The sequence below is a fragment of the Candidatus Zixiibacteriota bacterium genome (genome assembly GCA_029860345.1).
Taxonomy (GTDB): Bacteria; Zixibacteria; MSB-5A5; order GN15; family FEB-12; genus JAJRTA01.
Genome location: JAOUBJ010000001.1, coordinates 57,672 through 173,014 on the forward strand (window position 1 = coordinate 57,672; position 115,343 = coordinate 173,014).

Below are 115,343 nucleotides of genomic sequence, written 5' to 3' on the forward strand. Positions count from 1 at the left end.
GGGCCAGCCCGACCACGTCGTCAGCCTGTCCGGGAACGATCCAGATTGGCATGCTCATACTCCGGCCGGCATGGGTCAGGTCGACCATATCTTCATTCTTGACGCCGAGGCGTCGTGCCGTGGCCGGACTGACTGTGGCCACATTGTCCCAGGATAACTTGGTGATCGGATCGGGCAGTTCTTGTAGCCAGCCGTTGTTGGCGCCGGTACCGTCGTTGAGAGTGTTGTCGGCATGGAAGACGAACTGGAGTTCGTCTGAACCGCTGCCCTTCCCGGATGCAGCCAGAGCTTCGGCAATCAGACCGGGAGCCACCTGGGGGTCTGCAATTGCGTAGCCTGTGTCAGCTACGATGCCGTCATGCAACGCCTGCGACCACTGATCGTCAAAACCGCCGCCCCACTCCTGTTGCCAGGTTTGACGAACGAGATCATAACCCTTGTTATTTTTTTCACTATTTAGGGCAGAAACAAATTCAATGTCCGGCTTGCCACCAAACAGCGGCTCAATCAGAGGCTGTACCATCCCCACCGTACCATCAGCCGCTCTTGTGTCGCCAAAACTTTCGAGAAAGTGGGCGCGCGGAATATGCCAGGTAGTTTCACGCGAGGTTTCGTCTCGGTGCGAGCTGAGGTGGATCGAAGTCGCAACTTTTTTGAGCGCCTCACCGAATGCAAGATCGACCGGGGCGTTATACACCGGATTGCCACCGAGCATCACCAGTGTTGATACGCTCCCACCCTTCATGCGATCAATGAGAGTCTTCAGACCATCACTGGAGGATTGAACGGCATCGTTTGGCTCAAGATATGAGACAGTGTTTCCGACGCTGCCCAGGAGATCATTGAGATACATGGCCAACGCGTGCACTGCCTGCGGCTGACGACGCCCTGCAACGACCAGTGACCGTGGTCCGGCCTGGGCCAGATCGGCGGCCAATGGCGCCACCCAGGCACGACAGGCAGCCGGTAATTCGGTCGAGTCCATCGTGATCTGACCGTCAACCGGTACACCGTTGTCCCGTAAAGCCGCAGCTACGGCCGTGGCGAAGACCGGAATCAGGTCAGGTTTCAGAGCCAATCGGTGATCAGCCGACGCGCCGGTCACGCTGAAAAGGCTCTCCACTACGTACAGGCGATTCATCGAATCCTGTTCAGTATCCAGGTGACGTCCGGCAGCAAATCCAGCGGCGGCAGTGACAGAATCGCTCTCAGTCAACAGGAAATCGGCATCCAGAGACAGGATGACTTGAGCCTGATCATAATTATAAACCGGCTGGTACCTGCTGCCGCCGGCCAGTTCAAAGCCTGCATAAATATTCTCATCACTAACCGGCTCCCAGCCTACCCAGGTAGCTTGGGGAAACCTGGCCTGGAATTGCTTCTTGAGTCGGGCCATGGTCGGTGAAGAATACGGCTCCGACAGAACAGCCAGTCGCGCACCGCCATCGCCGATCAGATCAGTCGACAGCTCCGACCATGCTGCGATGAAATCATCCCATGTCGCGGGCTGGTTGTCATGCAGCGGATGTTGTGAGCGGTCGGGGTCATACAGATCAAGTATGGCCGCCTGCATCTCAAGACTTGATTTTCCACGGGTGGATGGATGCAGTTCGTTGCCCTCGATTTTGGTGGGCCGCCCCTCATGGCTTTGCACTATCGCTCCGTAGGCTGAGTTGCCGCGCGGCATGGTGGTAGCAAAAAAATTAGGCAACCCCGGCGTCACAGATTCGGTATCCTTTGAGTAGGGGACGATTTTTTCCACCGGACGGCGGCAACCGGCCAACCCGGCCATAGCCATCGAAGCCGCCATCAGAGTCAGGAAACTGCGTCGCGACCAGGCGTTATCCATCTCATTGGCGCTCTGGGGAAACTCTTGCTCGACCCATTTCCTAAATTGAGGTGTATTGGCCCGTTCGTCCAGACTGCGCCAGTAATGTTTGCCGTTGGCGGATGGTTTTTGTTTCATCGATGACACCCTGTGCAATCTGAAGGCGGTGACAACGCTTTGTCCGTTATCATCTCGTGTGCAAAGGTCATCTGATCCGGCCCCGGCTGCCAGGCCATGTTTGTGATTTCCGATGCTGGACGAAGGTGTGGCCCTGGATCGCGATGGCAGTCCAGACACCAGCCCATACTCAACGACTGGCGCTGCGTGATGAGTTCCATCTGGTCTACCCGACCGTGACAACTTGAACAGCCGACACCCGCTCGCAAGTGCAGACTGTGATCAAAGTAAGCATAGTCGGGTAACTTGTGTACGCGCACCCACTCGATGGCGGTACCATCTGTCCAGCTTGAGCGCACGGCCTTGAGCTTGTCACTCTTGACCCCCACCAGGGCGTGGCAGTTCATGCATATCTGCGTCGAAGGAATCGAGGCCACCGGCGAGGACTCAACCGATACGTGGCAATAGCGGCAGTCTATTCCCAAATCACCGGCGTGCAGCTTGTGGCTGTAGGCAACCGGTTGATTGGGACGATATCCTACATCGGTATGGCTCGGTGATCCAAAGTACCAGATTCCGGCCACGACCGCGCCACCACTCAATACGGCCAGGCCGAGAACGACAAGAGGCAGTTTATTTATCCACTCAGGAAATATTTGTGGCAAAACTGTTCTTCAAGTTTTTTGGAGCGGGACCTGTCTTCGTTCCCAGTCCATCATTTGCTTCGTAGCGACCGCCTGACACCCCGGTTTCAACCGGCGTCCCCGAGTTATATGTCAGGTCCACAAAGTCGATGATCTATCCTACTGTTACTCGCTCTAAATGTCAATGAGATAATTGACGGCATGGAGCCAATTTATCCTTTGACTAAAGTCAAGCCAGACACAAATACCATTGGTTGGACGGCACAGATGTCCCTGACGATAGCCTGTCCGGCTGAAGCCTGCAACAAAAAAAACAGGCGCGGGATACTGCATAAGGCCATGACATTCAGGACCTTATTATGTCAGCGGGGACCAAAGGCGGCAGCGCAGTGACAGATATGCGCAATGCCAATCAGCCCCCGGAGGCGAACCTCCGGAGGCTTTGCAGAGAAAGAACCACGGACGACGTAGGTGTTTAAGGAATCAGAGAGAGAATGTCCATGGTTGTATCGAGAACCGGCGGAACCAGAACTTTGAGCGAGCTACTCGACTGTCTGAGTATCCCCTCATAATCGGTCGCGACGATAAGTCGACGCCCTCGACGGCTGAGCGAATTGACTTTCTTGTCGGCCAGTTTTTTGACTGGCCGAAGGTCACCGCCAAAGTAGGACACCACACCCTCCTCGGTGCCCGCGTAGACAACCCATGCCGAGGCATCGATTGTTCTTACGTTATTTGACGGAAGACCTTCGGCCGTCGTTATTGTTTCCCACCGCCCGCCGTCGTAGACATGCATTCCGCGAGTGGTACCGACATACAGATGTTCATGATTGTAGTCGAGCGTATTGACAGAGTCGAACATGGTCTGGTCGCGCAACAGGTATCTTTTGTTGAAGTCGTCGCCGTCCCAGCGGTACAACCCCTGTCCGTCCGATCCGACCCACAGACCACTCTCGTCGGCGACCATAGCCGACACGAAGACATCGTCCATCAGCAGATCGCTGGTTGTGCCGTCGTGTGAATAAAGTCCCTGTGCGGTGCCGACCATCAAGCGATCACCATAACTGTAGAGGCAGGTAATGTCGGCGCCCATCTCGACATCCAACTTCTTCAGCATAGCGCCATCGAACTGATAGAGATGCCGCCCACCGACATAGACGACACTGTCGTGAATCGTGACGGCCCTGAAATCGTCGTTCGCGGCGACCACTGTGTGCGACTTGTCGGAGAAGTCGTAGGTGATCACGCCTCCCTCGCAGACGGCAAAAAGTTTCGGACCCTCAACCACCATGTCGGCGATCTTCGTGACCAGTTGTACCGGCTCAGGTGCGATATCAACTATCGGGACTACCTGCTCGACCACGGTCTCGACGAATGCTTCGGCCGTGGTTTCAGCCGGACTCTTCTGGACTGCTTTCACGGTCGCAGCGCTCTCGGTCTCGCCGTCAGCGGCGCAACTGGCGAAGGTGAGAGCGGAAATCAGCAGTGCTGTGGCCATCGCTGTTAGTTTGGTTTTTGTGAACATCACGTCCTCCTTACGGTTTGGGTTTCCATTCTATCAACCGTATATCAAACGCGGTGCCAAGCCGTCAATTGCTTACATGTCAATAACTTAGCTGTGCGGAGAGGAGGCCCGGACGACGACAAACGTGTCAATTCGGACACACCTAACCGGGCCGTCCGGCCAAAGTTGTTCAATTCAGGGACTTACCAGTGTCGAAATTGACACAAATGTGTTCATCAAAAAACTTGTGTTCGTCCGGGCTGTTCTGTTGGTTGTATAAGTTATTGGAGGATATGATGGTTCACCTGACAGCCCGACATGTAATAGTGTCCTGTTGCCTCGTTTTGGCGGCAGCGTCTGTTGTGGCCGGCGGCACGCTCCAGACCCGCATCCTACAGTACAGTCAGGATCGGCTCTACTTCGCCTCCGGAACTGAGGCACATATCTACCCGCACAGCAGGTTCATTATAATGTGCGGCAACGATTCGATATATGAGGGCTGTATAAACAAATCGTTTCTGGGCGTGTCGTACAGCTATCCTGCCCTCGGGTTTTTTGACAGCCTGCCGCTTGATTCGTGCTGCGCAAAGATCGAGTCGGCTGAAGTTGACCGATCATCGATAATCAGAATCGGGCTTTCGGGAATCGAGCCACATCTCTGGCAACGTATGATGATCGATACGTCGAACCCTGGGAGTTCCTTTCCGAATCCGTTCAGTCCGGGTGATTCGATCAGGTCCGGCGGCAGCAGTGCGTCGATAAGCTCTTATCCCGATTACATCGATTTGGTGTTCAAAATGCAACTGGGAGAATTGGATGGGTTTGTTTCCTTTGTCAATCATGGTCAAGAGATGCCGGGCGACATTGTTATCGATGCCCAGGCTCCCTTTATCGTTGTCATGATTCCGAACCTATCACGAGACGTTAATCGCGGCGGGCAGCTTGCCGTTTCGCTGTACTACCGGTTCAACGAGGATAGGCTGCCATTGCTCTTTAGGGGAGACAACGCTACACCCATTCACAGTTTTTGTCCATCGGCTTCAGCAGGTGTCCGTCCATATCCATTCTCGACTCGGCAGGGACGTGAGCTTTTGGAACAACACCAAAACCGACCAAGGCAGGTGCATCTGGGTGTTTGGCGGGAATCGCTTGAGAAACCTGCCTTGTTTTTCGCCGATGTTCTCTCGCGAGACAGAGTCGAGGTGAAACTGGTCGACCGCTTTGAGGACGCTGACGTATGCTTCGCTTTAATTGAGTTCGATGAGCAAAACGATCTGCTCACTTTGAGACGGATCAACGATCTGCTCCGATCCGTCCCGACTGAGTTTATATTCCAACAGGAAGTGCTGGACAGCGTCGGTGTTTGCATCGCCACCGCCGCCGGGGAAACGGATAGCACTCAGCGTACCAAGTTCCTGCTTCGCGCCGACCAATACCTAATGCATGATCTGGGCGTCCTTCCCCTGTTTCGTCCCCGGGTCTATTTTCATGGCTCGAAACTCTTGACCGATTTTCGCTTCAGCGCCGGAGGACGCTTTGTGCTGAACGACCTGACGAAACTCAAGCTGCCGTCTCCGGGCGCCGGGTGCAGCCAATGACCTACACTGGGCGAATACGAGTCTACCTGATAGTTGTAGCCATGTTGCCACCGCTTCTGGTAATGTCGGTAATCTACTTTCACTCGGTCAGGCAGGTTGAAGCCTCGGATCGTCAGCATGCCGTCCAGAACCTTCAAAAGTATCAGATCTTTCTGCGCACCTTCGAGAGCGAACTGAACGACAACCTGGAAGCGCTTTTTGACTCTGAATCGCTGGGCCGGGCGCGATTACTGTTGCAATCCGGGCGTGAGGACAAAGTAGTGCTGACCCCTAAGCAGTTTGGGTTCGACTTCATGGAGATCATTGATACTGCTTACAGGGTAGTGGCAACGCATCATCGACCCGGCCTGTTGGGGGAGTCGATTCGACCGGCGCAGTTGTCGGAGGGTTTTGGCAACACCGGAAGTACTCACACCGTCGAATACGATGTCGGTGGACCACATGCGGCCGTTACATTGGTGAGACCGATCGACCCGGGCCTGTTGTTGTATACCGGTCGATACCTCGACACGCAATACCAACTTCGTCTTGCGGGATTACTGGATGCTGAGATTAACATCGTCATAGAGCCAAAGGTAACCGATATTCATCAGCAGATGGAACCGGGAACTCTGTACGATGTGGAAGGCGAGTACCACGCGGTGTTGACCAAGCCCTCGCCACCTGGTTTTATCACGGTGGCCACCTTTGCAACCGGGGTCGAGAAGCCCATCTTCATTTCGCTTTTGTCTGTTACCGGCTTAGTCGCCGCTCTGTCGGTCAGTTTTGCAATCGGACTGGGCATGTTCATCACCAACCGCGTCAAACGTGAAATCGATAATCTGGTGATGGCCTCGGTCGGAATAGCGGCCGGAGATTTTACCACCCCGGTGATGGCCTACGAGGAAGGGGAGTTTTCTTTGTTGGCCGAATCGTTCAACGACATGAAAACCAAACTGAAATCAACCCAGAAGAAACTGGCCACCAGTGAGAAAATCGCCGCCTGGCAGATGGTCGGGCGAAAACTGGCCCATGAGATAAAAAACCCTCTGACCCCGATCGTCATCGGAGTGGATGATCTCCGCCGCTCCTACCTGGAACAGCTACCCCAATTCGATCAGACGCTGGATCAAACAACCACTACGATAAAGAGCGAAGTCAGCCGAATGACCAAACTGCTGGAGCACTTCGCCGAATTCGCCCGCATGAGCGAACCGGTTATCCGTGTAGTGCCGGCCGATGACTTCGTCAATGAAGTAACCCTCTTGTACCGTCGAGAGGTTGAGTCAAACCGCTTAGCCGTTTTCAACAGCATCCAGCCAAAAGATGTCCGGCTTGATCCCGATGCGTTCAAACAGGTGCTGGTCAATCTAATCAAGAACGGGCTCGAAACCGCTGACGGGACTAAAGTGACAGTGACGCTGAACGATGACAAAAGTGATCTGGTGATCACGGTCGAAGATACGGGTCCTGGTTTTACTCATGAGAAACTACAAAACAGTTTCGAGCCGTATATATCGCACAAGACTGGTGGGGCCGGCCTGGGTTTGGTGATATGTCATCGCATCGTTCATGATCACGGCGGAACGATGGAGCTTTACAATCGACCTGAAGGAGGAGGCGGGGTACGCATCACGTTGCCCCAATAGGCTATGGCACGCATACTGATCATCGATGACGAAGAAAACATCCGCAGTTCGCTCAAATCGGCCTTGGAACGTAGGGGTCATGAGATCGTCACCGCCGAGAGCTTCACGCAAGGAGCTCAATTCGCATCGTCCGGATTCGATCTGATATTCCTCGATGTTCTCCTCCCCGACGGCAACGGACTGGACCTGCTCAAGTCTATCCTGGCTCAGAACCGTCGCCAGATTGTGGTAGTGATTTCCGGTCATGCCGATATCGATATGGCCGTTGAGGCTATCCGTGTCGGAGCCTACGATTTTATCGAAAAACCGGTTGCTCTGGACCGGGTCCTGATCACTATCGACAACGCCACCAAAACCAGCGACCTGGTTACTGAGAACACAAGACTCTCGTCTTTGCTCTACGGCGAGTTTATCGGTGAGTCGGCTGAGATTCGCGGCCTCAAGAACGATGTCGTGAAGTCGGCGCCCAAGGCGACCAACTTCATGATCTACGGAGAGAACGGCACCGGCAAGGAACTGATCGCACACATGATCCACCGGGCCAGTCGCTTTTCCGATGGACCCTTCGTGGCCGTAAACTGTGCCGCCCTGCCCTCTGAGCTTGTCGAGTCGACCTTGTTCGGTCATACCGCAGGCGCTTTCACCGGGGCTCGCAGCGCGCGCAAGGGGTGCTTTCGTGAAGCCGGAAGCGGTTCTATCTTTCTGGACGAGATCAGCGAAATGCCGCCGGCCGCACAGGCGAAAATTCTGCGCGTCGTCGAAACCCGGACGGTTGTGCCGGTCGGATCGGATAAACCCAGTTCCATAGAGTGCAACATCATAGCGGCGTCAAACCGTGATCTTGGCCGGATGGTTTCGGAAGGGAAGTTTAGGCAAGACCTCTTGTACCGTCTTAACGTGGTGCAGTTTCAGATACCTCCCTTGAGAGAGCGAACAGAGGATATCCCGCTCTTGGTGCAACACTTTCTTAGCCGCTTTGCCGCCGAGATCAAGACCGTTCCAAAAACACTATCCGATGATGCGATTGCCTTACTGACCGGCTTTGACTTCCCAGGTAACACCCGTGAACTGAAGAACCTCATGGAGCGTGTAAACATTTACTGCGAAGATCAGGTTGTCCAGCTGCCCGATCTGAAGCCGCTGATGCCGCGGACAATCGCTCCAGCCACAGCCCCCCTGAAGATGGCAATGGCAGATTTTGAGCGTGAGTATATTCAGGCCGCTGTCTCACGCAACAGGGGGAACATTGCCAAAGCAGCCAGGGAGCTTGGTGTCGAGAGATCCCATCTCTACAAGAAAATGAAAAAGCACACCCGGTAGTCATACCTGGAGTTACTCGGGGAAATCGACCAGGGCAGTCGAATGCTGTCTATCGGATCAGGATCACTTTCTTGGTGAACATCCCGTCCCGGGAGATTCAACGGAGGTGGCCCCACGGCTTACGGGAAAGGTCACAGACATAGATGAAGGTATCAACTGAATCGTTGACTTATTATAGACGTTACCATGAGAAGACTCGACGGGGGGTGGAGATATCTATAGAGCCGCACACCATCAGGTCGGACCCGCTCGAAAACAAGTTGTCACCATCGTAACCGACCGTGAACGGATTCACCGAGTCACGTGGCTGATGAGATCACCCGTCAGAGAATCGACACTTTCTGGATGTCAGCAAGTGATGCTTCCTCGTCACCGGCATCACCAACATCACCGACATCACGTGCATTCACCAGTTTCCAGACCTTATTGAACGTCAACGAAGGGTTGTTAAGGTCCAGTGCCTTTTGACCCGATTGCGGTACATTGACCAGTATACGTATCTTGCGCTTGTCGATGATGGCTGCGTTTACCAAAATCGACGAGACCAATTGAGAACAATCTCTGAGTTGGTCGGCATCGTCCAACTGAATGCTGAAGGACTGTAAGACACTTTCGAGTGGGACGGCATTTTCTGCGATGATGCATCTGAGGAGTTCTCGAATGTCATCCCGGTAGTGATCATTGAGTTTTTGGGTCAGTATTTTCAGACCGACGACTATTAGCAGTATCTCTGCGACGGTAAGTCTGCTATGGATTCTCGAATTCTGTTTTGACAGTTTATAGGCGCCCAAATCCTTATCGAAATGGACCGGGAAGTCCGCCTCCGAGATGAAGTTCAAGTAGCGGTATGCGGATCGCTCTGATATTCCGCAGACCGACTTGATAGTATCCATCGTGACATGTTGGCGGTTGCTGAGCAGGCTGATTAGAGCCACGATCTTGTTTATGCGTCTCATAGTATTAGTCTGGGGGAGCGATTACGCTCCCCCGCTCCATCATAGTATGGCAGTGATCAGACTGTAAGCCAGATCCATGAATGTTGTCTCGTATGTGCTTGCCTCGTTTGGATCCTCGGTCGCCGTTGTATCCGGCGGAGCCGGTGGACCCGGCGGTGGTTCCGGTGGTTCGATCGGCGGGTCGCCGGTGGTTCCGTCGGCGAAAGCTATAGATGGAGTTCCAAAGAACGGAGCCCCACATGCCAGGAATACCGCCAAAAGGCAAAACCAAATAACTGTACTGTGGCTTTTGCGTCTCATCTTCTACCTCGTGCTGGGTCTAGGTATAACATGAGGGAGCGATAACGCTCCCCCGCTTCATCATAGTATGACAGTGAACAAACTGAATGCGAGATCCAGAAATCCGCTTTCGAGTGTTCCGGCCTCATTTGGATCCTCGGTCGCCGTTGTATCCGGCGGAGCTGGTGGACCCGGCGGTGGTTCCGGCGGCTCAACGGGTGGGTCACCGGTGGTTCCGTCAGCTAAGGCTATCGACGGAGTTCCAAAGAACGGAGCTCCGCATGCCAGGAAGGCTGCCAAAAGGCAAATCCAGATAACTGTACTGTGGCTTTTGCGTCTCATCATTTTTCCTCCTGCGAGATGTGGTTACATGTTGCCGGAGGTATATCAAAGGCGGTGCCACGCCCACCGAGTTTGGAGTCACACAGTTACTATCTTGTACTACAACGACTTATGCTGTTCAGGCAGGCTGTGTCGGAGACCGATTATTCGCCTGGACTAAATACAAAGTGATCTTGGTTGGTAAATCCTTTGGATTAAAAGGAGTTACGTCAGACGGTCAAGGATTCAAATGTGGTAAGGTGGTAAATGAGAGGGGTGTCAATCTCGGGAGATACCGTATTTTTTTATTTTTCGCCTCAAAGTAGCCAGCGACATCCCCAGCAGCTTGGCGACACGCGACTGAACCCAGTCACATTTGATCAGTGCCGCAATGATTTCTGCTTTCTCTCTGGCCTCTGCAATCTTCTTGGAGGATTCTTTTTTGGAGTCAGAAGTATATATCTCCAGCGGCAGCATCGAAGGGGCGACACGCTGACCGGGGTACAGAATACACAGGCGCTCGATTGTGTTCTTGAGTTCTCGCACATTGCCGGACCAAGCATAAGCTATCAAGAAATCCATGACATCAGACTGAATGCGTGGCGGAACCTTGCCTGCCGAGAAGATTCGGATAAAATGGTCGACCAGAACAGGAATGTCGTTCTGACGTTCTCTCAGCGGTGGGATTTCAATGGTGAAAGTGTTAAGCCGGTGTAGCAGGTCTTCCCTGAATTCTTTGTCCTTTACAGCTTGGCGCAAGTTTTTGTTGGTTGAGTACAGAAATCTTATGTCTACTGAAATCGTTCTGTTACTACCTACTTTTTCGAACTGTTGATACTCAAGAACGCGCAAGAGCTTGGCTTGCACCCCAATCGCCATGTCACCGATCTCATCAAGCAAGAGAGTACCGTTATCGGCGGCTGAGAACTTTCCGTCGCGAACGCCGACCCCGGTGGCCACATTCTTGGCCACTCCGAACAGTTCACTCTCAATGAGGTCATGGGCTATGGCCGAACAGTTCATTTTGATCATCGGCTGGTCAGCACGGACGCTGAGATTGTGAATCAGACTAGCCAGGATTTCTTTGCCCGTGCCGCTTTCGCCGGTTATCAAAACAGGAGCTTCCGAACGAGCGATTTCGGGCAGCCGACTCAATAACTGCTGAATAACAGGGTCGACCGTAACGAACGACTGCTCGTTCCCAAGCCGATTGAGGTCACCCAATAGCTCCTCGTGGGCCAGATTCGAAGCTTTGTATCTCTGAGCCGTGGTCAACATAACCGACATGAAGTTCGCAATTGACTCCATGTACATGATATCCGCCGCATCGAAAAGAGCGGGAATAGTATGGTGGTCCAGATAAAGGGCACCTATTTGTTCGTTGTCTCTCACAATCGGTAAGCAGGCCACAGAAAGAATGTTGTGATAGATTATACTCTGGTATTCTTTGGTGCGAGGATCGGCCAGTGCATTCTCGATAATGATCGACTTCGTCTCATTCATCGCATCCTGTGGAATCCTGGAGCTGATGGCCTGAATGTCCGCCAGACTTTCTTCATCACAATGAAGAAAGGCGCCAACTTGAAGAGCTTGTTTGTTACTCTTCTTCAGGAGCAAAGCTCCCCTTTCAGCGCCTGTTTGCTCAACAGCAAAGCCTACCATCTTCCTCAGTGACCCTTCGTAGTCATCAATACTGCTTAATGCCTCCGAAATCCCGTGCAAGGAACTGATCAGCCGGTCACGATTGTCAGTCTCAGGGGTGATCTTGTCGAGGCGCTCTTGTATTGAGTTCGAAAACAGAGAATTGCCCAGAGCCTCGGCGATCTTCAGCGCATGCGCGTAGAACTTCTGAGCCAGTTTGGGGTTGGAGCCATCTTCGTATATGAGTGCCAACTGTTGGCATATCAACAGCGTCAGGAATTTCTGACCCGCCTTGTCAAGAATCCGGTAGACTGATTTTAGGACACCTAAGCGTTCAGCTGTTTCATGCGAGTCATACTTGGCAAATCGGACCATCATTGAGACTGCTTTCAGTACCGGACTCTTTGACTTCTCCAATCGATCTACTAACGGAGTGGCTATTTCGAGCGCATCGCGGACTATCGCCGTATCCGACCTGATGAGCAGATGAAACAAACAGATCCCCGCACAGAATAGGCAGTTGTTCTCAACCAGTGTTCTCGCACAGGTAAGCAGCGCTTCCCCGGCCGGATCAGGTTCGTAATAAACCTGGCCAAGGCAGTTAATCAGTTCTACTTCGGCCAGAGCGGCGGTGTCGTGGAGGGGTGCGAAACAACTAATGGCTGACTTAATGTGTTCCCGGCAACTTTCAATATCGCCTTGAAAAAGAGCAACCTCAGCCAGGTTCTGATGCACTTTGCCGACCGGCTTCTGCATGGCATTTGAAGTGGGTATCTCAAGCGCCTGTTGCCAGGATTGCTTGGCCGCCGTAAGATCACCCATGTTTCCCTGCAGAAATCCTCGATTGAGATAAAAAAACATCAGATGACTGCTTTGGTCGGAAGCGAACTTGAAATTCAAATACTTTTGGAGCCAGTATTCAGCTTTTCTGAACTCACCGAGTCGGACAAAGCCGAACATGAGCGGTGTATATACAGCCTGCAGTTTCGCCGTTTCCCGTGGAGTCGATGCGTTCCGGATGGCCAGTTTGCCGTACTTGACAGCTTTGTCATACTCTGCCAGTTCACTGTATAGTAGCGTCAACATGGCCGTTACAGGATTCTGTTCTATTGTAATGTTTTTGGACTTCGCGAGGCTGAACGCCTCCAAGAGGTGCATTTCAGACCGGATGAAATCTCCTCGTCGCCACTCGACCACCCCCTGTGCATAGCCTATTAACACCGCCTGATCACACCAACCGGACTTCCTTGCCGATTGAAGTAAAGAACTGAGGATTTGCTCGGCGCTTTTGTGATCGCCATTCAGACTATACTGCCATGCTCTCAAGCGGTCAAACTTTGATTTGTACTCAGAGTTGGACCGGTCCGAGGCCAACTCGAAACCAAATTGGATCATTCCCTGTAGCTTCTCTGTATCCTTGGTATTTATAGCTGCCACAGTTTGCTCATGCAGAAGACTCAAATACTCCTCAGACTCCTTCGGTAGCAATTCAAGCAGTTGATCACTATAATGAGAAGCATCTTTGGGCCGGTTCAGTCCATACGAGACTTCTACCAATTCCCGGAGAACCTCCGTTCGGCCGTTTTCGTTATTTGCCTCAGGCTCGTTCTCTGTAATCTCCTCACACTCTTTGAGGATGAATAGAGCTTTGTATAGTTCGCCCGTTTGTTTCAGATCGGCCGCTTGTTGGATAAGAGTGTTTAATTGTGGGCGAGCGTCCTTACTATCGTCGACTAACTCACCCGAATCTCGCTTGCAAATGTTGTTGGCCGATCTAAACACGGCTTTGAGTTCGCTGTCGGATGGTGCGATGTGCCAGTAGTCGCCGAATCTCTCAATGCGAGCATCCTCAAGCAACTTACGGGCAACACGGAAGGTGGCCTGTCTGTCGACTTCGTAGGCTTTCCCGAGATCAGTTAGCAGTTCATCACTCAATCCCATTACCATGTTCTTAGCCGACAGGAGGGTTTTGGCCAGACCGCGCCTGGCCGATTGACGATGGCTTGAGAGCCTGAAGTCAGACAGTGACTTCATCCCGAAAAGCGATTTCTGAGACGATTCGAAAGTCCGGCGATCAATCAGGCCTTCTTCAAACAAGGCGCTAGTTAGATAGGCCGGGCGTTGCGACCATTCCTCAGCCACCAGCCTGACGGCCAACCTCTCCGCCCCGGCCGTAGTGTCCTCGGTATCGGTATCCCCGCTGGCCGGCTCCGCCCGCAGTTCCTCCAGCACTTTCTGAAGCGACACGCCCAGGGAGTAATTGTCCGACTGAGGAACGACCATACGGTTCGCAATGACTTCAGGTGCTATGTGTTCAGGGGTCCCAAATACTTGCGCTTGAAGTCCTTCGTTGGCCTCGCACAGAAAGTCCAGGTCAATGAGAATGATCGATAATCTGGTCGGCCTGGCGTCTATGAGGAAATTTCCGAATTTCAGATCGCCATGTACCAGCCCCGAGAGATGTAGATAATCGACTATGGTGCTGATCTGAGTGAGAATCTCTATGGGATTCTTGACAAATCTGTCCGCTGTGAGCGGCTTCCAGATACGATTATCAAGGTACGGGTACTCCACATAAAACGTATTGGCTTCAAAGTGCTTTGCCCTGGCCGTGAGGATTTTGGGCGTTCTCAAAGACCTCTGGTTGGCAAACGACCTCGCTATTATACGATTGGATGCCTGCAACTCCAGGGGGCCAGATTGGCTCGGCGTCTTTACGTATACTATCTCGCCGGTTTGCCTGTCTCTGGCCTGCCAGGACTGACAAAGTGCGTTTTCTGAAATCGGAGTAATGAACTCGTATTTCTTGGATGTCGGCGTTGTGTTCATTCGCTTGCTACTTTTGGGTTTCAGTCTAGTGGCGAATAGGCCTACGGCTCCTCTTTCCAATGTGGACCAGACTGCCGTCATCTTCAGACACAAGATAACACGAAATTATACCATTGCAAACTGATGCAAAAAAAAATGCGCAGTCACTGTCACCCTTTGGCAGTGACCACCCCGATATATTCGGATGATCGAAAGATATAGAGTAGTTCGAGTTATTTGGTTCTTGAGTGTGGGGTAGAACGACTGCAGCGGGGGCCTGAGAAAGTTGTTCTACCCCATCTCTACTGTCCTTAACCAGAAGTTGAAGCCGTTTTTGAAGCGATATCCAGTTCCCTGAACACAACTATAACCAGGTTAGCAGTCTCTCAGGAAGCTTCTTCTTAGACCCAGCTATGAGACATTCAAGTAAGACTGAGAAAACCGACATCGTATACGTTAAGGATCTGCAGCCATCCCGAGGTTTCTACGGCAGCTTACCAGAGACCGAGATCCTTCACTCGGAGCCCGGGGTGTTCATCCAGTTGGAAATCAGTGGCCATGTTCTCCGAATCGTTGAGGCACGCGACTCGTGGGGCAGACGACCGGGTCCGGCTATAGTCTTCATCACTGTCGCCAGTATTGCCCATTGGACGAGTTTGCTTCGGAAGGTGAACATCAAGTACACAGTGCACTCGCAGTCGTCCAGGGATCACCTTGTAGAGATTATGGACCCTGATAGAAATACGATCATTTTTGCCGAGGCACCAAACGCAGTGCACCACAAGAACTCATGATTTCGTGAGCGCATCATTCAGGGATAGAAGTTGCTACCCTGACCCAACCGGCTGCCTTAGAAACTCTACGTAACGGTCCTCTTAAAGTGTATTATGAGTTTGCATCGTCGGGCAGTCAAGTTTATGGAATTCGAACGGGTGCTTTCTCTACTTGAAACTCAAGTACTGTAGCAGATCGCCCAACTTAGCTTCCACACACGAGAAAAGCGCCAGCCGTAAGCAATCCCGGCGATCGCCTTGCATCATAACCGGTTATATAACAAACATTAGTTGGCTCACATGGGCAGGCGTTAGCTTCCCGTATCCTCCAAGCAGCTGCACTGCGCCGGTTCCACATTAATAGCACCGAGTTATTGGGGCTTTTGCTCGTCCTTCTCATAAGTGACTTGTGCCACCGAGCCTACCGCGACCCCGTGGCTGTGCCGGCGGTTACTCATCACCGCAACGCTGAGGTTATCCGGAAATGAATTCCGTTGACATTCGGGAGGTTACACACTATTATAACTGACGCTGTCTCGTTAACGACTCGGCGCAAGGAGTTTTCGGAATGTTGATAGGCTGGGTGCCATTTTAGGGGCGCACGAGCCGGGTTTTCGGAGAATCCGGGTCTAATCAGCCAGTCCCATCCTAGTTTGCCCCAACTGCTTGCAGAGTAATCAGCCTTCATCATTCCGAGGGCATCGTTGGCGCCGGTTGTTTGAGAGGTTAGATAGACGTACTGGGCCAAGCCTGACCTTAAGCACAATGGCTTCATGCATGGAGTGTGGTCCGAATGTCGGTTTTTGGCCGGTGAACAGACGGTAGAAGCGCAGTGGGATGGTTGCCGAGAGTGACCTATCTGAGTTGTGATGTATGTTGAGCGTCCGATGGGCAGGGAGCCGTAGCACACCGACTTAGTGGTCGCGCCGGACATGGGCAAAGGCAGAACTCAGTGGTCTTCTTTGAGAAACCCAAATTGGGTATGGGAACACAGTGATGGTTAAGACAGTGAGGTGTCTTGTAAGTCGAGCCGTCAAGGTATTATCCTACAGGGCGATTTCACGGTTTAGTGAGATCGACACAGGTCTCGTTTTGCCACAATCTCCAGCCAAATGGGCAACTCTCGGAGGAAGGGCACACTGGTTGTGCCTAATCCTATCGGTCGTCATCCAGCTGGGTATTGGTCCGGCTGGATTTGCACAGGACAGTGAAGCAGCGTCTGTAGATTCAATCCCACAGATTGCCAACCAAAACCACTTCGTTATCCTTCTGGATCGATCGGGAGTGTTCAAGGACACAATCGGTCAGAATACTTTCATACACTTGCTCAAGGTGACTCTGCCGAAAGTACTGTCGGACTCGCTGGGTTACCGGTTCAAGAAGGACTACGTGTCGATGATGTGGTTTGGGCCCACCAAGGAAACACCGAACATCGATACGGACTTTCTAAAAGAGGTTTTTCTTCTCAAAGACGACAAACGATTCAAGGATCTCACACTCAGTAGTACTCAATGGTGGCAGAACCGGAGCAACTGGACAGCCAGTTCGGCCGCCTTTGGTCTGGCCCTGCACAAGCTTGGCGAAGCCTACCGTAACCAGTCTGTCATCAATACCGTTTTTAACAAAACCTACCTGGTCCGGATCAGCGACGAGGTTCTAAACACAACCGGCAGCTTCTTTGCTGAATTGACGAACCTGGAGCGAAGCTGGGACGAGCTGAAGGGTTTTGATTCGGCATATACTTGGTTGGATGAAGTACATAATAGCACGACCATTCTGAACCCACGTTCCACCGTACAATTCTGCCTCAGCAGCTCGGGGCGGGTTAGTTGGGACGCCGGCGATTATCGAAGTGCGAGCAGCGGCTTCCCTGTAAAGTGTGTAATCACAGAAGTGGTTTGCAGGCCAAGCGAAGATGAGCACTTTGACGCCGCCTTTGACTCCAGAACACCCCAAAGCCTTAGACATCACACACACCGCCCCATGTCTGGGTCTGCCTGGTTTAAGCTTCGGAGTGAGTTCCTCCAGGCTCATCCCGGACTCAAACCGCTGGGCTGGCGATGCGACGTTAAATATGATGGTGGGGCTGAAGAAGTCGGGGCCATCAATGTGCTTAGCGAGGGTCTCGATATAGATATCACGGTGGCTGAGAAGAATGAAAGTCTGCCGGAGTTGATGACGTTTACAGCATTTTTCAGCCGAGTGGATCCATATCTGGGAGCTCGACTCTTCAGACTCACCAAGACAGAGATATATACCCCCGATCCTATCCATTGGTCTGAAAGCATCCTGATGGCTGTGTGGCCCATCCCGGAGATGTCCCAAAACGCTGTTGTTGCCTGGTTTATGGCCCTGCTGTTATTGGTGGTTTTCGGTGTGGTATCCGGCCCACGCAAGGCCATACTGTCTATCGAACCGGAGGAGGACGCTAACCAAGAACCCGCCCGGGTGGTGATCGACCTGAATGAGAACTCGAAACTCCCGCTTGTGCTCGGTTATGTCAGGCGCAGTGACAGCAACTACCATCGACCGCGCATCAGACTTACGACCAGGATCAAGGACTTCTACTACATTCCCGAGCGGCAGGACAGCAAGTGTTTGCAGTTCGCGGATAATGTCACAGCGCCGGAAGGTGAGGAACTTCCTCACGAAACGATTCAACTTGCCCTGCCTAAAGAGCTTAAGAGTTACCGTTTCCGCTCTCCCGAGACCATGGCTCTGCGATTTCACCCTACCACGATCGCCGACTTAACGGCTGCCGGACACTCCATAATGGGCGGCGGCGCGACTATCAGCAGAGAGAGTGAACAGAAGATTGATCTAAGCGGGCGTTTCGGATGGACACAGGGACGGCTGTTGGGGAAAGACCGAACAGGTATGTCCGATGGTGTTTTCAATATGTCGGTGGTACTGCGGCCTCGTCTCAATCGCACCAGCCTGGAGGCGGAGGAGCTTGAGCCTATCGAATTCGAATGGAACCAACCGTTAACGATATCCAACCTAATTCTGAAGGGTCTGGAGCAGGAAACCAACTTTGTCACCGACCTGGACCTTACCTTAAGGGCGGAACTGCGGCCGCGCTCGGATGCTGTGGCGCCTGACCTAAGTTTCGAAATCAAGTCCAACGGCACGCCCAACACACAGAACGAAACCGAACCGGCGATGACCGACGACAGCGGTGAGGAAGATGCCCGACCGGCGGTCACCGCGACGCCTCTGTTTACAACCTCTCCCCTCGACGCCGACAGCTCACACCCCGGTTTGCGTGTTCAAGGACGCCTTCCGGACGAAGGTCTTTGCCTGATGGTGAAGGCCAGATTCGGAACCTTGCAAAACATCAAAACCAGCATTCACTACGATTTATACGTCAGCGTGGTAAAAGGGCGGGACCAGGTAGACCTCCTCGCCGACGGCAAAGAAGTCGCTACCCTTCCTGAAATCCACGCTCAGTTCATACCCAGCCACAGGTTAGCAACGGCCAAACTGCAATATGTCCTTCGCGCCGGTGACACGGAGAGAACATACAGCCTTACCGATTATCGGCACGACGGGAGGATCGAGATCGACCGTATTGGCATCAAGCAGGTTGCGGAATTGCCGCATGATGCCGATTGGCTGGTCCCGCGGTACCCCACGCTGGTACTGGGTAACAATGCGTCGAGTGGTAACGGTAAGGTCACTTTCGCTCTTGACTTTGAAAATGCGAGAGTGACCTATAATTCTGAGCATATCACCACACTGGGCGTGCACGAACCCCGTCGTTTGATGTCGGTGGCGATACAGAAAGTAGCAGCCGACACGGAGGCAACTTCACTTCCCGAGAAGAAGTTGCTGGCCCTGTGGCCTAACCTCGAAGAGACCATACACTCCTACGAGGGTAAGAAACAGGTGCGGATCGACATTTCTATAATCCCAGATGGCATAGAGTTGAATCCGGATGTCCTGAACACCACGATTGAACTGGCTGTGCCGGTGACAGTGACGCTTGACAACCCGGACTCGACCGATGCAGGTATGACCACCACCGAACGTTTTCCGATCGTCTGGCCGTTCCATCTCCACCGAGAACCGGCTCGCGGGCTGGTCGCGGTAGATTTCGGGACTAGCGCAATCGCCGCCGCCTACGCCGATGAGGGCCTTAGTGAACCTGAAGGTGTGGTCCTGGACTTGCAAGCCTCTTTGAAGGGGCTCGATCCAAAGCGTATCGCCTTTATCAACTACGAGGTTGGCAAGAGCCGTTTCCTCTCGGGCCTCCTGGGTTATGGTGATGACGAGACAGTCAGGGCGCAACTCCCGGACCCGGAATTGCCGTTCTTACAACCGACCGGTGTTGTCTTTCCCGCCACCAGAACCTTCTTGAAGGAGTCGGAGTACCTGGTCCCGCACCTGAAAATGCTGGTCGCGAGTGGAACCGAGGACACAATCATCGGGGGTAAGTCGGTCAAAGTCCATGACCTTCTGAAAGGTGCTCTCGAAAGTCTATTCAGCCGGTTTGTTCGTCCTCAACTCGTCAACGAGTCACCGCAAGATTCCGATCAGGTACTTCAGGGTATAAGACGTGTCGTAATGACCCTACCTAACTCCTCGTTGCAGCATCATTGTGAGATGCTCAGAAAGGCACTGCCAATGGGAGACGGTTTCCGTTTCGAGGAGGATTACATCAGTTTCATGAGTGAGTCTGACGCGGCCGCCTACAGTTACCTTTATCATCATGCGACCGTTGAAGACCTGAAGCGCTTCGGATCATCATTCAAACTACTGGTTTACGACTGTGGAGCGGGCACGCTCGATCTATCACTTCGCACTGTGAAGACAGATAGTAGCCAACCATCAAGTGAACTGGTTCGTCTGTTGTCGATTGAGGGCGCCGGCAATGCCCTGGACGATTGCATCATGCGCGCGACTCAGACACATATTGAGAACCTAAGAAACGAAGAGGAACTCAAGGACAGGTTCGATTTCCATGTCAATTACCTTCCGTGGGACCGTTTCGAGTCGCTGTCGGGCAACATCACCCAGTCGGGTTGGCGGAATTATTTAACCGAGCTCAAGAAGGACCTGTACTACACCAAAAACCGGTTGTCAGAACAGGTCTTGGAAGGGGAGGATTTCTCAAGCCTGGAGGCGCGTGTTAGTTTTGCGGCACAAATGAATAAGATGTTCGACATCATGGACGGTAGCGCCCTCTCCGATGAGGAGTTAAACCTCCTTGACCAGGAGTACGGTATAACCTACATGCCTGACAACAGAAATGAAGGCGTCCGTGACACGGGAAAGAAAACGCGTTACGTGCGCCTGGATATTCCATACGAGGATCTCGAAAAAGTCCTTGGGGATCAGAACTTCTACCATGATCACATCGAATTGCCGCTGGAGTCCATCATGCAGGAGCCTGACGGCAACATGGTCTGGCCGGATGTAGTCCTGATGACTGGTCGCACCGCCCTCTTCCCCGGCCTTCGACAAGAATTGAAAGAGTGGTTTGAAGAACGCGGGAAGTCACCGGAATTGGTTTCTTTCGCCGAAGACCCGGCCCGAATGAAGGCAATCGTGGTGCAGGGCGCTTTGGCCTGGGCTGATCGCGGTCGTAAAGCGCGCCGATTCCAAACTTCCGGCCTTTACGGTCATTACGGATTGTTGACTTGTGAGAATAACCAGTGGCACTGGTATCCGGTTTGCAGTCACCTTACAGTCGAGGACTTGGTGGATGGAACCGGCGCCAACGTACCCTGTGGTGACTGTGAGGTCGGTTCTCTCCAGCAGCTGTTTTTCGTCTACAGCAGTATCGATCCGACACCGTTACTTAAGAAATTCAATGAGGATCAGTCGCGACCCCTTATTGCCGCAGGTCCGTTGGACGTCTACCGTCATTTCTTGAAACTCCAATCCAAGGCGTCAGCAGAGACACTCAGGAGGGTGGCCAACGATAATGGAGTGGAGAGAGTCCGTTTCGAAGGCTCGTATACAAAGCAAGGCGAACTTCTCAATGTAGAGGTAGAATTGCGAATAGGGGATCAAGCCATCGTGCTCACACCCGGCGACGACTCCAAACCTAGAAGCAGTTATTCCGCGTGGCCATACAGTCTATGGACAGAAAAATGAGTCTGTTCCATCACACAGCCCTTATCAGCAGGCAGATGTTGAAAGTGTCAGCGCTAACTGGTCTTGCTCTCGTCGCTCTGTTACTGCCTTCAGCCATGGCCGAGGACTTTGACGAACCACGCGTCGCTTACATTGACTCAATCTTGTTGGCTGATAGTTCGTATCTTCAGGTGCTGACAGTCGTAGATACTCATAAGGTGAAGAGGTTTGTCAGGTTTCCAGACGGAAGTTCGGATGGTTTTGACGATGCGCTGGAGGAGGAAGCATACACGGTAGGCATTCGCACAACCAAACTCAGCAGCGATATGGCGGCAAGTTACGTAAAGCTGGCAGATGATATCTACGACAAGCAGAAGCAACTGAGAAACCGAGCGCGTGAGGTTCAAAAGAGAATTGATAAAGAAAAAAGAGAGCACGAACTGCCGAAAGATAATACGATCATATTCATTGTCGGTTTGGCCCTGGCCTTTGGAGGCGTCGGTGCCAAAGTGGCCACAGCACTAGTGCGAAAGGGACGATCTGAGTCGGTAGAGTAATTGAAGACCTGGGTAGTAACGTAATTGGATAACATGTTCACGCTTGACAAGACAACTGAGTTGGTAAAACGAAGCATCGGAGCGCTTCTGGTCTTCATGGTTTGCACACTGCTCCTGAGTAGCATGGCTCAGGCGCAGGACAAACACACTATTCGTTTCAGCTTTCACCGGCTGGTTTTCGACCGGAATGCCGATGATTCACTCGGGTACTTGTTAATCATCGACAACTTGACGACCGAAACAAGCTACTGTGTGGCCTACGACGGCGAAGAGGTGCATGGCCTGCCAGAGCGTGAGTTGCTCAATGTTCTAAGCGTATGGACAGCGCCATCAGATGATCCCGCCGGTTATTGGAGCTTCGCCGCGAAGCAGATCATTCCGGACTCGCGAATCGAAGTCGAGGAGTCCGACATCAATCTGTTAAACGCCATGGAGAGTCTGTCGGGTGACGAAGAGGATCAGGCAATCATGTGGTTCGAATCTCTGCTGAACAGGCTGGAAACGCAGGGGACAGGACCCATCATTGGCCAAACAGGACAGTTCAGATTCGCTGACAAGCCGGCTTTCCCTTATCTGAGTAGAAAGTCATTCCTAGATGGCTTCAGACCGGGAATGAAGCGCATGGACGTTCGATTAGATGAGAGGCCCCAACCGATCAGTCTGATGGACAGAGTTTTCGCGATGTGGCAGACGGTGGCCGGCCTGGTGCTTGGCCTGTTCGGCATCATACTCTTTCTTTTCACCTTTCTGTGGGGACCTTCGGAAGAAGAAGGCGTAGCGGCAGACTCGTCTCCAACAGACAAGACATCGGGAGCGCCGGATAGCACATCGCACAGGGAGCACCCAGCGCCGGTGGTCTCATCCCACCCAGGGGAGGCCAAGCGCCCAATTCTGGAGCGATTGCAACTAAAGATTGACCAAAGGAAAGAGGGCAAAAAACAGGAACAGAGAGCGCGGACAGAGCGCGTTGATATGTTGGAGAACTTGCTCAGCAAATCAATCGATGCTCTCAACGAACAACACCTCCTGGCCGTTCACTATTACCAGGTCGTCAAGTCGGCAGCCGAACGAATGAATGTAAGAATCCCGTCGGAGCGGGAGGTAGATCCAAGTGCTATGATCAGGCTGTTGAACATCGAGGACCGTAGTATCGTGGCGTTCAAAAAAGGAGACATCCTTGAACCGGTCATAAGACAAACACCGCGCCTGGTTGAAAAGGCTCCGTCTCAAGACACCGCCGAGACGAAACCGGAAGAAACTGACACTGGAGAGAGGGGTTCTGACTCCGCCGGTGGCGAGCCAGAAACCTCCAAAGAAAAGCCCGACCCCGGCGTGAGTAAAGCTCATGATGACCAGAGTGTAGCTACTGAACAAGACGACCGACATCCTGCAATTGACGAGACGGGCGCTGCGAAGGCTCCATCGGCCAACCAGATACCACCGGACGATCAGCAGACAGGTGTATCTTCGCTTGAGGCCTATGAAGAGTACCTACTCAGGGATCGCAAAGTACCGATGAGAAAGGACTTTCTGCGCAGTTTGTTCAGGTCGCTTCACCGCAACTTGTGGATGGGTCGATACCTGGAAGCCGGCATGGAAGACTATCGTCAGATCATACGCGGAGAAGAGTACAAGGAGGCCGTCGAATTGGCTGAGTCGAGGCTTCGCCAGTGTGATCATAGCGAAAGCAAGTCTTTGGTCCCGCGGATGACCAGAGTCTGGACCGATCAACCCACTGTTCCACCAGTCGGCATCCCGAGTCCGGAGAGGTTGGCCTTGATGTACCCGCTGTTCGGCGGCGTGGTCTCCGAGCGGGACTGGCTCGAAAAATCTGACCACGATTACCAGCTTAAGGAAATCGGGTATCGCCGATTCGTAGAAGCTCAATGGCCGCTCAGCGTATTTCGGAGTATCGATTTTGCCGAGTTCGGCAAGGTCCGCCAGCCTACCTGGGAAACTCTGAGCAAAATGCTGGAAGACGAGGGTTTCATTACCAGCGCCTCGCTGCTAGCCCGAGACTTGCGCCACGCCGACATCGATTTGTATTTGGACGGGCTCGACCTTCCTGAAGACGTTAAGGACACTATTCGCGTGGCATGTATAGGTGCCTTGAGCGGTCCTCGCCTGTCCGAACTGCTGGAGACCATCCTGAAAGAGTTTGCTCGGATTTGCCTGACGCTGTGCGCCGATGTCGATAAGGGACAGTTGGAGCTTCATCTGTTACCGGAGGTAGTTAGGAACCGTCTATCTCACCAGATGGCCAGCGCCAGTAGATTGCTTTTGGCCCCACTGTTAAAGAGCCATGCGCTTTTGAGCCTGGTGTGGGGTCTGGCGGAGAGTAGTATTCCGAAACATGCAAGCCAGATACGGTGCGCCTTGCACCCCATGATGCGGCTGTCCCGAAGGGCTCAGACGCACATACGTCGCCTCATACGCTCAGTCGGGCTGGAAGTGGACAACGTGCGGCTGCTGGCCCCGGCCAAGGACGGCTACATAATTGAGAAGTATGAAAACCACGGACGCAGTGTTCTCATAGAGGACCTCAGGCGTCGGTTTGGGGATGATGCTTTCAGAAAGTTCTTCAGTCTCGCCGGTATCAAGGACGGCGACGACGAAGCTGTAGTAGATATCGCCGAATGGGAGATTCGTCGAGACGGTAAAGTGATCACCGACTGCCGAGCCAAAGTGTTTACTTTCGGATATCTTTCTCTCAAGATTGGGTCGAAGGCGGTTTCCCCCGGGACCGTATCATCCTTCGATGCGAGCGCTTTCGTTCTCGAACCGGATATCGATCTACCTGCCGGCGCTGTTGGGAAGCGCGCAGTGGCAGATTCAATCACTATTCCCCAGCCGAAGCCGCGACCTGCTCCCAAAGCGACGCCGGAACCTATCGCCGACGAAAAAATACAAATGACGATAACGGAACACGAACCGATCAGCATAGAACGTGAAAACAGGCAATTTCCAGTGGTGCCGGAGAGTGAACAGAAAAAACCGTTGGTCCACGACGTTAAGCCTGAACGGATATCGACACCTCATTCACCTCAACCGGACCAGCCCAGCGAGGATACTTCGCGGCGTTCACGGGATGAACAGCGTCCACCGGCGAATGAGTCGCCGGAAGATGAACCCGATTTGACCGATCAGGACGATCACGGTGAAGACCCAACGAAATGAGCGGGAGGTTCCGTGCAACTATCATTAATCGATGCTCCGGCATATACCAATCCTGTGCGGGTGCTCGGTTTTGCAGTAAAGATGGGTAACTGATAATGTCCGACTTGGGTTTCGATTTGGCGAAGGCTTTGGCCGAAGCCTTGATGGATCAGCAATACCGGCTGTTCTTGTCGATCCTGCGCAAGCATGAAACCGATCCGGCTCTGACCGAAGAAAGAGTGTCTAAAGCACTGGAACCGGTTCTGGCCCGCGTGAAGCAAAAGAAAGGTGATTGGCAAAGCCAGGTTTATCTTTGTGCAGTGGCCGACAAGATTGCCGCAATACTCGAACCACAGTTACCCAACAAGGCCATACTTTTCGCTGCCGGAGCGGAAACCGTGCGTAAAGAGGTTCTGAGCGGATGCGATCCGGGAGAGATGCCGGTTCTTCAGGACCTGGTGTTTAGGCTGCGCAGCGCCCGCAGTCAGAAAAACCTGCTGTACTTCACGGAGTTTCTCCACGACCTGCTGCGCGAGAGGCCGGTCACTGAAACCCGATCTCACGTTTTCAAGAATCGCTTCAAGGAAATTGACGCCGAGAGTAGCTTGGTCTTCGAGGATCTCCTCAACGGACTGCAATGGGAGCACTCGCGTCAATTGAAATACGAATTCCCGGAGTTCGTTCAGGCGCTGACCAAGGAGCAGTCGATGCGCTTGCAGGAACGCTTGACAGATTTGGAGAATGAACGGATCCTCAAGGAGTTCGCTTTGGACGAATTCGCAGAGTATTCCGGCCCCAATGATGGGATCACGGCGATTCTCCACGTAAAAGAGTCGGCAGCGCGGCTTTTCAGCGACCCCGAGTACACCACGAAAGAAACCAACAGCGAGGCCATCGGGGCTGTACAGAACCTCGATCAGTTTCTGGGGAAGAAGTTGCCCCCTTATACCTGGGATCAGCTTACGGCAAAACTGGGTCTGGATGGGTTCCTCGGTTCTATGGGCAGATGGCTGGCCTTGAAAGCGGGCTTGGCTGATTACAATGCCTTCTTGCAGGCGCGCGATCTGGTTTCAGCATGGCAGAACTGTAAGTTGGCGGAGCATTCGATGCTTCCGGAGGGAACCTTCTCACAGTTCTTGGCGAGAGCGCTGAAACGCTTCGCAGACGTATTGCTGGCAAAGGCCCGGGATCTGCTTGATAATCCCGAAAAGTGGGATATCGAGGGAGACGCAAACGAGTGGAAAGCGGTGCAGGTCGGCCTTGATCTTGTCGAAGCCGGCCAGGAGGAAATCTGGCCTGCGTGGTGCCTGGCAAACGAGGTTCTCGAATTAGCACGCCACCAAAAGTATCCGCAGTTGAGGGCGCTGTTGATCAATAGTGATTATCAATCGTCTTTCGGTGCACATCGGACTGCGGACTTGATCGAGACATTGAAAAAGGAGGCCCACCACGAACACACAAGGATGATGTCTGAGATTCGAGGCATCCTACACACTTTGAGTATGGGCCCCCGGGGACCACTGGAGCAATCTGCATCCATTGATTCTCTTCGGCGGTTGATAGACTCAAAGAACGTGGTGTTCACCGGTTTTCTTGCCGGCTATGCGGACGAATTTGAAGAAGTCAACCTGTGGCAGCGGCTGGCCGCGGGGGATGACCTGGAGCACATCGAGACCGATATTGGCAGGCTGTCACCGACCAGGAGAGACCTTCTGCAGACTACGCTCGTAGCCGCCCGCGCGGTCTTGTTTCCGGAAGCCGGTGGTAGAACAAGTGCCAGAGATTACACCTCTAATTACATCAATCTAACGGCGGTTCTTGCAAATAAACAGATCGATCCATCCAGCGCCTACAGCAACGCCCTCAGGGAATACGTCAATCAATACTGTGATCGAGTCGAACAGACGTGGAAGCAATCCGCTGCCAAAGGAGACCGTCAGGCTATTATTGAATCCTATCGGGGATTGAGCGTGACGGTTCGCTGGAGTGAGCTTAGTCAGAACCGGGATATCGTTGACCGTCGGGAAGTCAACGCTGTACGATATCGCGAGTTCGAGAAGATTGCCATGGTTAGAGGGTTCGTAGCCCAGGGGAAGCATATCGACGCTGTGAGGTCGGCCCTTGGCGCCAGTAGCATCATCCCTGAGGAAGAGAGGCACGCCGTGTTTAACCTGGCCTTGTCGTCGGTTGATCCGGGGTTGTTATCCCAGGACGAGGTACAAGACCTTCTGGATCTTGGGATCCGATGGGATACTGAACCGGTCCATAAGCTTGCCGACGCTTGCTTTCGATTTCCCCACAGGCCGGAGTTGTTCAAGAAGCTCGACACGTACCGTGGGTCGTTGTCGCCTGAGTATGGGCAGCTTCTGAGGTGGCATGCGTGTCTGGCCAACAAAGATGTGACGGGCCTGAGATCGCTTGCCCATGCCGGGAGTTTGTCGGAGATGTTGACTGGAGCGATTGGCCGCTACCTGGAAGTCAATTCGGGATCGGATGAAACAACGGTTCTGGTCTGGGCGCTCTTCGGTGCCAAACTGGGGCTCGTCTCAGAACCTTATTCTGTCCAGACCAGCCTGGCTGTGCGCGATAGCGACCTATCACATGCAAGGAACGATCTGGATAAACTGCCCGATTTGTTTAAGTCGTTGGCCGACAAATTTACCGCCCAAGATATTGAAACAGTGGTCGCCGATGTCAATATGGTATGCGACAGGATATTCAAGCAGGTCGACCCTTGGCGGTCCTCCATGGAATTGTCCGATACAGACTTCCCGCTGGGTGACATTGATCAGCTCAAACGAGACCTAAAGTGGCTGCAACCACGGTGGGAGGATATGGCCGGTATGCTGCGAGCCCAGGATTTACATGGCTGGTCGAGCGTGTTCACTGACGTGAAGTACTACACCGAAGATACTGCACGAAAAGCCACTACGGTGATTGCGATTGAGACACGGTACTTGCTTCAGCGCATCAATAGCTACACCCGACCTCCCTCCGACCGAATTGAGTGGCTTCATAATTGGCTGGACGGTGCCTATGACACTCGTATCCCCAGCGAACAAATAGACACGCTGCGTGACGATTCTCGCCAGCACCCGGACCTCTTGCAGGGACACAGCCGGGCCGATGGAGATTTGTCGGAGTTCTTGCAGCGGCTCGAATCAGCCGCAAACCGGATAGCACGGTGGAACGAATCCAATGACCATTTCGATAAGCGCCGCACAGCTTTCAGCGACTTCCTCAACAATGGCGGCGACACGCCCGCCGGACTTCGGGAATTCGTCGGTTGGTATGATGAACTGGAGAGCTTTGATAACGATCAATCCCCCGGGGTCCTTCAAAAGTGGTTCGAGATTTGGCGAAAAGACTCCGGCAAAGGATGGAGCCCAATGCCCGATCCACTGCGGAAGGCAATTGAAGGGTCAGTGTAGAAGATAGAGCAATCAAAGAGTCATGAATTCTGAATCACGTGGAGATTAGAGCTTGAACCATCGAATCAGACGACTATTCGTGTTGATTTCGCTCATTACCTTCATCGGATGGGCCTTGTTCATATTTATGGGCTGGCACTCATATCTCGTGTCGGCCCCTGAGGCGCCGTCGCGGGTGAGTGAGAGCTACAGCGGACCGGTTCTGCACTGGGAGGCGACCGCCGGCGATCCGGACAATTGTCCCCCGGTCTTTCCAGAACTGGAAGAGGCCATACTTGAGAAAGTAAACGAGAGGCGTGACCGAAACCGACTGGGACGACTTGAGTTCGATTCTCTGTTGTCGGCCGCGGCCAGATGTGAAGCCACCATCATGTTGTCTGAGGGAATAAGAGGCTTCACTTCCCCCGACGGCAGCCACCTGGACGAACGGATATCCACCTGGGCGACCGATCGAATCGGGATCAGTCGTGGCTTGCAGATGCCGATTCCACATCTCAGCGCAAGTATCCTCTCCGACGCCGAAGATATCGTGCGCGGCTGGCACAATCCGGGAAAGCAACAGGCCCTTCTGGCTGACCCGGGATATGACCTGGCCGGAGTGGGCGTCGCCCGCGGTGGCGACTCGGCTGTCGTCGTGCTCATACTATATGCAGACTTGATCAGGTTGGACGAACACCTGCCGTTGCGCCTGGCTGGAGATTCGACTCTTTCCGTGAACGGCGAATACACCAATAACACTACGGAAGGCGAGATCAAGGTTACTCTGGAGAAACAGGGACGCGGTTTCTTCACCAGATATGACCATGAACCGATGCCATTAGAAGTCAATCGAGTCGGTAACAGATTACAGATGGAACTGTCATTCGACGGCAAAGGACTCTACCTGCTTCGCGGTGAGGCCGGCGACCGCCTGCTTGACACTCATCCCATAGAGGTATACTAGTCATAGAATTTATGCGAACCCTTGCCATCCGACCCACAATAGTCTCCTGCGCCCTTGTCGGTCTGCTGACGTTGATGCGCGCGGACCTGGCCGCCCAGACGCCGCCAATCACGACCCAGACGGGGGCTGACATTATTTTTGTCATCGACCAATCCGGCAGTATGAGTGGCTGCACGGTACATCCGAAGTCCAACGACCCGCATGGACTTCGTGTCGATGCGTTCAATGAGCTACTGGGGCGGCTTCACGGTGGCGCCTACCGGAGCCTTATCACGGGAAATCCGGAATCGTTTCGCGTGTCGGTGATCGAATTCGGAGACTCGGCTCGCATAGGCCTCGACTGGTTCTTGATAGAAGCGGACTCTCTTATGTCGGAAGCCGACCACTCGGATGATCTGGAGAAAAGGATTAAAGGCATCCTTTCGAGCGAAACAAACCTGGGCAACACTCATCACATCGATGCTCTTGAGACTTGCAGAAGTCAGTTTGACAAAATACTATGGGGACGTGACGGGACGCAAAACCGAACGCTGGCCCTGTTGTTCCTGACTGATGGTCAGTCCTACTCTTCCTTGCCGCAGTACTTCACCAACGGCACCTTCAGTACCGCCCGCTACCTGCGCGATCTTCGTTCCGAACTGTCGGACATAACGGATACGCTCACGGCCGGACGCAGCATCCCTCTTGATTTCGTGGTGGTGGGCTTGGCCGACTCAGCACAGGGCAGCAACAAGTGGGAACAGAGCGCCGATACCTGGCGCCGGTACTCCGACGAGGTCCACACTGTATTCGATCCCAGTGAGTTTCCGGCGACATTGGATAGCCTGGCCGCCCGACTGATTTCATCACCCGCGAGTAACGTCAGGGATAGCATGGAGGTCCCTTGCTATACAGCCAAGGTCCGTCTCAGAGTTCGTTATAGCACTACCATGCCACAGTTTGTGTTGAAGGACCCTGACGGCAACCGCGTGTCACTGGATGCAATCCGTGTGGAAGAGAGTTCGCACCGAGAAGTATTCGATATTGTCAGACCGATGGCCGGTGTCTGGAAACTGGAAGGCAACAAGAACTCCTACCAGGTCTTGTCGGAACTCTACTATCAAAAGGTCACGCCGTTGGTGCCGTCGCTACAAAACCCCGAGGTGCCGAACCGACCGGTAACTTTCCGCTGGCAGGTGCGATCACTTGATGATTCACTCTTCCAGCCGCATCCCGGATGCAATATACACGCTTTCACACAAGTCGAAGACACCGCCGGTAATGTGGATAAGGTCGACATGAGGTACGTAGCGGCCGATCCGGGCGTCTTCGAAGGTGTGGCCGACTGGCAGCCACCGGGTTCCGGTGAATACCAGGTTCAACTGTTCGGACTTACGCCCATGAGTACCGGGCCTGACACCGTGATTTTCAAGTCAGCGGTGGTACCCATGATTATCTCCGACAAACAGCCGCTGGCCGGCGAAGTGGTATCTCCCTCCAACGTCAAGCGGTCGATGGGTCGAGCCAAGGCTCCACTCACGATCAGGCTGAAGTCACTTGACTCCGGGCGACCGGCTCCTCCTCTGGACTCGGTTACCACCGACGCCGATAATCTGATATTCTACGAAGTCCTTTCCTCCGACGGACTTACTCGTCAGCCGCGAACCGCCCTGAGAGGCGTGAGTGCCTCCCAACCGGGAGAGTTCACCGGTGATATCGATTTCGATTATGAAGAAACACCCAGTGATTGGTTCGGCATCACGATGCTTGAGCGCGACAGCGTGATCGTTCGCTTTGACGTCGACCGTGGCCGCTTGAATCCTCAGTTCGGCATTTACGGTTTCGGTGACGATCCGTTTGACGGCTACGAACATTCGGTAGTCTGCCGGCGGAGTTTACTTAGCGGCGGCACCATCGCCCTCGTTCTCTTGTACTTGCTGGCAAACGTAATGATGTTGGTGTTCGATTTCGCATGGTGGGGTCTGATGCTGGCCTGGGATTTCGTGTGCGGCCTCAAAAGACTCCGCCTCTACTACCAGAAAGACTACACCGACAGTAAGTTGTTTCGGACCATTGGTGGAATGCATCGGTATAACTTCGGAGAGGTCCGTTGGTCTGTCGTCGATAAAGTATTTGCCCTCCGGAGCCTCATTCTGCGATTCATAATACGCACCAAGAATCTCCCGTTCCCTCAACTCCAGGCCACGACCACAGGACCTGAGTTGGAGGGGCTGACTTTGTGGCGGAGGCCTTTCAGCCAGACGGCTAACGTGCGACTTTTCCCAAAACCGGCAGTAATAGCACCGGCCGACGAAACACGCAGCGCCGACACGGTCAAACGAGAGAAAAAACGAGCCTCCGAAAAGGAGAAGCGCAGCCGAGCCAATGTCTATCAACTCGATGATCAGCGAGCGACCAAACTGCCCGGAGACTTGGGCCGATTGGGCTTGGACAAGAGATAGCAGGTTATAAAATCGAAGCTAAGAATACACAGGCCAAGACAATAATAGATACTAATAGAGGAGATATGCCATGCAAAACCTGATCGTGGCCATCGGAGGGACCGGCGGTACTACCATTCGCAGTCTTAAGTACCGGCTGGGACTATTCAACACCAATGAGCAGGTCGACGAGATATACATCGACGCCTTGCAGAAAAAGTGGATCGAGGCGGGCAAAGAGGGCGAAAACGACAACCAATCGGAGAACTATCGCACCCTGGGTAACTGGGATGTTTTTTCTTATGCCGAATACCAGGGCGGCGATCTCGTCGATATCGGAAGGCTGCTCGAAACCGAGGCGGCTGGGAAAAAGTTCACGGACCGCGAGATTTATCAACGTTACGCTTACCGCTGGTTCCAGTCACATTATTATACCAAGGTCGGTGGTAGAGCTATTCTCGAAAGCGTAACCGAAGGCGCTGGTCGCTGGCGTCAGTTCGGTCGCATGCTGGTAGATCGAAACCACGACGTCGTGGCCAAAATGCTCCAGGAGAAAATCCGCGCCATGGAATCTACTTTCAAGGTCTTCATGGTGTTTTCCCTGGCCGGTGGAACCGGAGCCGGAGCAGCCTTCGACACCGCCATGATGCTTAGAAAAATAGCCCAGAAGGAGAACAAACATCCCGTTATATATGCCTTCATAGTGATGGGACAGGCGTTCCGTTTGGAGGATCCATCGCCTACCTACGCCGCCCTTCGGGAACTCAGCAGGCTGAGCGATGTCGACGCCAATAACCATTATGCCACCACCTACAAGGCATCGATGGAGAATGCCACGGTGTTGACTCGACCCCTCTTCGATTCCAAGTTCATAATCGACTTCACCCAGCGCTTCAAAGGACTCACCGACGACGAACTTCGTTATCTGGGCCTCTACCCTGCGCTGGCCGATATGATCGAGTTGCTGATCCAACCGGAAGCCAGTAATTACCTGTATCAGGCGGCGGCCAACTGGCCCAAGGACGTCGACACCGCCAAGCAGGTGAAGGACAAGGACCAGTTTACGGGTGGCGCGCCCGCCGGTATTGCATACCAAATGCTGAAAAAGAAACTGCATTCGGCCGAGGACTGGTTCGTTACCTACAAAACACAGAGAATATTCTTCCCCAAAGACATATACCTGGATATCTCGCGGGACAAGTTGGTCATTCAATTCATCGATGATCTCTTCCCTCGCGGCGGGGGCAACGTGCTGCAGGAGAATTATGGCTATGACGGCAAAGAGATAACAGACACGGAACTACTCAAAGAGGCAACAAACCAACGTTGCTACTCGATTTTGGAGGACTGGAATCCGGGTTTCCTGGCCAGTGCGGTTGGGGCGAAATCCACCACCAGGAAACCGTTCTCTGAGCCCAAACTGAATGAGCGTTTTGAAGGCTACCCTGCCGACGAACTGGTACGCAATCTATTTGTCAGCGGCTCTTCGGAGGCCGAAGATGCCATTACGGATATCGACAGGCTAAGCCTTACCGACCGTGCCGGAGGCAGTACCGTTAGCAAGCTGGACGATCTCGGTACCTTTACCATGAGCCTGGAACAAACGCGGGAAGAGATTCATACCGAGATAGACAAGAAATTGGCGCTGACGGATACTTACAGCAAGAACCTGATTCGAAAGGTTATGGCCGATCATGCGCTGAACCTATTGAATCGCCCCCACAAGAAGGGTTGTCTTGGCTTTGCTCGCGAGGTATTTCGTCACCTCGCGGATGATTACTTGCAGGACATCGCCAACCGTATCGAGGAGCGCGAGACCTCAATTAAGAAACGCGAAGGTGGCTTAAAGGCTCAGTGCCGCGAACTCAGCACTCGCATGCGAACGGAATTCAAGAAGGCCAAACAAAAGCAACTGCTGGTTCTCGAAGACGAGCAACTCGAGGAACTCAAGCGCCGGAAAGCTAACGAGAAACTTATGGAGTCTATCACCTTCGCCATCGCCGAAGCGAATTACTGGAAGGACTTGCTGGCTTCGTGGGGAGAAGAGCTAACCGTAAACTCCAAAGGCTCCATGCGGGTCGATGCCTCAGAGTCTATCGAGCGTTCGGAAAGAGTGTTGAAGGAGTTGGCCATGTCATCGGGTATCAGTCTCGGACTACCCAAACATGAATACGACGCGGACAGTCAGGGTGGGTCCGAAGGCAAATCGTTCGATACCGTTCACACAAACATGGGCGGTTTCCAGGAATCTGTTCACGAACTCCTGGAGCCACAGCGGTTGATTGACGGATGGAAGCTCAACATTAACTGGCACGCCGAAATCCCTGAGAAGCTGCCCAGCGAACACGTCATTGGGCAGATCAAACCGATGCTCTCGCTGGCCGCAATGGAGCAGCAACCGGATAACATTAGCGATGTATCAGGACTGAAAGAGAGTCTCAACGAGGTGATCAGCAGGGAGGCGGAAACGAAGCTGAAGGGTGTCGACCTGTTCACTTATCTCACCGAGTGGGTGCCAAAAGAATCCGGCGACACGGACATGCAGGTGGCCAACCTGGTGGGTCAATTCTTCCATGGCTGCAAACACTATCTGGAGTTTAATGAGAACGTTGGGCTTTGGCATTCCTACCTGGCTTATAACCAACGCGGCCGCGACGTAGGTGATTTCGTTGCCGAGATGGGCACCTATTCGATTGGACCGGACGAATCCAGACCGACGGCTATTCCCAATTACGGCGACGGCAACAGTCTCGTTTTCGTGCACTTCGTAATCGGTCTCACTATTGAGGATGCCCCGTCACTCAAAGTGCCCCGCCAGAAGTACCTGGGCCGGCTGAACAATGCCATCGGCGATAGTGGGCGCGAGCACCACCTGGTCGGAGGCGTCCTTAGCAATCATATCTTCCCCGAGGAGCAGGCAATGCTAAGGTTTGAGATCGAAGCTGTCGGCCCCCAACTCGGCGGCCGCGATTTTGACACCCAGGACTTTATCCCGCTGGAGCTGTCGCCGCTCTTCGGTGACCTGGACCGCATGGATCTGTTCGCCAGACTCTACGCCGTCGGGCTCATCCGGACAGATGAATACCGAGGTGAGGACTATTTCTATTTCCGCCGAGGTCTTGAGGTCGATCCGCAGGTCTCGCCCAATGACGTGTTCATACTGTCGCAAAGCGCCAGTCTGGTCCACGCTGCTCGCTCGTTCGTGACCAATGAACCGAACATACGAACGGAAGCGGTCTTCTCGCGGCTACCCGACATGGACGAGATGACCGACTGTCTCTACCGATGCATCGACAAAGACTACCTTGAAAAAGATGAGAATTTCCGTGAGGGAATTCAGAAATCAAATCCAGAGAAAGCAATGTGGCCAGAAGCTGCACTTATGAACCTGCTGGACTGGACCATTGATGACCTGGAGAAACTCGAGGGCGAAAAGCTCAAGGAAACTTTCAAGGTACCATACGGTGTGAAACGGGAATCGTCCGCCAAAGAACAGCTTCGCGACGTCACGGTGCTCTTCTTTAAGCGTGCAGTACGCCAGGCTGAGCGCAGGCGGGAAAAGAAGCGCTCGACGCGCGCGTCTGAGGGACGGACGTTCCGGTAAGTTCGGTGGGTTAGAGATCGAAAGAGTGGTAACATGAGGATTTTCTAAGAGGACTCTGCATGCCGAGGAAAAAGAGCATTCTAAGCAGCAACTGGTTCACCCTGATGGTGCTACTGATTGCCCCGGCCATAATTTTATTGGCCGCGTGGTTTTACGTGGGGTACCTCAATCAAGGTAAGACCGGCCAACTGTACCGCACCCTTGACGCCGAAGTAGCCTGGACGGGAGAACATTTGCAGGCTTCCCTTCACTTTTTCGGCGGTGAAACTCTCGACTCGGTTTATCACGTCAAGGGACGGGCAGCTGATGTCCTGGTCTGCCTGGATCGCTCTTACTCGATGGGTTTTCCCGAGGGTCCGGCGTCCCCGCTGGCCAAAGGAATTAGCGCCACGGTGCGGTTGTGCGGAATGTTAGGCGGTGCCGGCGCCAGAGTGGGTCTTATGACATTTGACGACGTTGCCGAGCAGGTAGCTCCTCTAACCGAAGAACCTGAGCAAATCCGTGATGCCGCGCAGGATGTCAAGGTCCGTGGCGGAACGGATATCGCTGTGGCTTTGTTGGCGGCTCTGGACTTGTTTGCCGCTGACAATACCACAACTGACCGAGACAAATACCTGGTCGTGATAAGCGACTTTTGTGCCCCGAACCCCGGCGCCGGCCAAGCTGCAATACGTAGATTGGCTTCGGCTTCCGTGCAAACGATTGGCATAGGTGTTGGTTCGGAAATCTGTGATGAGTACCTTAACGAGGTATTCGAAGTGTCTATCATGGCGGCCAATGTCTCCGATCTGGACAGCATTTTCAACAAGGTGGTGATGGAGTCCCAGATTCTGCCGGTGTATGCCGAACGATTCGACCTTCAGGAGCGGATTGATGTCCGAGATTTCGAAGTTTGGCAGCCGAAAGAAGAGATTCCGTACTTGATGATGGATTCAGATTTGCCAACCGGCCGGCTGAGCTTTTGGATACCCGCACTCTTTGAGGCAACCAATACTTTCAATTACGGCGTGGCTCCAAGGACGGTGGGCATTCAGCGACTGGCCCTGGAACCCGCCGTGGGGACAATGGTCGGCGGAACCGGGACACAGATACCCGTGTCCAGCGATCTGCGACCTTATCTGCTCGTGATTTCCTGGTGGCTTCTGTTTCTGATGTGGCTACCGGCCCTGATCTATCTGGCCTTTATGATATCTCATCGGGAGAACCGGTTATACGATCCAACACTCAGGCGTGGAAGGCAGGTGTACCCCGATCCTCAAACATATCCCCGGCGTCAAGTGCCGGAGATGGACCCGGTGCCGACACTGTTCGTTGGAGTCGGCGGCAAGGGCCGGGAGACCTTGGTCCATGTAAAGCATATCGTGTCTGAGTGGTTTGAAGAATCTCAGAAAGTTCCATTCGAGTACGTCGGCCTGGACACCGATCGCCGAGAGGAGGCAAACCCGAGATTCTGTGACCAAGCATTGAACGAGCAGGAGACTCTCATCTTCCCCGACGATGACAATCTTAACGCCTTTTTCGATGATGTGTCGGACAGACCCGACGATTTCAACGATATCACATCATGGGCCGGAATAGCCGAACTGCGCAGGAAAGGTGGGCAGGCCACCGACATCAAAGCAGGAACGCACGGCAACCGACGAATAGGCCGGTTGGCTTACCTTAGGGCGATCAATCAGCCCGATTCTACCATCGACCAGCTTCGCGAGAAAGTAACTCAATGGGCTCTCAGCCACCGGGACACCGGCGAACAGCCGGTGGTGATTGTGGCCGGTTCAGGCTACGGGGGTACTTCGTCGGGAATCATCGCAGATGTTGCTCATCAGATTCGTGTGGGACTGGCCGAGGCCGGATGCCGCGACCGGGAGGAACAAGACTTGGTTACGACTGACTCGGTGCCCATGTATTTATATTTGACCTATCAAGGCTGGTCTCCTCAGCAATCCCAGAACGCCGAAGCAATGCTAACTGAGCTTGAGCGCTACCAAGTCGGCGGCCACCGCGACCTGAGAAGCCCTCTTAAGATTGGCGCCGAGGAAACACCCGAGGGCATAGTACACCGACCGTTATTTGATCGAATTCATTTGATGGATCCTGAGAGCAGCGTAGCCGAGATGGCTGACTCCATGTTCCATTATTGTGAGCGCTCTCTGTCGAGTGCCTTGATAAACTCCATTGACGACGCCCATTGGCGGATTCATCGCGCCTCCCGTCAGGACGGACGCATGCGCATCAATATGCCCTCTACTATTTCACTGAGGTTTCCGCGCGGTCGCATCATACACAACCTGGCTGTCCAGGCCATTCGGGAACTACTGGAGACCCAGTTAATAGGCTTCCTGGTTCAGCGAAGCGCCGATGGTAGCCTGACAGCCGAGTTCACAGATCGGTTTGGTGATCAGCACGAACGTACCATTAACGAGTGGATGGGTATCAGCACCACCCTCGATCAGAGCAAAGAGGGTCCCATGGGGAGTCTCTCCGGGTTTTATCAAGTTCTTACCGCCGTTACCTCGGGACGATCACCCACAGCTCCGATGGACTCCAAGTCACCGGATGAGGAAGTGATCAAAACCAAGTTGGCCCGTGATCTGACCGAGTGGCTTCGGATAGATCCCTCGGTTAAGGACCCGGACCTGGTGATCAAGTCACGATGCGGCAAGCTGGGAGACCTGAATGGTGTGCTGCACGCGGCGGCCACGGAACTTAAGAGGATTCTTGAGAGCCCGGCCCAGAAGGATTCGGAAGGGGCGGCTTTTCTTAAGACCGTGCGACGGGTTGTAGAAAGCGCATCGGCAGGTCTTGATTTCTGGAAAAAGACGCTGTTGCACAATAGCTCCTTTGAGCGCGGTCATGTGGTTCGTCCGGGGGCGGGGTTGGCCTTGTATCTGGATGAGCGAATGGTCGAGTTGAAGCAGCAGGACACCGACCTGCACAAGCTCACCCCGCGACGTGTGTACCTAATGGGCGGTGATGAGTGTCCGGAAGACATCCGACGAGATAAGCTATACGAGCGCTATTTGTTCAAACCACTGCTATCAAACGCCCAACTGGCCCGATTGTTTCGGTGGCACTTTGACGCGGGGCTACGCTTGGCCCTGGAATTCAGATCGAAACCGGATCGTGCACTGACTGTCAAGTCTGAATCTTCGAGTAAAGCCGCGGCAGAAAAGGCCGGCACATTGTGGGAGGCGATACATGAATACATCCTCACACACCGCGAGTGCCGACGCATCAGAGAGATTACCCTGGCCAATGCCTGTCCGGACCTGGCCGGGAGCCTGAAAAAGGCCCTCGGCAATGTGGAAGCGCAGCATCTGCACGTTCTGTACTCATATCCCAGAGTCACCGAGTGGCCGGAGTTCGAACAGTTGGAAGGCAACCTGAGAAAGCAACTCTTCGGCGGTGTCAATTACCAGAGTGCTTTAACCAACAACCCTCTGATGATATCCATACACTACGTTGCACCCGACCGACTTTGGTTTACGGAAATATCGGATCGACAGGGCGGCGCCAACTGGCTAAGGCACCCTGATGATCAGTCAATGCTCAATTTGCCTTTTGTTCAGCCGCCGGAGGCTTATGCAGCCAACTGGAACCGACTTTATGCCCGCACCGAGGGTAGCCATCAGCCATACCCCGCGGCACCATACCGGGCTTTGGCCGAGAATTACGAGAATCTCCGACGGGTCGTTTTCATGGACGCCATGGGAATGATCAAACTGATTGAAGATGATAACCTACTGAGAGCGTGGCGCCTTGTAACCGATGATCGGACATTCAACTTGAATCCGCCCGGCTATCCCGACAGGAGAGACGCTCTGTATCAGCTTGTCGCCGACCGTCGCGATGACGATGGAAGCGATCTGCGACCTGAACTTGAGGCATCCGAACGCCGTTGGGACACGATCCCTGCGGAGCGGAAACTGGACATGCTGGATAACTACATCAAAAGGTTGAGTCAGACTTTCGATGACGCTGATACAGAAAAACAGGTGAATATGATGCTTCGCTTGATCGCCTCCGTTCAGCGTGAGATCATCAGCCAGCAGGTGAGGACTTAGAATGAGCTACTTTGAAATATTGTTGCTGGCCCTGCTGATCGCTTACATAGTGGTGGGATTCGGTCTGTTGATGTGGTCCACACGATCTCAAAAACGCTTCGCCAAAGATCTGTTTGTCACTCGGCGCTCCAACAGACGAATGGTAGCCAAAGGTGGGCGTTTCGAGGTCGCACTCAATGCCCGGGCTGAGGGGCACCAACGGCGCGAGGTACAGCCTTTGCGAATAGTTTTGGTTGTTGACCGGTCCAGCAGTATGATGTCGGAAAAAGTGGCCGGAAGTCCATTACACATTGCCGTTCGCTCCGTCATTGAATTCGCCCGCCAACTCGATCTCACCAGACACCGGATCGGACTGGTGCAGTTTGACACTTCGGCGGAGATACTGTGTGAATTGACCGGGAGTGCACCGTTGGTAGCAGCTGCGGCCAAGCGAATCAGGGGAGGCGGGGGGACCGATGCCTTGCCCGGCATAGAGGACGCCGCAGCGCTCTTGGGATACAGCGACACAGAATCCGCGTCCGGCATCGATGGTACCAATCGCGACGTTGTCATTCTGCTTACCGACGGGGAAACCTACAACGAAGACAAGATCGCCAAACTGTGTGAATCTCTAAAGACCAAGAACGGCTTGCGCATTATTACCATCGGATTGGGGTCCGAAGTCAACTCCGATTTTCTGGCAAGCATAGCCAGCCCGTCTCCGGGTTCGTCAGATGAGTCGGGTCCTGCCGAATACCACCAGGTCCTCGATGTTTCCCAATTGGTTTCGGTGTATCGCTCACTGGCCGTACAAATCGCGGCATCAGTCGGCGGCGGAGGTACCCTTGAAGAGACCATCAGTCGGCGAAAATTCACTTACGTGGGCTTCGGAGAAGATCATGAACCGGTGAAGCATCTTTCTGAGGACGGCACGGTGCAGTGGATATTCCCCGCAATCAATGAAGCCCCGCAGGAAGTGCGGTATTACATCAAAGGTAACCGAGTGGGTTGGCATCGCATTGTCGAACGGAGCGCCTCGCTCGATTACTTTTCGATACCCGACAACGTGCACCATAGGTATGACCCGCGGCTGCCGAAATATGGCCAGGCCGAGGATGACAAGGAAGTCCATGAAGAACGATGCCGCTCCAACCGTAATCCACACATATTGGTGACCCCCAGATTCGGTCCGGCGATCCTCTGGGCCATCTTTCTGAACCCGCTCTTTTGGATTTTGTGGTCGGCCTTCTCCCGGCTGCACAAACGCCGGTCAGGCAAGGCTGTAAGCGAATCCGAGAGTTCCTTGACTCCTCCGCCACTTAAGCAACCAAAGCCAATGAAACTTGTCCCGCCTCAGGCTCTGGAGTGCCCTCCCCTTCGTCCGACTATGGTGGTTGGGCTGGGCAAGAGCGGACGTCACGTACTCAGTGCCTACAAGGCCATGATTGCCGACACCTGCGGAGGCACCTATCCTTCGGACAAAATCAAGTTGCTCCAGATTGATACTGACATACGCACTGATGACCGGGAGTTTGATTTCGCCGGCTCCTCACTGACCGATGATGAATCGGCAGACCTTTCCGCCGATGTTTTCGAGTTGCATCAGCGACTGCTGGTTAAGAAGGAGCCTCACCTTCGCTGGTATATTGCGTCGCGGTTGGCCGGTTTGCCGCGGGAAGTATTCAATACTGCCGGCGGTGTACACCGCGTAAGACAGGTTGCTCGACTGGCCCTGTTCCAACATCTGAACGATCCCGAGGCGGTGATACGACAGCGCTTGCAGAGTGCGATCGAATTCTTGTCCGAATTCCTTCTAGACGGCAAGACCGCCCAGGTGTTCATCGTCGGGTCAAGCTCGGGCGGCACTGGCTCTGCCATCGCTCATGATCTTGCTTACCTGATCCGACGTGGTCTCCAACTTCGACTGCCCAAAGGGCGCGAACACGCCCAGACCATCGGTTTCTTCCTTGGCAACACCTGCTTTGCACCGCATAGCCGCAACATTGCCACCTACCAGAAGAATTCTCGCTCTCTGCTGGAGGAAGCCGGTCGCTTTATGACCAATACTGAGTTGCCCCTGATGATAGATTACGGAACCGCAGTTTCGGACATCACCGGGTGCCCCGAAGGGACCGGTCCGGTAGCGTCCGACTCCACGGAGAACGCTGCAAGTGCGCCTGGTAGCATATATGACCAGGTATACGTAGTCGATCCGGCGCCGGAGGGATATCGAGACTCGGCCGGTATGACCGGTACCGTTGTCGCAGAGGACGGCCACTACCCTGCCCTGGCGGACATCCTGTCTCACTACTCGCTTGAAGACACAGGTTTCCAAAAGTTCATCGCCAAAAGTATCTGGGAAAGAAACGCTGATCGAACCGTTAAAGAGCAAAAAGGACACATAAGTAACATTAATGCCCGGGCTGTTCGTTTCCCAATCGGCTTGACCTCCACGTGGCTTGCCCACCGTTTTGTCCACGAGTGGTTCATTGGCAGGTCACTTTGGGCGGAGCAAATAGCCGGTGAATTCGTACCGGCCCAGGACCTTCCGAAGGATGGTTTGAGCCTTGATTCACTGCTGCGTGATGACAACCTGGGTCCATCATCGGACCCACCTATGTTGTTCGACATCCTGGACGAGTTAGCCGAGGATCTTCGGTCGGGCTGGGACAGGAACTGGAGTACCGCATTTCGCCGTATTCAGGTCAATGAGGGTGTTGATTACGGCCGGGACTATGTTCGAAAGCAGTCGAAGATTGCGTTCTTTTCTGTCTTGAGTTGGATGCTCCGTTCGCTGAACGACTCCGGCCACGACGATTCGCAGGAAATCAATGGAGCTCTGCCGAAGACCATAAATCGGCTGACCGAGTTCCGCGATCTAACCGAGAAGGCCGCTCTGAACCTGAGCCGACTGCCGATAGGCAATCTCACCGAAACAGGCGCCGAATCGTTTCTTCATTGGAAAGCGCGCATTGTCGAAGAGTTGTTGGATAGCTACTATCAAGTGGCCGATACTTGTCTCCGCATCACCCGACGTTGGTACCGATGCCTGCTGGGTGTGTCGCCGGAGAACGAGAAGAACCGCGAGGCAGGCGTCTGCCAGCGTATTGCGCATTCGCTGCGCTCCGATGAAAACGACCTGAGTTTCCTTAAGACTATTCGCAGCGTTAAGTACCAGACGGACGAACTGTTCCGCGATGATTTGTACAATCGATATCTGAAGCCGTACCTCGACAACGGCGGTTTCCGCTCCCGGCTTAGATGGCAGTTGGATGCCCTGGCACTGAAACAACTCAGCGCCGGCATGTCCAGTGGAGCCGGCAGCTTTGGTACTGATCGGATAAACGCGCGAATACTGAAGTTGGCCGTACTGGTCGACGATGAGCAACCACCGGTTGAGTTTTCGGACCCTGTCAAGGACGCCGAAGGTATCTGCCAAGCTCTGAGCGATGTCGCCAAGAAGCTGAACCAAGCCTATGAATACTGCCGTGCCTTTGCAGATAATGGCGCCGACGACCGACGAGAGCACCTGTCCAGAACCGACCTGATCATTCAGGCAACGCCCGAAGGAGGCGCCACCTTCGACCGCAAGCGATTGGTGTTGGACTCGGAAGTGTTCAAGGACGTGGTAGTGGATGCCATAGCCGATCGATTCCCCTTGTATCCAATGCCGATGTGTCGAACGGTCATAGACTGTGAGATAGGTATCCCCATCGATCGCGCTGTATCCTGGGCAACCGAAGCCATACCGGACATTGCCAACTATGTATTCCTTGAAGAGCAGTTCTCAACTGTGTTGCAGGGACTTATTGATAGCCAGCTCCACGAACGGTTCGACGATTTTTCGGTGCGTCTGCGCCAGTACTTTAACTACTTCGACCGCTTGCAGGAGTTCTTGTATCTCGCTCTGAAGCGCGACATCCGCCCCACCGTCAACCCGAGCGGTCAGGAATTACTGGCTTGGTGTCACGGCGATCAGACCGACTACCTTACCGACACTGGCACCGGTCTATTGGAGGGGATGAGTAGCTTCATAGGTAATCGACACAGGTTCTCGGAAGTTGAGATAGATCGTAATGAGTTCCTGCGTGTTATCAGCGCCCATCATTCAACGCCGGCCGTGGACTTTCGACAATTGCCGAAACCGATGCCGAAGGAGATCGGTTATCTCCTGAAGCTGATCGAGAAATCCAACGGGTATCTCGACATTCGCATTTAGAAAGCGCACGCACCAAAGCCGACCGGGCATCTTCCCGATGCGAGTTGATCGTGGTATAGAGCGCCGTGGATTCTGGGCTTGTCCATTGGCCGACGCCTTTTTGTTGCCACCCATCTAATGTCAACAAAAAACAACCAGTTTCTCTTGACAAAACCGGCGATTTCTCATATAGTTAGTCAAGTCCATATTTGGCAAAGACCTAGAGGCAAAAACTCGATGCGGCGCGAACGAACCATAGCGGTCCTACTGATCCTGTGCGTCGACCGATAACAGACCTACTGACTACTACCTTCTCGTCGACGCCACCGATCCAGGCGATAGCCTGAACATGAACTTGATAGCCAATGTCACGAATCGTGTGCTGAGTGCGGCGACCAAAACGGGCGACCATGTGACGGTCACTGCCATTGGTGAATATCCCCAAACGGTATTCAGCCGTACAATAGGACCCCGAACGGATAGGAAGAAACTGATCCAGGAGTTGCAACCAAGCATCGACTCGTCACGAACTAGAGAGGGGTCGTTCGAATCTGAAATCCTCTGGAGCACTCTTGTAATGACTGCTTTTGACCGGATGCTGGTTCACTCATTAACTGCCCACATGGGAGATTCGCATCGTAACGTACTGATTCTCCTCTGTCGCCCGCAGACCGGCTCGAACTTGCGCAAAGAGGCAATCGAATACATGGCCGGCAGCTTGACCGATCCCGACAGTTGGCAGATTCACGTTTTCGGAGTTCCAAAAAACGCTCTCGGGGTCAGCCCCATCGCTTTCACTTTTTACGATGCCTATACACCCAAAGAGATCGAATCGTCAATAGGCCAGATGTCCACATTCTTGCCACCGGTACCGGTCGAGGAGTCTAGATCGGATGTGGCATCAAGGTCCGGCAACAGCCCAACGAAACTGCAGAGTGTCGCGCTGAATGGAATTCGCGTGGGGAAGGTAATAGCTCTTGCGGTGTTCGCCTATAGCCTATTCGGTCTCCTCGGTCGCAAACGTTGGCGAGCAGCGGCTGGCATGCTGAAAGCACGAAGAGAGAAGATCAAAGAGCACAAGGATGTACCGACATCGCCCTCCCCGCAAGCCACTAAGCCTCCGACAACATCGCCGCCGACCTCTCCACCGACGGCCGACGACCCAACCAGATGACCGGACAAACCCCCGGCCGGAGACAACCTGACCACACCGCGCGATCCGGGATCGCGTGGTTCGCGTTTGATACCGCACCTTCGCCACCCTTGACACCAAGTCCGTTCCACCGTATATTCGTCCAGTCGGGCATCGTAACGCTCGGCATCCTCGTGGCGCCATTGGTCGGGCCTGCCGGCAGCAGGCAATCGTTTGGAGAGACCCAGGCAGCAGCCAATGTCCCGGTCATGGTCACCTGGTTTGGGAAGGATTGTGATGCACGACTTTCGAAGCAGTCATAGGATTGTCACAGAGGACCTGGAGGCGCAACGTGTATGGGCGCGTCGCCAGGCCAGAAGTCTTCTGTTTCAAGGCGCATTGTGGCTTGTGGGCGCTATCATTATTGCCTATGTGTCCAGCGAAATCAACCTGCCACTCTTGCTGCTCGCGGCCGGAATGGCTCTGATTCCGTTTTTGGTGAAATCGCTCAGAGCCCTGCATCTCTATGTAAAGTACTCGAAATGATCGGGTAGGGAAACGGCGATCTGTCGCTTAAATTGATAGCGATTGCCATCCGAGTGTGAAACTCAAATCTTTTTGTTTACGTGTGAAAGAGTCAATCCGATTTAGTCATTTGAACCGGCTCGTGCAGTTGAGCGTTTTCGATGGCGCATGGGCCTTTGGCCTGGCAACCTGTAGCTGGGAGAGGTTTCAACAGAAGTGATAGCTATTCTGGGTGACATACACGCGAATGTGGAGGCGCTTCGGGCTGTGATAGCCCACTGTGAATCGTCCGGGGTCGAACAGTATTACTCGGTGGGCGATGTAATCGGCTACTACGCCAACCCGTGCGAGACAATCGACTTGTTGAATGAACAAAAAGCAAGGGCAGTGCTGGGCAATCACGAGTTGTACGTACAGAAGAACGTTGATTTCGATCACATCAGCCCCACCGCGGCGGCGGCAATCGAGTGGACACGGAAGACCCTTCGGGCGGAAGATCGAGCGTACATAGAGCAATTGCCCTGGTCAATCAGAGTCGACGGTCCCGTACCGTTTCGCGTCGTTCACGCCTCTCTGATGTACCCCTTCGACTGGACCTACGTGATTGATCTCAACCGGGCTGTCAACGCCCTTGCCGTCCAGGATACGCCCGTGTGCTTCTATGGACACACACACCAGCCGATGGCTTTTTCGGTCGGAACGCGAACGACGGCCGGTTACTTCGATAAGATCAAGCTGCGCGAGGGTTCCAGGTATCTGATTAATGTCGGTAGTGTCGGTCAGCCAAGGAACGGCGATACCGGGGCTCATGTGGTAATATTCGATCCGAAAAAGCGGGAGGTGCGTTTGGAACTGATACCCTATGATCCTGCGCCGACGATTAAAGGTCTGCGGTCAGCGGGTCTCCCGTCCGAGTTGTCGGATTACTTGAGTGGCCGGGGTTGAGTTGATGGATGAGAACAAACATAGCGCCGCCGAGTTGTTCTATCAGCCGGATCAACTATTGCTCTATGCCAAGAGAGTGCTGCCCCGGAGATTTGAACTGCATGAGACCTTACTTGACACCCAGAACGGGGTCTTCGTATCGGCTTTCGATCATTCGGAAAACCGCGCTATAACACTCAAGCTGTTCCCGGAGATATTGGCCTCCGACAAAGATAGCGCCGGCAGGATTCTTACCGAGGTCCAACGTTCACTTCGCCTGTCTCACGCAAACACCTGGAGCGTTCGGGTGTTGGATCGGGTGGACGACCTGCAATTCTTGTGTCTGGACCGGATAGATGGAAAGCCCCTGCTGACATTCATCGGCACCAATCCCAAACCCAAGTTTGCCGAAACCGTTCTGGTGCAATGTCTATTGGCCCTCTGTTATGCCCACAAACAGAAAGTACTGCACGGCGACATACGTCCGGCGTCGATCCTGATCGACACTGATAATAAAGTAACCCTTATCGATTTTGGTGTATCACGAACAGTCACGGAAATGCTCACTCGGGTTACCAACATCACACCCTCTACCGGACACTTGTATTCCGCTCCCGAATTCATACGGGGTAAGTCCTACAGCCGAGCATCTGAGTTTTACTCGCTGGCGTGCATCATGTATGAGTTGTTAACGGGCGATCCACCCTTTCTGGTGGGCAACCTGGCCCACCAGCATATACACGAAAACCCACAGCCGCTGGACAAGTCGGTAGTTTCACGTCATCCCTTCGTGTCCCAATTCATTGATCTGGGTTTGATCAAGGACCCGGATAAACGCATCGACGGATTGCACGACATGCTCACGCAGGTTGCCAGTAATACTCCCCGCGCAACAGCCAGCCTGGCAGGATTCAAGAAGGGTGTGAGGTCCAAGCGTGCCAAACGCCTACTCCCCCGTCTGTCCTTGCTTCTCGTTCCGATATTCCTGATCGCGGTTGCCATCTGGTTCGCTGTCAATGCGTATGAAGAACACCGACTGACGGAATTGCGTCGATCACTGGGGCTCCAGTTTGCTATCGTGGCTCGGGGCGAGTTCGAGATGGGTGATCGGCAGGCCGCTTCGGACGCCAACAATCCATGGCACCCGGTATCCATCACGCGGGAGTTTTATATCAGCATGCACGAAACGACCATAGGTCAATACATGGCATTTCTCAACAATCGCCACGAAGGTGTGAGCGTCGGTAAGCCCGATGTCCCGACCACGGTGGTGCCTGTGGGTGACCGATATGTAGTCTCAGCCGGCACCGACCCGAGCCTGCCGGTGACCGAGATCGGGTGGGAATCGGCCATGGACTATTGCCGATGGTTGTCCGGACTTTCTGCGGATTCGCTTTACATCCTGCCGACCGAAGCGCAATGGGAGTTTGCTGCGCGCGACGGATCGGTACGAAAGTACCCCCAAGGAGATGAACCACCCGAGATGAACTGCGCCGGTACCGGTCCGATGCCGGTGGGAAGGCACAAGCATACACGTGAGCTCTACAATATCTGTGCCAACGTCTCGGAATGGGTCTTCGACTTTTACGATCCCGATTATTTTCGTTCTCCAGAAAACAGTGTCGATCCGATCGGGCCGCCGAGCGGGAATTCCCACGTTGTCAGAGGTGGGTCCTACCTGGATTCGGCAGCCATGTGTGAAATTCACGTTCGAAGGAGTGGTGCCCAGGTGAAGCCGCAGGCTCTTGGATTCCGAGTAATCAGAGTTCCCAGAGCGGACACTCTACATTTTGAAGACTTTCTGAAAGGAATGTGAGGTCCTCCGTGAATGCAGACATACGCCAGGCAGACCTATTTCGTTCGGCCGGACTTGATCTCCGCGACCCGGGTGCATCAATCAGCGACGATCTTATTGTTCAGAACCCGGTCGGTATTGGCAAACTTGGCATTACCTATATCTGCAAGCACAATCGCCGGGAGGAGTTTTATCATGTGCGCGAGTTGTTGCCCTCGCTTGGTACCGATGTTCTCGATGAGAGTCTGACAAAGCGCTTGGGGGAGCTTGGTTTCGCACTTGCGGGCAGCCACCTCCTCATCCGCCGTTGGACAGGGGGCGACTCGCTGCTCTCGCGGCTTGTCGCCGAGACAAGTATCGATCTCGACGATGTCGTAAGGATGGGGTCCCAGATGACTGACCAGCTTCGGAGGTTGCACGACTGCGAACTGGTCCATGGAGCCGTCCACGACCGCAACATAGTGATTGACGCCGGGCATTTCACTCTGGTGGATGCTGCAATCCCATCCGCACTGCGCGAAAGGTCGTTCCGAATTCTCAAGGGAGATATCTTCGACAATAAGATTCATCTGGCCCCTGAACGTCTGCGTGGTCAGCCGTTTGATGCGGCTTCAGACTGGTACAGCCTGGCCAGCGTCTTATGGTTGGCTCGAACCGGCCTGCCCCCCTATTTTGTCGGGGACACGGTGGCCAAACGGATACAGGACCACGCCTTCGATTCGCCGTGGCTCTCCGGAACCGACGACTCATGGTTGCACGATCTCCTTCGGGACATGCTCGTTCCCGACCCGGAAAACAGGCTGACCAATTCTGAACTTGTCCAGAAAGCTCTCACCGACAAGACATATCGAACGATCACGGTAAGGGCGGCGCCAAGTGTATCTCACCCGGCGGAGGACCAGACGGCCGCGGCTCCTTCAAATCCGGATCGCAAGCGGAAGGTAGTCGTACAATTCAAAGCAAACAACGGCAGTTCTCGTCGACTGGTGTGGCCGATTGCGGCGGCAATCTTGGCAATCGGTAATCTCGTGTTGTTCTTACTTCTTTGGGGCGCCGGAGATCGTGAACAGGAGTTGGCCGGCCAGATCACCGAGTTGCGCGGGTCCTTCTCCAGCGCCCTGTCGGACAGGAATAACGAACTTCAGCAGCAAACCAAGCAATCAGGGCAGTTGGAGGAAGAACTTCGCCGAACCGAATCCTCGGCTCAGGCGACGAAGGACTCACTTGAGAGAGCGGCTGACGCAGTACGGGGTGATCTTGAACGTACTGCCACTACCAATCGACGGGAAATCAACCGGCTCCAGGAGAATCTGGATGACGAGAGGCGAAGGCTTGGCCTTCTCACCGACTCGCTTGAAATGATTATCAGCACACTCTCCAGGGAGCTGACCACCAGTCGCACCAATGCAAAGACCCTGTCCGGCGATCTCGAATCGGCCAGACGGACGTTGGAGGCCAAAGATCGCGAGCTTACTGAAAACTCACGCCAGATCGCCGGGCTAAACGACAGTCTTGAAATCCTCAAATCGAAACTCGATGAGCCTTCAGGAAACCGGGATAGATTGCAGGACGAAATCGATCACTTGCGGACAGTCATGGACGAACTTCAGGGCAAACTTGATGAATGTCGTGTCCAAAAGGAGAATACTCAGAAGGACGGAAATGGGGGACCAAACTAAGATCACCACTTTGAAGTTTCAGAATTCGGGCAATCGGCAATTGCTACTTATGCAGGAGGTAGGGTCATGAAAGAGTGGAGTAAGTTTCCCGAAGGATCGGAGTTCCTTGGCAGATACATCGTTAAAGACCACATAAGCTCTACGTTAATGTCGCAAGTGTACCGGGCCTACGACAAACTCCAGGACATGGATGTATGTCTGAAACTGCTGCACCCCGCACTCAAATCGGATTCACGGGGCATCAAGGAACTCAGACAGGAGTTCGATCACACCGTAAGTCTGGTCCATCAACACATCGTTAGAATGTACCGCTTTGAGGACACCGAGGAAGACATGCCCATGATGATCATGGAGTTCATCGAGGGCAAGACAGTGGAAGACATTCTGGGCGAAGAGAGCCAACTGACTTTCGATCAGGCCATCGACATCGTGCATCAAATCTCTTCGGCCCTTCAGGTGGCACACTCGAAGAACGTCGTGCACCTTGATCTGAAACCGGCCAACATAATGATTAATACCGAAGGCGTATTGAAGGTGGTGGACTTCGGTATCGCCAGGAAAGTGAAGGAGACTTTCACCAGGGTGTCCAACCAAAGCCCGCCGGGAACGCAGATTTTCATGGCGCCCGAACTGCTGAGCGGAAAAACCAGGAAAGTCGGCGCAGTAAGTGACTGGTATGGGCTCGGTATTATTCTGTTCGAGATGTTGGCCGGTCGCCCCCCGTTCTATCAGGGCGACATCAGCTATCAGAAGCTGCACGAGGAGCCGCCCAAAGTGAGCCAATATCGACCCGACTGCCCCGAGGTTTTGGTAACCCTCGTCGACAAGATGCTGGAACGTGACCCCGATGTCCGCCAGGCAACTGTACCGGCCATAATCGATACTATCCAGGCTCTGGCCGACAAGGACGATGAAGCGATCCAGAAGGCCGGGCAAGTACTCAGCGGTATGGAAATCGTGCCGGACTCACAACCGGCCAAGCGAGGTCTGGTAATTGCTTTGGCTGTCGCATGTGCCGTTCTTTTGGTCACCAACTCATACACGGGACACGCCTGGTGGAGGCTGTCGGATCGATACGGTGAGCTCAGCGCCGACAGGGACTCGGCGGTGAGTCAACTTACCGATGAGGGGCGCCGGATATACGAGCAATCCAATCAGTTGCTGAAAACTGAGGAGGACCGCGATAGGACTGCCGAGGAGTTGGAACAATCGGAGGCCGAGAGTAAACGGTTATCTGACTCCGCCAAAGGATTGGCAAGTGCCAAGCGTACTCTTGAGACCACTGCGGCAGGTTTGCGCGATGATCTCGGGAGCCTCAATACGAGCTACGATGCTCTGGACGGAAGATACAGGAAGTTGTCATCCGACTTTGACAATCAAAGCATGCTGTATGGCGAACTCAAATCTGACTTCAAGGACGCTCAAAACGAGAACGGAAGGCTGGATAGGGTAGTCCGACGGCTGGAAAACGAGAAAGAGGACATCAGGATTAAACACAACAACCTCGTTGGCATGGCCAAAGATTTGCAGCTCGAATTAAAGGCCGCCAGAAGTTCGGCGACCCATTGGGAAAGCGAAGCGGGTCGATTTGGGCGAGGCTGGAACAATGCGGAGGCGAAGGCCCAAAGGAATATCGACTGCCTCAATAAGGCGATCTATGCTCTACGTAGTTACTACTCATGTTACCAACTGAGCCAAGCTGGCATAATCTCCTCGAACGCTACATGCAGGTGATTACTTCTTTGCCGCCAGGTCACTGGACCTTGGAACTGCTCACACCGGTAAACCGAACAAGGACGCCACGGTTAGTGGAAAAACCGCATCCGATCTATCCGGCCGGCCGCACCGTATCATCCTGCGTTTTGCGCACGTTACCGATGTTCTCCATGATCCTCTTCTGGGTTCGAAGAACGAACGAAGTCTCACGAGTTTCCACCAGATCGGCGACAAAGCCTATAGCTATGCTGGCGACCAAGCCAACCAGCGTAGTGTCAAAGGCCACGTGCAGGTTGGCGCTCAAGTCATAATTGGCCAAGAGCCGGTCGGCCGCCGGGGCTGCCGACGTCATCACACCCGTTACCGACAGCGCTTCGCCGATCCCCAGAACGGTGCCGATAAACCCAAGTGACGGCAGTGTGATTACGAAATAGCGCAGAATCTGGAATCGAGTGTTCAGTTTCTCCAGTATGGTTTGGCTCGACGTGTCCAGTATCGTGTGCACTTCGGCGGCATTGACCTCACCTCGGTATGACATCAGTAGTTTGTATCCGGGTTCTACCAGGTCCAGGACGACGTTGGGACAAATGTCGTCGGACAATCGTCTTTTCATGCGTTCGCCGCGAACACTGTTGACCAGGCTCTGCATTTGAGACAATGGAGTGACCTCGGTCAGATTGGGTAGCAACAGGCGGTTGGCAAAGGTCCGTCTGCTTCGCCAAACCACCATCAGTTCCAGGGCCACCAGACCAAGAGCCATAAATGAGAACAGATAGATCAACGCCTGGATGTAACCGGACAACAGGATGCTGGCTCTGGCCGAGGACTCGGCGGATTCAAGGACGATTTGGAGCCATCGCAAAGCGTCCGGGTTGTCATCCCCCCAAGTCTGAGCAACAACGACGAACTGCTTTTTCCGAACTTGAAAACGACGCACGCCCGTCAATCTATCATAACTGCTTTCGGCAACGGTATCGATAGAATTGTCGCGGCCCAGCCTTCCGGCCGTCACTTCGAACCGCCAGTCTTTCTGTGTCAACGTGTCTTCACGGGAATCAGGCCTCAGTGCTCCCGGACGCCGAACGATCACCAGGTATGCGTTACCGTCGAACGGTTCGCTGGGCACGGTTACCGCTATGAAAGTTGTGTCACTTACGGTAATCCGAAACTTCCGGTCCGGGTTGAGAGTCAGCATGGTAGTGTCAAGCGTGGTGATCTTGCCGTCCAGCTTGCTCTCGAAGTCGGACGGCTCGCCGACGACGCCAGTGTATCCCCAGCTTACGGGATCGAACGTCATTCTGTCGACCATACCCAGGAAGAGCCTGGTCATCAACAGGGCGCCGATGACGATGATGAATCCCTGAAGTCCCACGCTTCTTTTCATCCAGTGTGAAATGTGACTAAACACTTGATCTACCTCATGCTCAGATGGCCGGCTGGCCCGGTCTATTCAAGTCCCACAATTGTAAGCTCTCGCCGAAGGTGCGCCAGCGGATCTTGTTTGAAGAAATCTTCCCAGTTCGAGGCACACATATCGAAAATGCGGGCCACCAATTCAGTGTCGCTAACGTCAAACCTGTGAACTGTCTTGCTCTTCCAGCGGGCGTACCATTTGTCAAAGGCTGCTCGGTCAAAGCCTCCGCTGTGCTCTACCCGATGCTCACCGGTAACGAGGACCGGGTCGCCGGCATCCGACATGAACGTGAATCCTGTTTCGCCGATGGTGCGAAGACGGTTAACGGTGATGGTACCCTTCCGACGCAAACTAATGGCCAGACTAACACTCTGTAAGATCGGCGATGCCAGGCCGGCCGAATCGGTCACGATAGAGTCTACCTGCAGAGGCTGGTCCAAAGCGGGTGCAATGATCTGGACCTCGCTTCCGGTTTCGACACCGCCACATTTGTAGCATGAACGGTCAGCGATGATGATCCAGGAATTGAGGTCGTCACCAATACCGTCATCCAAAATCACCACCGACGAAGGAGGGCGATAACCGGCATCCGTGTCTTTCAGTTCCATCGGGCAAAACTGCACTTGAAAGGACTGTTCCTCCCATTGGGCCACGTTCGCCTGGCGGCCGCCTCCCTGGGGTTGCTGTGGTTCTCGGTCCAGGTCCGCGGCCTTCGGAAAAATCCCGCGCGCCATAAGAGAATCCTGGGGGATTTTGAAATCCGGGTCGGGGTAGCGCACACCACCGATGTCGGTTGCAGAATAGTAGACCGAGGCAGGCGTTTCGAAAGTACGAACAGTCAGACCGTCATACCGTTTAGCCCGGATGAGGTCGGTGATTCGCCTGGCGCTGTGCTGATCGCATGACAACATAACTACGAAAATGACCTCGTTCTCCACGTCCAGCACTATCAGTTCGTCGTCATAGAAAATGAGTTTCCCTTCTTGCGGCAGCCGGTCGGGGTCGTATCTCTCACTCAGAATCTCTCGTCGTCGTTCTTGCTCTTTCAGTTCCGCCTCGCTGCGGATGGATTCCAGGTCAACGGCGGTTTGCTCCATACTCTTTGACATAGCGTCGATCTCTTCGATAGGGAGATAGCAGAAGATCGCATGGAGTGCCTCGATCAACGCGATGACAGCCTGCTCTTCCTGAGCGGACAAATTGTACTCAAGTTCGGTGGTGAGGCTGCGATAGACCCGCCCCGGAGTGTCGACAAAGAGTACACGCTCCAAAAAACGCTTCCATCTGGCAGACTTGTTTTCGATTTGCACGATGACGTTCTCATCCAGGTTGAGAAAGAACCAATAACCGCTTCGATCGAAGATAATCCGACCGCTGTCCGACTCGAACAGTTTTGATTCGGGAGCCAACCGGCTGAGGATGTAGTCGGTACGGGGCACGGTTAGGCTCACCGTATTGTCACCGGCCATCATGGGGTCCAGCCTGGGACCGGACTGTGCCGGTAACTCGTGAGCGACGATTATCACCAAGACAACCACCACAAAGTAGCGCCATGCATTCATCATCGGAACAACTCCTTTCTTATCGGGGCCGAATAGGCTTCATCTGCCCGCAACAAGAGTGAATCTGTACGTGCAGTTGATCCCGCCACGCACGCATCCACCACCACGACAACGGTCTCCGGAGCGTTGATGGTGAAGCGTTTGAGAAAGACACCTAGTTCGGTGATATCCTTCACCGCCGGGGTGATCAGCGCTGTCACGGAACCACGCCTGGTGAGAAACGGAACCTTCGCCTGGCGAGTGGATTCCTCGGAGTCAATCGTCGTGGAGTCAATGAGCGCATACATGGCAAGTTCGACACCGGCCGTGTTATTGGGAATGAACACGGTCACATGGGAGAACCCCTCGATTTCCGCGGTCTTGGTACTGGGGTGCATTTGTATGATTGCGATGATCAGAATCGCGGCCAGGGCATTGCACAGGGTATCCAAAAAAGTAATCAATAGGCCCGCCCTGGCGACTCTGCTGCGGCGTTTCATCGATACCTCCAGAACACTTGATCGCCGGACAGCACTTTCACGTTGGGCTTAGCGCTGAAAATTAACTGAAGGGTCGTTTCGCCGTCACAGCTGTCGGAGAACCGAAATGTTTCCGGTACCTGATCAAGATCGCTAATCACCCGGGCTTCATAATAATACGGGGCAAGAGTGGTGTAGTCATGCTCATTGGTAATCTTGAACTCGAACCGAAGCTGACCTCGCTCCGCCGGGAGTGCGTCGGGCGCAATAATCACCAGTATGTCCCTAATCCGGTGATCCTCGTGCAGGAGTGGACGATAAACCCGCACCGACATGGCCGAGTCCAGAGCCTGAGGCAACGGCACCAGGTAGTCGATGGCCGGATTGGTGGCGTTTATCTGGTCGAGAACCACCGTATCGGTACGGGAACCGTGCACGGTCATGATCACATCCTGGTTTGCTTCTTGCACCAGTCTGTGGTTATTGTGAATCGTCACCTCATAAAGGGTAGCCCGGAGATTCTGTTCACCTTGCGATTCCGATGTACTCAATGCGATAATGAGCAGGATTATCACTGCGGCCAAACCGCAGGACAATATGTCCATAAGCGCTGTTGACATATCACCACCTGAAGAACTACGGCGCAGCTTACGGAGGGCCGCGTCTGACCATGTCCATACCAGTTACTTTGCCGCGGGTCACTGACATTCTTCTGTTACCGAATGTAGAATCTCTATATCGAGTTTATCGTTGATCGGTTCACCCACCTTTTGAAGTGGATATATCACGGTCCTGTTTTGTGCGTCCACAGCAAGGAGGTGGTTCCTGTACTTGTAGCTCACATCATCGACCCTTAGCAAACAGACTTTTTTCAGCTTGAGGTCGGAGAGTACTACGTCATTGTCAAGATCGTATACCGGCAGGTCCCGGGCGCCGAAGTAAACCTGATGGCCATTGTCATCTACAACCACAAATCGGTATTTGCTGTTAGGATCGGTGAAATACTTCAACTGGTAGCTATTCCCATCACTACCTTCAACGGTGGTGGAGCCCTCACCCTCCGGCTTCTCCGTCGGTTCCGTGGAATCCGGCTCCGCCGGTTCCACTCCGTTGGTGTCCGGAGGCGGCGGTGGCGGTGGCGGATCTGCTGGTGGCGGCCAGTTGTCCTCGATATACCGGCAGCATTCGGTCATATCCCCTGTGTTCTTGGCATCGCACTGGAGACTGTGATGCACCTGCACGCCGGTGTGTGATGTCAAGTCTAGGTCTTGATAGGGACGCAATTCGAGCGTGGCAGAATACCCTTCGAGGGTGAAAACGTCGAGCGACGTCTGACCGTCTCGGTCGGAAACTCCACAGATGAAACCCAGCCGGATCGAATCCGGGATGCGGCAATAGTACTCATCTTGACCGGTGAGGCCATTGCGAACCACCATGGCGTCAGCCAGACTGACCAGTTCGTAGTCTTCACCGGGGTTCACAGGGACCGAGAAGGCGCCGTCGTTGACGCTGTCGACATCGGCGGTATGACCGGTGATCGGATCGTAGGTCATGATGTCGACCAAACTGTCCAACAAGCTGTCACAGCAAGCCTGGGGGTTGGACATGGTGACACACTGATCATTGAGTACATCCTGCCTCGACCGAGGAAGATCGTCCAGTCGATCCTTGTAGTCGGGATAGCTGTGGATCCACATTTGCACAAAAACGCCGCTGCGCGCATCAATGAAAGTCACCAGCCCTCCACGCGTTGCACTTGGCGCTATACCGCAAAGGTAGGCATCCTGCATTCTGTAGACAGCAGTAGATTCTGCTTTTGAACGGATCGGCCCCGCCGATGGATCGCGACGCTCCGCCGTGGCGTTATCCCGGAAGGCGTAGGCGAAGGCCTCCTCATAGGCGTCGTACACCAGGATACAACTGTGCGCACGGTCCAGGTGGAAGGAATAGCGCCGACCGTTTGTGGCCAAAGGTAGGCCCTCAAGTGTTTCGCCGGTGTTCGGATCGGTTACCGTGGGTAAGTCCTCAAGGCCCATGCCGTCACCCAGGTGCTCCCACCCGGCCGGTTCGGTTTGCTGACCAGTGCTCGGATCGGTCTCTTGACCAGTGCTTGGATCGGTCTCTTGACCAGTGCTTGGATCGGTCTGCTGACCGGTGCTTGGATCGGTCTGCTGACCGGTGCTCGGATCGGTCTCTTGACCAGTGCTCGGATCGGTCGCTTGACCAGTGCTTGGATCGGTCTGTTGACCAGTGCTCGGATCGGTCTGCTGACCAGTGCTCGGATCGGTCTGTTGACCAGTGCTCGGATCGGTCTGCTGACCAGTGCTCGGATCGGTCTGCTGACCAGTGCTCGGGGTCTCACCCTGGTCTCCTTCTTTTTGACTCTGACCTTGGCCGGATGGGTATTCCGACTCTCGACCGGTCCACTGGTTTTCGCCGCCCGAGGTGCCGCCATCAGTGCTCTGGCCCTGGCCGCCGGTGGTTCCGCCGCCGGACGGACTGTATTCTCCGCCTGTCCCCCCCTCGCTGGAACTCTCACCCTGGCCGCCCCCCTCGTTTTGCCCTTGCTGCTGCTGCGTCGCGCTGGCATCACCGTTGCCACCGTCGCTGCCGTCGGACCCGCCTTGGGGGTTTCCGCCGCCCAACATGGCCATGGCGCCAATAAAGAAGGCCGCCGCCAGGGCCAGGTTGCCGCTAAGAGCAAGGGCCAGTGCAAAAGCGAACAGGAGCGCCGCCAGCGACAGCTTGAGGGCCATCATCAACTTTTTCTTTCGTTCCTGACGCTTTCGCTCTTTTTCGCATTCTTGTCTCTCTTGTTCAAGGCGAGAGATTTCATGCTTGTTGTCGATCAACTCCCGACGAACGTCGCCGATATCAGACGCCACCTTTATGCAGAAGTCCTCATTCTCGCTGTGAAACAACCGACCGGCACATTTTGCCGAATCGGCCCGTAGCTGATAGTGGTAGTCCCCCAGTTCTTCTCGTCTCTGAACCTGTTTGTCTATCATTCTGCCCTTTTGGTAGACGCACTTCTCGGCTCGCTCAGCGGCCTGACCGGCCTTGTTCGCCTTGTTCTGAAGTTTGTCACCCAGTCCTTTGGCCGTGTTCAAGACTCCCTGGCCGCTCTTTTGCAGAGCTTCTTTGTCGGCCCCACCGCTCACTTGCCCAAGAAAATCCGTTGTTTCCGAGGCGAAGCTTTTGCCGTCTTTTAAGAGGTCACGGGTCTCTTCGTCCATCGGTACATGCTCAAGGACTTTGTCGGCGACTTTCTCTACCGTTTCGCGATCAAGGGTCGGTTTTGCATTCTTGGTAAAGTCCACGATGTCTTTGCGGAGATTGTCGATATCCTCAACGGTGGCGTTTGCCAGCCGTTCTCGGAACTCCCGGTAGACTTTGGCCGCCAATTGCTTGTCACCGGTGACCGCTTCCACTTCCTGTCGGGCCAGATGACCGAGCGGTGCCTGTATCTGGTTCGCTGCCTCCTGGACATTGCGTTTCAGGACATCAGGATCCTGGTTTTTGCTGAGGCGCTCGAGTTGTTCTATCGCCTCTTGTTCGGTGATCTTTCCCCGTTGTGTCAAGAGTTGCTCGAAACCGGATGGTGTCATACCGTTGAGCAGCTTTTGGCTGTTCCGCAAAACCTCGATCTCGGAGTCAAGCTCTTTGTTGGCCAGGACCGTGTCGACGGTCGCGGCTGCCCTCCACATTTGGGCCTGCGCCTGCTCAACATCCGGCGCCCGGGATGCCTCCTCGATATTGCTGAGGATTCGGTCGCCGTCCTTCTTGGGCAGATGGCTGATATCGAGCAAATCCGTTGCGATTTCTTCGAGGGCCTGATTGACGCTGTCCTTGTCCACGTCCGGAGATGCCGAGATCGAATTCGCCAATGTCTTCAGATCTTCTCGGACCTCATTGAGGTCGGCTTTGGTAGCCGCGATTTCCGCATCTGCAGGTGTGTCGCGCAGTTCCTCCTGGACGAGTTCCGCCGACCGCCGCCTTAGCCCGGCTGCTGATTCCTTGCTTATTTTCGAGCCCTCTTTGCTGATAACGTCTTCAATGTCGGCCAGGTATTGGTCTTTCCAACTCTGTGTATCCCGACCGAGGAACAGTATTATCGCAAACACAACAACGATCCCGACAATGACAACAGCCACGGATTTTGAGCGCATGATGGGATTCTCCCTCCGAACAAATGTTCATGTCTAGAACGACACTTGGTTTGTTTCAGCCTGTACAGATAGTCGGTTTCATGATAGTTGCTTGGCCCCATTATGGCAAGCTGATTCTCGGTGGTGGGCTGTGCCGAAGTCATCGCCTTTGGCGCGTCACCAGGTTTTCACAAGCCGGTTTCCGCAAAGGTGTTGATTTCCTGCATGATGATCGACGGCATGAAAGGAAACAATAGCGGTGCAGGGACTTGAACCCCGGACACGTGGATTATGATTCCACTGCTCTAACCAGCTGAGCTACACCGCCATTTTCGAACCCGTCAATCTATACCAATATCGGCATTTGTCAACCGTTTTCAAGCCGATCCTCCGGCGACACTCCCAGGCACTTACGAACCGTCCGCTCGATCGACGAAAGGTCTATACACGTGTTTTTGCAAGGTCCTTCCGGGCGCTGATTGGGAAAACCTATTACCGGCACAAAGGGATTGATCTCCTTGAAACCCGAAATCAAATCCCGTTCGCAGGCAATGGCCAGAACCAGTCGCGGTTTCACCGCCCGTATCTTCTGACGAGCGGCCGTGCCACCATCACACACAGCCATGTGAAAACCGAATTCATCACGCAGTCGTCGTAGCCTGATGTTATTGTCGCGCGTGAGACATCGTGGCGCCAAAATCAACAGCCGCTCAGGCGGGATCAGGGCAGGGAGGGCAGTCACAAACAAATTGTGGATTTTCAAAAAAGAGTTGGTCAAGCGGTCAGACGAAATGCCAAAGAGTTTTCCTGTCCCGATTACCAGCGACAACAACCGATTGACCAGACGTGGGACTACGATCAATCTCGTTAAAGGGCGACGCGTTGCCGCCGACCACGCAAACAGAGCCACCCAGACAAACAGGACCAAGGCGAAACAGCCAAAGGCGATGGCAAAAGCGCGCGGCAGCAGCGTGCCGAACTGCGACAGGCGCGGGCTGATTAGCCACAGGAACAAACCCACCGCAGCGATAAGGCCGGCGATGGCCAGCACGGACAGGACCAGGAATAGTCGTGCGTTGGATTCAGTCGATGCCGGGGTGGCGCTGCCGTCCCAATCCTCCCATTCGTCGCCCAACTTGCGATCTTTGACATCCGACTTTTTGGTCTGTTCTTCCATTTGAAAAAGATACGCAGCCCGGCCGGATTTATCAATCGACAAATTCCGAGCGATAGCAGACCTCCAGGAAACAACGAACCGAAAGCCAACTGATGGGAGTTAAGCCACTAAACGCCAGAATATGGACTTGCAAAGTCCTTAATGTGTCCGTATATTTCCTGATACTGAGAACCAGGTGACGTATCAAAAACCGGGAACACGACTATGTCTGATTCTGAACTTGATAACAACAATGACTCTGGGCGCAAGCCGGATGCGGATGACAAAACTCGTACGCACCACATAGACCCCGACTCCGACAATCTTTCCGACCAGCACCCCCGGCAGATTGGCCAGTATGTCATAAAACGGGTGATTGCCTCAGGCGGCATGGGAACTGTTTTTGAGGCTCTGCAGGAGAATCCACGCAGACCGGTAGCAGTCAAGATTGTCAAGGGTTCGCTTGGGGACGAAAGTGCAGTGGCCCGGCTCGAATATGAGGCTCAGGTGTTGGCACGGCTTAGGCATCCGGGTATCGCCCAAATCTATGAGGCCGGTTCTTTCGATGATAAGGGGACTCAGACGCCGTTCTTCGCAATGGAGTACATTCCTAACGCTAAAGGGATCACAGATTTTGCGCGCGACTCCCAATTGAACGCGCGTGAGCGTTTGCACCTGTTTCTACAGGTTTGCGATGCCGTGCACCACGGTCATCAAAGAGGTGTCGTTCACCGCGACTTGAAACCGTCGAACATCCTCGTCGATTCCAGTGGTCAGGCGCGAGTAATAGATTTCGGTGTCGCGCGAGCCACCGATGCCGACATGAGGCAGGCTGCGGCGCAGACTCAGGTGGGTCAGGTCTTGGGTACTGTTCAGTACATGAGTCCGGAACAGTTTGATGCCGACCCGCATGACATCGATACACGCAGTGACGTGTATACGCTTGGCCTGATACTCTATGAACTACTTACAGGAAAGCTGCCTTACACGACCAGTTCGGACCGGCTGTTTGACTTTGCTTCGGAGGTACGGTCCGGTTCTTTCAGTCGTTTGGGTCTCCACGACAAAGCAATGGACGGTGAGTTGGAAGCGATCGTTCACAAGGCGATGTCCCGACAGCGCGAAGAGCGCTATCAGTCTACCTTTGGATTAGCCCAGGACATTCGCAGATACCTGTCCGGGGATGCAATCGTCGCACGGCGTACCGGTTGGTCTTATCAGGCTCGCGTTTTTGCGCGACGCAATAAGGTTGTCATGGGACTTCTCGGAACTGCTTTTGTTATTCTGTTGGCCGGGGTGATAACGACAACTTCGCTGCTGGTACAAGTGGACGAGGAGCGTCAGAAGGCCGAACTCGCATCTCAAAAGGCTGCCAAAGGACAACAGTTCCTGTCCGATGTGCTGACCTCGGCCTTCCCTCCCGGATTCGGTGACCAAACCACCGTGTTGGATGTTTTGGATCGGGCCAGCCAGAAACTCACCGGGGCTTTCCCGGACGATCCTGAGGTCGAGGCGGATCTTCGTTGGTCTTTGGGCATGGCCTATGGAAACATCGGACATTGGGAACCGTGGAAACGAGAGTTGCTCGCGGCCCTAAGGCTGAGAGAGAGAGCGCTGGGTCCATCACACGACAAAACTCTGGCTATCCGGGGGGATTTGGCCCTCGCATACAGCGTGCTCAACGACAGGCATGAAAAACTGAACAACGAGAGAGCCATGTTGGCGGCCTGTATCAATCGCTGGGGAGACACCGACATAGACGTGCTGGACTGCAAGGGACGGGTTGCTGGTGCCCTCGAAGCGGTAGGCTCCATGAATGATGCCAGGCGATTATCAGAAGAAGCATGGACAGGCCTTAAACAGCATTTGGGTGTTGACTCATCCAGAACGGTGTACGAGCAATTACAATTCGCCTGGCTCTTGTTAGAGGACGGACGGGTTGCAGAAGCTGAAGGCTTGGCTCGAGATGCCTTAAACAGAGCCAAACGAGCGTATGGCGATAGTCACTACAACGTCAGGTACGCCAAGAGCTGTCTGTCTGCGGCTCACATTCTTGAGGGCAATATTGACTCGGCTAAAGCTGTTTATGGATACCGCGAAGTGCCCGACACTTTCGGAATTGAGCGCGTCTTTCAGGGCACCTTTGATCTGGAGAGCGAACCGTTCCAACTATTGATTTTCTTTGAAACCTGGTGTCCGTTTTCCGCCCAAGGCATGGACAGACTTGACAAAGTCAACAGGCAGTACGATCAATTCGGATTAAACGTAGTAGGACTAACCAAGGTCAGCAAGAATACCACCGAGGACGAGGTCGAACGGTATATCGAGGATAGAGAGATTAGCTTCGCCGCATTCAAAGAGAATGGGCGCGCCTGGAACTACTTTGATTGCACCGGCACGCCCTCGGTTAGACTGTTGTGCAACGGATATCTGATCTGGGAACAGGCCGGACCGACCACAGATAGAATCCCGACACCGATACTCGAAGCGATAGTGGCCGCGCAAAGTAGCGGCAGCCTTTAGAACCAGCGCTTAACAATTCTTGCAGGGCGTCCGCCGCGGCGGATTAGCGGTTCCGCCATCTAGAGCCACAGCAAGCTATGGGGCACCCGGCGTGGCAGAACCAAAAGCGGTTCTGCCCTACTTCAGTCAAGACCCACCGCGACCAAGGACTGTTGCGCAAGAGAGCAAACCATATTACCATTGGCCCAACCCGTGTGCGGCGGACATCGACGTCGGCCGCGGTTGCTCATGCTTCGACTGCGCTCAGCATGACGAGCGTCGCCGCACGAGGATGTAGACCGACCACGAAACGGTCTGGTATTGAGGATTACACGGTCGAACTGGAGGATAGATGAATATTGAATATCACAGCAACTACTTCGGCGAGCCTGATGCGATAGCATCGTTCCAGCGCTACGCGATAGCCGTTTTCGGACTTGACTTTACTCTTTGGAAAGAGCGGGGACTTTGGGATGACCAGTACACACCTTTCTCTGCATTCGTCAACGGTGAGTGTGTCGCCTCAATCTGCGTCTATCCTTCACAAATGAAAGTCGACGGCAGGGACAAACTGGGCGCTCAGCTACTGACAGTCGGCACACTTCCGGAGTATCGGAAACTGGGTATCCAGAGAGAAATCTGGAATCGGGCGAAGGCGTGGATTCGCCCGCGATGCGATTTCGTTTTTCTGTTCACCGACGAGTCAGCAGCGGGCTTCTATGAGAGACTGGGCTTGAAAAGACAACCGGAGTTCTACGAAACAGTAGTAAGCCCATTGGGCAAGGATGAGACTTCTCATAGCTTCAGAAAGCTGAACCTGGACGTAGTGTCCGACTACTCAATTGTCGAACGGCTGGCGCACGAAAGAGAGATGGTCTCAGACAGGCTCGGATTTCACACGCCCAAGTTGCTGATGTTCATGTTTCTCTATGTTTACCAGAACCGAACGTATTACCTGGATGACATCGATACCTTGGTCGTTGCCGAGGAGGTAGAAGATCGGCTGCGGATTCATGACATTGTGGCCACCAAAATGCCCGAGCTTTCAGCTATCGAAGGATTCCTGGCGCACTTCAACAAAAGGGAAATCGACTTCTTGTTCTGCGCCGACCGCCTCGGCCTGAGCAAGTCGACCAGGACCAGGGCTGAGGATGACGTGTTGTTTGTCAGCGACGATTTCCAATTGGACGGTGAGTTTGTCTTTCCCTACTCGATACGTGGATAACCTCACTATGTTCAGCAGGGTCCTGACTACACCGAGGGTGAAGGTGTGACCCTGCTGGGAGCTGGGGCGCAGGGTCTCATCCCGCCTTCCGCGGGAAAGGACCCCGCGCAACATTTCATTCGTGGATGAATGCTCGTGGGCGGCAATTCGTAAACCTCCGTCCGCGTCAAGGCGAGGAGTCCCGCGCCCCGCGGGACGACGCGGCAATCTCATTGCCAATGTTGTCAGATGACCTTCATTCTTCGCACAATTCGTGCGACGGCCGGTGAATGATGAAATCAGGGTCACCCTTCGACTCCGCTCAGGGTGAGGTTACAAACTAGATAGCGATTTATCGCCGCGAAGTGCGAGAAACCCCGCGTGGCGCGGGGCGTCGGGCGGGGTCGCCACGACACCACTCCCGAATTGGCTGCCGCTGTGTCCACGTAGCGCACGAGGACATTCGACACGCACCGCCACTTCACAGGTTGGCCAATATGCGCCCTGAAAATGTCCTTAATAAAAACGAAGGAGTTCCACCCTCACAATGGAACTCCTTCAGACCCCACCTCTAAGATACCCTTCACCGCCATACTGTATCTAGAGTAACTAACTTCGAGTCTATATATAACAACTTGTGTGCCGATTCTGAGCCGCCGCCGATAAAACGGACTAACTTGTTGAATACCAATTCATTAAAACACTCGATAGCGTTTAGCTTCGATTCACTGAATCCGGGTCGAACGCAGTTGTTGCGCCCATGTTTGACATCATGACCACAGGGCATGAACCTAATCGGCAGTTATTCAAGGGATTACGTTTACGAAGCCGACATTAATCGACCTACGACTCTAATCGCCGTATCTGTGGGGGCGCAGAAAGTGCGCTCATTTCTTGCGCGGCAGATGAACCGATGAATTGTGGAGATTGTGGGCGGCTTCCATCAGCGCTTCGGAGATCACCGGGTGGCCGAAGATCAACTCACCAAGTTGGCGCACGGTCAGACCTTGCTTGACGGCAAGAGCCGCGGTGTGGATAATCTCCGTGGCATGGCTTCCGACTATGTGGGTGCCGAGCAATCGATCTGTCTTTTTATCTGCGACCAGTTTAACTTCGCCGGAAATCTCATTTTCTGCGTGCGCTTTACCGAGCGTGCGCAAGGGAAACTTGCTGGTGACAACATTATGTTTCTCAGCCGCCTGCTCTTCGGTTAATCCCACCGAAGCAACTTCGGGGTGCGTAAAGATCACCGAGGGAACGCCTGAGTAGTCTCTCTTCACTTTGCCGCCGAGGGCATTGTCGACCGCCACGGCGCCGTCGTGAACGGCCGTGTAGGCCAGCATGATTTCCCCGCGGACATCACCGATTGCGAAAACACTCTTGTGGCTGGTGCGCATATCCGCGCCGGTCTTAATCGAGCCGTTCTTGTTCAGTTTGACCCCAAGATCGACCAGCCCGAGTTCCTCGGTGTTGAAAGAACGTCCCACTGCCATCAGAACCTGATTGGCTTCAATTGTCTGGCCGTTGGACAGCCTGGCGCTGACCCCCGATGGTCCCGGTTGCATTGATTCTACTTTTGTATTTGTGTAGAGTTTTGTCTTGACCTTTTTGAGCTCACGTTCGATCAGCTTAGAAACATCAGCATCCTCAAGTGGCAAGGCCCGAGGCAGCATTTCCACCATTTGCACCTTTACATCCAACATCGATAACATAAAAGCCCACTCGCACCCGATCACACCGGCGCCGACTATCAGGATAGTTTCCGGAAGTGATTGAGCTTTCAACAGATGATCTGAAGTCAGGACTCGCACGCCGTCAATCGGGAAGGTCGGTATGTTCATGGCTCGCGAACCGGTAGCAACAATGATGTTGGCCGTCTTGATTTTGGTCTCCTGGCCGTCTTCGTCGGTGATGATCAGATGCTTGCTGTCGGCAATCCGGCCGAAACCCTGATAATGAGTTACGCCGTGTGATTTGAACAATTGCCCAATTCCTCCCACCAGCGAACCGACAATCTTCTCCTTGCGCGCAAGCATCGCCGTCCAATCGTAACCGGGCGCACCACCCAGAGTGAGGCCGAAAGACTGAGCCTCTTTCAGTTTCTGATATTGAACGGCCGAGGCGATTAGCGCTTTTGAAGGGATACAGCCCTTATTCAGACAGACACCGCCTAAACGGTCGACTTCAACCACGGCCACTTTGGCGCCTTTGATAGCCGCTCGGATGCCGGCTGTGTAGCCACCCGGGCCGCCGCCGATTATCACTATATCATAAGTGTCGATGTCAGTTACTCCTAAAACTCTCCGGGCTTTCTTCGGACGCCCAAATTAGCACGCTTCGATCATATTGGCAAGAGACAAACAACGAATTATCGATAACTGTTCCTCAGCTTACTGACAGGGAGGCGGCAACGGGCCGGCGAGGAACATGTAATCGATCAGGTACACCAGGTCCCCGATGTCGATAGTCGGTAGACCGTCGCCGTTGACGTCAGCCTCCACCAGACAGACCGGTTCGGCGCCGCCGGTAAACATATAATCGACCAGCGCCACCAGGTCGCCGATATCCAGCGGCAAAGCGCCGGAGTGGTCGATGTCGCCGCGCAGGTTACAGCAGTTTCCCTCAAAACTCACTGTTACAATATCCGAATGTCGGCTAAGCTGGGCGGCGGCATCTTCGGCAATCAGCAAGTACTGGTAGCTCATCGCAGTGTCCACACTTGCATCGGCAAACCTATCCCCTGCCACTCCGGGGTTGGCCAATGAGCCCACTGGATCGTCAAGACGGAAAAACGATCCTTCGGACGGCAGAGTCCGTCGATATACATGCACAGTTGTAACGGGGTCGTCATCCCAGACGATTTCGACACTTTCCCCTGAGATGAACTCGTGAGAAAGTATTGTCGGTGGCTCCGGCCAGTTCACACTGCCGAGGGTGACGTTTTCCTGGTGAAATGAGTTGTTGGGGATCAAACCGGAAAGCACGAATCCCTCGCCCTGACCAAGATCGAAAAAGTGAAAGTCATACGGATTGCCGGCTGCTTCAGTCTGGTAATTCTGAAAATCATCAAACCAGTTGCCGGCGTCATAACCTGCGCCTACCGACGTTTCGACTCGAATCTCCTCGTCGGTGTCGTCGAGATACCCGAAGAAGCTGACCTGGCCGTTGTCAGGGACACTGCCCCCGCCGCGATTTACCGACCCGAAGATCGAACCCTGGGCCAAAGCCACAACGGGCAAAGCCTGAACCAGGGCAACGACCAGGGCAACGACAATTAGTATCAGGATGGCGGTTCGCATGACAATCTTCAAATTCAGGGTTTGTAACTAGTCCTTCTTACAATTATAACGTCGAGGATCGGAAACAGCGTACACTATTGTGAGATAATCGACAGTTTTCGAATCCGGCTGAATAACGGCTTGAGTTGGCCGGTCCCGATTGTGGCGGCAAACAGACTTGCCTTAGGCGGAATCCGTATGTAACTTGAAAGGTCGCCGGGCGATTGTCCGCTCGGTAGTGAGGTGGAAACTCGTTTGAGGTATTGCATGGTTCAAAGGTTGTCGGCGCTTGTCTTGTTGGTACCGCTGCTTTTCTTGTTGTCGTGCGGCAGCACTGAGTTGCCGTTGACGTACAATTCCATTCGCGGGTCGGGGAATCTGATAACGGTTCTCGTTGAAGATTTGGATCTGTTTCATTCGGTGACGCTGAAGACTACAGGGGATGTTATGCTGGTTTTTGACACTGAACCAGCGGTAGCGGTCAGTGTTGACCACAATCTGCAAAGATTCATCACTACCGAAGTGGTCAACGACGTCCTTATGATCGGATTGAAAACGCCGAAAGAGGTGAAAGTTTCCGGCATGAAGCTCACGGTCTGGGTTACAATGCCGGTGTTGCAGCAGTTGACTCTGGACGTGGACGGCATTGGGTCATTCCAGACCGACAGCAGCCTGTTCCAGGTGCCGGAAGTAGACCTTGTCCTGGCCGGCGTCGGCAACATGGAATTGGACCTGGAAGTATCTCAACGATTGAGTTCGACCCTGACCGGGGTTGGGAATTTGGTCCTGACCGGGTCGGCCCGCAGACACGACCTCACGCATGAAGCAACCGGCGGTGTGCATGCTTTCGAGTTCGAAACTGATAGTTGCACGATTATATCCAACAGCGTCGGTGATATCGAAGTGGATGTCCGGGAGTACCTCAACGCCACGATAAGCAACATCGGTAGTATCTATTACCATGGCTTCCCTGCCATTGAAGTAGTCGACACTGGTCTCGGAGAACTCATCGACGACAATTAGCAACAAGTTGCTTTTTCGCGCTTCGCGCGCCCCTTCTGCCAGGCCGGACCTGAGTCGGCATCCATCTGCACAGTTGCGGCAGGTCTTGCGCATCTGCTTTGGCGGATGTGTGTGACCTGCCGCTCTTATTGTGCGCGGCGGATGTCCAAACCTGCCGGGCACAGAAACAAGCCACCCGGGATTGGGCCTTTCGCTTTGAGCTACTCACACGACACTGACTAAAATCGCATATTTGATCCATTTATCCATTGCTCCCCATTCCAGAGATAGCTATCTTAATACTGGAATACACCAAACTGTGATGTGAACTCCAAACTAGGAGGAAACCTGTGCTCACACGCAAGATGTCCGTCAAATGGATAGTGGCAGCGCTTGCCCTGGTTATACCGGCGGCCTTGATACTGGCCGGACCGGGGATTAGTTCAAAGCCGCAGAGTAACGATGAAGAACTGGCCTATCTGCTGGTCAAACTGGAGAAGCAAACCCGAGCCGTGATTGCAGGACATTACGGACGCATGCAGGACGGTGGTCCGGATGAAACGCTCGAGTACAAAGAGATGCTTATCCGCAATCGTATCCTGCCGGCGGCCGTGGCCGATCCGATCTTTGCCGAGATAGTACCCAAAGCCACCGGTGGCCGCGCCTGGGTCAAAATGGTCGTACCCGAGCCAAGGAACCCGAACAACAAGGGTGACCATGTAGCCCTGTCGATGTTAGCCGAGCTGGAAGAGGGCGCCGAATCGGTTTGGCTCAACATGGACGGCGCTGTGTACTATGGCGAACCGATCACGACCAAGCCGGGATGTTTCACCTGTCATGGCGCCCCGGCGGGTGAACCGGACCCTTACTTTCCGCAGTACAAGAAAAACGGGTGGGAACCGGGCCAGGTTGTCGGGGCCGTGATCGCGCGGGTGGCAGCGCAGTAAACAGGCGTCTTGTAGGGTGGCGCTGTGATCGCTCGGGTGGCCCCGAAGGAGAAGCGACTCTTGTAGGGTGGGTCCTTCTTCGCCTGCGCGCCGCGGCGTGAACCCGCCTATTGCAATCAATCCCACCCGCCGCAAAGCCTCTGGGTGGGGTACCGTACCGTTTCACCCTTCGACTCCGCTCAGGGTGAGGTTGCAGGTGCGCGAAGCGCAAGAGGGCGATTTATCGCCCCTACAACTCCCTGTCGTCGGGGCCGTCGTAGTCGGAGGCGGGCGGGCCGAGCTTGCGCATAGGACGTTCGCGGGTCATCTCTTCATAGGCATGAGCCAGCAATCCGGGCACACGCGAGATAATAAAGAAACCTTTGCCCAACCGCCAGTCGAAACCCATATCGGAAATGACCGCAGCAATAGCCCCATCGACATTGATCGGCAAGGTGCGGCCGGTCTTCTCAGCCAGGGCTGTCTCGATGGCGCGGCAGAGTTGGATGTGTCGCCCATGGTAGCCATGACGTTCGGCAATCTCGAACAGTTTGCCGGTGCGCGGATCGACCGTGTGCAAACGATGCCCAAAACCAGGCATGCGCTTCTTGCTTGCTTTGAGCCAGTCGACAATGTCGTTGGCCAGCGCGGCGACATCACCCTCTTTGGCCGCCCACTCCTGCATAATCTGCGCCGACTGTTCGATGGCACCACCGTGCGAATCACCGATTACCAGCACACCACCGGCAATAGCTGCATTGAGCGAGTTACCGCCGGACATGACAGTGCGCGTACCCAACACCGAAGGCGGCGAGGCGCCGTGGTCAATCGACGAAACGAGGATGGCGTTCATCAGTTCCGCCTCAGCCTGGCCGGGCCGCTCACCTTTGAGAATGAGATAGACAGTCTCGGCGTAGGAGAGGTTTTCCATAATGTCGGTGATGTTGTAACCACGCACGCGAATCTTACCGGCGCCGATATCGGTGATGCCGGTCTTCCACTTTTCATCGCTCATGTCAGCCCTCGCTTTCCGGATCGAATTGCAGTTTCCCGCCGGTGGCGCTGTCCGGTCGCTGAGGCGGCCACTCCCCTTTGACCACTTGCTCGACAAAAGTCAGCCATTGGGCTTGCAGTGTATCGGAAGGTGCGTGAAGGATTCCGTGGGTGGCCAGGCTCCAATCGGTCTCGGCGCGATACATGAGACGCAACCCCTCCATACCATAATGGATCACCAGGAAATCCACAAACGAGGCACTCAGAGCCGACCGCCACCGTTCTTTGTCCGAGTCGACTGTTGTGTCCACGGCCAACTCGGTCAACGGGACGAGACTGTCGTTCTGGTAGTAGCGCCATGTAAGGTCGTGGTAGTTGTTTCCCGAGTAATCCAAAAGCGTGATCATACCGTGTTTGAGAAACTGGTACTGCGGTTGTTTGTCCAGCCAATACGGCAGGAGAAACTGCATCAGGGTTGGACCTTTGTGGCTGGGTAGCCAGAAATGGATGAGATTACTGTCCGCCCAGGGATAATAGTGACCGGTCAGTTCGTTCCCTTGCCCATGACCGGTGTACCAGAAAACGACCAGGGTGTCGACTGGGATACGCATTTGCAGGAACTGGCAGTCCTGCCTCAGCGCCCAGTTGTACCACACCGCGAAGTCATGCATAGTGCCGGCATGGAGATGATTCGGTGGATAAACCAGTTTGATGTTTTCATAACTGTAGCTAAGCCAACCGGTCGGTGTTTGATATCGAGGAGTCAGACCCTCCTGTTTTTCGGAACCACAGCCCGTAATTAATGTGAGAGCCAACAGCAAGATCGACAAGAAAAAGGCTGGAGATTTCTTCATGAGCAAAACACCTGATTCTTCGAGGTTACGTATTCACTCGGCCCGGCTTGGTTTCTTCGCTAAGCCGATAAGATTCGGCAATATAGTCGCACCCCAGGATCAAGTCAAATCGATTATATTGTTATCGTTTTCACAACATGGCTTGACTTCGGTGGCCCGCGATATGATATTGGACCTGTCCGGGCGGTGACAATTGTGGTGTTAGTGAATCCATGTTTTGATGCCGCCCGGCTTTTGGAAGTGCAACGAGTATCGGATTCAGGCAGAGTTTGACAGAGTGTTGGTGTCCAGTCCAGTGAATAAGCATGAGCGCCCCAGCTTCATAGAGCGGATACTGATTATTGTCGGCGGCTACGGCAGCGGCAAGACAGAAGTGGCCGTGAACCTGAGCCGTTACCTGGCTCAGACGACTGCCGACAAGGTGGCCATAGCCGATCTGGACATTGTCAATCCGTACTTTCGTTCGCGCGAAACCAACAGCGCCCTGGAAGCACTCGGCGTGCGATGCATCAACCCGACCGGAGGTGAGTTCTACGCCGACCTGCCGATTATCCTCCCGGAAATCAAAGGCGCCATTGAACGCCGCGACGAACTGTTGGTGCTGGATGTGGGCGGTGACGATGCCGGAGCCAGGGTGCTGAGTTCGTTGGCCGGTTCTTTTGAAGCCGGAAGCTATGAAATGATGTTGGTGCTGAACGGTAATCGTCCCTTCACGGCCGATGTCGAAGGATGCCTGAAGATGATCGGTGAGATTGAGGAGTCATCCCGATTGAAATTCACCGGTATAATATCGAACACGCACCTGCTTGATGAGACGACTGCCACCACCGTGCTCGACGGTCTCAGACTGGCTCGGGAGGTCGGCAAACGAAGCGGCCTGGCGGTGAAGTTTTTGGCCGGCTTAAGGACACTACTTGGAGCCACTGAGTTCGATGATGTCGACTTACCGGTGTTGCCGTTGGAACGGCTGCTGTTGAAACCTTGGGAGAGCGGCGCGCAGTGAATTCGGACGCGAGAAGGAAATAAAGTAACCATGCCCGGCATCACGATAGACAAGGACCACTGCAAAGGATGCGAACTCTGTGTGCGTGTCTGCCCTCAGAAGATCATCTCGATGTCCAAAGAGATAACAGTGCGCGGATATTACTACGCCCAATTGCATGATCCATCACGATGTATCGGCTGCCGTATATGCGCCCTGACCTGCCCCGACGTGGCCATCGAAGTACACTCGCATGGATTGATGTTTGAACTTTTTGAATATTAACGAAGATCGATAGCAGATACGCATGGCAAAAGTATTGATGAAAGGTAACGAAGCGATAGCCGAGGCGGCCTTACGAGCGGGCGCCGAAGGATACTTTTGTTACCCCATTACACCCCAGACCGAGGTGGCCGAGTATCTGGCCAAGCGAATGCCCGAAGTTGGCGGTGTGTACTTGCAGGGTGAAAGCGAACTGGCTGTCGGCAATATGTTGTTCGGCGCCGCCTCGACCGGCAAGCGTGTGTTTACGACCTCGTCCAGCCCCGGTATCAGCTTGATGCAGGAAGCTATCTCATACATGGCCGGCGCGGAACTACCGGCGGTGATCATAAATATCATGCGCGGCGGTCCCGGCTTAGGTGGTATCCTGCCGGCCCAGGCCGATTACTTTCAGGCGGTCAAAGGCGGCGGCCATGGCGACTACCGAACCTTGGTCCTGGCCCCATCGACGGTGCAGGAAGCAGTCGACCTGACCATGCTGGCATTCTATCTGGCCGATAAATACCGCAACCCGGTGATGCTGATCGGTGACGGCATGATTGGCCAGATGATGGAAGCGGTCGAGTTTCCCGAAGACTACAAAGAACCGGAGTTGCCCTCAAGCAGTGAATGGGCGGCCACCGGCGCCGAGGATCGCAAGGCCCGAATACTGAAGTCACTATTTCTGGATCCGGTGGGGCTTGAAAACAACGCCTTGAAACTGGACGTCAAATACAAACAGATGATTCGGGAAGAGGTGCGCTGTGAATCCTACAAGATAGACAGTGCCAACCAAATCCTGATAATCGCCTACGGCACGATGGCTCGCATTTGTCAGACGGCCATCGACGAACTCGAAGAAGAGGGCATTTCGGTGGGGCTGTTCAGGCCGATCTCCCTTTATCCATTCCCCGAGCAGCAGATACTTGACGCAGCCACGCGGCCAAATGTCAAGTCGGTCCTGACTATCGAGATGAGCACCGGCCAGATGGTTGAGGATGTTCAAAAAGTCGTCCAGGGCCAGAAGCCGGTGGAGTTTTTCGGACGTACCGGCGGAATCGTACCGACGCCCGAGGAAGTCAAAGAGCAGGTGAGGCGAATCCTGAGCGCAAAGAAATCATCCGGCAACAAGAAGGCCTGAGGTGGACATGACAACTGATAACAAGACAGTTTTTGACCGACCGGTAGCGCTGCGCGATGTCGTGACCCATTACTGTCCCGGTTGTACCCACGGCATCATTCACCGTATGGTGTCGGAAATTCTTGACGAGTTGGGATTGCGAGAGAGAACCTGCGGCGTGGCCCCGGTTGGCTGTTCTGTGTTGTGCTACAATTACTACGACACTGATTTCATGGAGGCGCCGCACGGACGGGCGCCGGCGCTGGCCACAGGATTCAAACGGATGCGTCCCGACATGATTGTCTTCACCTATCAAGGTGACGGCGACCTGGCCTCGATCGGCATGGGTGAGATCGTTCACGCCGCCAACCGGGGTGAGAAATTTACCACGATTTTTGTCAACAACGCTATCTACGGTATGACCGGCGGACAGATGGCGCCGACTACACTGTCCGGTCAGATCACGACGACTTGCCCGGTGGGGCGAGACACGGCCCAGACAGGGCAGCCAATCCGCGTGGCGGAACTGTTATCAGCGTTAGCCACGCCGGGCTACATCGAGCGAGTGGCGGTGCACCAACCTAAGTACATCCTTCAGGCCAAGAAAGCCATCCGCAAAGCGTTCGAACTGCAACGCGACGGCAAGTGCTACACCCTTATCGAAGTGTTGTCGACCTGTCCGACCAACTGGGGAAACACCCCGGGCGAAGCCACCGAGTGGCTTGACGAAAACATGATGAAGTACTTCCCGCTGGGATGCTACAAGGACTTTGTTGAGGAAGAAACCTGAGAATGAGCCAGTTCGAAGTCACATTTGCAGGTTTTGGCGGTCAAGGGATCATGACGGCCGGACAGCTACTCGCCTACGCCGGGATTGAGGAAGAGAAGCAGGTGGCTTGGATACCATCGTATGGACCGGAGATGCGCGGTGGCACGGCTTACTGCACGGTGGTGATTTCGGACATTCGTATAGGTTCACCGATTATTAGCAATCCGCAATGCGCTTGCGTTTTTAATCGGCCATCGTTCGACAAGTTTACACCGCGTATCAAGCCGGGCGGTCTGGTGATCGTGAACAGCACACTGATTAATGTCACTACCGACCGCACAGACATCGACCAGATACTTGTGCCGGCCAACGAAATCGCGGCCACAGCAGGCAACCCCAAAGCAGCCAACATGGTGGTGTTGGGAGCTTTCATCGGCGCAACCAACGTCGTTTCATACGACACGATCAAGCAGGTCATCAAAGGGAAGATGGCGCACAAACAATCCGTGCTGGAGGTCAATTACCGCGTACTTGATGAAGGTCGGGCGCTGGCAGTGGATCAACTGGGCAAGAAAGTAAAGACATGAACCACGATTTAAGCAAGCTGTCCGAGATTTATGATCGCTACCCGCGCACGCCGCAATCGTTGATCGCTGTCTTGCAGGATATCCAAAAGGAATTTCACTTTCTGCCGTGCGAAGCGCTCAAGCAAACAGCCGAAGAGTTGAGTGTCCCACTGTCAAAAGTGTTTTCGGTATCCACGTTTTATAATGCCTTCAGTCTCGTCCCCAAGGGTGAGCGAATCGTGCGGATATGTGTCGGCACTACTTGTCACATTCGGGGCGCCAAGCAGATTCAGGAGCAGTTGGAAGATCATCTGAAAATCAAAGCGGGAGAGACGACGGAGGATCTCAAATTCACATTGGAAGTCGTCGCTTGCGTAGGCGCTTGCGCCATGGCGCCGGTAGTGGCGGTCAATGAAAGATATCACGGCAGCGTTTCGGTAGCCAGTTGCAAGAAGCTGCTTAAACCGAGTAAGAAGACCTGACATGCGTATTGAGAACCCGCAACAGCTTGAAAAACTGCGCGAAAGCTGCCAGACCCAATTGGGCAAACAGACTCGCAAATTGCTGGTCTGCTGTGGACCCGGCTGTTTGGCCAACGGGTCTCAAGCGGTGAGTGATGCTTTCAAGGCGGCCATTGAGAAAAACAAAATCAAGGATTTCACCGTCGAGGCCCTCAAGGAAACCGGCTGTCATGGCTTTTGTGAGCAGGGACCTTTGGTGGTCGTGGAACCGGCAGGGACCTTTTATACCAAGGTCAGACCGAAAGATGCTGAGAAGATTCTGGAAAAGACCATCGGACAAGGTGAGTTAATCGAAGAACTCCTCTTCCAGGACCACTCAAGCCGGCAACGTATTCCGTGCTACCGCGACATACCTTTCTATTCCAAACAACAGCGGATCGCTCTGCGCAATATCGGACAGATCAACCAGTGCGACATTGCCGAGTACATCGCCGCCGGCGGATACACCGCTTTGGTGAAGGCGTTGGCTGAGATGACACCTCAGCAGGTTATCGACGAGATGTCCACTTCCGGTCTGCGCGGTCGAGGCGGGGCCGGGTTTCCGGCAGGTCGCAAGTGGTCGACCTGCGCCAACGCGGACGACCTGCCGCACTACGTCATTTGCAACGGCGACGAAGGTGACCCCGGCGCCTTCATGGATCGTGCTATCATGGAAGGTGACCCCCACTCGGTGATCGAAGGCATGACCATTGCAGCCTACGCGGTCAACGCTCATGAAGGATACGTCTATGTACGCGAAGAGTACCCGCTGGCCGTGGTCAACTTGCAGCGTGCAATCGAACAGGCGCAAGAACATGGATTGCTCGGCGAGGCCATCGCCGGAACAGATTTTTCGTTTGAGCTGAATATAAGCCGAGGCGGCGGCGCTTTTGTCTGCGGCGAATCTTCGGCTTTGATGAAGTCGGTGGCAGGAGAAGTCGGTGAACCCCGGGCCAAGTATGTGCGGTCGGTACTGAAAGGGCTTTTCGACAAACCGACCGTGCTGAACAATGTCGAAAGCTACGCCTGCGTCCCGGCAATTCTCTACAAAGGGGGCAAGTGGTTCAGCGCAATAGGTACCAAAAAGAGTACCGGCACCAAGGCATTTTCGCTGGTCGGAAAAGTGCGCAACACCGGTTTGATCGAAGTGCCGATGGGCACCACCCTTCGTGAGATCATCTATGACATCGGCGGCGGTATTCAAAATGACCGACCGTTCAAGGCGGTGCAGACCGGCGGTCCGTCCGGCGGCTGCCTGCCTGAGTCGAAACTCGATCTTCCGGTTGATTTCGATACGCTCACCGAGGCCGGTTCGATGATGGGTTCGGGTGGGATGATCGTGCTGGATGACCAGACATGCGTGGTCGATTTGGCCAAGTATTTCCTATCGTTCTTAGTCGATGAATCGTGCGGCAAGTGCGTACCCTGCCGCGAGGGACTTCACCAATTGTACGGCATGGCCGTGGCCATCTCAGAAGGCCGTGCCACCGAAGACGACTTGGACAAGATGGAGCGGTTGTCGGACACGATCGTGATCAGTTCGTTGTGTGGCCTGGGCAAGTCCGGACCCAATCCGTTCTTAAGTACCATACAGTACTTCCGCGATGAGTACCTGGCTCACATAAAAGACAAAAAGTGTCCGGCCGGAATCTGCCGCGAATTGATTCGGTATGAAGTCATCGCCGACAAGTGCGACGGTTGCATGGCCTGCATTGCCGCCTGCACTCCCGATGCGATTTCAGGCCAGAAGAAAGAAGTGCACGTGATCGACCAGGAGTTGTGCACCAAGTGCGGCGCATGCAAAGCCGTATGCAAACGGGATGCTATCCTGGTGCTGTAGGAGATAACAGTGGTATCGTTGACTATAAATGGAAAAGTCGTAACCGCCCGGGAAGGTGAGATGCTGCTGACCGTAACGCGGCGTGAGAACATCGACATACCAGCGCTGTGTCATCACGATGCCGTGGAACCTTTCGGTGGCTGTCGCCTATGCACGGTGGAGATCACCAAAGCCGAATGGGACGGCTGGACCAACTATGTCACTGCCTGTCTGTACCCTGTCGAGGACGGCTTGATCGTCCAGACGCACTCCTCCAAAGTGAACGAACTTCGCAGGACGAATCTGGACCTCTTGTCGGCGCGCTGTCCCAACTCACCGGAGATCCGACAACTGGCATCCGAGTACGGCGTCACTCAGACATCTTTTGAAGAAGTTCCAGACGCCGACAATTGCATCCTCTGCGGCCTGTGCACCCGAGTCTGTGAACAACTCGGCTTCAAAGCGATTTCCACAGTTGGACGGGGTCACAGCAAACAAGTTGCGGCGCCATTGAAAGAGGCGCCGCCGGACTGTGTCGGCTGCCTGAGTTGTGCCCAGGTCTGCCCCACCAATGTCATCGAGTACACGGATACCGATGGCATGCGCACCATCTGGAACAAGCCGTTCGACCTTATCGCATGCAGTGAATGCGGCAAGCATACGATCACAGCAGCCTTCGCCGACGCCTTGAGCACGCTACGTGAGATACCTCGCGACTACTTCGACGTGTGCGATGAGTGTCGGCGCAAAGAACTCTCGCTGAAAATGGGTTCTATCGTCGCCTGGTCACAGGAGGAGGCGTCATGAAGTCGCGACTGATAGTGACGCCCAATTTGTGCACTGGTTGTCGCACCTGCGAATTGGCCTGCTCGTTTTCGCACATGGTCGACGGCAAACCAAGCCGCAGTCGCATCTATCCTCTGCCGGACGGACATGCCGACAGTTACGTACCTGTGGTCTGTTTACACTGCGATGTCCCGGCCTGCGCCATGGCCTGTCTGGTTGACGCCATCGCGCGCGATGAAGAAACCGGCGCGATGATACTCGACAACGACAGATGCGTCAAGTGCATGGGCTGTATTGCCGCCTGTCCGTTTGGTTGTTCTTTGTTGGATTCCGAGCACGACATGATTGTCAAGTGTGACTTGTGCGATGGTGATCCGATCTGCGCCAAGTTCTGCCCCACCAAAGCTCTCACAAGCCGTCCCGTCGAGTTAACGCCGCGTAAGAAGCTGGTCGAGTCGGGATGACGATGATTCCGGCTTTGTCAACAAACCGTAAAGTCCGGGCCATCCAAGCCGGCAACTTGCCGTCCAGTTACCAACCCATGATCTGTTCGAGGTTCTTGTTGAGCTTCTCGATCCGCTCGCGATAGTCTTCCTTCTTGAGTTCCTCACGTTCGATAATCTCGTCGGGAGCGTTGGCCCGAAAGTCGGCGTTGGCAAGTTTCTTGGCCGTCTTCTCAAGCTGGATGCCTAAGTTTTTGAGTTCCTTCTCCAGCCGCGCCTTCTCGACATCGATGTCGATGAGTCCTTCCAGCGGCACGAACAGCTCCGCCCCGGAAATAACGGTCGAAGCAGACAACGGCGGTTTCTTAACATCGACGCCTGCGTGGAGATTCTCAACGCGGATCAAAGAGCGGAAGTATCCAATATGATTCTCAAGCAGTTTGCCGAACTCCTCGTTGTTGACGCGGATGTGGAGATCGGATTTTTTACCCGGTGGAACGTTCAGTTCCGCGCGCACCGCACGCACCGCCGTGACGACGTTTTGAATCTGCTCCAGACTCTGCTCCAGAGCATCGTCGATATGACCACCCTTTGTTTGTGGCCAGGGGCCAAAACTAAGCGTACTCTCGCTTGAGTAATCCTGCTCGAGCAAGTCAAGATAGATACGTTCGGTGACGAACGGCATAAACGGATGAAGCAGTTTGAGAATGTTGTGCAGCACGCACGTCGCGACGTTTAAGGAACCCTCTCTGATGGGAGCTCCCGGTTGATCCGGCTTTATCAGTTCGACATACCACGAACAGTAATCGTTCCAGACGAAGTTGTAGAGAACTTTGGCCGCCGCCGACAAACGATACTCGCCGAAGGACTTCTCCACCGTCTTGATCGTCCGTTCCATGCGTGACAATATCCAACGGTCGAATATAACCAGGTCATTTTCATCAATGGCGTCCAGTACCGGCGCCCGGCCGTCGAGCCGCATCTTGATAAATCTTGACACTTGATGCAACTTGTTGACGAAATTGCGTCCGATCTCAAAAGTGTTTTTGGTCACACATGGGTCCTGGCCGTCAGGCGTGGCCAGAACCAGTGAGACACGGAGGGCATCCGCCCCGTACTTGTCGATAATCTCCAGCGGATCGATACCGTTGCCGAGCGATTTAGACATCTTGATGCCCTTGGAGTCACGCACCGTGCCGTGAATGTAGACATCCGAGAACGGTAGTGCGTCCATGAACTCGCAGCCGGCCATGACCATGCGGGCCACCCACAGGAAGATGATTTCCGAGGCGGTGCTAAGCACTTTGGTGGGGTAGAACTTTTTGAGCTCGGCCGTTTGATCCGGCCAGCCCATGGTGGAAATCGGCCAGAGCCACGAAGAGAACCAGGTGTCGAGAACATCTTCGTCCTGGGTCAATGTGGCGGGATCATAACCGGGACATTCCTCGGCTGTTGGACGTTCGGCTGAGGCGAAGATGGTTCCATCGTCGGCATACCAAATCGGTATACGATGTCCCCACCAGAGTTGACGGGAGATGCACCAGTCGCGGATGTTCTCCATCCAGTGCAGATAAGTCTTGGACCAGTACTCGGGATGAAACTTGAGTTTCCCGGATTTAGCGGCCTCAATGGCCGGTTTGGCCATCTCTTCCATTTTGACGAACCATTGATCCGACAGGTACGGCTCGATGACACTGTGACACCGATAACAGGTACCGGCAGCCAGTTCGTATTTCTCGATCTTTTCGAGGTATCCCTTCTTTTTGAGTTCGTCGACAAGTTGCTCGCGGCCTTCGTATCTGTCGAGACCTTTGAACTTACCGGCCTTCTCATTGAGGGTACCGTCGGTGTTGAGGACATTGATTTCCTCAAGATCGTGACGTCGCCCGATGTCAAAGTCATTTGGATCGTGGGCCGGAGTGACTTTCACAACGCCGGTACCGAACTCCGGGTCGACATAGTTGTCGGCCACGATGGGAATCTCTCGTTCGAGAATGGGCAGGATGACGGTTTTGCCGACAAATTTCTTGTAACGGCTGTCCTTGGGCGCTACGGCCAGCGCCGTGTCACCCAACATAGTCTCGGGACGGGTGGTGGCCACAGCCAGGAATTCATCGGATCCTTTGAGCTTGTATTTTATGTACCACAGATGGCTTTCGATGCTGTCGCGCTCGACTTCATCGTCCGACAACGAAGTTTGACACGAGGTGCACCAGTTGACGATTCGGTGGCCGCGGTAGATCCATCCTTTCTTGTACAGGTGCAGGAAAGTCTCATTGACGGCTGTGACAAGGCCATCGTCCAGCGTAAAACGTGTTCGCTCCCAGTCGCAACTACAGCCCATCTTCCTGAGTTGTCCCAGGATAATCTCTTTGTTGCGATTGGCCCAGTCGGCGGTGCGACGGTGAAACTTGTCACGGCCCATTTCGCGCCGGGTGGTCCCTTCGTTGACCAGCTGTTTTTCGACCACAACCTGGGTGGCTATTCCAGCGTGATCGGCTCCGGGTATCCACACCGCCTCGTACCCATCCATCCGGTGCTTACGGATCAATACGTCCTGTATGGTGTTGTTCAGGGCATGACCCAAATGCAAAACATCGGTGCAATTGGGAGGCGGTATGACAATGGAGTAAGTTTCCTTGTCCGAATCGACACAGCCATGAAAATAGCCGGCCTTCAGCCATCGATCAAGCATTCGATCTTCGACCTCAGCCGGAGAGTAGGCCTTTGATTTACTGGTGTTTTCCGCTGTCTTTTCGTTCATACTTATTCACATACTTTCCAGTCTAATGCTCTGTCCCGGGGCACTCGAACTCAAGCCGCCAATTATAGTTCGACCGGGTTGATTTGTCAAGGCACAAGGAAAAAGCGGTTGGCAACCCCGGATACAGGTTGTATTATCGACATCTATGAGTGAATTAAAGAGCCGAGTTACAGACCCAAACCTGCCGCCCTGGGAGCGGCTCAAGCTGGTTATGTCTATCCTTCGTTCCTCTGATGGTTGTGCCTGGGACCAAAAGCAAACACACCACAGTCTCATACCCTACCTGATTGAGGAGTCGTATGAAGTCGTGGAAGCCATCGAGGCTGATAACGCCGATGAACTCCGCGAAGAATTGGGCGATCTGCTTTGCCAGATTGTTTTTCACGCGCAGATAGCCGACGAAAAGGGGAAATTCGACGCCGACGATGCAGTCGAGGGAATTGTTCAAAAACTGATCACCCGACACCCTCATGTCTTTGAAAAACGGGCCGAACTGGCCCCCCAGCAGGTACGGGATCAATGGGAACGCTTGAAGATAGCCAATGGAGAAAAACCATCGGTTCTGTCCGGACTGCCAAAATCGATGCCGGCCCTCACGATGGCCTACCGGATCGGTGAGAAGGCCGGCGGTGTGGGGTTTGACTGGCCGGATGCCGATCGCGTGTTCGATAAACTCACCGAGGAGATGGATGAGATCAGACGTGCCATCAAGTCAGCTGATTCGTCAAATCTGGAAGAAGAGATCGGAGATTTTCTGTTCGCGGCGTCGTCACTGGCTCGCAAGCTGATGGTGGAACCGGAAACTGCTCTAAAAAGAGCGCTCACCAAATTCCGACTGAGATTCTCTGGTCTCGAAGAGGAGGTTCGGCACAGCCAACGAGATTTCGATCAGTTCAGTCTGGAAGAACTGGAAGCTATCTGGCAACGACTGAAGTCCCAAAGCACAGGGGACCGTCCGGGAACCGACCCCTCCGACCTGTAGCACAATCTGCTTACATACGTTTCCCACCCTAAAACTTCCGAACCGGGCACAGTGGCGGGTGTTCTCATACGGACCTAACAACCGCTTTTTTTATGTTGATCCGGTAGGAGCCGTCAACAATTTTACGCCCAACTTGGGTATCGCGAGTTTCGTGGTGCCGTGGTGCGATTATGTGTTGCAAGGGTATTACAATGAGTAACATAGAAACCAGGCTGAACAACCTGTTCATTACTGAATCGAAAGGAGGCCTACCTGGATCGACAGTCGGCACAAGGATTGTGCCGCTCACGAAACAAACAAACAACCATCCGTCTCAAATCGAGTTACTGATGGGACTCTTCAAAAGGAATGTGCTATGAAGACGACACTGATTATACTGGTGGCGGCGATTGTGCTGGCAAGCTCTGCCGTCCTGGCTACCGATACACGCGTTTTGACAATGGGCGACAACAACATGATTCTGTTGGACGATGCCAATGTGCACTTGTTCCCATCGCGCGTGCTGGAATACCCCAACCTGGCCGTTGGCGAGTTTGGCGGCGATAGTTTTCATCGGTTAGGTATCCATTGGAAATTCGGGTCCACTAATCCCTGGGTGATGGCTACCTACTTCTCGACCTCGGCTATCGGCGGACCGACCGGCTATTACAACAGTTCGCCGTTTGGCTACTTCACTGAAGGATTAAGTTCCACCGATGAACGGATCGATCTGTATTACGGGCGCGGGAATATGATAGGCGGTCATAACTTTGGATTTCATTTCGGCTACTCACGGGCATCCTATGATATTGATGAGGCCAATACAGATGGCGATTATCAAGAGAAAATAACCTACTACGACTTCGGATTTGGCCTTACCGATACGGCCGGCAGTTACGACGCCTCTTTGCATCTCGGCTTTGGCGGCTGGGATGACGAGGGCCTCGACGGCGCCGGTGACGGCGTGGTACAGAGCGAACCGGATGGATTTATGGATGTTACGGCCATGTTCCGGAAGTTCAGGCAGATAAATCCAGAGTGGACGGCCATCGGCCATGCCACTCTGTTTTTCGGCAAGCGTGGCGAGAAGGACCACGGAGCGGATGCTTTCGGCCCAGACTGGACAACAACGGATGACATTATCACCAAAGATGGAAGGTTCTTTTTCGACATCGGTCTCGGCACCAACTGGATGCCGGCGGGCAATGTGTTGGTAGTCGGCGATGTCGGGATCGCCTACGATAAGGTGAAGCGAGAGTTCACGACATCAGCCAACCACCCGGCTGGAGCAGGCAGCGCCGAATGGACCACCACCGATGTGGTCTTCCCGTATTGGAGCATTGGTTTTGACGCCGACGTGTTCAAGTGGATGGATGTACGCATGGGTGCAACCTCCGACTGGATATCCCAGAAAAGCGAAACCGGTTCGGTCATTGCCCTCACTGAGACCGAGAAGACGAAATGGGCTGAGAATATGACCTATCTCGGGTTCGGTTTTCACTGGGGCAGGCTTCATGTCGACACAGAGACTGACCCCGACCTGTTCCTGCGTGGCTTTGACTTCATCACAGGTAACGGTGGTGGCAGCGACATGAACGGTCGCATCTCCGTGGTTTACGAACTGATGTAATGACTGAGTCTTTTTAGGTGCAACCTGACCGCGAGTCGGTGGCACCACCAGTTCCAAGGGTGGTAAGCACAATGATGCTTGCCACCCTTTCCTTTTGGCTATTCTTGGCTATTAAGGAGTGGCTAGGCTAACAGGTCTTTGACAAACTGTGGCAGGCAAAAAGCCCCACGGTGGACATCGGCGTTGTAGTACTTGGTCGCCAAGCCCCTCTCCAAGCAGCGCGCCTCATCGAAGTCGGCCAAGGGATCGTACTTGTTGCTGCAAAAACCGAACGACCAAAAACCGGACGGGTAGATGGGCATAAAACAAGTATACATCCTGACCAGCGGAAATATCTGAGTGAGATTTGAGTAAATGCTCTTCACCGTGTCCTGATTGTAGAATGGTGATTCGGTCTGGGCAACCAGGATGCCGTCATGGTTCAGTCGGTCGTGCACGCTTTGATGGAACTCTTTCTGGAATAGATCGGCAGCCGGGCCGACCGGATCTGAAAGATCAAGAATAATGATATCGAACTTGTCCCTGGTGGTTTCCAAAAACTTCTTGCCGTCCTGAAAAATCAACCTGGACCTGGAGTCTTCAAGACCTGTGCAGAGTTCGGGGAAGTGTCGGCGGGCCACTTGGACGACTTTCTCGTCGAGTTCACACATGGTACAGCTTTCAACTTCCGGATGCTTCATTACTTCGGTTAAGGCGCCACAGTCCCCCCCCCCGATAATCAGCACCCGCTTTGGCGACGGATGACAGAACAAGGGAACGTGTACGATCATCTCGTTGTAGGCATTGTTATCGTTGTCGCACACCATAAGTGAGCCGTACAGAACCAGCATCTTGCCGAAGTCGTGTGTTTGAAGGACATCGATCCGTTGGAACTCAGATTGCACCGACTCGATGATACGATCCACCTTGATCGTCAATCCGGACTGACCATTATGGAGCTCTGAGTACCAGACATTCCAGAGATCGGTCATTCCTTCTTCGGCAATGTAGGTTTTTTCTATGCGATCACGATCGGTCATTGGTATCTCAGGGAACAATATTGTAGGTCGGCCGGCGCAGGGTATTGAAATCCGATCCCGAGACTGCGCAATAGGCCCCGGTAGCCAGAAACAAAATGCGGTCCCCTACCTCGTGCTCCGGTATCATGAGCCCGTCGTACATCACATCGAATGAGTCGCAGGTTGGACCGGCCAGAACCGATAGCCTTGGCTTATCTTCTTTCAAAGTAACAACCGGGTATTGACATTGGTCATAGACGATTCCTGAAAAAGTCGAATAGAGACCATCGTCGAGATAGTACCACATTTTCCCATCGCGAAGAGATTTTCCCAGAACGGTAGTCACCAGTGTGACACTGGAGGCGACCATAGCCCGCCCAGGTTCCGAGATGATCCGGATGCCGGGCCGGATATGTTCATTAAGAGCGTCGGCGATGGGTGCGCAGAAGGTCTCCAGCGACGGCACCGGCTCAACGTATTCAACCGGGAAACCACCGCCGATATCCAACAGTTGGGTGTGAAGTCCGTGCGTATCCAAGCTATGGATGAGACTGCGGGCGGTTTCAATCGCAGTGACAAAGTTTTCGGGATAGATACATTGGGAGCCGATGTGGAAACAGAGGCCATGAAACTCGTGGCCTGCCTCTTCGATCAAGTGAGCCAGGGGCAGAACTTCCTCAGGTGTACAGCCGAACTTGTATTGCAGGTTCACCACCGCCTGAAGATTGCCGGCTATGCGATAGCGAATCAGGAGTTTCAAGCGCTTGTGCGTGTATCGCGCCAGTTTCTTGATCTCTTCCGGGTTGTCGACCACAAAAATTTCCAGACCCCGCTCAACAGCGTTGTCGAACTCCACGGTAGATTTGATCGGATGCGAGTGGACCAACTTGGCCGGGTCCAGGGCGGTCCGGAGCACGATGTCGATTTCACCCGCGGAACAGACATCAAAGCTGCCGCCGCAACGATGCACTTCTTCGATTATTGTCGGTTCGTTATTCGGCTTTACGGCGTAGTGGATGTCCACGCGCGGCAAGGCCGCTTTAAGCCTGAGGTAGTTGCGACTGACTTCACCGCGTGAGAGCATCATCAGAGGACTGCTGGTGGCTGGATCGTCGAGAAGTTCTCTCAAAACCACGACATCCGGTCCGGTCCCGGAATTCCTTTGGGCCGCCGCTGTAAGTGTCAGACTGTGTGTCATAGGACTTCTCTTGTCAGCCGGCAGTTGCCGCCTGCGATATCCCGGCCGGTTTGTGGTTGAGAGTTTCATCGGTTGGCGAAGGAATCCCTCGTTTGAGTTCGCGAACCTGTGTAGACTGCGCACGCAGTTTCTCCCGCAAGTAATCGTGGGCTTTGTATGGGTCTACCCGGTCGCCGCATGTGAAAAAGTCAACCGCGGCATAGCCGTATTCGGGCCAGGTGTGTAACGAAACATGGGACTCCGCAATTACCACCACGCCGGAGACACCTTGCGGATTGTAGCGATGAAAGACAGATTGTACAATAGTGGCGCCGGAGATTCGCGCTGCCTCGTTGAGGTGTTGCTCCATTGCCGAGATATCGTCCAGAATAACCCGATCACAGTCGGACAATTCCACTATCAGATGTTTACCGAGTATTTTCATCTTTGTCTCTCCAACGCAGCCGGTGCCGGCCGGCGGTTACATTTGCGGCGGCGTCGTGACCCACAAAAGGGTGACCAGTCGCCCACTATTGTTAGATATCTGATGCTCACGATCAGATGTGAAATAAAAGCAGTGATTCCGAGCAACACTGAGAGCCTTATTGTCGATGCTCAGGGTCGCCGTTCCCTGAATCACGTATCCGAACTGTTCACCGGGATGGGGGGTACGCTTCTCCAGACTCTCCCCCGGCCTCAACTGCACGTATATCGGGTCCATCAGACTATTGGTCGATCCCGGCACCAATAGCTCAAACTTCTCGGCGCCCGTGCCTTCGACAGCGACTCGATCCGAGGGTGCGAACACTTCCTTTGTACCCTGGTCGTCTGCGAAGAACTCAGACAAACCAACGCCGAGCGCTTCCAAAATGTCGGAAAGTGAATCGATCTGTATAGAGGTTTGGTCGTTCTCCAGTTGCGAGATAAACCCCTTGCTTAAACGCGCCCGGTTGGCCAACTCTTCCTGAGTAAGATCGGAGGCAAGTCTGAGCGCTTTGATTTTTTCGCCGATCCGCAGTTCCATTGTCGTCTCCGGCGCCGGAGCGCCTGTTTAGCAAACACGATCAAATAGTTTAACAAACAGCGACCTATAATACACGGCGACCAGAAGATGTCAAGCGGATTCTGGCAAGATTTCTCGTGGATTCCGCTCGACTGAAACGAACTCTGCGGAGTGATAGTACAGAGCTCGCCCGACCCAGCACCCAGCCTTGGACCGCCCACGCCTTTTGATTGACTTGACTTTCAAAACCAGTATATTCTCTGCGCTAGCTTGCGAAAGTGGTGGAATTGGTAGACACGCTGGATTTAGGATCCAGTTCCGAGAGGAATGGGGGTTCGAGTCCCCCCTTTCGCATTGTAATGAGATTGCAACGGATTAAGCTTGAGCCAAGGTAGTCGGCTTCGAGACTGGAGTGAAATCGGGTGAAGGTTGAGATTAAAGAACTAGATGGATTGAAGCGCCAGGTCAGCGTACAGATACCTTCAGAAGAGGTTGAAAGCGAAATGACCAAGAAATTCGCCGAGGTCAGGGCGCAAGCCAAAATCGACGGCTACCGTCCGGGCAAAGCGCCTATGGATCGAATCAAGTCTATGTTCGGCGATGAGGTGCGCAGCGATGTAGCCGAGGAACTTATCCGCATAAGTTATCCCGAGGTGATACGGCAACAATCGCTGAAGGTCGCATCGTATCCCACCGTCACCGAGGCTGATTACATCGAGGAAGGAGGCTTCGGTTATACTGCCGTAGTTGAGGTCTACCCGGAGATCGGCAAGGTAGCGTATGACAACCTGGAAGTCACCGTGCAAGAGGTCGAAGTCAGTGATGCGGATGTCGATGAGTTCGTTGAAGGTCTGCTAAAACGGTTTGCAGAGTACCGTGTTTTGGAACGTGAAGCCGGTCAAGAGGACGTGGTAGTGGCAGACCTGAAGAAACTGCACGATCCCTCATTGGTACTGCCCGGCGACAGCTTCGAGGATCAGGAGATCGATCTGGGCAACCCGGTTACGGTCCGAGAATTTCGCGAGCAACTCATAGGCGCCAAGGCATCAGATGAACTCGACATCGAGGTAAACTACCCCAAAGACTACCCCGATGCTGCCTTCGCGGGCGCTACGGTGAAGTATAATTGCCGGGTGAAAGCGGTGAAAGAGCGCATCCTGCCCGAGTTCGACGACGCCTTCGCCAAACGGACCGGTCAGGCCGAGACGGCGCTGGAACTGAGGCTGCAAATCCGCGAACAGCTCAAGCTGAGACTGGTCGATGCTCAAAACCGTTCCAAGCGTAATCAATTGATCGGACAGGTCAGCCAACAAAATGAGTTGCCGATTCCCGAAGGTCTTGTTGATGAATACCTCACCAACGTTATAGAGGATTTCAAGAAACGGCAAGGCGAAGACAAAGTTGATGAAACGGAGATTCGCAAGTCCTACCATGATATGGGTATCAGGACAATCCGCTGGAACCTGTTGTATAACCAATTGGTTGATCAGGAAAATATCGAAGTTTTGCCGGCAGATATCGAAGAGCGAATTCAGAAATTTGCCGACAACTATAAGATGAGCATGGAGAAAGCCAAAGAGGCGCTCAACAGCTCGGGATCGATCGCGGACATTCAGTCCTCGATCCTGGAAGAGAAAGTGCTTGATTTCCTCGTCGACAAAGCCAAGGTTATCACGCAAGAAAAACAGACAACGAAGGCTTAATACTGTTAGATTTAGGGAAGAACTGATGGGCCAAAGTATGAACGCGAGCTATTTAGTACCGATGGTGGTGGAGCAAACGGGACGGGGCGAACGCGCCTATGATATATTCTCACGGTTGCTCAAAGACAGGATTATCTTTATCGGCACGCCGATAGAGGACCAGATAGCCAGTGTGATAATCGCACAGATGCTGTTTCTGGAGGCCGAAGATCCGGAGAAAGACATCTTCGTCTACATCAATTCACCGGGTGGTTCGGTCACGGCCGGGATGGCCATATATGACACCATGCAATTCATCAAACCCGATGTGGCTACCACCTGCATGGGGATCGCAGCATCGATGGGCGCTTTCTTATTGGCTGCCGGGACTCCGGGCAAGAGGGCGGCCCTGCCCAACAGTCGCGTGATGATCCATCAGCCACTGGCCGGTACCCAGGGCCAGGTCTCTGATATCGTGATCATGACCGAAGAATTCAATCGGACCAAGAAACGTCTGAACGACCTGTTGGTGAAACACACCGGCCAACCTCTCGACGTTGTTGAGAAAGATACCGACCGCAACTTCTTCATGTCTCCGGAAGAAGCCAGGGAATACGGATTGATCGACAAGGTTTACGAGTTTGATCGTGAGAAAAAATAGTTGATCGTCGACCCGACTGACGTCGGTCGCACAGATCACGCTGGAATAAAAAAACAGCCATAGGAAATCATGGCCAAGAAAAACGACCAGACCAGAGTCCCCAGGCGATGTTCATTCTGCGGCAAACCGGCCGGCCAAGTGCGGCGTTTGTTTTCGGGGTATGAGTCATTCATTTGTGATGAGTGCGTCGAGCTTTGCTCAGACCTCCTGCAAAGCGCTCCTGAAACCGGTGTCCAGCAGGAAATCGCCAAGATCCCCCCGCCGGCGGAGATCAAGAACTTCCTCGACCAGTATGTCATTGGTCAAGAGCAGGCCAAAAAGACGGTCTCAGTAGCCGTCTACAATCATTACAAGCGAATAAACGCCCAGGCCAAAGCGCACTTAATCGATGACGACGTTAAGGCCGATGTTGAGTTGGAGAAATCCAATATATTACTGCTGGGACCAACGGGAACCGGCAAGACGTTGTTGGCGCGTACGCTGGCTCGTTTTCTCAAAGTGCCGTTTACTATCGCCGATGCTACCGTCTTAACCGAGGCCGGTTATGTCGGCGAAGATGTCGAGAACATTCTGGTACGGCTGTATCAGGCCGCGCATTTCAATCAGTTGCAGACCGAACGAGGCATCATCTATATCGATGAGTTGGACAAAATATCCCGCAAGGAAGGCAATCCGTCGATCACGCGCGATGTCTCAGGCGAGGGTGTCCAGCAGGGTCTGTTGAAGATACTCGAAGGTACCGTGGCCAACATTCCCCCAAAAGGTGGTCGCAAACATCCCGAGCAGGCGTTCGTGCAGATCAACACCTCAAACATTCTGTTCATCTGTGGCGGGGCATTTGACGGCCTGGAACAGGTGGTAGGCCGTCGCATTGGCAAGAAGACGATGGGCTTTGAAGCCGAGCAACGTTATGTCAAAACCGATTCGGCGGAAATCCTGGAGCATGTCCTGCCGGTGGATCTTATCAGCTACGGCTTGATACCGGAACTGGTAGGGAGGCTGCCGGTGGCGGCGCCGCTGATAGACCTGGATGAAGCGGCCCTCATGAACATCCTGACCCAGCCCAAAAACGCCCTGACCAAACAGTACGCTAAGTTGTTCGAGATGGAAGGGGTCAAGCTTCGGTTTGATCAGAAGGCTCTGAAAGCAGCCGTCAAGATCGCTATGGAACGCAAGACCGGCGCTCGTGCATTGCGCTCGATTCTCGAAAAGGCCATGATGGACATTATGTACGAGGTGCCATCGAATCCCGAGGTGGCTGAAGTGGTTATCAACGCCAAGACGATTACCGACGGCGCCAAACCGAAGATCATCACTCACGCCAAAAAGAAAAAAGCCGGCTGAGCCGGCGGTCTCTTCCCTCCCAATTCAAGCTTGTAGGGCAGGTCTCTCCGCAGACCTGCCACTAATGTCAGGCCCACAAGTGACATGACGCGGTACCCCACCCAGAGGCTTTGCGGTGGGTCGGCGGATGTCTTGACAAGCGAGAGCAGTAGCCCCTTATTGGTGACCATGGGAACGTTTTGGTACAAGAAATATGACGAATTGTCAGTCGCCGTGAAAGAAAGAAAATCCGAGTATGTCGCCCGGTGCAAGTTGCTTGGAGCAGATCCGAATGATGTGTTCAAAGAGGTATTTCAAGAACTCGTAGCGCGGGCTGTAAAAGAGAGCAACTGGCAGGAGGGTCTGAGGCTAAGTGAAGGAAAGACGCAAGCTTTTGCCACCGCAGCATTTCAGGACCAGCCAGATATCAGGGGACTCAGGTTAGATACTGGACGAATACTTGCTACTCACCGTCGGAACATCACCCGATTAGTCCGTGATGCTCGGAGCGAAGAAGAAATCGGTGCCTACAACCTGTCTTTGGCGTACTTCGTGTTACCGCTCATCGCTAGTGAACTCCAGAGTCGGCAAACCGCGAGCCTGGCCAAGGCTCTTTTGGAAGCTTACACAGCCTTGCAAAAGTCACCCAAAATGCCACCCGAGGCCGATAAGGCCATCAAGAAAGGGATGCAGGTTGTCGAAGAGTTGAAGGCATCGCAAGCTAGAGCCATGAGCCCTCTCACAGAGAATGTTGCGACTCAAGGCGAACAATTCAGTCACTTGCTCTCGGAGGAGTTCTCCACGCTTGTGAATCCTATGACGGCCAAGTATCTGCATTTCCTTCACAGAATCACACTCGCCGGACTTCAACCGCCGTCCGTCTGTGGCCGTTATCGGAAGACCCCGGTAAACGTAGGTTTGGAGGATGTCTATTTCCCTGCGCCATCGCTTGTGCCTGGCTTAACAAAAGAGTATTGTGAGTGGTTTCCATCACTCCTCTCCAATGTTACCAAGTACGATCCACTGCTCATGGCTGCAAGAGTCTCGTATCGGTTTGTGGCCATCCACCCCTATGGTGATGGGAATGGACGCGTCTCGCGACTACTTATGAACCTGGTTCTTTGGTCCTTCAATCACCCTCCTGTTTATTTGAAGGCGGATAAGAAAGGCCGACACCGTTATGGGTGGGCCTTACGCAAAGCAAATCGAGGCAATCTTGAACCGCTAGCTTGCTTAATAGCAATCTCACTTGAAGAGATCTACAGCAAACTGATCTCCACTGTCCGATCTTGATCGCCAACTCGGTACCCCACCCAGAGGCTTTGCGGCGGGTGGGCGCATTCTTGGCGCGCAGCCATGCCCCTTTGCAAGGGGATTTCTCTGCCTACATACTTCACAACATAACTCAATCAATCCACTATGACAACAACCGCCTGTCGCGGGTCCGAAGACGGACCCATCCTACGGGTCTGCGATAGAGATCCCAGACAAGTCAAAAGGCGTATCTTTTTTCAGAACAACTTAACCAAATCCCCGTAGAGTTATGCAGGCGTACCCCGCACGCCTTTTGGTCTCTGTTGTTTCCAACTTGCAGGGTTGGAAGGGGTCAGGGCACAACGAGAAATCGTGGTGTATAGGTGTGTTGAATTGTGAGTTTTTTTGCAGAAAGGGTATGTGTCGTGACAAAGAATCTTTCATGTATCTTATTGGGCTGTCTGGGCTTGGCAGGAATGGGATTAGTCCTGACCGACGGGTCCGCCATGGCATCAACCGAATTCAAGCCGGTCTTCAATCCTAAACTGACGATTGAACGATCCGCGGCTCCGATCAAGATCGACGGTATACTGGATGACGCCGGTTGGCAATCGGCCGGTCAGACCAGAAATTTCGTGGAGCGCTCACCCGGCGACATGACGGAGCCGGAAGTAAGGACAGATGCCTTTATCACCTACGATGAAGATAATCTGTATGTAGGCTTCTTTTGTTATGACGACCCCGCTACCATCCGTGCAACCATGTGCCAACGCGATGAGTTTGGCGGCGATGACGCCGTCGTGCTATTGGTCGACCCCTATGGGGATGCCACGTGGGCCTATGAGTTTTTCGTAAATCCGTATGGAATCCAGAAGGACCGCATGTGGACGAGCATTGGTGGTGAGGATGCCGGCTACGATCTCATTTGGGAATCAGCCGCTCAGATCACCGACTCGGGCTACCAGGTAGAGATAGCTGTCCCTTTTTCCAGTATGCGCTTTCCGGGCGGCGACGTGCAGACATGGAAAGTCGATCTGTGGCGCAATCGCCCGCGCGAAAGTTTCAACCAGTACTCCTGGGCCGCCTATGATCGCAATGAACAGTGCTGGGTGTGTCAATGGGGCACGGTTGAAGGAATTGCCAATGTCCAGCCGGGCAAAGGTCTGGAAATACTGCCTACACTGGTGGCCAATCAGTCCGGCCGGATTTCTGAAACTGGAGAAGGCTTCGATAACAGCAAAGTGGATGGCGAAGCCTCGCTGGCAGCCAAGTACTCGGTGTCATCGGATGTGACCGTCGAAGCAGCCTACAATCCGGATTTCAGTCAGATCGAAGCCGACGCCGGTCAGATCGATGTCAACAGCACGATCTCCCTTATGTATCCGGAGCGACGTCCCTTCTTCCAGGAAGGCTCGGATATTTTCCGAACGTTGTTCATGTCGTTCTATACGCGATCGGTCAACGACCCTCAATTCACGGCCAAACTGACCGGTCGGGGGGATCGCAGCAATATCGGTTTCCTCACTGCAGTGGATGAGAACACGCCATACATGATCCCGATGCCGCTACGCAGTATTGTGCTCAACTCGGGCCGTAGCGTGGTCAATGTTCTGCGTGGAAATCGATCCCTGGGTACCAGTTCCCAGCTTGGTTTCATGGTGACCGACCGACGTTTCGAGAACGACGGTTCCGGTACCATAATGGCTCTCGACGGTAACATTCGGCTATCGCAAAACTATCGGGTCGACGGACAGTTTGTTTTTTCGCACACGCAAGAGCCGGACGACTCCGCCATGACGGCAGGTCTGGAAAGCTTTACCTTTGACAAAGGCACCAAGACTGCGGCCTTCGATGGTGAATCATATACCGGTGGCGCTTTTATCACTCGGTTTATTCGCGAGGCGCGGGCGTTCAATTTCACCGTTGACTTCAACCAGGTAGATCGGACCTATCGAACGCAGACCGGTTATGACCCCTGGAACGATTACCGAAATCTCACTTTCCGTGGATACTACAATATATTCATGGAGTCCGGACTGTTCGAACGTATCTCCCCCAACGGTTTTGTCTTTCATCGCTGGAACTTCGACGGCGACCGGCGCAACCGCCAATTTGGTGGCGGTCTCAACGGAGAGCTCAGGCTGGCCCAAACCTACTTCGGTCTGAACTTTGAAAGCGGTTCGGAGCTTTGGCTCGATGTGCAGTACGACGATCTTTGGTCGGCCAGTATGGATCTTGGCAGTCGGCTGAACGATCAGCTCGGCTTTAACTTCCGCATTCGACATGGTCGCGGTATCGCCTATCGTACTGGCGGCAAAGGAGAGGAATGGTCGATCACCGCCGGTTTGAACCTCAAGCCGCTCGACCGACTGACTATTGCACCCAATTACCGTTTCAGCAAGAGTACCCATGTCGATACCGATGAGGAACTATACCGCCAGTACATCGCCCGCACCCGGTTCGGTTTTCAGGCAACGCGAGAGCTGTCCGTTCGCTTGGTGGTACAGTACGACGATTTCTATCGTCATTGGGACATAGACCCACTTTTGACGTACCGGCTAAGTCCGTTTTCGGTCTTCTATCTCGGCTCGACCTTTGATTACAGTGAATTCTCAAACGTGAACGACGACAGGACACAGTGGAAGCAATCGCAGAGGCAGTTCTTCATGAAACTGCAGTATCTGTTCCAAACGTAAGGTAGCTGTCGTAAACCTGAGCGTTCAACACGCGACACCAAACAAAGAAGCTCGCCGTGGACACCATGCCACGGCGAGCCTTTTTACTATATGGTTAGGATTGTGTTATCTAAGGTCATTGCGACGGAACGACACGAAGGCTCCGACAAAACTGAACATGATCCCGAATGCCAGCAGACCAACATCGGTCACGACCGGTTGGACGACCTCGGACAAGGGCTGGGCGGGTGGCGTGAAGGTCGGTCGGCCGGACAGGTCGAGGCCGTCGTTTTCGCGAGAAGTGCCGACCTTGACCCCTTCCTCACAACCGATCTGAATCATGACTCCCCCGACCTGGCCGGACTCCGATTGATTCTCTTCGACGTAGCTATTGAACTCGTTGCGGTATTGGTTCAGGGCGCTCTCGTAACGGGGTTTCATCGATATATCAGTTCCGGCCAGAGTCATAGCAGCTAGCTGATAAGCCGAGGCCGGTGAAAACCGAGAGAGCGACAGGCCCAGCTTCTGCTGTGTTTCCTTCCTGTGCCGCCAGTCTTCCAACAGACGAGCCTCGTATTCTTCGATCTCAGTCTGAACGAGCTTTCGAGCCGCATCTTCCTCCTTCATCCGCGCCCACATCGCCTCTTCATCGAATTCATCATCACCTATCGTCGCCTGATCTTCATCTATCCTGGCGTTATCCAGGAGTCGCTTTTCCATATCGGCGTAGAACTGGGTCCATCGATCCTGGGCATAACCGTCTCGCTGACCTTCGATCTCCGCCCGTTGCGGCACATGGACGACTTGCCCGGCCGCCATCACCGAGGCCCGAGGGATGATCAGCACCAGGACGACCCACACGACCAACGATAACAGGAACGAAGAACTGGAACGCCTGGTCAGCGAAGAGATGAAAACACCCATCACGATGAACAGTGAGATGTACAAGATTGAGATGCCGACCAACAGGACGACCTTACTCCAATCGGCGCCGGTCAGAGGTATCTTGAACATCATGACCAGGAGCAGGCTCAGCAATATCGGAATGCATACCGGCACGACCAAGCCCAACCAGGTGCCGACACACTTGGCTACCAGATACTGGGTGCGTGGAACGGCGTTGGCGAAAACCATCCGAAGGGTTCCCTGTTCACGCTCGCCGTTGACGGCGTCGTAGGTAAACAGGATTGCGAACAGCGCAAATACGACTTGCACGATGAAGGCAAAGTCGACGAATCTGAAGACCGCAAACACCGGGTCGTCCGAGTAGGCCGAGTTGCGCAGTTTGACCGAATTGTCGGCGCTTACTTCCGACCAGCGACCGACGTCGTAGCCCAGCCCGGAGACAAACACCTGCATCGGGTCCACGGAGCGGTAGCCCTTGTCGTACAGATTGTGCCACGATGTCTGTTCCAGAATCCGTTGATCCGAAAGATTGGTGGCTGTTTCATATTGCTTGACCCCCTCCCGATATTCCTGGATGCCGATGTAGACACTCAGCAAGAGCAGCACCGACAATACGGCAAAGGTAGCAGCGAACTTGGGACTCAGTATCACGGCGCGCAGTTCTTTTCGAACCAAAGTTGTAAACATGTTTTGTCTTCCCTTCACTGGTTATCTGGCGTCGTACCGTCTGAAGGCAACAAAGGAGGCGGCAAAGAACAGAATGTTCAGCAAACCCAACAGTCCCATGTCACCGGTGGCTGCTTGCAGGCTGTCCGGTACCGACGGCGGCTCGTAGACAAAGGCAGGGAGCTCGTTTGGATCTATCGGCTCTTCCTCCTCCTCTTCACCGTCCATTTTCACTTTGAACACCATCATGCGGCCGCCGACATTCATTCCTGTTTTTTCTTTGAGAAAGGCCGCATAGATTTTCTGATAGGCCATCGCCTGATCGTAGTACCTGTTCTTTAGCCCAAGCGATGTACCTGACAACTCTTCGGTGGCCAACGTTAACGACGCGACCGGCGACAGCCGAGCCAGGTTGAAGGCAACCGCCTGCTGCACTTTTTGCCGGTTGTAACGTTCTTCGTTGAGTTGAGCCGTGTACAGGTTCATTTTTTCATCACGGATGGCGGTCAGGCTGTCCATGTACTTATTGAACACATTCATCATCTGCTCAACATCCTGCGTTTCCGGACCTTTGAAAGAAGCCATGCCGTGCCGGAAATCCTTCCACAACTGCGATGCATACGACGCTTTTTTGGCGCCTACCTCATCGACTGAGGGAACGTCAACGGCCCGACCGGCCAGCAACACCGAGGCGCGCGGAATTATCAACACGCCGACTATCCACACCACCAGCAGGAGTAAGAACGAGCTGGATGTACGTTGGGTAGTTGTCGAGATAAACATCGATATGGTCAAAAAGACACCAAAGTAGAGCATACCGGTCAGAATGATCAACCCCAGACGCCACCAGTCGGCCGCCGCCATCGGCACGCCCATCAGCGGCAGCAGCAGGCAGCCGATGCCGAGCGCAACCAGTAACGACACCGAGAGGGCGGCAAACGAGCCGAGCAGTTTACCCATTATCAATGTAGAGCGTGGCACGGCGTTGGCCAGCGCCAGTTTTAGGGTCCCTCGTTCCTTCTCGCCGCTTATCGCATCGTAGCCCAACAAGATCGCGAACAACGACAATACAACGGTGAATATGAAACTTAGATCGAGAAAACGGAAGACGGCGAAGATAGGTTCTTCGTTGAAACGACTGTCGTGCGACGCCAACTCTCCCCTGGCCTCTACCTCGGTGGTTCGCCCGATGTCATTGGATACTCCCGTGACTAAGGCGGCCAATGGTTGCGGCGGCAGGAAAATTCTGTTTTGGCGCACCATCAGCCAATCGGTGACGCCCTCCAACTGTTGCAGATTCTCCGCCTTGGCCGCCTGGTAATGGTCGACTGAAACTTTGTAGTTGGCCGCTCCTATGTAGAACGACAACACAATCAGGATGGCACAAACGGCGAAGGTCAGGGCGAACTTAGTTGAGCCGATCATTTCGCGCATCTCTTTGTCAATAATTACTCGTAACATAGCTGACCTCCACCTCAGTTTTGCAACTGGGCTTGTCGACCGGCGATGTATTGCATGTATACATCTTCCAGGTTATGCCCGACCATGGCAGCGGCGGCCTCCTGCATGATGAGGCGACCCTCGTTCATGATTGCAATAACATCGGCGATCTCTTTGGCGCGAAAAATGTCGTGCGTCGACATCAGGATTGCTTTGCCTTCATCGCGGAGATTCTCCAGAAGACGTATGAAATCGTGCCCGGCTTTGGGGTCCAGTCCGGATGTGGGCTCGTCCAGCAATATGGCCGGTGCGTCCTTGAGAATGGCGATAGCGATTCCGCACTTCTGACGCATCCCCTTGGAGAACCCTTTCAACCTTTTGTCGTGCACGGATTCATCCAAACCTACGCGACGCAACACGTCGCGGTAATCGTCCCTGGTATACTCGGTCTTACCACCCAGTTGGGCGAAGAAATCCAGATTCTGCAGAGCAGTGAAATTGGGATAGAGCATGACGTTTTCGCTGACGAAGGCGACCTGCTCCTTGGCCCGCAGTGGTTCCTGGTGAGACACCACGCCGTTGATGCGCGCCTCGCCGGAAGTGGGTTCTATCAGGTTGAGGAACAGGTTTATGGTGGTCGTCTTGCCGGCTCCGTTGCCGCCCAACATGGCAAACACCTGGCCCGGTTGCACGCTGAAGCTGACATGATCGAGGGCCAGCAAGCCGTCCTCATATCGCTTGGTCAGGTTCACCGCCTCAAGACGAGGTTGCGGGTTTATGGGAAGTTTATCACTCATGGGAATCATCTCTATGTTTAGGTTCATTATTTTTTGGATAGGCGCGTTCCATACACTACGATTCCACCGACCAGGGTCAAAAGCAGTGTCACGATGGCCACGGTACCGATGACGTTGGTTTCGGCACGCACTTCAACGATTATGATCTTATCTTCAGAAGAGATAGGTTGACCGTTGGACATACCGCTGGTGCGCAACCTCACTTCATACTTGCCGGGTGCGATGTCGGCCGGCGGTGTGAAGGTCAACTCGACCGGCGCATCACGGCCGATTTCCAGGGATGACACGCTGGACGGTTCGATTGATTTGGTCCAGTTCAACGGCAGGTCGACCTTGAATTCAATGTTGTTGATGCTATGACTGCCTTCGTTGAACACCTCTAGTTTCATTTGTGCAGTTTCATCTGGGTCGATAGCGTGATAGAGTTGAGGCAAACGTACCATTAGTTCACCCACCCCCCGGGTCACCAGATCGAGCCTTACGTAACCGACATCCAGCGCCTTGATCTCGTCCTCGGTCCATCGTCGTGATTGCAGGTCGCCTATGTCGCGCGCATGGTCCCTCGGCAATATCAATACAAAGAAGGGTATAGGCGTGTCCATGGGCACGTTGGCGCTGGGACGGTCGGGCAGCTCCACTTTCAGTGCGGCTCGTTTGGTGCGTGCGCTCTCAGTAAACTTCACCTGGCTGAGACGCACGGAACCGGTCGGCGCCTTAAAGTAGCGTCCGATCTCGCGCGGAAGATTGACCACCTCCAGGCTAAAGGTATTACTGCTACCGGAGAACGACTCCAGTGTCAGATCGAACGATGAGGAGCTCCCAAGCTCCACCTCTTGTGAAAACTGTTCCGACTGCACCAAGACGCGGTCGACCGACGCATCCTTCTGAAGATATATTTTCATTTCACGCATGGCGCCGTTGGCATAGATCATTGATACCGTAACGGCGTCGAGGTCCTCAAGCAATGCGAAATCCAATTCGGTCGGCTGACCGTGCACGAGTTGGTCGATCTTCGCTTCATAGGGTTGACTGATTATGGCGCCCACTCCGTTGAGGATGGACACGTAAACATTGTTAACGACATCCGGCTGCAGCGAGCGAAATAGAGCGTCGTCGACACTGAGAAGTTTCTCGAACTCAGCTGATCCGCCGGAAGCATTGGCCAGCGTCAACCGCACATGCTTGGAACCGTCGGACGCCTGGTACTTTACCGCTCCCTTAACGGTCACGTACTGTTTCTCAAACAGAACGGCCAGCAGTGACTGTTGATAATTCACCTCGGCATCGGTGAAGACGGCTCGGGCCCTATCGAATTCGAGTTGTGTGATGAGACCTTTTTGGAACAACTGTTGCTGCCGCTCAAACTCGGTGCTGGCTGTCTCGAAGGCCTGCCGCGAACGCTTCAAACCCAGCAAGCGATAGGTATCATCACGTTGGTTGAAGGGATTGGAAGACTGAGCGGCCACCGACCCAACACAGATCAGGACCAGCCAACCGGCGAGCAGCATGTATGACTTTAGCGTCTTCATAATAACACTACCCGGACTTCTTCATCATCATGGGCTGGTTTTTTGCCTTGGCAAACGACACCGTATGCTCACCTCCATCGCGCATGTATACGAGCGTCACCTTGGTCCCGACTTTGATTGATTCAAACTGTTTGCGGAATGCTTCGCCATCGGACACCGCTTCACCCTGGCAGGATACCAGTCGATCCCCTTCCTTGAGCGGGTCGCCGGTCAGCTCCGTCTGAGCATTGCCGATAACCATCATCACATCGACACCACCGTCCTTCTCAATGAAAAGGACTCCGGCTTCCATAGCCAGGATCGGGTCCGGCCCATCGCCGGAGTTAATCGTTTCCACTTTTGTAATCTGGGGACCCTTTTCGTCACCGTTCATTGTCATAGTCTTGGTAAAGCTGCCACCTTCGCCTTTACCTTCCGGCGGAGTTCCGTCGGACGTCATCATCATAACCCGATGCCCACCTCCCTGCTGTTGATCTTCCGGTTTAGGGAATGAGACGATCTGCATGTCCTTGCCTCGCTTGATTCCGAACTCCACTGTTTCTCCGGCCTTGAGTGCATCGTAATTGGTGCGCAGGTCGGCAATGGCCTTCAGCCGCTTGCCGTTCATCATCAGTATTCGGTCTCCCTCTTTCAGGTCAACCTTGCGAAACTCTTTCGGAATATTCTCGCCTGTTGGCATCATATCGATCTTGAGGTTTTTGCCGTCGGTCATAATCACGGCCCCCAGACCCGGCAGAAAAAAGGCGTCATCGGCGCTGAACGAGACTGATTTGGTTTGACTGTTCGCAGTCGGGGCACCGAAAAACCCCATGCACAAACACAGGGTGGCGGCGATCAGCAGTGGCAGAGCGCGAACTCTCATTGAAAACTCCTTTGGTAACACTTGTTGCAAACTTCTTTGATCTGGCTCTAACTTACGGTAGTCAGGCTAACCGGTGTAGTTAATCACTGTTAGCGAAAGTTAAGAAATGTTAATGGCTGTTGGCAGATAACCACACCTGCGTATATTAGACACATGGCACTGAAGAAAAAAACAGTGAGTTTGATTGTAGTCACAATCGTGGCGGCTCTGTCGGGGCTGGTTACGGTGCAGGCCTATCTGCTCAAGAGCGCCTTCGACTCCAAGGAGCAGGCTTTTCATCGCAACGTTATGGCCGCCTTGAGCGACGCCTCGCAAAGACTGACCGCGAACGAGATGATGGCTATCGCCCTGATATCCGATCAGGAGAAGCACATCGACGCTACCGCATCCATACTGTCGATTGGCATCAAAGACTCACTGTGCGACTCGATTGAGATCGGTACGGAGATCTTTACCGCCCGGACTGATTCCGCCGATCCGATCCTCTGGTTCGAAAACGAAGCTATCCGATATCGCGTCCCCCGCCCCCAGCATGTCAAACTACAAATGATCGATCCCTCCACCGGTGAGGCCCGTGTTCTGGTCGATACTTTTCGCGAGGTAGGTAGTTACGATGTGCCTTTGATAAGTGATGAGGAAGCGTTCACCAACTATAATTGGCAATACGTAGGTGATTCCGGCACAACCGTCATGTACATGCATGAAAACCTCGTTGGTGGCGAGTTCTTCAAACGCAAGAACGACAGCACACGCGTGCGCATGGTGATGTCGGTACTGGATGGGTTGGATATTGCCGAACGGAAACCTATAAAGGAACGGCTGAACGAGTCGGAGCTTGATTCGGTGCTGGCTTTGAGTCTCAAAGAGGCAGGGCTGGACCTTGAGGTGGCCTACGGCGTCTTGACTCGCGCCGATTCACTGGCCATGGCAAAGTCGACCGAATACCGCGATCAACTCATAGCCTCGACACTCAGATCACCTCTTTTCCCCCACGATCCTTTCGGGGAGCCGGCCGACCTGGTGGTTTACTTCCCGCAGCGCACTGCATACTTGTATCAACAAATGGTTCCGATGGTTCTTCCCACGACGCTGTTGATGCTGATCGTGGTAGGCTGTTTTGCCTATACTATCCGAACGATTCTGTCACAGCGTCGCTTCGCAACCCTTCTGGTGGACTTCATCAACAACATGACGCATGAGTTCAAAACTCCCATAGCCACCATCCGGCTGGCAGCCGAAGCGGTGGCCCGTCATGACGTCATCGAAAACAAGGACCGCGTGCGGCAGTTTAACGACATGATTCTCGGCGAAACACAACGTATGAGGAATCAGACAGACAAGATCCTGCAAATGGCGGTACTCGAAGAGGGCGACTATGAGCTCAAACTCGAGTCCGTCGATCTTCATGAATTGATCAAAAACGCTGTCGACACTGTGGCACTACACATTGAGAATCGGCAGGGCACGGTCGAGTGTGATCTCAGAGCCGAACAACACACCCTGACGGCCGACCCTGTCCATCTGGGCAACGTGGTCCACAACCTTCTCGACAACGCATCCAAGTATACGCCGGAGTCACCGCGGATTCGCGTGAGCACCAGTGACGACAACGGCGTCCTGGCGATGGCCGTGACCGATAACGGTATCGGCATGCATCAGGACGATTGCCGTCGGGCCTTCGATAAGTACTTTCGCGTCTCTCATGGCAACGTTCACGACGTAAAGGGATTCGGACTTGGCCTTAGCTATGTCAAAATGATGGTTGAAGCGCACGGCGGTACGGTGTCGATACACAGTCGACCCGGCGAAGGAACCAGAGTGGAGGCGACCTTTCAAGCGTCGAGCCTGACCGGATAGGGAATCAGTATGAGCGGACACAGAGTTCTCCTACTTGAGGATGACGCCAGCCTGGGTGCGGTGCTGCAGGAGCATTTGCAGATGCAGGGTTTCACGGTTACCCTCTGTACCGATGGCGTCCAGGGTTCCCAGGCATTCAAGGCGAACGAGTTTGATATTTGTCTTGTCGATATCATGATGCCCCGCAAAGACGGCTTTTCATTCGCCGAGGATGTTCGTAGGACCGACTCCGAGATTCCGCTGATTTTTCTGACAGCCAAGGCCATGAAAGAAGACAAGATTCAAGGATTCAAAGCCGGATGCGACGATTACGTCACCAAGCCGTTCAGTATCGAGGAACTTATGCTGCGTATTCAGGCGGTGATGCGACGCAGGCGGAAACCGACCGAGGCCGAATCACCGACCAGTTTCGAAATCGGCAGCTACTCGTTTGACTACCCACGACAATTGTTGACGCGCAACGAGCAGCAGCGTAAGCTGACGCCACGCGAAGCCGACCTGCTCCGCCTATTGTGTCAAAGCGTCAACCGCACGGTTCGCCGCGAGGATGCACTAAAACAGATTTGGAACGATGACGGCTACTTTGCCGGGCGTTCTATGGATGTCTTTATCTCGAAGCTGCGCAAGCATCTCAAAGACGACCCCAGAGTGGAGATACTGGGTATCCACGGCAAGGGTGTTCGGCTCGTGGTGGGATAATCGATGACAGCCGTCAGCTGCCTTACTCCAAGACTCATAATCGATGATAGGCCATCACCACCGTGCTTGTTGAAAAGTCTCTCCAGCCCGTTGCAGTGGGTCTTGCCTATCCCGCGGAACGCGGGATTGGTGTGGCCCGCCACTGCCGACCAACATGGAGTTAGGGGCTTGTTGAAAGAGGCCTGGCTCACAGGTGGTGTTGGGCGACCCCACCCGGTACCTGCCGTCCAAACCAATGGCTGTCAGGCGAGTCACCTGACAGCACCTTCATCGCGTGGCACTTCACCTTGTGGTATTGAGGGTTTATCAACAAGCCCTTAGGTGCCGGATCACAACCACGCCTTGGGCAAGTCCAGTACCCGACACCACAGAACAAGAGTATGCCACCAGGGTCTACGGTGCCGAGCGCTCACAAAATCACCCGGCAACAACATGGACAGGACAGTATAAAGGCAATCCCGGGGGGCAAACGGTAAGGGACTCCGGTTGTGTTAATGTGCATTAATGTTTGACATTTTCGCTCTTGTTAACCATACTGGCGCTGTGAAAGATCCAAAGAAGAGCCCGCACCTGTTCCACATACCGGTGATGGGTACCGGTTTCAGTATTGACACTCCCCTCAAAGTTGCGAAATACGGTATCTCGTCTGTGGTTTCGCTGGTCGATGATGTTCTCATCGAGCAGATGCGGCAATTCCATTGTAAAAGGCTGGGCCTGCCTTATGTGGCCATACCTGACAGTAACGAAGATGCTCGCGCCAACCGTATCACCGCCTACCTGGAGCTACTGGGTGAGGTGGTTTGTGGTCAGGTTAAGGCCTTGCAGTCCTCGCCTTTTGAGCCCGGCAGCGAGATTACCCGTTACTTTGAGATGCTGCCTGACGCGCCGCTGAAGCGATCCTACCAGAACATGCTCACCGTGTCGAACCCGGCGGCGAAAACCAAACTGCAGAATGCTCTGCGCAGCCAGGCGGTTCCGGGCAGTATCGATGTGAATATTATGACCAAGTTGGACCGCGATATATACTACGGCGGGAAAAAACTACCGCCTGAGTCTGCCGATGCCATGGCCGCTCTCAGAGGTTACGCCAGGAGTAACTTGCAGTCATCTATAGTATTCTCAGCCGGAATAAACCGACGTCTCTATAGTTATCTGGCCAAATTCGACGATTTCCTCCCGGATCACCACGGCATGCTTCGCAAAAGAATCGTTCTGAAGGTGAGCGATTTCCGCTCGGCCATAGTTCAAGGTCGCTATCTGGCCAAGAGAGGACTGTGGGTCTCTGAGTTCAGAATCGAATCTGGTCTCAATTGTGGCGGTCACGCCTTTCCCACCGAAGGACACCTGTTGGGACCCATTCTGGATGAGTTCAGGCGCCAGAGGACAGAACTGATCAACGATCATCACGAAGTATACAACCGGGCGCTGGCCGCGATAGGACGACCCCAGATTCAAGCGCCCCACCAGGTTCGTGTCACGGTGCAGGGCGGCATTGGCACCGCCGATGAAAACAGTTTCCTCCTTGGACACCTACAGGTCGACGGTACCGGCTGGGGAACACCCTTCTTGTTGGTCCCGGAAGTAACAAATGTAGACGATGTTCACCTGGGAAAACTGTCGTCAGCCGACAAAAACGATGTGTACCTGAGTGACCGCTCACCGCTTGGCGTACCCTTCTGGATATTGCGCAACTGTGGCAGTGAAGAGTTTCACCAAGAGCGGATTGATACCGGCAAACCCGGTAGTATGTGTCCGAAAGGCTATCTGGCTGCCGATACCGAATTCAACGATGTCCCGATCTGCCGGGCATCCAGGCTCTATCAGCTTAGGAAGCTGCGGCAGCTTTCAGGGACCATCCAATCGGCCGAGCAATTGAACACCATGAGGGAAAAGGTACTGGTCAAATCCTGCATCTGTCATGACGTTGGCGGCGGCGTGGCTTTGAAACTTGGGATAGACCCCAAAGCCAGCCCGGCTGTCTGCAGCGGCCCCAACATTGCGCACTTCTCCAAAGTCGCATCCCTGGACGAGATGGTCAGCCATATCTACGGACGCTTATCCATACTCAACAACTCCGACCGCCCCCACATGTTCATCAACGAACTGACAATCTACGTTGATTACCTCCGCCGGGAAGCTCAGAAAACATCAGAGGAATTGGCCGACAAAACGGTCAAGTGCTTCAAGGAGTTCAAACGGAACCTAGTTACCGGGATAGACTACTACCGCACTCTTGCCCAGCAATTCAGTGAAGAGCAGAGAGAACGATTCCTGTCGGAACTCGATACTTTGTTCAGTGAGTTAGAAGACGTTCTTCCGGCATCATCCACCGTTGTCCCTGCCTAAAGCTCCACCCAGCCCTTGAATCGGGGCTCTCAAACGCCCGCTGCCGGCCAGCGTACCATCTTTGCGCGTAACAGGGGCGATGTCCCGATTGGAGCGGGCGTTGCAAAACCATCACCGGAGGTCTTAGCCTCATGAGCTCAAGACAAGACACCAGCGCGCAGGGCATTCTGTTTCTTGTTCTTCTTGCAGGCATCCTTGTATTCTCGAACGCGGACTTAAACGCAGAGTCGATTAATCCACGATTCGAAGTTTTCGGTACGGACGAACCGATAAGTTGGTTCGCGGCGCGGGACTCGGCTGAAAATCACGGAGGTTATCTGGCCATTATCACCAGTGCCGCTGAGCAGGCCGAAGTGGCCGCGCTCCTTTCCGAGAGCGACACGGCCTGGATGGGCGGGTTTGATGTACTGATTGAAGGAAAATGGGTCTGGCTTAACGGCGAGGCCTGGTCCTACGATAACTGGAATGTACCCCACCCGTGGCCGTCAGGATCTTATGACTACTTGCAGATTGTGGGGTCGGCAGGCGGCAAATGGGAATCAGCGGCCAGCCACACCGATGCTTACGTGGTCGAGTACGAGTGCTGTATTGAGAGCACAGGCAATGTTGATAGTGACCCTTCAGAAGCTGTCGATATATCCGATCTCGTCTACCTGGTCGACTTCATGTTCACCGGCGGACCGGCTCCTTTGTGCACCGACGAGGCCGATATGCAATTGTCGGGGGACATAGACATCTCCGACCTGGTTTTCCTGGTCGACTTCATGTTCACCGCAGGACCGGCGCCGCCGGATTGTCCGCCGTTGATCGTACCACCCGGCGACACCGTCATTTTGACCGACATCACCGGGAAGCAGTGGGACATAAGTTATGCCGTGCACTTTTATGGTTTCGAACGTACCCACTTTAATTTCGGCTTGGGACCGCATTCCATTCGGCCGATAATCAACCCGGAGTTCCTCACCGCTGCCGACAGTGGATTCCCCAACGCAGACGACACCTTCATGGTTCTGGGAACTACCATCAACGGCGATACGCGGGCTTATCCCTGGCACTCCCTGATCGGGATTGAAGTGGTCGATGATTCCTTTGACTCGGTGTACGTCGCGGCAACCTACTGACCACTCCAAGAAGAGGCTGTCGTGTACAGCCGCGAAATCGACGGTCAGGTCCTCACTTTTTCGGCCAGTGGATGGACTTACGACTTCCTGTTCGTGCTCTACGATTATGAGACCGAGACTATATGGTATCCATCTAATATCGGTGAAGCCGGTTTCGGGTGCTCCTGCGTGTTGTGGGGTGTGGCCGGTCAATTCGCCGGACGCATGATTCTCTCCGAGCAGTTTTTTAATGCGCCCTGGGACATCTGGCTGGCCGGACACCCGGATACCAAGATACTCGAAGGTGGCTTTGACGGTTGGTTCGGTGATACCCTTGACGCTGCCTATTACAAGCGCGGTCGGAGTCAAAATTCTCGGGAGTAGGCTTGAACATCTTCAGACCTGTCGGCTTCATAGGCTGAACATTCTCAAACCGGCCGAAGCCTACCAGCTTTCTCTGCCGTGACATCCGGTGTTGGTGCACTCACCGTTGGCCCAGACGCCCTGACCGGATGAAAAGCTGATCGTATTCTCACCATCGACATGCACCCATTTTTCAACGAGGTTGAGAGAGGCATCTACTGTGGTCGAGTGACACTGGTAACATTCGACATCCTTGTCCACAACGTGCTTTTCGTGTCGTCCGGATAAACGTGCCGGATGGGCTCCGAAGTCATGACAACTGCCGCATAGGTCTATGCCGGACTCGGTCCAGGGAGGAGACTGGCTGTTGTTGCCGCCCGGGAAATCTCCATGGCAGTAAGTGTCGGCGCAGCTTGAATCGTCGCGGCTCCACGTAGCGTTCGGCCCGGCGAGAGGTCCGAAAGTAACCTCGGCGATGCCGTCCGGTCCGAAATGCTCGGGATCGTCCCATGCAAGCGGCGTGACATGACACTCGGTACAACTAAATCCAACAGCCATAGGACCACCATCCAAATGAATCGTGTGGGCACCGACGGCCAATTGAGAGGTTGCTGTTTCGCCACTTATGCCCAACGGCGGAGCGCCCGTTTGGTTATCAGCGCCGCCGTGGCACAAAGTGCAAGTACCGGAACCACCACCGTGGCAACTACTACAGACTACCACGTCTCGCGTCAAGGTATCGATGATACCGTTCACATGCAGAGATGGATCGGTGATATTCAGCAGTGTGTCCACGACGGATGCATGGCAATCGCCGCATTTTAGCGAAGCAACCTCGACATGGAACTGGTGTTTCCAGCGCAAGTCGGAAGGTTGCGCACCGACATCGTGGCACGAACCGCAGGAGGCCGGGTCGGACGATGTCCAGACAGGCACATTGCCAACAATACCGCCGTTGAAGTTGCCATGACAATAGGTCTGCTCACAGGTCGCATTTACCCGGTCCCATATCGACTGATCACCGGCCGTGGCGCCCCAAGTGATCTCGGCCACCGAGTCGATTCCAAAATGATCCGGATCGACCGCCGCGGCCGGTGTCACATGACACTCATCGCATTCGATGGCACCGGCCAGCGTGCTGCTCTCGACGTGCGCGGTATGCGCCCCCACTGCAAGATCGGTCGTGGCCGTTTCCCCCTCGATACCCGAAGGTGGCGCGCCGGTTTGGTTGTCGTCGCCGCCGTGGCAATCTGTGCAATGGGCGGTGCCCTGTTCGTGGCATACGTTGCAGGCGTCGTGATCGAGTGTCAGCAGGTCGACCTCCCCGTTGACGTGCAGAGTAATATCGATAATGTTGCCCAGTCTGTCGGCCACGCGGGCATGGCAATCACCGCAGGTGAAACCGGCTGATGTAATATGAAACTCATGGATACCGCCGATCTTCCCTGGATCGACGCCGACGTCATGACATGAACCGCAGTCGGCCTGACCACCGGACGTCCAGACGGGAGCGTTGGAAGGGTCACCGCCTGAGAAACTACCATGGCAGTACGTTTGCTCGCAGGTGGCCGCAGCCCGACCCCACACCGATTGCCCGCCGGCGATTCCGCCGAAATTGATCTCGGCCACCGAATCAGCACCGAGATGGCCCAAATCCTGAACGTTGGTCGGAACGTTATGGCAGCTTCCACACTCGAATGCCGCCGCAATCTCACCGTCTTCGAGATGCGCGGTGTGCGCACCCACGGCCAGGTCGGTTGTCGCACTCTCTCCTTCAAGTCCGGTGGGCGGCGCGCCGGTGGCATTATCAACACCTCCATGACAGGCGGTACACGCATCAACACCGGCACCATGGCAAACATTGCAAACGGTGGTGTCCCTTGTCAGCGTATCGACGACTCCGTTGACATGCAGATTTAGATTCGTGATCTGTAGCGCGGTATCAATTACGGTGGCATGACACTCAACGCAACCAAGCCCAACCGTTCCGACATGAAAAGCGTGTTTCCAACCGAGGCGCTGCGGATTCGCGCCGTCATCGTGGCAACTTCCACACTCGGCCTGTCCGGTAGCTGTCCATAGCGGCGCGTTGCCGGCGTTGCCGCCTGAAAAATCACCATGGCAATAGGTGTTCCGGCAGGTCCGGCTCTCACGGTCCCACACGGCCGTCCCGGCATCGCTGATGCCGTGCCAGATTATTTCGGCGATCGAGTCAATCCCGAGATGTCCACTGTCGGATGCCACCACCGGCACCAGGTGGCAGGCGTCACAACTCACGGCGGTCGCAATATCCGACGCCGTCAGGTGCTCGGTGTGGGCGCCGACGGCAATCGTTGTGTCGTATATCTCCCCGTGCAGACCCGTCGGTGGCGCCCCGGTAGCGTTGTCTCGGCCTCCGTGACAGGTAACGCAGGCACCTTTCTCGATATGACAATCGATGCACGACACCTGCACCTCGCCACCGTCAAAGTCGGCACCATGACATTCTCGACAACTCTCTGAACTGCCGGCTGTCACTACGCGACCGTGAAAGTCAGACGAACTCTTGTCCATCCAGGCACCGGGATGGGTGCCGGGCAGTGTAGACGTGGTTTTTTGATCACTGCAACCGCACAAAAGTGTGATGCACACCATCAGCCAAAGGCCAAGTACCCAGGCTACATTCTTGCGGTAGTGGCCGGTTCTGAGCGAACGATGGAAAACCATATCAGTCATGGCAGTACCCACAGAAGCCAAGTCCGCGTTCGTCGGTGCTGGTGTGGCATTGATAGCAGAAATATCCGCGGTCATCATGCCACGGACCGTGTTCATCATCGAAGCGAGCCGATCCCGGATCGTGAATGGCCGCATCGGTTCCGCGCACACCATCGAAATCCGAATGACAACCGCCGCGAGCGCAGGTTGGGTCGTTCGAGTCGTGACAGGCGGCGCAGTTTTCAACATCGGCTCGGGCCGCTGCGCCATGTTCCATCGTCCACGACAACGTCGAATGTCTCAGCGGCATGCGACGTTCGCTTTCGTGGCAGCCGTTGCAGAAACTTCGTGTGTTGTGACATCGTCCGCACTCGGTCTGTCGGCTTTGCGCATCCAATCCGTGAGTAAAAAAGTAATTCAGATCGTGAATATGGCCGGTGAGGTTGTCACCACGGTGGCATTGCAAACAGGCCGTCTCATGCTGGTGACAGCCAACGCACCAACTGGTTTCGAGAGCGGCTCGATCACCGTGCCGGTGTCGCCAGTCGTCGGGATGTATGTCGGCCAAAGTGATTAGAGCGCCATGGCAGAGGGCGCAATCGTCGTCCGCCTTGGTGCCATTATGACATTCCATGCAGAGAGCCATCTTCGGCAGGTGGGCCTGGCTGGATCGCTCACTGGTTGAGACTCCGGCGTGACAGTAGGCACATGCCGTCCCGGCGCCGATATGCTTTGCATGATTAAACAGTATTGGACGTTCCGGGTTGACCAATTCCTCAGGCTCGTCCGGGTGTCGATGACATTGATAACAGTTTTCCTCGTCCTCAACATCGTGACAGGCGCTGCATTCGTCCATCGTGGGCAGGTTTTTGTCGCCGGCTTGTTGGCTGGATTCTATGTCTATGTGGCAGTCAGCGCACTCGATCTCCTGGTCGGTCACATGAAGATCGTGGGAGAACAACAGATCACTTTCCGGCACCACCAATCGCGCTTCGGGCACAATCCCCGCCGCCCAGACGATTCCGCAGGTTGTCGCAAGAGCCGCAAGAAAAATGTATACGTGTCTCATCAGATCAGTTTCCCCCTTCGGCACCAACGGCAAAGCCGCGGCTGAGGCGCAGGTATAGTCTGGTATCGTTGCTTTGAACCGCGTTGCGAAGAAGTTGCGCCTCTACCCTCAAATCGTAGCACCCCGCTACACGCCGCGATGCTCCGACACTGATGGCGTGGGCGTCACTGTGATCCTGCTGTTGCTCCTGAACACGATAGCGACCCAGTGAAGCGCTGCCGTATAGCGTCCAGCCGTGGACAGGATTGGACCTGATGGACCCACGCAATGAATTGTTGTCGCCACCTCGTCCGCTTTGATGAAACCAATCGACCCGCCAGACAGCGGTGGATAGCCCGACACCAAACCGCCAGGTCTCCGAGTCTTCAAACAGCCCGACCTGAAGTTGACTGTTCAGCCTCAGACGCCGGGGCAGCGACCGTTGTCCCGTCAGACGCAACTGACGCCACGAGCGCGCCTCTATCAGACTGAAAACCGAATTGGCTGACACCGATGGTTCGCGATAGAGATACTCCGCCGAGAACTGCCAGGGACGATTGCGATAGCCGGTGCGAAACAGGACGGTGGCGAAGCTCTCGTCGATCATGTTGCGAGCTAAGCGTCCATACATGCGAAATTGTCGCCATGAATAACTGCCGTCCAGGCCGAGGCGATGAAAGGATAACACTCCGTCGTTCTCACGCCGGTGCCAACTTAATCCCAGCGGCAAGGCAGCGATAGGTTTGTACGAGAGCCGCCCACCCATCACCAAGAAGTCTGCAAGTGAGCGAACGGTCTCCGGATCGAGCCGATCCACCGAACTACCAGCCAACAGTTCCAGCTTTGCCTTTCGATAGGGCCCTATTCGCAGCCGGACGCCGTCCAGCAAGTCACTTCCTGCACCGCTGAAGACAAACTGCCGTCCTACCGACAGCTCCGCGACTCTGCGCGGGGTCTGATAGCGTAAGTATGCATCATATACAAAGAACTGCGGATCATCGGGACCGGCATCAAGGATATCGGTCGTCCAGCGTGAGTATGTTTTGAACGCAATACTCCCATGGCGGCTGTCGTGTAAGCGCATCTGAGCCCGGAGCGACTGATACGGTCTGAAATGTTCACTACCGGCGGTTGTGCGTCCATAAAACTCAGTGGTAAGCGTTCCCTTCAGGCTGACCGCCGCCGTACTTTCTACCGGAAAGATAGCCGGAAGAATCGGCAGCAGCAGAAGACAAACCCACCTGGCGCCGTGCCGCCTACATGAACGTGTGACCTTCAGTTTCAACAACACCTCTCTTGTCACCACACAACATATCGATGCTACTCAGCTAACCTGCTATGAGATGCAACCGTGAGGTACTCGTTGTCAAGTTTTACTTGCATGGAACGCTGTCATGCGCATAGATCGTGGATCGTGCTCGATGAGCTATGGGTGCATGTGCGGATGTGGATTAGCTTCCCAGTCTGGACCGGCACTCCCGCAGATCGTCCGCAACTCGTTGGTCGTTCGGACGAATCCGCGCGGCTTGTTCAAGATTCTCCAAAGCAATCTTGAAATCACCCTTATTCATGTAAGCGACACCCAGGGTGTGTTGAGGCAGTGGGACAAACAAATAATCGGTGGCCCATCGATCGAACGGATCATTGAGAGGTGGGTTGGCGACGGCGTAGTTGGCCAGATCGATGGCGCGCTCGTTGTCCATATCACCGGCGGCTAAGACCCAGCCAAGAAGATTGTGGCTGTAGAACGAACTATCCCTGGCCAAGGCGCTTTCTGCGTAATCAATTGCCTGCCCGAACTCGCCCTGATAACTGTAAAGGTAACCAAGGTTGCGCCCGACAGTGACCGTGACGCTGTCCTGCCGGTAGGCCGCCTGTGCCCAGGGTAGAGCATCGTTGAATCTCCCTTGCAGATAGAACACTCTGGACAAATACAGTTTGGAGAACAACCGTGTCGAATCCTGCTGCAAAGCGCCACGAAGTGTCTGTTCGGCCGCATCGTAGTCATTCAAGTACGTCTGCATCCGGCCTATGCGGTCCAGGATCCAGAGCTTGTGAGGACTGTGGTTATTTGCTCGTTGGTAGTGCTTCAGGGCAAGATCGTATTGGCCTGTTTGACTAAAGTAATAGCTGACATTATTCAACAACTCAAATTGAGCATTTAGCGACGGACAACTGTCCAGAGCTGTTTGCAGCAATTCGCCCACCTGGTCGAACCGTTCGGAATAAACAAGAAGTTGCAATTGCTGCGAATATCGATTCTTGTCGCTGCCCACCATTGGTTCGTTTGCATAAACTTCTTCCGCCTGCGCCCAATCGCCGCGATAGATGGCGGCATCAAAAACGACGGCTCTGGCCCAATCGCTGATTGTCCGCTGTGCATCAGCCTCGATAGCCTCAAGCGCCAGTTGTTCGGCGCTGTCATAGAGCCTGGCGTTGAGACAGACCTGGGCATCGACCACCAGTAGTTTCGCCTTGGTGTTGGATGTTACTATGGGATAGCCACGTTTGATCACTTCGGCGGCCCGATGGCGACGACGGTCCGAACTTGCATACAATTGCGCCACATCGGCGATCAGGTTGATCTTGCCGGCCGCAGTGGAGATAGTACGCCACCCCTCCTCGAAAGCGGAATCGGCCTCAGCAGATCGGTGCGCCCTCTCGCACATGTGGATCAAGAACCGCCATGAATTTGGAGAGCCTGCGCCCAGTCGGCACTCCTTGCGGGCATATTTTATGGCATTGGCGAAGTCTCTCCGATTGTAAGCCAGATTAGCCAGACCATCCCAGGCACGACGATAGGTGCTGTCACTTCGCACCGATTGCAGATAGGCCAGGTTCGCTTCATCGTAACGTCTGAGTCCAAACAAGGTCCGACCGTAGCTGCACCAAGCGGTGGCATCGCTACTGTCGGTATCCAATGCGATTGCCCGCAGAACATAGCTTTCAGCTTTTTCATACTGACCAACAGTATTACAGCCATCGGCGACGGCCGAGAATAATCGTCGTCTGTCTGCGTCGGATGGATGACGCCTTAGCGCCTCGCTGAGAGCTTGATCCACAATTGTAGAGTCCCCAACGGCTATTGCGGCCTGGGACAGGTACCGATACCCGGCCGGAGCGTGGGGGGCGGCGGCGATCAACTTTCGCGCGGCCTCGCTATAGCGCTCGTAATCCTGCCTCTGTTCGTAAACATCAAAAACGTGGCGATAAGCCAACACAAAACCGGCGTCTAACCCGATCGCTGTTTCAAATGCGGCCAGGGCTTCAGCACGTTTTGAGTTGCTCGTGTGGTACAACGCCTCGCCCAGTCCATACCAGCATTCTTTGTCGTCCGCGTACTGATCGGTCAATTGATCATACACTGTCTCGGCGTCGGCATAACGTTGCTCGATAAGAAGGGTCGCCGCCTCCAGGAGACTCTTCTCCCGTGGGGATGAGTATTGTCCCTGGGCGAGCAGCGTGCGAATCGACTCAAGTCCGCGTCCGGATGCGACATCCTCCTGCCACCACTGGGCGATAGCCATCTTGTAATACGCCTGGTTGAACTGGGGATCGATTTTGACGGCCAACTGGAATTCGGAGATGGCCTTGGTATATTCAGTTTCACCCAGAAAGTCAATCCCGGCCAGATAATGCCGGTAGGCCTGTATCGATGAACTGGTTTTGTCGCGTATAGATAGATCGACGGCCGCGCTCTCAGCTTCAGTAAACACCAGATACTGCCGCACCCGCCCGGTAAGGTCATCAACCATTGCATACAAGTCATTGCCATCAATCTTGTGCGACTTGATGATCGTGCCGTCTGACAAGTCGATCAACTGACAAGTCACCACCCACTGATCTTTCATCCGCATCAGGTTTCCCGTCAACATGGTTCGGGCACCGGCTTTGGTCGCGACTTCACTGGCGGCGGCAGGATCGATTCGGTTGCGGTCGCGAAAACCGAGCTGCTTTTGCACGTCGAACAGGCGCTGGCTACTGATCAGTTTTATCGAACCCAGACCTGAGAGATCGGTGATGACTAACTCCTGAAGGATTTGCCCCAACCGCTCCTCATCCTCGATATCGGATAGGTTTTCAAAATGCAATACAGCCAGAGCGTTTTCGGCTGCATTGACGCCCCCGGAACCGCCCAACTGCAGGTTGAACGGATTAAGCACCAAGACCAGGATGGCAGCCGCCACCACGGCGAACGACATAACGTACAGTCGCTGCCGCTTCCGCTTCTGGGTTTGATACCGCTGGGTGACTCCGGACAACGAGTAGCTGCCCGAACTCAAGTCCCGTTGAAGCAGTTTCAGGTCGGACACAACCCCGGCCGCACTCTGGTAGCGCATCTGGGGGTCTTTCTCCATCAGTTTGGCCACGATCCGTTGCAGGTCTTCGGTGATATCAGAGCGATAACGGGCCAGCGGGTCAGGAAGTTCGGTAACAATGGCCTGCATGGTAGCCGCATGGTTGTCCCGACGAAACGGCGCCTGGCCGGTGATCAATTCGTAGAGAGTGACCCCGAGTGAGTACAAGTCGGATCGCTCGTCAAC

General features: G+C 54.1%; 73 protein-coding genes, 2 tRNA genes and 1 pseudogene (2 of these 76 cut by a window edge). 44 read left to right on the forward strand and 32 right to left on the reverse strand.

Annotated features, from left to right (window positions below; translation table 11 throughout):
• From OEV49_00180 to OEV49_00190, 3 genes are all read right to left on the reverse strand, one after another.
• Positions 1–1,966, reverse strand: partial view of a TAT-variant-translocated molybdopterin oxidoreductase gene (locus OEV49_00180; GenBank protein ID MDH3889474.1) — the 5' portion only. Its footprint begins 998 nt before the window's first position; 1,966 of the gene's 2,964 nt are visible here — the first part of the coding sequence; the start codon lies at positions 1,964–1,966; its stop codon lies beyond the left edge, outside the window.
• Positions 1,963–2,610: a cytochrome c family protein gene (locus OEV49_00185; protein MDH3889475.1), complete on the reverse strand. Its 648-nt coding sequence runs from the start codon at positions 2,608–2,610 to the stop codon at positions 1,963–1,965. The genes OEV49_00180 and OEV49_00185 overlap by 4 nt, the downstream gene beginning before the upstream one ends.
• Before the next feature lie 454 nt (positions 2,611–3,064).
• A complete protein-coding gene (locus OEV49_00190; GenBank protein ID MDH3889476.1) occupies positions 3,065–4,114 on the reverse strand; it encodes a hypothetical protein in 1,050 nt (349 codons plus the stop codon).
• A 272-nt stretch (positions 4,115–4,386) separates the two neighbouring features.
• On the opposite strand from OEV49_00190, the gene OEV49_00195 reads away from it, so the two are divergent.
• From OEV49_00195 to OEV49_00205, 3 genes are read left to right on the forward strand one after another with little or no spacing between them, the layout of a single operon-like run.
• The gene (locus OEV49_00195; protein MDH3889477.1) at positions 4,387–5,691 is read left to right on the forward strand and encodes a hypothetical protein; all 1,305 of its coding nucleotides are present in this window, start codon (positions 4,387–4,389) and stop codon (positions 5,689–5,691) included.
• Positions 5,688–7,319 carry an ATP-binding protein gene (locus OEV49_00200; protein MDH3889478.1) on the forward strand — a complete coding sequence of 544 codons (1,632 nt, stop codon included), beginning with the start codon at positions 5,688–5,690 and terminating at the stop codon, positions 7,317–7,319. The genes OEV49_00195 and OEV49_00200 overlap by 4 nt, the downstream gene beginning before the upstream one ends.
• A gap of 3 nt (positions 7,320–7,322) precedes the next feature.
• Complete coding sequence (locus OEV49_00205; GenBank protein MDH3889479.1) at positions 7,323–8,639, forward strand: sigma-54 dependent transcriptional regulator; 1,317 nt, start codon at positions 7,323–7,325, stop codon at positions 8,637–8,639.
• A 323-nt stretch (positions 8,640–8,962) separates the two neighbouring features.
• On the opposite strand, the gene OEV49_00210 is transcribed toward OEV49_00205, so the two are convergent.
• The 4 genes from OEV49_00210 to OEV49_00225 form a co-directional block, all read right to left on the reverse strand.
• Entirely contained in the window at positions 8,963–9,595 is a 633-nt protein-coding gene (locus tag OEV49_00210; GenBank protein MDH3889480.1) for a hypothetical protein, read from the reverse strand.
• Between the two features lie 39 nt (positions 9,596–9,634).
• Entirely contained in the window at positions 9,635–9,895 is a 261-nt protein-coding gene (locus OEV49_00215; GenBank protein ID MDH3889481.1) for a hypothetical protein, read from the reverse strand.
• Between the two features lie 60 nt (positions 9,896–9,955).
• On the reverse strand, positions 9,956–10,219 hold the full coding sequence (locus OEV49_00220) for a hypothetical protein (GenBank protein ID MDH3889482.1): 264 nt from the start codon (positions 10,217–10,219) through the stop codon (positions 9,956–9,958).
• A 255-nt stretch (positions 10,220–10,474) separates the two neighbouring features.
• Complete coding sequence (locus tag OEV49_00225) at positions 10,475–14,665, reverse strand: sigma 54-interacting transcriptional regulator (protein MDH3889483.1); 4,191 nt, start codon at positions 14,663–14,665, stop codon at positions 10,475–10,477.
• A gap of 392 nt (positions 14,666–15,057) precedes the next feature.
• On the opposite strand from OEV49_00225, the gene OEV49_00230 reads away from it, so the two are divergent.
• From OEV49_00230 to OEV49_00305, 16 genes are all read left to right on the forward strand, one after another.
• Positions 15,058–15,438 (forward strand): hypothetical protein, encoded by a 381-nt coding sequence (locus tag OEV49_00230; GenBank protein MDH3889484.1) that lies wholly within the window; start codon positions 15,058–15,060, stop codon positions 15,436–15,438.
• Positions 15,439–16,560: 1,122 nt separating this feature from the next.
• Entirely contained in the window at positions 16,561–21,519 is a 4,959-nt protein-coding gene (locus OEV49_00235) for a hypothetical protein (GenBank protein MDH3889485.1), read from the forward strand.
• Positions 21,516–22,055 (forward strand): hypothetical protein, encoded by a 540-nt coding sequence (locus tag OEV49_00240; GenBank protein MDH3889486.1) that lies wholly within the window; start codon positions 21,516–21,518, stop codon positions 22,053–22,055. The genes OEV49_00235 and OEV49_00240 overlap by 4 nt, the downstream gene beginning before the upstream one ends.
• Positions 22,056–22,088: 33 nt before the next feature.
• Positions 22,089–25,232, forward strand: coding sequence for a hypothetical protein (locus tag OEV49_00245; protein MDH3889487.1), 3,144 nt, complete (start codon positions 22,089–22,091; stop codon positions 25,230–25,232).
• Between the two features lie 95 nt (positions 25,233–25,327).
• Entirely contained in the window at positions 25,328–28,642 is a 3,315-nt protein-coding gene (locus tag OEV49_00250; protein MDH3889488.1) for a hypothetical protein, read from the forward strand.
• Between the two features lie 52 nt (positions 28,643–28,694).
• The gene (locus tag OEV49_00255; GenBank protein ID MDH3889489.1) at positions 28,695–29,585 is read left to right on the forward strand and encodes a CAP domain-containing protein; all 891 of its coding nucleotides are present in this window, start codon (positions 28,695–28,697) and stop codon (positions 29,583–29,585) included.
• A gap of 11 nt (positions 29,586–29,596) precedes the next feature.
• On the forward strand, positions 29,597–32,026 hold the full coding sequence (locus OEV49_00260; GenBank protein ID MDH3889490.1) for a VWA domain-containing protein: 2,430 nt from the start codon (positions 29,597–29,599) through the stop codon (positions 32,024–32,026).
• Positions 32,027–32,096: 70 nt separating this feature from the next.
• A complete protein-coding gene (locus tag OEV49_00265) occupies positions 32,097–35,609 on the forward strand; it encodes a tubulin-like doman-containing protein (protein MDH3889491.1) in 3,513 nt (1,170 codons plus the stop codon).
• Between the two features lie 59 nt (positions 35,610–35,668).
• The gene (locus tag OEV49_00270; protein MDH3889492.1) at positions 35,669–39,673 is read left to right on the forward strand and encodes a VWA domain-containing protein; all 4,005 of its coding nucleotides are present in this window, start codon (positions 35,669–35,671) and stop codon (positions 39,671–39,673) included.
• Between the two features lies 1 nt (position 39,674).
• A complete protein-coding gene (locus OEV49_00275; GenBank protein ID MDH3889493.1) occupies positions 39,675–43,871 on the forward strand; it encodes a VWA domain-containing protein in 4,197 nt (1,398 codons plus the stop codon).
• A gap of 328 nt (positions 43,872–44,199) precedes the next feature.
• Positions 44,200–45,024 (forward strand): hypothetical protein, encoded by an 825-nt coding sequence (locus OEV49_00280; GenBank protein MDH3889494.1) that lies wholly within the window; start codon positions 44,200–44,202, stop codon positions 45,022–45,024.
• Between the two features lie 255 nt (positions 45,025–45,279).
• Complete coding sequence (locus OEV49_00285; protein MDH3889495.1) at positions 45,280–45,528, forward strand: hypothetical protein; 249 nt, start codon at positions 45,280–45,282, stop codon at positions 45,526–45,528.
• Positions 45,529–45,723: 195 nt separating this feature from the next.
• Positions 45,724–46,452 carry a metallophosphatase family protein gene (locus OEV49_00290; GenBank protein ID MDH3889496.1) on the forward strand — a complete coding sequence of 243 codons (729 nt, stop codon included), beginning with the start codon at positions 45,724–45,726 and terminating at the stop codon, positions 46,450–46,452.
• A gap of 4 nt (positions 46,453–46,456) precedes the next feature.
• Positions 46,457–48,247, forward strand: coding sequence for a bifunctional serine/threonine-protein kinase/formylglycine-generating enzyme family protein (locus tag OEV49_00295; protein ID MDH3889497.1), 1,791 nt, complete (start codon positions 46,457–46,459; stop codon positions 48,245–48,247).
• An 8-nt stretch (positions 48,248–48,255) separates the two neighbouring features.
• On the forward strand, positions 48,256–49,905 hold the full coding sequence (locus OEV49_00300) for a protein kinase (GenBank protein MDH3889498.1): 1,650 nt from the start codon (positions 48,256–48,258) through the stop codon (positions 49,903–49,905).
• Positions 49,906–49,971: 66 nt separating this feature from the next.
• The gene (locus OEV49_00305) at positions 49,972–51,639 is read left to right on the forward strand and encodes a protein kinase (GenBank protein ID MDH3889499.1); all 1,668 of its coding nucleotides are present in this window, start codon (positions 49,972–49,974) and stop codon (positions 51,637–51,639) included.
• 94 nt (positions 51,640–51,733) lie between these two features.
• On the opposite strand, the gene OEV49_00310 is transcribed toward OEV49_00305, so the two are convergent.
• The 7 genes from OEV49_00310 to OEV49_00340 form a co-directional block, all read right to left on the reverse strand.
• Complete coding sequence (locus OEV49_00310; protein MDH3889500.1) at positions 51,734–53,029, reverse strand: MotA/TolQ/ExbB proton channel family protein; 1,296 nt, start codon at positions 53,027–53,029, stop codon at positions 51,734–51,736.
• Positions 53,030–53,067: 38 nt separating this feature from the next.
• Positions 53,068–54,600, reverse strand: coding sequence for a hypothetical protein (locus OEV49_00315; GenBank protein MDH3889501.1), 1,533 nt, complete (start codon positions 54,598–54,600; stop codon positions 53,068–53,070).
• Positions 54,597–55,076 (reverse strand): hypothetical protein, encoded by a 480-nt coding sequence (locus OEV49_00320; GenBank protein MDH3889502.1) that lies wholly within the window; start codon positions 55,074–55,076, stop codon positions 54,597–54,599. The genes OEV49_00315 and OEV49_00320 overlap by 4 nt, the downstream gene beginning before the upstream one ends.
• Positions 55,073–55,675, reverse strand: a complete 603-nt coding sequence (locus tag OEV49_00325) for a hypothetical protein (GenBank protein MDH3889503.1) — start codon at positions 55,673–55,675, stop codon at positions 55,073–55,075. The genes OEV49_00320 and OEV49_00325 overlap by 4 nt, the downstream gene beginning before the upstream one ends.
• Positions 55,676–55,753: 78 nt before the next feature.
• Positions 55,754–59,224 carry a hypothetical protein gene (locus tag OEV49_00330; GenBank protein MDH3889504.1) on the reverse strand — a complete coding sequence of 1,157 codons (3,471 nt, stop codon included), beginning with the start codon at positions 59,222–59,224 and terminating at the stop codon, positions 55,754–55,756.
• Between the two features lie 233 nt (positions 59,225–59,457).
• Positions 59,458–59,531 (reverse strand) — tRNA-Met (locus OEV49_00335).
• A 39-nt stretch (positions 59,532–59,570) separates the two neighbouring features.
• Complete coding sequence (locus OEV49_00340) at positions 59,571–60,380, reverse strand: DUF116 domain-containing protein (GenBank protein MDH3889505.1); 810 nt, start codon at positions 60,378–60,380, stop codon at positions 59,571–59,573.
• 204 nt (positions 60,381–60,584) lie between these two features.
• On the opposite strand from OEV49_00340, the gene OEV49_00345 reads away from it, so the two are divergent.
• Together OEV49_00345 and OEV49_00350 are read left to right on the forward strand one after the other, a co-directional pair.
• Positions 60,585–62,882: a protein kinase gene (locus OEV49_00345; GenBank protein ID MDH3889506.1), complete on the forward strand. Its 2,298-nt coding sequence runs from the start codon at positions 60,585–60,587 to the stop codon at positions 62,880–62,882.
• A 331-nt stretch (positions 62,883–63,213) separates the two neighbouring features.
• The gene (locus OEV49_00350; GenBank protein MDH3889507.1) at positions 63,214–64,086 is read left to right on the forward strand and encodes a GNAT family N-acetyltransferase; all 873 of its coding nucleotides are present in this window, start codon (positions 63,214–63,216) and stop codon (positions 64,084–64,086) included.
• Between the two features lie 866 nt (positions 64,087–64,952).
• Here OEV49_00350 and lpdA read toward each other — a convergent pair.
• Together lpdA and OEV49_00360 are read right to left on the reverse strand one after the other, a co-directional pair.
• Positions 64,953–66,329 carry a dihydrolipoyl dehydrogenase gene (gene lpdA, locus OEV49_00355; protein ID MDH3889508.1) on the reverse strand — a complete coding sequence of 459 codons (1,377 nt, stop codon included), beginning with the start codon at positions 66,327–66,329 and terminating at the stop codon, positions 64,953–64,955.
• A 126-nt stretch (positions 66,330–66,455) separates the two neighbouring features.
• Positions 66,456–67,364 (reverse strand): hypothetical protein, encoded by a 909-nt coding sequence (locus tag OEV49_00360; GenBank protein MDH3889509.1) that lies wholly within the window; start codon positions 67,362–67,364, stop codon positions 66,456–66,458.
• A 246-nt stretch (positions 67,365–67,610) separates the two neighbouring features.
• Here OEV49_00360 and OEV49_00365 point away from each other — a divergent pair, with 246 nt between their 5' ends.
• Together OEV49_00365 and OEV49_00370 are read left to right on the forward strand one after the other, a co-directional pair.
• Positions 67,611–68,366, forward strand: a complete 756-nt coding sequence (locus OEV49_00365) for a DUF2807 domain-containing protein (GenBank protein ID MDH3889510.1) — start codon at positions 67,611–67,613, stop codon at positions 68,364–68,366.
• Positions 68,367–68,695: 329 nt separating this feature from the next.
• Positions 68,696–69,292 carry a DUF3365 domain-containing protein gene (locus tag OEV49_00370; protein ID MDH3889511.1) on the forward strand — a complete coding sequence of 199 codons (597 nt, stop codon included), beginning with the start codon at positions 68,696–68,698 and terminating at the stop codon, positions 69,290–69,292.
• Positions 69,293–69,521: 229 nt separating this feature from the next.
• Here the strand turns inward: OEV49_00370 and OEV49_00375 are convergent, their stop codons facing one another.
• Together OEV49_00375 and OEV49_00380 are read right to left on the reverse strand one after the other, a co-directional pair.
• Complete coding sequence (locus OEV49_00375; GenBank protein ID MDH3889512.1) at positions 69,522–70,286, reverse strand: citryl-CoA lyase; 765 nt, start codon at positions 70,284–70,286, stop codon at positions 69,522–69,524.
• A gap of 1 nt (position 70,287) precedes the next feature.
• Positions 70,288–71,118: a hypothetical protein gene (locus OEV49_00380; protein ID MDH3889513.1), complete on the reverse strand. Its 831-nt coding sequence runs from the start codon at positions 71,116–71,118 to the stop codon at positions 70,288–70,290.
• A gap of 295 nt (positions 71,119–71,413) precedes the next feature.
• Between OEV49_00380 and OEV49_00385 the strand changes: the two genes are divergently transcribed.
• Genes OEV49_00385 through OEV49_00425 form a run of 9 tightly spaced genes read left to right on the forward strand, consistent with a single transcriptional unit; the run spans position 71,414 to position 78,385 of the window.
• Positions 71,414–72,121, forward strand: coding sequence for a cobalamin biosynthesis protein CbiA (locus tag OEV49_00385; GenBank protein MDH3889514.1), 708 nt, complete (start codon positions 71,414–71,416; stop codon positions 72,119–72,121).
• A gap of 30 nt (positions 72,122–72,151) precedes the next feature.
• Entirely contained in the window at positions 72,152–72,385 is a 234-nt protein-coding gene (locus OEV49_00390; GenBank protein MDH3889515.1) for a 4Fe-4S binding protein, read from the forward strand.
• Between the two features lie 22 nt (positions 72,386–72,407).
• Positions 72,408–73,502, forward strand: a complete 1,095-nt coding sequence (gene vorB, locus OEV49_00395) for a 3-methyl-2-oxobutanoate dehydrogenase subunit VorB (GenBank protein ID MDH3889516.1) — start codon at positions 72,408–72,410, stop codon at positions 73,500–73,502.
• 7 nt (positions 73,503–73,509) lie between these two features.
• Positions 73,510–74,271 (forward strand): thiamine pyrophosphate-dependent enzyme, encoded by a 762-nt coding sequence (locus OEV49_00400; GenBank protein ID MDH3889517.1) that lies wholly within the window; start codon positions 73,510–73,512, stop codon positions 74,269–74,271.
• Positions 74,272–74,273: 2 nt separating this feature from the next.
• Positions 74,274–74,837, forward strand: a complete 564-nt coding sequence (locus OEV49_00405; GenBank protein ID MDH3889518.1) for a 2-oxoacid:acceptor oxidoreductase family protein — start codon at positions 74,274–74,276, stop codon at positions 74,835–74,837.
• Positions 74,834–75,298 (forward strand): NAD(P)H-dependent oxidoreductase subunit E, encoded by a 465-nt coding sequence (locus OEV49_00410; GenBank protein ID MDH3889519.1) that lies wholly within the window; start codon positions 74,834–74,836, stop codon positions 75,296–75,298. The genes OEV49_00405 and OEV49_00410 overlap by 4 nt, the downstream gene beginning before the upstream one ends.
• A 1-nt stretch (position 75,299) precedes the next feature.
• On the forward strand, positions 75,300–77,156 hold the full coding sequence (locus tag OEV49_00415) for an NADH-quinone oxidoreductase subunit NuoF (GenBank protein ID MDH3889520.1): 1,857 nt from the start codon (positions 75,300–75,302) through the stop codon (positions 77,154–77,156).
• Between the two features lie 9 nt (positions 77,157–77,165).
• On the forward strand, positions 77,166–77,942 hold the full coding sequence (locus OEV49_00420; GenBank protein MDH3889521.1) for a 2Fe-2S iron-sulfur cluster-binding protein: 777 nt from the start codon (positions 77,166–77,168) through the stop codon (positions 77,940–77,942).
• Positions 77,939–78,385, forward strand: coding sequence for a 4Fe-4S dicluster domain-containing protein (locus OEV49_00425; protein MDH3889522.1), 447 nt, complete (start codon positions 77,939–77,941; stop codon positions 78,383–78,385). Before OEV49_00420 ends, OEV49_00425 begins: the two co-directional genes overlap by 4 nt.
• Before the next feature lie 67 nt (positions 78,386–78,452).
• Here the strand turns inward: OEV49_00425 and OEV49_00430 are convergent, their stop codons facing one another.
• Positions 78,453–81,128 carry a valine--tRNA ligase gene (locus OEV49_00430; protein ID MDH3889523.1) on the reverse strand — a complete coding sequence of 892 codons (2,676 nt, stop codon included), beginning with the start codon at positions 81,126–81,128 and terminating at the stop codon, positions 78,453–78,455.
• Between the two features lie 145 nt (positions 81,129–81,273).
• Between OEV49_00430 and mazG the strand changes: the two genes are divergently transcribed.
• Both mazG and OEV49_00440 read left to right on the forward strand, forming a co-directional pair.
• Positions 81,274–82,110 carry a nucleoside triphosphate pyrophosphohydrolase gene (gene mazG / locus OEV49_00435; GenBank protein ID MDH3889524.1) on the forward strand — a complete coding sequence of 279 codons (837 nt, stop codon included), beginning with the start codon at positions 81,274–81,276 and terminating at the stop codon, positions 82,108–82,110.
• 355 nt (positions 82,111–82,465) lie between these two features.
• Positions 82,466–83,719, forward strand: a complete 1,254-nt coding sequence (locus tag OEV49_00440; protein MDH3889525.1) for a hypothetical protein — start codon at positions 82,466–82,468, stop codon at positions 83,717–83,719.
• Between the two features lie 122 nt (positions 83,720–83,841).
• Here OEV49_00440 and speE read toward each other — a convergent pair whose 3' ends face one another.
• Genes speE through OEV49_00460 form a run of 4 tightly spaced genes read right to left on the reverse strand, consistent with a single transcriptional unit; the run spans position 83,842 to position 86,918 of the window.
• Positions 83,842–84,738, reverse strand: a complete 897-nt coding sequence (speE, locus tag OEV49_00445; protein MDH3889526.1) for a polyamine aminopropyltransferase — start codon at positions 84,736–84,738, stop codon at positions 83,842–83,844.
• Between the two features lie 7 nt (positions 84,739–84,745).
• A complete protein-coding gene (locus OEV49_00450; GenBank protein MDH3889527.1) occupies positions 84,746–85,915 on the reverse strand; it encodes a type III PLP-dependent enzyme in 1,170 nt (389 codons plus the stop codon).
• Positions 85,916–85,928: 13 nt separating this feature from the next.
• A complete protein-coding gene (gene speD / locus OEV49_00455; GenBank protein MDH3889528.1) occupies positions 85,929–86,339 on the reverse strand; it encodes an adenosylmethionine decarboxylase in 411 nt (136 codons plus the stop codon).
• 36 nt (positions 86,340–86,375) lie between these two features.
• Positions 86,376–86,918: an XRE family transcriptional regulator gene (locus OEV49_00460; protein ID MDH3889529.1), complete on the reverse strand. Its 543-nt coding sequence runs from the start codon at positions 86,916–86,918 to the stop codon at positions 86,376–86,378.
• Positions 86,919–87,169: 251 nt separating this feature from the next.
• On the opposite strand from OEV49_00460, the gene OEV49_00465 reads away from it, so the two are divergent.
• The 6 genes from OEV49_00465 to OEV49_00490 all read left to right on the forward strand — a co-directional run bounded on the left by OEV49_00465 (position 87,170) and on the right by OEV49_00490 (position 94,513).
• Positions 87,170–87,251 (forward strand) — tRNA-Leu (locus tag OEV49_00465).
• A gap of 68 nt (positions 87,252–87,319) precedes the next feature.
• Positions 87,320–88,600 (forward strand): trigger factor, encoded by a 1,281-nt coding sequence (tig, locus tag OEV49_00470; GenBank protein MDH3889530.1) that lies wholly within the window; start codon positions 87,320–87,322, stop codon positions 88,598–88,600.
• 37 nt (positions 88,601–88,637) lie between these two features.
• Positions 88,638–89,240 (forward strand): ATP-dependent Clp endopeptidase proteolytic subunit ClpP, encoded by a 603-nt coding sequence (gene clpP / locus OEV49_00475; protein ID MDH3889531.1) that lies wholly within the window; start codon positions 88,638–88,640, stop codon positions 89,238–89,240.
• 69 nt (positions 89,241–89,309) lie between these two features.
• A complete protein-coding gene (gene clpX, locus OEV49_00480) occupies positions 89,310–90,584 on the forward strand; it encodes an ATP-dependent Clp protease ATP-binding subunit ClpX (protein MDH3889532.1) in 1,275 nt (424 codons plus the stop codon).
• 168 nt (positions 90,585–90,752) lie between these two features.
• Positions 90,753–91,856: a Fic family protein gene (locus tag OEV49_00485; GenBank protein MDH3889533.1), complete on the forward strand. Its 1,104-nt coding sequence runs from the start codon at positions 90,753–90,755 to the stop codon at positions 91,854–91,856.
• A gap of 467 nt (positions 91,857–92,323) precedes the next feature.
• The gene (locus OEV49_00490) at positions 92,324–94,513 is read left to right on the forward strand and encodes a carbohydrate binding family 9 domain-containing protein (GenBank protein MDH3889534.1); all 2,190 of its coding nucleotides are present in this window, start codon (positions 92,324–92,326) and stop codon (positions 94,511–94,513) included.
• A 105-nt stretch (positions 94,514–94,618) separates the two neighbouring features.
• Here the strand turns inward: OEV49_00490 and OEV49_00495 are convergent, their stop codons facing one another.
• From OEV49_00495 to OEV49_00515, 5 genes are read right to left on the reverse strand one after another with little or no spacing between them, the layout of a single operon-like run.
• A complete protein-coding gene (locus OEV49_00495; GenBank protein ID MDH3889535.1) occupies positions 94,619–96,085 on the reverse strand; it encodes an ABC transporter permease subunit in 1,467 nt (488 codons plus the stop codon).
• A 21-nt stretch (positions 96,086–96,106) separates the two neighbouring features.
• Positions 96,107–97,525 carry an ABC transporter permease gene (locus tag OEV49_00500; protein ID MDH3889536.1) on the reverse strand — a complete coding sequence of 473 codons (1,419 nt, stop codon included), beginning with the start codon at positions 97,523–97,525 and terminating at the stop codon, positions 96,107–96,109.
• A 14-nt stretch (positions 97,526–97,539) separates the two neighbouring features.
• A complete protein-coding gene (locus tag OEV49_00505; protein ID MDH3889537.1) occupies positions 97,540–98,301 on the reverse strand; it encodes an ABC transporter ATP-binding protein in 762 nt (253 codons plus the stop codon).
• A 26-nt stretch (positions 98,302–98,327) separates the two neighbouring features.
• Complete coding sequence (locus OEV49_00510) at positions 98,328–99,830, reverse strand: NEW3 domain-containing protein (GenBank protein ID MDH3889538.1); 1,503 nt, start codon at positions 99,828–99,830, stop codon at positions 98,328–98,330.
• Between the two features lie 7 nt (positions 99,831–99,837).
• The gene (locus tag OEV49_00515; protein MDH3889539.1) at positions 99,838–100,692 is read right to left on the reverse strand and encodes a PDZ domain-containing protein; all 855 of its coding nucleotides are present in this window, start codon (positions 100,690–100,692) and stop codon (positions 99,838–99,840) included.
• A gap of 174 nt (positions 100,693–100,866) precedes the next feature.
• Here OEV49_00515 and OEV49_00520 point away from each other — a divergent pair, with 174 nt between their 5' ends.
• The 4 genes and pseudogenes from OEV49_00520 to OEV49_00535 all read left to right on the forward strand — a co-directional run bounded on the left by OEV49_00520 (position 100,867) and on the right by OEV49_00535 (position 107,078).
• Positions 100,867–102,549, forward strand: coding sequence for a HAMP domain-containing histidine kinase (locus OEV49_00520; protein ID MDH3889540.1), 1,683 nt, complete (start codon positions 100,867–100,869; stop codon positions 102,547–102,549).
• Positions 102,550–102,558: 9 nt separating this feature from the next.
• On the forward strand, positions 102,559–103,248 hold the full coding sequence (locus OEV49_00525) for a response regulator transcription factor (protein ID MDH3889541.1): 690 nt from the start codon (positions 102,559–102,561) through the stop codon (positions 103,246–103,248).
• Positions 103,249–103,752: 504 nt separating this feature from the next.
• On the forward strand, positions 103,753–105,594 hold the full coding sequence (locus OEV49_00530; GenBank protein ID MDH3889542.1) for a hypothetical protein: 1,842 nt from the start codon (positions 103,753–103,755) through the stop codon (positions 105,592–105,594).
• A 131-nt stretch (positions 105,595–105,725) separates the two neighbouring features.
• Positions 105,726–107,078 (forward strand): annotated as a pseudogene (locus OEV49_00535) (DUF3179 domain-containing protein).
• A gap of 60 nt (positions 107,079–107,138) precedes the next feature.
• Here the strand turns inward: OEV49_00535 and OEV49_00540 are convergent.
• The 4 genes from OEV49_00540 to OEV49_00555 all read right to left on the reverse strand — a co-directional run.
• Positions 107,139–109,772 (reverse strand): CxxxxCH/CxxCH domain-containing protein, encoded by a 2,634-nt coding sequence (locus tag OEV49_00540; protein ID MDH3889543.1) that lies wholly within the window; start codon positions 109,770–109,772, stop codon positions 107,139–107,141.
• Positions 109,765–110,820, reverse strand: coding sequence for a hypothetical protein (locus tag OEV49_00545; GenBank protein MDH3889544.1), 1,056 nt, complete (start codon positions 110,818–110,820; stop codon positions 109,765–109,767). The genes OEV49_00540 and OEV49_00545 overlap by 8 nt, the downstream gene beginning before the upstream one ends.
• Before the next feature lie 4 nt (positions 110,821–110,824).
• Complete coding sequence (locus tag OEV49_00550) at positions 110,825–112,084, reverse strand: hypothetical protein (GenBank protein MDH3889545.1); 1,260 nt, start codon at positions 112,082–112,084, stop codon at positions 110,825–110,827.
• A gap of 166 nt (positions 112,085–112,250) precedes the next feature.
• On the reverse strand, positions 112,251–115,343 hold the 3' portion of the coding sequence (locus tag OEV49_00555; protein MDH3889546.1) for a FlgO family outer membrane protein. Its footprint extends 597 nt past the window's final position; only the last 3,093 of its 3,690 coding nucleotides appear in the window; its start codon lies beyond the right edge, outside the window; its stop codon occupies positions 112,251–112,253.

Excerpts from the sequence above, each read along its gene's own strand:
- OEV49_00330 (MDH3889504.1), bottom strand. The coding sequence starts at position 59,224 with ATGCGCTCAAAATCCGTGGCTGTTGTCATTGTCGGGATCGTTGTTGTG.
- OEV49_00225 (MDH3889483.1), bottom strand. The coding sequence starts at position 14,665 with ATGAACACAACGCCGACATCCAAGAAATACGAGTTCATTACTCCGATT.
- OEV49_00270 (MDH3889492.1), top strand. The coding sequence starts at position 35,669 with ATGCCGAGGAAAAAGAGCATTCTAAGCAGCAACTGGTTCACCCTGATG.
- OEV49_00360 (MDH3889509.1), bottom strand. The coding sequence starts at position 67,364 with ATGCGAACCGCCATCCTGATACTAATTGTCGTTGCCCTGGTCGTTGCC.
- OEV49_00265 (MDH3889491.1), top strand. The coding sequence starts at position 32,097 with ATGCAAAACCTGATCGTGGCCATCGGAGGGACCGGCGGTACTACCATT.
- OEV49_00220 (MDH3889482.1), bottom strand. The coding sequence starts at position 10,219 with ATGATGAGACGCAAAAGCCACAGTACAGTTATCTGGATTTGCCTTTTG.
- OEV49_00350 (MDH3889507.1), top strand. The coding sequence starts at position 63,214 with ATGAATATTGAATATCACAGCAACTACTTCGGCGAGCCTGATGCGATA.
- OEV49_00200 (MDH3889478.1), top strand. The coding sequence starts at position 5,688 with ATGACCTACACTGGGCGAATACGAGTCTACCTGATAGTTGTAGCCATG.
- OEV49_00545 (MDH3889544.1), bottom strand. The coding sequence starts at position 110,820 with ATGAGACACGTATACATTTTTCTTGCGGCTCTTGCGACAACCTGCGGA.
- OEV49_00440 (MDH3889525.1), top strand. The coding sequence starts at position 82,466 with ATGAAGACGACACTGATTATACTGGTGGCGGCGATTGTGCTGGCAAGC.
- OEV49_00530 (MDH3889542.1), top strand. The coding sequence starts at position 103,753 with ATGTTTGACATTTTCGCTCTTGTTAACCATACTGGCGCTGTGAAAGAT.
- OEV49_00430 (MDH3889523.1), bottom strand. The coding sequence starts at position 81,128 with ATGAACGAAAAGACAGCGGAAAACACCAGTAAATCAAAGGCCTACTCT.
- OEV49_00195 (MDH3889477.1), top strand. The coding sequence starts at position 4,387 with ATGATGGTTCACCTGACAGCCCGACATGTAATAGTGTCCTGTTGCCTC.
- OEV49_00485 (MDH3889533.1), top strand. The coding sequence starts at position 90,753 with ATGGGAACGTTTTGGTACAAGAAATATGACGAATTGTCAGTCGCCGTG.
- OEV49_00205 (MDH3889479.1), top strand. The coding sequence starts at position 7,323 with ATGGCACGCATACTGATCATCGATGACGAAGAAAACATCCGCAGTTCG.
- vorB (MDH3889516.1), top strand. The coding sequence starts at position 72,408 with ATGGCAAAAGTATTGATGAAAGGTAACGAAGCGATAGCCGAGGCGGCC.
- OEV49_00210 (MDH3889480.1), bottom strand. The coding sequence starts at position 9,595 with ATGAGACGCATAAACAAGATCGTGGCTCTAATCAGCCTGCTCAGCAAC.
- speD (MDH3889528.1), bottom strand. The coding sequence starts at position 86,339 with ATGAAAATACTCGGTAAACATCTGATAGTGGAATTGTCCGACTGTGAT.
- OEV49_00450 (MDH3889527.1), bottom strand. The coding sequence starts at position 85,915 with ATGACACACAGTCTGACACTTACAGCGGCGGCCCAAAGGAATTCCGGG.
- OEV49_00500 (MDH3889536.1), bottom strand. The coding sequence starts at position 97,525 with ATGTTACGAGTAATTATTGACAAAGAGATGCGCGAAATGATCGGCTCA.
- OEV49_00515 (MDH3889539.1), bottom strand. The coding sequence starts at position 100,692 with ATGAGAGTTCGCGCTCTGCCACTGCTGATCGCCGCCACCCTGTGTTTG.
- OEV49_00490 (MDH3889534.1), top strand. The coding sequence starts at position 92,324 with ATGGCATCAACCGAATTCAAGCCGGTCTTCAATCCTAAACTGACGATT.
- OEV49_00415 (MDH3889520.1), top strand. The coding sequence starts at position 75,300 with ATGCGTATTGAGAACCCGCAACAGCTTGAAAAACTGCGCGAAAGCTGC.
- OEV49_00285 (MDH3889495.1), top strand. The coding sequence starts at position 45,280 with ATGCACGACTTTCGAAGCAGTCATAGGATTGTCACAGAGGACCTGGAG.
- OEV49_00540 (MDH3889543.1), bottom strand. The coding sequence starts at position 109,772 with ATGACTGATATGGTTTTCCATCGTTCGCTCAGAACCGGCCACTACCGC.
- OEV49_00345 (MDH3889506.1), top strand. The coding sequence starts at position 60,585 with ATGTCTGATTCTGAACTTGATAACAACAATGACTCTGGGCGCAAGCCG.
- OEV49_00340 (MDH3889505.1), bottom strand. The coding sequence starts at position 60,380 with ATGGAAGAACAGACCAAAAAGTCGGATGTCAAAGATCGCAAGTTGGGC.
- OEV49_00260 (MDH3889490.1), top strand. The coding sequence starts at position 29,597 with ATGCGAACCCTTGCCATCCGACCCACAATAGTCTCCTGCGCCCTTGTC.
- OEV49_00245 (MDH3889487.1), top strand. The coding sequence starts at position 22,089 with ATGTTCACGCTTGACAAGACAACTGAGTTGGTAAAACGAAGCATCGGA.
- OEV49_00240 (MDH3889486.1), top strand. The coding sequence starts at position 21,516 with ATGAGTCTGTTCCATCACACAGCCCTTATCAGCAGGCAGATGTTGAAA.
- clpP (MDH3889531.1), top strand. The coding sequence starts at position 88,638 with ATGAACGCGAGCTATTTAGTACCGATGGTGGTGGAGCAAACGGGACGG.
- OEV49_00505 (MDH3889537.1), bottom strand. The coding sequence starts at position 98,301 with ATGAGTGATAAACTTCCCATAAACCCGCAACCTCGTCTTGAGGCGGTG.
- OEV49_00400 (MDH3889517.1), top strand. The coding sequence starts at position 73,510 with ATGACAACTGATAACAAGACAGTTTTTGACCGACCGGTAGCGCTGCGC.
- OEV49_00190 (MDH3889476.1), bottom strand. The coding sequence starts at position 4,114 with ATGTTCACAAAAACCAAACTAACAGCGATGGCCACAGCACTGCTGATT.
- speE (MDH3889526.1), bottom strand. The coding sequence starts at position 84,738 with ATGACCGATCGTGATCGCATAGAAAAAACCTACATTGCCGAAGAAGGA.
- clpX (MDH3889532.1), top strand. The coding sequence starts at position 89,310 with ATGGCCAAGAAAAACGACCAGACCAGAGTCCCCAGGCGATGTTCATTC.
- OEV49_00320 (MDH3889502.1), bottom strand. The coding sequence starts at position 55,076 with ATGAAACGCCGCAGCAGAGTCGCCAGGGCGGGCCTATTGATTACTTTT.
- OEV49_00365 (MDH3889510.1), top strand. The coding sequence starts at position 67,611 with ATGGTTCAAAGGTTGTCGGCGCTTGTCTTGTTGGTACCGCTGCTTTTC.
- OEV49_00250 (MDH3889488.1), top strand. The coding sequence starts at position 25,328 with ATGTCCGACTTGGGTTTCGATTTGGCGAAGGCTTTGGCCGAAGCCTTG.
- OEV49_00315 (MDH3889501.1), bottom strand. The coding sequence starts at position 54,600 with ATGATGAATGCATGGCGCTACTTTGTGGTGGTTGTCTTGGTGATAATC.
- OEV49_00375 (MDH3889512.1), bottom strand. The coding sequence starts at position 70,286 with ATGAGCGATGAAAAGTGGAAGACCGGCATCACCGATATCGGCGCCGGT.
- OEV49_00410 (MDH3889519.1), top strand. The coding sequence starts at position 74,834 with ATGAACCACGATTTAAGCAAGCTGTCCGAGATTTATGATCGCTACCCG.
- mazG (MDH3889524.1), top strand. The coding sequence starts at position 81,274 with ATGAGTGAATTAAAGAGCCGAGTTACAGACCCAAACCTGCCGCCCTGG.
- OEV49_00215 (MDH3889481.1), bottom strand. The coding sequence starts at position 9,895 with ATGAGACGCAAAAGCCACAGTACAGTTATTTGGTTTTGCCTTTTGGCG.
- OEV49_00230 (MDH3889484.1), top strand. The coding sequence starts at position 15,058 with ATGAGACATTCAAGTAAGACTGAGAAAACCGACATCGTATACGTTAAG.
- OEV49_00460 (MDH3889529.1), bottom strand. The coding sequence starts at position 86,918 with ATGGAACTGCGGATCGGCGAAAAAATCAAAGCGCTCAGACTTGCCTCC.
- OEV49_00390 (MDH3889515.1), top strand. The coding sequence starts at position 72,152 with ATGCCCGGCATCACGATAGACAAGGACCACTGCAAAGGATGCGAACTC.
- OEV49_00380 (MDH3889513.1), bottom strand. The coding sequence starts at position 71,118 with ATGAAGAAATCTCCAGCCTTTTTCTTGTCGATCTTGCTGTTGGCTCTC.
- OEV49_00325 (MDH3889503.1), bottom strand. The coding sequence starts at position 55,675 with ATGTCAACAGCGCTTATGGACATATTGTCCTGCGGTTTGGCCGCAGTG.
- OEV49_00525 (MDH3889541.1), top strand. The coding sequence starts at position 102,559 with ATGAGCGGACACAGAGTTCTCCTACTTGAGGATGACGCCAGCCTGGGT.
- OEV49_00295 (MDH3889497.1), top strand. The coding sequence starts at position 46,457 with ATGGATGAGAACAAACATAGCGCCGCCGAGTTGTTCTATCAGCCGGAT.
- OEV49_00425 (MDH3889522.1), top strand. The coding sequence starts at position 77,939 with ATGAAGTCGCGACTGATAGTGACGCCCAATTTGTGCACTGGTTGTCGC.
- OEV49_00275 (MDH3889493.1), top strand. The coding sequence starts at position 39,675 with ATGAGCTACTTTGAAATATTGTTGCTGGCCCTGCTGATCGCTTACATA.
- OEV49_00280 (MDH3889494.1), top strand. The coding sequence starts at position 44,200 with ATGAACTTGATAGCCAATGTCACGAATCGTGTGCTGAGTGCGGCGACC.
- OEV49_00495 (MDH3889535.1), bottom strand. The coding sequence starts at position 96,085 with ATGTTTACAACTTTGGTTCGAAAAGAACTGCGCGCCGTGATACTGAGT.
- OEV49_00405 (MDH3889518.1), top strand. The coding sequence starts at position 74,274 with ATGAGCCAGTTCGAAGTCACATTTGCAGGTTTTGGCGGTCAAGGGATC.
- OEV49_00510 (MDH3889538.1), bottom strand. The coding sequence starts at position 99,830 with ATGAAGACGCTAAAGTCATACATGCTGCTCGCCGGTTGGCTGGTCCTG.
- OEV49_00305 (MDH3889499.1), top strand. The coding sequence starts at position 49,972 with ATGAAAGAGTGGAGTAAGTTTCCCGAAGGATCGGAGTTCCTTGGCAGA.